Source organism: Brevibacillus nigriterrae, from assembly GCF_049846925.1.
In the GTDB taxonomy this organism is placed as follows: Bacteria; Bacillota; Bacilli; order Brevibacillales; family Brevibacillaceae; genus Brevibacillus_H.
Map to the genome: position 1 here is coordinate 1 of NZ_JBNCMT010000013.1, position 115,343 is coordinate 115,343.

A 115,343-nucleotide genomic window follows, 5' to 3' on the forward strand; every position below is an offset into this window, starting at 1 on the left:
TGGCGATTCCCTTTCGTAGAGAAAGAGCGGACTGTATGATCTTCTTTGCGAACTTCCACAGAGCGTAAAGGGACGAAGTCTTTTCTTACTTTTTTTAATTACAAAAGTATTCTCCCAAGTAGCAAACCTGCTTTGTCATATAAAATGAAGTAGTATATAGACAACGAGTAGTACAGTTGATGGGCAGGAGATGGACTTGCGATGAAGACGAAACCGAAGTTGAACCTACAAACAACCATAATCATACTGGTTTGCGGTGTAGTGATTGCAGCCCTGTTTGTTACCTATATCTTGATTACAGTAAGCACGACCGAACGAGTACGGCAACATCAGGCGGACAAAGCCATGTATATCGCTCGCACGATTGCCAATTCACCCTTTATTATTGATGCGTTACAAGGAAAAGGAGACCAGCGAGTCATACAGGAATTTGCAGAAAAAATTCGTGTCGTTAACGGAGTTGAGTTCATCGTCATCATGGACATGAACGCAATCAGATTGTCACACCCTGACCCAGCCAAAATCGGAAAAAAGTTCGTTGGTGGAGATGAACAACCCGTTCTGAAGGGGAAAGAAAACATTTCAATTGCAACAGGAACTCTCGGAACTTCCTTGCGATCATTTACACCGATTTTCTCTTCTTCCGGGAAGCAAGTGGGAGCAGTTGCGGTGGGTATCTCTTTAATCAACGTTGCGAAGGCTTTATCTCAGAGCAGGGATGCCATCTACATTGGGACAAGTTTTGGTGTTATTGTTGGGATTATGGGTGCGTGGGTCTTGGCGAGGAAAGTAAAACGAATCATGTTCGGGATGGAACCGTCAGAGATTGCAAAACAATTGGAAGAGCGGAATGCCATGCTGGAATCGACCAGAGAGGGGATATTGGCGGTCGATGTTGATAGTCACATTACGTTGGTCAACTCAGAAGCAATCCGCCTGTTTAACCGTACGAAGTTAGTGGAAGACCCAATTGGTAAAAATATAGAAGAGTATATGCCAAATTCCCGATTACCACGGGTATTGCATTCAGGCAAGGAAGAGTATGATCAGGAATTTGATCTGCACGGTTTGACTCTGTTGGTAAATCGAGTTCCTGTCTATGTAAATGGCAAAATCGTCGGTGCGATAGCAACATTTCGGGACAAGACAGAAGTCAAAGTATTAGCGGAGCAATTGACTGGGGTTCGTCAATATGCAGATGCTTTACGGGCACAGTCTCATGAATTTATGAATAAGTTGCACGTCATTTTGGGCATGGTTCAGATGGGATTTTATGATGAACTTCCTGGCTATATCACGGGAATTGCAAGCAAACATCAGACGGAGATAGGTTTCATCGTCAAGCACATCAAAGATCCCGTCATGGCCGGATTCCTGTTAGGTAAATTAAGTTCTGCCAGAGAGTCTGGTGTTGAGCTGAAATTAGCGGAGGAAAGTTACTTACCCGAAACAGACGATTCAGAAATAATACATGAAATGGTGACGATTGCAGGCAATCTGATCGAAAATGCAATTGAAGCGGTACATCGCCGTCCAGTCAAACGAATTACAATCGGTATTTTTTATGATTCAGCAAAAGTAACATTGCAAGTAAGCGATACAGGCAAGGGAATTTCTGAGCATCAGATAGAGAAGATTTTTGAACATGGATTTTCCACCAAAGGTACAAACAGGGGAACGGGTTTATTCCTGGTAGCACGAAGTGTACAGAATATGAATGGGTCCATTGAAGTATCTTCACAGCTCGGAGAAGGCACGTCATTTATTGTACGATTACCATTCAGGAGTAAGGGTGAGGATGAATGATAAAGGTAGTCATCGTGGAAGATGATCCAATGGTTGCTCAAATTAATAAACGGTATTTGGAACAAGTGGGCGGATTTGATTTGCTTGCTGTAGTTTCTTCTGCTGATGATATGCTGAAGATGTTGGACTCGAAAGAAATTGATTTGCTGCTACTGGATATCTTTATGCCAGGAATGAATGGTTTGGAGCTATTGGCTGAGATCAGGAAACTGGAAAAGGGTATCGATGTCATCGTCATCTCGGCGGCTTGCGATATACCAAGTATTAAGAATGCCTTGCGTTTAGGCGCAGTTGATTACTTGATCAAGCCCTTTGAGTTCGAACGCTTTTCTTCTGCGCTGACGGCTTACCGTGAGGAAGTTGGCTATTTTGAGAAACAGGAGGTTGTCAGTCAGGAGGACCTGGATAAGCTGATTTTGCACAAGGATCAGACGGTACCACAAGCCCAAGATGAGTTGCCAAAAGGACTAACTCGCAAGACCTTAGAGAAAGTCTGGGAGTCCATCCTTGCCTATAACGGAGACGAGTTCACAACGGAGGATTTGGCTAATCGAATTGGTATATCTCGAGTATCCATGCGTAAATATCTGCAGTTCTTAACGGAAATCGGAGTATTGGAAATGGAGGTCACCTACGGAACGATTGGCAGACCGACGTACAAGCATCGATGTATTCAGGAGAAATGCGATGTGATTAAGCGGTATTTAGCATAATAGAAGCGACTTTGGAAAACGGCTGAATGGGCCGTTTTTTTATTTACATCGGAAAGATAAAAGACTTTACAGCCGTAAAGTCTTTTATCATATCCCTTCGCGCAGCTAGCAAGAAAAGATTTCGTCGATTCTAGTCTCCTTGGAAGTGATACCTAGCTCTTTCACGGAGAAAGGATAAAGAGTCGGCACCCAACCCCGTAGGGGCGCGAAGCGTTTGTCGACTCCCTTTCTCCGTGAAAGAGCGGACAGTAACTGCATCACTGCGAACTTCCACAGAGCGTAAAGCGACGAAATCTTTTCTTGTCGCTTACTTTAATTACAAAACTCCTTCTTTATTTAACTAAAAACAATCACGATTCCAAATGATTTACTATGTAACCAAGAGGTCCTCTTCCATCGAAAGATAAGCAGAATAGGAAAAAAAGAACTACATGTTGAATAATTTGTGAATTATTTCACAAACTTTCCATTCTATTAAGAAGGTGAATAACATGGCCACAATCGTTGCGCCGAAAATGAATCAAAAGCAAACGAAGCCACAAAATACCACGCAACAGAAGCTACCTGAAGTGAAACTAATTCCTCTCCTGATAACGATTTCAGTGGGAGCGGCCATCTGGTTTATCTCTCCGCCAGAAGGGCTTGATCCGAAAGCATGGCAACTGTTCGCCATCTTTGTAGCCACGATCGTCGGCTTTATCACCAAACCACTTCCAATGGGAGCAGTCGCCATTGGTGGAATGATGGCAACTGCATTAACAGGAACACTGGCTCTTAAAGATACATTAAGTGGATTTAGCAATACTACGATATGGCTGATCGTTATCGCATTCTTCATTTCACGAGGGTTTATCAAAACAGGTTTGGGCGCTCGCATCTCCTACTTCTTCGTCCAAAAATTCGGGAAAAAGACGTTAGGTTTATCGTACTCCTTGTTGTTCAGTGACTTGTTGCTCGCACCAGCCATCCCAAGTAATACCGCTCGTGCTGGTGGGATTATCTTCCCGATTATCAACTCGTTATCAGCAACCTATGGTTCTCGTCCAGATGATGGGACAGAACGAAAAATCGGTTCTTTCCTGATGAAAGTCGGATTTCAAGGAAACCTGATTACTTCCGCCATGTTTATGACAGCAATGGCAGCAAATCCACTAATTGCACAGTTGGCAGCAGATGTCGCAGGAATCAACATTAGTTGGACCGGATGGGCGATTGCCGCTTTAGTACCTGGATTAGTCAGCTTGATTGTCATACCATACGTGCTCTATAAAGTGTATCCACCAGAAATCAAAGAAACGCCGGGTGCCAGTCAAATGGCTGCGGAGAAATTAAAAGAAATGGGTCCGATGAAAAAATCAGAGTTTTACATGCTGGCTGTTTTCTTCCTCGTACTTGTTCTCTGGATTTTCGGTGAAGCGTGGAAAATTGACGCAACAACTACAGCACTGATCGGTCTTTCTGTTATCTTACTCACCCAAGTATTGACCTGGGATGACATCAAAAAAGAGCAAGGCGCTTGGGACACATTAGTCTGGTTCGCTGCACTCGTAATGATGGCAACCTTCCTGAACAAATTGGGCATGGTTCCTTGGTTTAGTGACATGATGAAAGGCTCTGTTTCAGGAATGTCCTGGATCACGGCATTAATCATTCTATCCGTTGTTTACTTCTATACGCACTACTTCTTCGCCAGCTCTACAGCTCATATCAGTGCCATGTACTCCGCTTTCTTGGCGGTTATGATCGCGGCCGGAGCACCAGCAATGCTTGCAGCGTTAATCCTTGCTTTCTTCAGTAACTTGTTCGGAGCAACCACTCACTACGGATCTGGTCCGGCTCCTGTATTCTTCGGCGCTGGATACATCACGCAAAACAAATGGTGGTCACTCGGCTTTCTCATCTCCATCCTTCATATCGTGCTTTGGTTTGTGGTTGGGGGTTTCTGGTGGAAAGTGCTCGGTCTTTGGTAGTAAACATTATGTGAAATCAATCACAAGTGGAGGCATTTTCGATGAAAGAGATACATGTAGAACAAATTATCAGCACAGTACGAGGCTTATGTATCGATGCAGCCTGTGACCTTCCCGAAGACGTCGAGGCTCTGTTGCGAAGAGCTGTCAATGAAGAAGAGTCTCAGTTCGGACGTTACAGTTTGGAGAAGATTGTCAAAAATGTAGAACTCGCACGCAAAGAGCAAGCGCCGATGTGTCAGGATACGGGAATGACCGTGGTATTCGCAGAGGTTGGGCAAGACGTTCATATCGTTGGTGGATATCTCAGGGATGCCATCAATGAAGGGGTTCGACAAGGATATGCAGATGGCTATCTTCGCAAGTCAGTAGTAGAAGATCCTGTAATGAATCGGAAAAACACGGGAGATAACACACCAGCCGTCATTTACACGGAAATTGTACCAGGAGATACCCTTCGAATACAGGTACTCCCCAAAGGCGCAGGCAGCGAAAACATGGGTGCGCTGAAAATGCTGAAACCGGCAGAAGGATTGGAAGGCGTCAAACAATTCATCATTCAGGCGGTTACACAAGCAGGAGGTAACCCTTGTCCACCAGTCATCGTGGGAGTGGGCATTGGCGGAACAATGGATAAATCGACATTGTTGGCAAAGAAAGCATTGGCCCGCCATGCGGGAGAACCACATCCCGATCCGAAGTACCGCGAATTAGAGCAAGAGTTGCTTGAAAGAATTAATAAATTAGGAATTGGCCCACAAGGATTCGGGGGAAAAGTAACGGCCTTGGCTGTTCATATTGAAACGTATCCGACTCATATTGCCACAATGCCAGTAGCTGTTTGCTTGAACTGTCATGCGGCACGTCATAAAGAAGCGATTTTGTAGGGAAGGAGTGAACGCAAAATGTCTGACATCAAAAAATTAATGACACCTCTTACATGGGAGCAAGTGAAGGATCTCAAAGCAGGTGATCAGGTTGCCATCACAGGTGTCATTTATACAGCAAGAGATGCAGCACACAAGCTTATGGTCGAAGCGTTGAAAGAAGGCAAAGAATTGCCAGTTGATTTCACGAATCAGGTCGTCTACTATGCTGGGCCAACTCCTGCCAAGCCAGGCAAAGTGATCGGTTCTTGCGGCCCCACTACCAGTGGACGAATGGATGCTTATTCACCAACCATGATGGAACAGGGTCTCCGGGGCATGATCGGAAAAGGTCCCCGCAGTAAAGATGTGATTGAGGCGATGAAGAAGCACGGTGTCGTATACTTCGCAGCCATCGGCGGTGCCGCTGCATTGATTGCTGATTCGGTCAAGAAGGCGGACGTGGTCGCCTATTCAGAACTGGGGCCAGAGGCGATTCGTCGTTTGGAAGTGGAAGGGTATCCCTGTATCGTAGCGATCGATTGCGAAGGAAATAACTTGTATGAATTGGGCGTCCAAAAGTATCGAGTAACAGAATAAAAGAAACCGGAGAGGGGAACATCCCATGCTGAAATATGATGTTGTCATTGTTGGAGCTGGTGGGGCTGGTATGATGGCCGCCCTCAACGCAAGTACAGACAATGATCTAAAGGTAGCAGTCATCAGTAAAATTTATCCGACCAGATCACATACAGGTGCGGCTCAGGGTGGAATCAATGCAGCAATGGGGAATCGGGATTCAACCGATTCCCCGGAGAAGCACTTCCGAGATACCGTGAAAGGAAGCGACTTCCTCGCTGACCAGGATGCTGTTGAATTCTTCACTTCCAATATGCCTTCCATCATCAAAGAACTGGATTACATGGGGGTTCCTTTCTCTAGAGATGAGAATGGAAATGTGGCACAGCGCCCTTTCGGTGGCGCATCCAGTCCGAGAACCTGTTACTCAGCCGATAAAACAGGTCACGTCATCCTCCATGCACTCTACGAACAATGCTTGAAAAACAACGTTGAATTCCTCGATGAATGGTACTTGTTATCTCTCGCCGTAGAAAATGGCAAACTGGATGGTTTGGTGGTCATGGACATTCGCAGCGGTGACATTGTTCCCATTCAAACCAAAGCCGTCGTCATCGCAACAGGTGGGTTCGGACGGATTTACTGGAGCAGAACGACCAACGCACTCAATATGACAGGGGATGGAACCGCCGCTTGCTTCGAAGTGGGCATCCCGTTGAAAGATCCGGAATTCGTTCAATTCCATCCAACCGGCTTGGCACAGACGGGTGTGCTTTTATCCGAAGCATGCCGTGGTGAAGGTGGATATCTCCTAAACAAAGATGGAGAGCGATTTATGGCCAGATACGCCCCGGAAAAAATGGAATTAGGCCCACGTGACCTGGTATCTCGTTCCATCGAAACGGAAATCAAGGAAGGACGAGGCTTTGGCGAAGGGATGGGATCTTACGTATTGATGGACCTGCGCCACCTCGGCGAGAAAAAAATCATGGAGCGTCTCCCGCAGGTAAGAGAATTGGCACTTGATTTCGAAGGTGTTGACCTGATCAAGGAACCGGTTCCGATCCGTCCAAGCTGTCACTACATGATGGGGGGAATCCACGTTACCGATTATGAAACTTGCAGTACGCCAATCGTAGGGATTCATGCAGCAGGCGAGTGCTCCAGCGTATCGATTCATGGAGCAAACCGTTTAGGTGGTAACTCTGTAGCCGATGTAGTTCTATTCGGTAAATATGCAGGACTAGGTGCGAAGCAAACCGCCAAGAATCGTGCGTTTGGTTCTGATAAAAAGCTGAAAGAAGAAGCAGCCAAGTGGCAAAAATTGTTTGAAACGATGCGCAACAAAAAGAAAGGCAAAAACAATATTTTCGATATTCGCAACAAAATGGCAGAGACCATGTGGTACAACGTAGGTATTTTCAGAACGGAAAGTGAAATGCTCATTGCGAAAGAAACCATCGATCAGCTTTTAGAGGATTACAAAGATACCTACATTGGAGACTCTTCTGCTCATTACAACATGGCTTATATCAACTACGTGGAAGTTGGCAACCTGTTGAAGCTGGCCAAAGCCGTAGTAATGGGTGCTATCAATAGAAAAGAAAGCCGCGGGTCTCATTCACGAGCAGATTACCCAACGCGTGATGATAAACAGTTCCTCAGCCATACCTTGATTTACAAGGATAAAGACGACTATCGTCTGGAATATCTTCCCGTTCGCATTACCAAGTACCAACCGGAGGAGAGGAAGTACTAATGAGAACCATCACTTTTTCGATAAAGCGCTTTGACGGAGATAAAGAGTGGACACAGCACTATGAGTTGACATATGAAAGCGGCAAGACACTCTTGTGGGCATTGACCAAAATTCGAGAAGAATTAGACCCGACGCTCAATTTCACGTCTGCCTGCAGACACGCCATTTGCGGAAGCTGTGCGATTCGAATTAACGGCAACGCATTCCTAACCTGCAAAACCTCGCTTGATGAAGTCCTGGATACGTTCCAATCCGACCATTTAACCGTTGAGCCACTAGGAAACTTTGAGGTAGTCAGAGACCTCGTCGTCGATTGGAAACCAAAGCTTCGCAAAATGAAAATCGTCAATCCGTGGCTCTTGCCATCCAAGAAAGGCAGTAAAGAGAAAGGCTTCAAACAGACAGAGGCAGAGTTCAGCCGCATCGCTTCTCCGACAGACTGTATCCTTTGCGGAGTATGTGCATCTGAATGTGGTCAGCTTTCAGCCAATGACAATTACCTCGATCCATTTATCCTGAATCGTGCGTACCGCTTTGCAGTCGATTCCCGAGACGAATCGCCAGAAGAGCACATTCGTCCGGTGTTGGATAATGAACTGTGGAAATGCATCCACTGTATGCAATGCGTATCGAAGTGTCCGAAAGAAATCAATTTGGCGAATGAAGTCGCCTATTTACGACAAGAAACCATGAAAATGGGCGAAGTGGATAACCTGGGTGCACGCCACGCCTTCGCCTTCCACGATGATGTGAAGAACAAGGGACGCTTGAATGAAATGACACTTCCGATCAAAACAGAAGGACTTGTCAACACCGTGAAAAAACGTGTTCCGTTTGCCCTCCGAATGGTGATGAAAGGGAAGATCAACCCACTTCACTTGCCAAAAGAAATCGAAGGGATTCAAGGGGTAAGAAGAATGTACGAGTTCGCCAAAGGGGTGCAAAAATAATGCTGAGATACGGATTTTTCCCAGGATGTACATTGGAATCTGCCGCCGAAGAACTGATGATCTCTACCAAAAAAGTATGTGCTGCACTAGGGATCGAACTGATTGAACTGGAAGGCTGGACTTGCTGTGGTGCGAGTCATATTCAAGACGTAGACGACTTCCTCGGCGTCTCCGTCAACGCACGCAACATTGCCCTTGGTGAAAAACTGGATGCTCCTATTTTAACAGTTTGTAATACATGTACCTTGATGCTGCGTACGGCGAAATCTCGTCTCGATAAAAACGATGAACTGAAAGAAAAAGTGAACGAAGGGCTTGTCACAACAGGGATGAAATACGAAGGAACAAGTGAAGTTACCCACTTGCTCTGGGCCCTGATCAAAGACTATGGTCTGGAGAATTTGCGAAAGAAAGTGAAACGGCCACTCAAAGGGCTCAAAGTAGCGAACTTCTACGGATGTCACATCGTACGCCCGCCACAAATCATGGGCTTCGAAAATCACCTGAATCCGCAATCCATGGAAATGGTAGCGGAGGTACTCGGTGCAGAGAGCGTGGACTTCGATCAACGACTGGCCTGCTGCGGATTCCATGCCGTATTCCCAGCCGAAAGAGAAGTCATGAACATGACCGGAATTAACTGCTTGTCGCCAAAACATGCGGGAGCCGATTGTATTGTTACACCTTGTCCGCTTTGCCAAATGCAGTTGGATATGTACCAACCAGACGCACAAAAAGGCTTTGATGGAGACATCACTATGCCGATCCTGCACCTGCCGCAGCTAATCGGTTTGGCACTTGGCTTCGAACCAGAGGAGTTGGCTATTAACCGCCATATCATCGATGCGATCCCTGTATTAAACAACAGCCTCACACGGGTATAAGTCCTTTCGAGTCAATCGCAGAAAGGAAGATACGATGCGATACACTTATCGGAAGTTTCAGAAGCGAGCAAAACTGGTCGGTTTCGTCAGTACGGGGAAGTTGTGGCTCGTCAATATTCACGAGGAATGGATTCACGATGTGTATGAAGAGTGTCATATTCACTACGGAAGGATTTACACAAATCACAGGGCTTTTCATCCTCTGTCTACTTCCGTATCGGGCTTCTTTCAGGATCATGAGACGAAAAAGTGGATCAAGGTAGAGAACGGATTGGCGCAGTTGGATATGAATCATGGGAGCAACGGTTGGATGGAGAATTTTGATCAACTGATTGCGACTGAAAAATCTACTGTAGAAGGAGAGGATCAACATGCATGAGATCAAAAACTACGTCTACTCAAAAGGGAATGCGCAAAAAGAAGCGGAAATCTGGGAGATCAGTGTCTGGCGCGTGCGTTACGATGAGTTTTTAGTGATGGCCCAAGAGAGAAAGCATCAACTCCTGCTTGATTGGACTACTATTCATGTAGGCACAGAAAACGAAGCGTATATGGAAATGGTCAAAATGATCAACATGTCTTCACAACCTGCCTTTCAATCAAAAGAAGTGCAAGAGGGTTTAGCATTTACCCAATAGTCCGAGCGTTCCGAAAGGCTGGGATGAAGTATGACGATAATCGAGATCATCGAGCTATTAAAAAAACATAGATTGAAGCAGACAGAAAAACGAGCAGGTCTATTAAAGATTTTCAGAGAGAATGAAAGAGAATTCCAACTGCATGAGATTGTCATAGAAATGAGAAAGACGTTTCCCTGTGTCGCCCAGCAAACCATTGTAACCAATCTGGAATCGTTTGTTGATGCAGGTCTGATCGTGAAAAACAAAGTAGAAAACGAATTTACATTTTCCATGAGTAATCACAAGGTTTCGTAGAAGAAAGGCTTATGATAGCCTTTCTTTTTTTAGTAAGGAAAGTTTAACTACTTTAGAGGTTTAAAGTAGTTAAACTTCTCCTTATGTTCTCATATAAAAAAGAGGCTACACCTTAAGTAGTCAATATCTACCTTAGGAGCAGCATCTTGTCTTTAACTTAATTAACTCCAGAAGATAGGAGTTGTTATAGCATACATATGCAAGTAAATCTACTAATCTAACGAACTATTCTTTATAGTTCCAGGTGCTATCCTTTTCATTATACTTTAACTTGACAGCCACAACTTTTCCCTTGCCTTTGTCCCTAATAAAAGTAAATGTTCCTTCTGTTAGTTCTTCATTTAATAAGATAACAGGAACTGTATCACCTTTCTTGGCTAAAGCTTGCATAATCTGGTCTTGGACTTCAATGAAAGAGGAAACAGTTTCTTTAGAATATTTTTGTTCCATTTTTTCTTCAATCAAGTTGCTTTGTGTAAAGGTATTATATATCCATTTTTTTCCGTTATTATCAGTTACTGTATCCAGGTTTTTAAGTTTAGAAGTATCAGCTTTGATTCCTAACACTTCTAAGGATTTTGAGTGATTTGTTTTATTAATATCTAATACTTTGGTAAGGTCTTTATTTGCATAAATATCAGAATTTGCAAAAAGAGCTCCACAAATAACAAGACCTAATGCAATTGCTCCTATTTTTTTCATAAGAAAGCAGCCTCCTTATTTTTTGAATTAATCCCAATAATCAGTGGATGTTCTTGTATCTTTATCATTCGCAATATTATAGGCATAATGCGAAGATTTGATTTCTGCACTAAAGACATTTTCAGAGTCGACTGTATAGTCAACTGAAGCATAGGAGACATCGTTATCGTAATCGGTATCCAGGAGAGAACCATTTGCATAAAAATATGAATATACCCTTACTCTACTTAAGTCTGACCCACCCCCTTCAGTATACCCTGAATAACCAACATAACTACTGCCATTGATAAGGGAAGAACCGTAATTCTCGACCCAAAAATCGTCTCCAGCTGCAAAAACAATAGAGGAACCTACCATTAAAGTAAGAGCCATACTAGCTAGAATGGATGTTAGCTTCTTCATAATTTACCTCCTATTTTTTTGTTTTATTTCAATATTTTTACATTAATTGTATTTCAAAAAACTGTAAAGTGACAAAAATGTTAACTATTAATTTCATCACTAGCGATACATAAAAAGTGAGCTTGTTATTATCGTAGTTTTCTGAATGAAATCTTCAGTTTTCGCAGCCAAAAAAGACAGCGACTAAAATAGGTAGCGCTATCCATTTCTCAAACGTTTGCCAGAGAAACACGTTGAACCATCTACTTGTAGCAGTTTGTTTTATTTTTTCTTATCATTTTCTCAGGTTTCTCTCAGGTTCTTCTCAGGCATTGTTCCTATGATGGTGCCAGAAGATGATCTATCAAGGAAGTGGAGAATTCGATGAAAAGATTAGTAGTTTTCGGGTCATTTGTCTTGCTGCTGATGGTTGCAACACCGACTTGGGCAGAAGGGCAGGATAATCACGGCTCACACCCTTCATCTGAGATGCCGGGGATGACGAATGAAGAGCATCAAAACATGCAGCATGCACCAACCACAGAAGACCACACGACAGAGGGCAATTCCACAGAAGGTCATTCCACAGAAGGTCATTCAACAGAAAGCGGGGATCATGCGGGAGCAGGAAATGAACACTCGCCAACCACGGATGAACCAGCCGCAGGCGGACATGGTCACGGCGGTCCAGTCGTGGAAACCCCTCCGAATTGGGGAGTCTTGAGTGCATTTGCGGCAATCAATCTACTCTTTATCCTGATTGGTATCTGGAATAAATGGACTGTTCGAAAGGCAGGTGCATGACGAGATGGCGAATACTGCGAAGAAACCGAATAACCTTTTGAACGTTCCACTCATTCGGTCATTTATTAAAAGCCGTTGGTACCCTGGAATTTTCCAATGGGCAGGAATCATTGTTTTTTCCGTGATGGTCTATCAGCTCGTAATCGGTACCGTCAATCCAAGTAAAAACTTTGGGTCATCGATGACGTGGGTGTTGTGGTGGCCGATCATTCCCGTGCTGTTTCTCGTGTTAGGCCGCTTTTGGTGTGCCGTCTGTCCATTTGGTAAAATCAGTGACATCGTGCGCCATGTGATCGGAAGCGAGAAGCCTGTTCCAAAGTTCCTGAAGAAGTACGGCATCTGGCTGATCGATATTTTCTTTATCCTCATTACGTGGGCTGATCATATATGGGGAATCGTGGGTTCTCCACGTGGCTCAGGATACCTGTTGCTGGTTCTCTTGACCATGGTTGTTGCTACTTCCGTGTTCTATGAACGAAGAACGTTTTGCAAAACTCTCTGCTTCTTGGGCGGACTCGCAGGGAACTACTCTAGAGCAGGCATGCTGGAATTGCGGGGAACACCTGACATTTGCCGGACGTGCAAAACACAAGCCTGTTACAAAGGAAATGAAAAGGCAGAAGGCTGCCCGATGTTCCAATATGCCCGGACGATGGACACCAGCGCAGATTGCAACCTATGTGCGAACTGTGTAAAGAGCTGTCCACACGACTCGATTCGCATTACCGTGCGCAAGCCAACCAGTGAACTGTGGGGCATCAAAAATCCAAAAGCAGAGCATGCTTTCCTCGCTGCCGTCATCATGGGGATTGTGTTTGTGCAAAATATTACGATGCTGGAAATCTGGCAGGAGATTTTACAGACAATTGAAAGCGTCACAGGCACGACCTACTACCCTATCAACTTTACGATTGCTTTCGTTTTATCCATCATGATTCCGTTTGCCCTGCTGTGGGGGACTGCAAAAATAACTTCCAGTCTGGGGAATCATGCAACGGCTGCGGAAAACTTTGTGAAATTTGGCTATGCGATTATCCCGCTTGATCTGGCAGGTCATCTTGCACACAATTTGTTCCACATTCTCACCGAGGGAAAAGCGGTATGGTTTAATACGGTTTCCTTACTTGGAATAACTCTTACTGGCGAGCTGGGATTCGCTTCGACTGAGGCAGTACAGATTCTTCAATACATCATTGTTGCGCTCGGGACAATCGGGTCGATGTATGCCGTTTATCGAATTGGAAACAGGGTAAACAGCATGAAATTGCTCCCTTACTATACGACCATGATCCTGTTCGCAGGCATCAATATCTATTTATTCATCTTGCCGATGACTCATCGGATGTAACCGGTTCTGGCTCCATATTTCCTTCAAAATTGGCTGATACAATGAGTGCATAACTTCTTGTGGCTTCAGGAGGAAAGAATGGATGCCAGAATTTTAATTATTGACGATGATGCCAAGATCGCAGCCATGATGAGGCGGGGCTTGAGCTTTGAAGGATTCGAAGTGAGTGTAGCAGCCAGTGGCAAAGAGGGTCTTTACCACATCGCACAAAATGAGCCGGATTTGGTGATTTTGGATGTCAACATGCCACAAATGGATGGGCATGAAGTATGCTGCAAGATTCGGAAAGTAAGCAGAATCCCCATATTGATGGTAACAGGACGAGATTCTGTAGCTGATAAAGTAGCAGGACTGGAAATCGGAGCGGACGATTATCTCGTAAAGCCCTTTGCGTTTGAAGAATTGGTTGCCAGAGTGCGGGCGCTCTTGCGACGAATCATAAAAGATGAAGGTGGTGAGCAGCTTCAATTTGCCGACCTCTCACTCGATATCAATACGAGGGAAATCAAGAGAGGCAATCGAGCAATTGAACTTTCAACCACAGAATACAATTTGCTGTTATACCTGATGAGCAATCCGCAAAAAGTGCTGACCAGAGAGCTTTTAATGGAAAAGGTCTGGGGGTACGACTTTCAGGGTGAATCCAATGTTTTGGAGGTTTACATCGGGTATTTGCGCCACAAGCTGGAGGCAAACGGAGAAAAACGCCTCATTCAGACAGTACGAGGCGCAGGATATGTGTTGAAGGAGTGAGCGAGTGATGACCATCCGGGTGCGACTCACAATCTGGTATTGCCTTGTGTTCGGGATTATCCTCGTATCAATCACCTCTATCATCTATTTTTCCCACCGTGATTCGCATTTGTCCAGCATTGACAATATGTTGACCAGTGTCACACAACATTTGGAAGAGGAAATCGAAAGCGAACTGGATGAGGGAAAAACTCTGTCTGAGATCAATTTGTCTTTTCGTGAATTTAAACTGAATGGGGTTTACGTAGATATTTTGAATGCGACGGGGAGCAGTGTCATCCATCCCAAAGAAACCTTCATGGGCTCGCTCGCTCAATTTGATCATAGCGACCTGGAAAAAGAGTCGCTCCATACGATTCAAGATCCGACATACGGTCATTATCGGATGCTTATGAGACCACTGAGCAGCAAAGGAGAATATGTTGGAACGATTCAATCGGTGGTGTCATTAAACGAGATCGATTCCTCCCTGTACCGGTTTAGCTGGTTTATTATCGGGATTAATTTGATAGGCTTGCTGTTTGCGATGTGCGGCGGATGGATTTTAGCCAAAAAAGCGTTAAGCAGGGTAGACATTCTTACCCATACGGCCAAAGAGATTGCTGCTTCACAATGCTTTGAACAAAGAGTTGTCCATCAGGGGCCATCAGATGAAGTCGGTGAATTGGCAGAAACCTTCAATGATATGCTGGATAGCCTGGAGCATGCGTACAACGTCCAGAAGCGTTTTATTGCGGATGCGTCTCATGAACTGCGTGCTCCCCTTACGACGATCCGAGGGAATATGGACCTGTTGCAAAAAATAAATGAACTGCCGCCAGATGATCAGCGTGAAATGATTCAGGATACACGCAATGAAGCGATTCGCATGTCCAAGATGGTAGGCGATTTGCTATCGTTGGCCAGGGCAGATGCGGGGCAGGATTTTCCAAAATATAAGGTAGACCTTGTGACGATCGTGCGTGAGGTAACCAGTGAATTGCGGGTCTGGAAAACAGATGTGCGATTGTACATGCATATCAGCAAGCAGCATACTGTCTTTACCTGGGGAAACAGTGATCAGTTGAAACAATTGCTGCTCATTTTATTGACCAATGCGATTGCTTACAGCTTGCCAGGTGGCGAAGTATCAGTTCGTCTAGCAGTAGAAAAGGACGACATAGTAGTAATGGTGAACGACATGGGAATTGGTATTCTGGAATCCGATCTGCCACATATTTTTGATCGATTTTATAGAAGCGAGAATGCTAGAGGACATTCCTCGGAAGGAACGGGGCTTGGACTGTCTATTGCCAAATGGATTATTGAAAGACATCAGGGAGAAATTGCAGTTGTGAGTGAAATTGGGAAAGGGACTTGCTTTACGATCAAGTTGCCCAAGATGACAGGTGAAGAAAATGTCTGAGTTTTATGCATTGATAAGCCGTTTAAGCGGTGAGGTTACAGGACCTTTGATGAATTTGTTTTATGCTACAGAAGTGCCGATCCTCAGTGCCATTCTGCTGGGGATGGCCGCTTCACTGGCCCCATGCCAGATTTCAGCCAATATCGGTTCACTTACGTATTTCACACATCGGTGGGCAAAGGGAAAACACAACGGCGAACTGGCTGCCTATCTTTTCGGTAGAATACTGGTCTACACGGTTCTGGGCGGCATTGTCGTCTTCTTGGGAAAACAAATAGCGAACGAGCTAATCCCGATGTTTACCTGGTCCAAAAAACTGCTCGCCCCGTTCTTTATCCTTGTCGGGATAGCCATGCTGGGAGTCATCCCTTCGTTTGTAACTAGTGGACTACAGCATCCTAGATTAACTCGTCTCGCAGAAAAGCTGTCAGGATCAAAGAAAGCTTTCCTGCTGGGCATTTTGTTTTCACTGGGTTTTTGTCCAACCATGTTCTGGCTGTTTTTTGGATTGTTGATTCCGATGGCGCAAACCCATGCGATCGGTGTGGTTGACCCGCTGTTTTTCTCCATCGGAACGATTGTTCCCTTACTTGTGTTATTCGCTTTTCTAGGAGATGCCAAGAGTAGTGGAAGCATGATCAAAAAGGCAAAGACATGGGGAAAAGCCGTTCAGACCGGCTTGGGAATCATGCTCATCCTTATCGGTGTAGTTGATGTTTTATTGTTTTGGTAAAGATCCAAAAAGGAGACAAATACACATGAAAAAATCCTGTCTTGCGCTAATCATTGCCGCAACACTACTGACTGCTTGCTCAGCCGGGCAAGGTTCGAATCTTTCATTTAAAGAAATGATTGATCAAGCAGAGCACATTCACACCATCTACCCTCAACCAAAAGGAGAACAATTATTAATTGGCTCTCACGGTGGAATGTTTGCTTCTGCTGAGAAGTCATGGAAGTCTGTTGAATCGCTTAAAGGGCAAGATGTCATGGGAATCTTTGTTGATCCCGAAAACCCGGAGATGATGTATATTACCGGGCATGGCTTTAGCAAGCGTTCGGAAGATGGTGGCAAGATGTGGAAGGACAATCAGGAAGGCTTGCCGGCTAATCCGGATATTCATTCTCTTACAGGAGCAAAAGTGAACGGGGAAGTAAAATTGTTTGCCTATGTAGTCAATACAGGGATCTTTGCTAACCGAAGCGGTAAGTGGGAGCTGGTGAATACACCGAAAGCAAGTATCCATGCGCTTGCATATGACGAGAAAAATGATAGAATTTTTGCCCTGACGGACGATGGTGTACTGATTGGTAGAGATGGACTATGGGCCAAGGATCAATCCCTTACGAGTAAAGAAGTTCTTACCTTTGCTGTTAATAACCAGAAAGGAATCACTTATAGTTCAACTGCTCAAGGGATCTTTACTCAACAAGAAGATGGGTCATGGCAAAAAGCTTTTGATAACCCAAGCGGAGAACAGGTCTATTATCTATCCGTCAGAGAACAAACTGATGAACTGATCGGCCTGACAGAAAAAGGGAATATCTATGCTTTGACTAACGGGAAGTGGAGTTTGAAGTAAACGAAGGGATCATAAAACATTTTCAAGTTGCAAAGTATACTATACAGGGGTATACTATAAAACAATCAAGAACATACAGAAAGGAATGGTTGCAGTGAAAATGAAATCAGCAGCGATACTGTTAGTAACAGCCGGTCTGTTGGCGGCGTGCTCTCCTACCGATACAACTTCAAGTAACGCACATACTGGTCACAACACGCAGGCATCAACTGAGTCCTCTTCATCTGGATCGTCAGCTCCTACCGAGTTGTTGACGGGTAATGAATTTACCCTGACCGCAAAGAAAGCCAATCTGCAAGTTAACGATCAGGTCACGAAAGAGGTATGGACCTTTAACGGTTCTGTTCCTGGCCCACAGCTTCGTGTCAAACTGGGCGAAAAAATCAAGGTAACGTTAAAAAATGATCTGGCAGAACCGGTAGCAATTCATTGGCACGGGTTGCCTGTACCGTTTCAAATGGACGGGATACCAGGCATGACGATGAATGCCGTTCAACCAGGCGGCACGTATACCTATGAATTCACAGCAAGTGTACCTGGAACGTATTGGTACCATTCTCATCAGGATAGCGTGAACCAATTGGATCGAGGACTGTACGGGACGTTTGTGGTCGAAGCAGATGAACCGAAGCCAGATCGGGATTATACGCTGGTACTGGATGAATGGATGAGTAACGAAGACCACATGGCAACGATGAACAATGGCAGCATGAACGGCATGGATCATGGTTCAGCAACAGGTCAGAGTGGTGAGCAGACAGCAGCAGGTCACAGCGGAAGCGGGCATGAGCAGACAGCTGCATCAGGTCACAGTGGAAGCGGGCATGAACAGACGACCACAGCAGCACCTGCAGGCGGGCACGATATGAGCATGTATGACCTGTTCACGATCAATGGAAACAGTGGGGAAAAGATTAAGCCGCTTGTAGTGAAAAAAGGTGAACGGGTGAGACTGCGACTCGTCAATGCGGGATATATGTCGCACAAGCTGCATTTGCACGGACACGAATATACAGTCGTGGCTACCGATGGTCAAAAGCTGAACAATCCAACGCCAATCAAGGATCAATTGCTGTCCATCGCACCGGGTGAGCGCTACGATCTTGAATTCATCGCCAATCAGTCAGGCGAGTGGTATTTGGAAGAGCATTCTGATAATCCCGCAGCAAAAGGAATGAAAGTAAAAATCCAGTATGAAGGAGCGACCGCAACCGGAACAGATCAGCCAGATGACACAAAGCAGCTTCCTGTCTTTAATCTGGCGTCCTATGGCAAGAAGGGAGATCAGACAACGTTCACACTGGATCAGCAGTACAATCTGGAATATACGATGAATCTGGGGACAAAGGACAACGGCATGAAGTTCACCATTAATGATCAGTCATTCCCGAATGTCGATCCGATCAAAGTAAAAACGGGTGATCTCGTTAAGGTGAAAATGGTCAACACATCGGAGAAAGACGACCATCCAATGCACTTGCACGGTCACTTCTTCCAGGTATTGAGTAAAGATGGAGTACCGATTCAAGGCTCGCCGATCTTCAAAGATACGTTGAACCTCAAGCCAGGTGAGGAATATGTAGTGGCTTTCAAAGCGGACAATACAGGTGACTGGATGTTCCACTGCCATGATCTGCATCATGCATCGATGGGAATGGTTACGGTATTAAAGTACACTGATTTCCAATCGACATTTGTGCCCGATCCCAAGGCTAATAACAAACCCGAGTAAACAATGAGAAATCCCCTTTGCTCACAGGAAGCAAAGGGGATTTTGGCATTTAATAACCTTTCAATCAGCCAGTGTGGAAGGATTTCTCCTCCGTTTGGCATTGCTTCATGTTCAAAATCGCCTGTGTTTCAAGCAGTGCAATCAAAAACTTAACTAAACTTGATATTGAAACCTTCAAAACGACATCTACGTATAAAAAATAAAAGAGATTGAAAAAGGGATAGCTAAAATGAACGGAAATGACCCCGACAGGCTCTTTTTGATGGAATTGAGACTTTGTTATTAATGAAACAATTATGTATACTTTCTCATATAAGAATAAGAATATATGTTTGACTTAGAAAGGATGACTTACTTGGACACGGTTCCGATAGTACTGAATCTTCTGCTTGTTGCTCTCCTTGTTTTGCTGAATGGATTTTTCGTGGCTGCTGAATTTTCCCTGGTGAAAGTTCGTCAGACCCGACTGGCTCAACTGGCTAACGAGGGAGTAGGAAGAGCGACGTACGCACAAAAAGTAACTCGTAAATTAGATGCCTATCTTTCAGCATGTCAGGTTGGTATTACCCTTTCCTCATTAGGATTGGGTTGGGTGGGTGAGCCAGCAATTGCCCATATGATTGTAGAGCCTTTATTAGGTTCCTTCCAATTACCTGACTACTTGGTATCAACCGTATCATTAGGTATTGCATTTGCGATTATTACGTTTCTCCATATTGTAGTGGGTGAGATGATGCCCAAGTCTCTGGCGATTCAAAAGGCAGAGGTCACCTCACTGTGGGTTGCAGCTCCGCTGATGTTCTTTCACAAGCTGATGTACCCAGCCATCTGGGTGCTGAACGGTGCAGCCAACAAATTGTTGCAGATGATGGGAATCGAACCGGTATCCGAACATGAAGCTGCTCATACCGAAGAAGAAATTCGTTTGCTCGTTAGTGAAAGTCACAAGAGCGGCCTGATCGATCAGGAAGAATTGGCACTAGTGGATAATGTATTCGATTTCTCGGAGCGTCTGGCTCGTGAAATTATGATCCCGCGCATTGATATGGTGTGTCTTTATAAAGAAAATTCGTTTGATGAAAATTTAGAGATCATCCGTTCCCTTCGATACAGCCGTTTTCCCGTAGCGGATGAAGATAAAGATAAAATTATCGGCTTTATTCACACGTCAGATTTTTATCTGAATGCTTTAAATAAAGAAACAACCACGTTAGACAGTTTGATCCGTCCGATTCTGACTGTTCCGGAATCGATGGAAATCAGTCATGTGCTTCGATTGATGCAAAAGCATCGTTCTCAGATTGCAATTGTTATCGATGAGTACGGTGGAACCGCCGGATTGGTGACGATGGAGGATATTCTGGAAGAGATAGTCGGTGATATCCAGGATGAATTCGATACCCATGAACGTCCAGACATCATTGTCTATGAAAACGGATATTCAGTATCAGGCAAAACCTTACTCTCGGATTTGCATGATGAACTGCCAATTGAGCTGATTTCAGAAGATGTAGATACGGTTGCAGGGTGGGTTTACAGCCACTTAAATGAAAATATTGCAGTGGGCAAATCCATTATCCACGAAGGTTATCTCTTTGAAATCACAGAAATGGACAGCCATCGAATCACCCGGATTTTTGTGAAGCCGATAGTCAAAAACAGCACGGTGGAACAGTCAACAATGGGGCATGTAGAAACGTTTGCATAATGACAGCACAAACAAGGGTGGAGACATCCTTGTTTGTTGTCGCTTAAAGCTCGGCAATCGCCGAGTTTTCTAATACTCTCGTAAGAAAATACACATCATAACATATCGGATTCTTAGAAAAAAGTGGTAAGATATAAGTGAACGTTAATACGTGGGAGGGCTAGGTATATGTTTAAAAAGTTAATGGCCAAGTTAGGAGTAGGGGCAGCAACGGTAGATTTGCGACTTGACCGTGATGCATTCCGACTGGGTGAAACCATGAGTGGTGCGATTCACATCAAGGGCGGAGCCGTCGAGCAACGAATCACCGAACTCAGTGTTGTTGTTATGATGAAGGCATATGTGAAAGGGCAGGAAGTTACTCGTCCGATCCAAACGATCCCTGTTCTGCAAGGATTCACTGTACAACCTGAGCCATACACACAAGAGGTTCCATTTACATATAGCATTCCAAAAGAATTGGCTGTCTCTACGTCAGCTATCACGTATTTTTTACATACCAAACTGGACGTTGAACTCGCACTCGATCCGACAGACGTTGATTACTTCCGCCTATTGCCGCATGCTCCGGTTGAAAAAGTAATGCATGTACTTGAACACATCGGTTTCCGCCAAAAATCAGACTCAGGAAAGTTAACTCCCTACGGTCAGGAGTTTGCCTTTTATCCTGCGGAATCATTTAGACGTTCGCTTAATGAGATGGAGATTATTTTCTTTGAGACACAGGACGAGGTGCGATTGCTGGTAGAATTCGATATTCAGCAAGGATTCCTGCGAAAAGAAATTGAACGTAAAGCAGAAATCTCCATTCCACGCGAGTATTTGCAGGATGGTCACGAAGACGAGCTAACCAAATATCTGTATGAGAAAATTGAATTCTGCATCAGTAACCCGGGCTCTATTCCGTTTGTTTCATTGTCACAATACCGTGATGTGTACCCTGGTTATAAAGGACACGGGGTTGGCGGGATGATCGGCGGGATGGCAGCAGGTCTACTCGGAGGACTGCTGCTTGGCGAGATGATGTCAGAAGCAGGCGAGTTACTCGGAATGGATGATTTGTTCGAAGCCGATGGTGGTGACGATTCGGACGGCGGAGATTTCGGCGATTTCGGTGATTTTGAGTAGGTGGAGGACACTATGGAAACGTTCTGGAGTCTTGTCAAAAAAGGAAATACATCGTCGGCTACTGCAGCAATCGGCAATACAGGATTAGCCATTGTCAAAGGAATAGCTGCAGCCATGAGTGGGAGTGGAGCCATGTTTGCCTCCGCCATGCACTCTGTTGCTGATGCGGTGAATCAGGGATTTGTTTTTGCAGGAAGTGTTCTTGCAGAGAAAAAACCGACCCCTCGATTTCCTTCAGGCTTTGGACGCGTAATCAATATTTTTTGCATGGTTGCTGTTATTGTTGTCACGATCATGGCATACGAAACGATTCGGGAGGGCATTCATCTGATCAGCCATCCCTCCCATGCTACAAATTTTTGGTTGAATTTTGGGGTTTTGGCATTAGCCATTGCGGTGGATGGATTTGTGCTGATCAAGGCGATGAAAGAGATTGTTCATGAGACAAGGGCCGAAGCAAGCGGGATGGGGGTTATTCCTGTAGCGTTTCGCAATGTAGGGAGAGCAGCTCCGCCTACACGGTTGGTTTTCTATGAAGATTTGGTTGCGACCACTGGAGCTTTGCTTGCATTGGTGGCAGTCATCATCGCTCAGTTCACCTCGTTTCAAATGTTTGACGGAATCGCTACGATATTGATTGGGTTATTGATGATTGGCGTCGCTTTCAAGGTTGGCTACGATAACATGGTAGGTTTAATTGGCGTAGCCGCACCGAAGGAAGTAGAAGATAAGGTGGCGAGCATTATCTTTTCCGATTCGTATGTTACGGATATCAATCGACTGCGGGTTTTACAGGAAGGCCGGTTTTACCATGTTGAAAGCTATATTGAGTTGAAGCCTGGCCTGACCTTGGCGGATGCAGATGATATCAAGTTTCGAGTCAAGGAAAAGCTGCTGGCTGACCCTGATATCGGTGATGTCACCTTAGGCATAATAGAAGATAATGGTGTGAAGGACTGGACAGGAAGCCAAGCCTGACTTACCTGAAAAAAGGGGGATGCGATATGCGTCCCTTTTTCGTTGGGATCCCAACAGACGACGCTCAGGACGTGCAAGTGTCGACGATGCAACACGGATGTTGCGTTTAGTCGACCGCCAGCGATAGCTTGTGTCTGGCGGGCCATGTGGGCATGGATGGATGGATGAAACCTGATCGAGGGTAAGCACGTAAAAAAGAAGTGTACAACAGGGAGGTGTCCGATTGGAGACGATCAATTGGTTACAAGATGAGCTGAAGGCGATTCAAATATGGGAGAATGAGCAGAAGGATTTATGGTTTTGGGAAAAAATCGGGAGATACCCATTTGTTTTACTGGATCGAATCACTCCCACGTTTGTCAAAGAGAAGCTTGGACAGGCGATCGACGAGTTATCTGGGTTTATCGAGAGCGGCGGGCGCTATCTTGTAAATGAGCAGGATGTGTTGAAGCATTTTCGGGAGCATGACGTCGATACAATTCGTGACATGGAGCAGTTGCCCATCCGCACAATGGATGCTACGGCAGAGACAATCATCGAGTCACATAAAAAAATGGCTACCGTCCAGGGAGCTACAACCGGAATCGGTGGTATTTTCACCCTGTTGATCGACATTCCTTTGATATTGGGGATATCCCTCAAAGTATTGCAAGAACTGGCCATTGTCTACGGGTACCATCCACATGAGAAAAAGGAACGGATTTTTATTGTGAAATGTTTGCAGTTCTCATCTTCGGATATTGTCGGGAAAAAAGCGATCATTGAAGACCTCGCCAGAATGGGAGAAGAGGATGCCCCGAACCAGACAATGTCGCAAATTCAGGGTTGGAGAGAAGTGTTAATTACATTCCGGGATAACTTTGGCTGGAAGAAGCTGTTTCAGATTATACCGATAGCAGGTATGATTTTTGGCGCCTACTTTAACCGAAAAAGTATCGAGGACGTGGCCGAAGTAGGAAAAATGATGTATCGCAAAAGACGAATCATTGAGAGGATAAACGCCGCAAAAGAGTAGGCCGTTGCTTTGCCCACCAAATTTCTTTTTGGTGGGCTTTTTACTGCTCTTGTTTATTTTCCTTTGGGATTCAAAAGAGGAAGCGTCACGGTAAATGTGCTGCCTTGATCCGGTTGGCTTTCAACAGAAATGGTTCCATGATGGGCATCGACAATCCACTTGGCAATGGCGAGTCCAAGGCCAGTGCCGCCATGTTGTCTCGTTCGAGTCTTGTCTACTCGATAAAACCGTTCGAAAATACGCTGTTGCTCGTCAGCAGGAATGCCAACCCCGGTGTCTTGTACGATAATGCGCAGGGCGGGGTGTTTGCCAACCTCAGCAGCATCGAGTGTAACATTGATCTTGCCACCTTTTGGTGTGTATTTCATCGCATTATCCAGCAGGATGTAGAGCAATTGCTTCACTCTCTCCTGATCTCCGTGAAGCAAGATGCTTGCTGGCGACTGTAGGTGGATAGTTAACCCTTTTGATAGGGCAAGGGGCTGTGTCGTCTGAAGCAGTTGCTCAATCGACGGAATGATGTCAAAGTAGTCCATCTTGAGTTCGGGATGTCCAGTATCGGAACGAGCAAGCGTCAATAAATCGCTGACGAGATTGGTCATTCGCTTTACTTCATCCTTCATATTGAACAACGTTTTCCGAGAAAAGTCCGAAAGATGATCCTCTTCCTCTATTTCCAGTACATCCAACGACGAGTGCAGCACACTAAGCGGAGTCCTGAGCTCGTGGGAAGCATCAGCAACAAATTCCCGCTGCCGTTGAAAGGAATTGCGAATCGGCACCATTGCACGTTTGGACATGTAGTAACTCAGGAAAACGGCAATCACTAGAAAAACAAAACCTAACACAATAAGAATGGTCAGAATTCGATAAACCAGCTCATTCAAAAAAGATACTTCTTTACCTGTATAGTAAATGGCTACCAGTTGATCTCCCTGATAGATAGCCTGACCTGTAACCATTAATTCAACTTCTCTGTCTCCGGGAGGAGGGCGGCGATCCGTTCTTTGCGGTGGAGGCGGGAGCCGCATGCCCACTTTGCGAATTTCATGCCGCTTCGGAACCCAGCCTTGGAGCTGCTGTAGAATATTCTTTTGGATTCGCGGAATAAACGTATTGCCAACGAGTAATTGTCCGTTTGCGTTTACTACATAAAAGAACGATTGGTTTGCGCTTTCCAGAGTCGACTGGAGATAAATCAGGTCCTCACGATCAAATACCCCATCTTGCAAGGAATCTCGGATCGAGTTCACCGCCTGTTCGGTATTTATCGATAATTGGCGTTCCTGGTCAAATGAAAGGACGGCATTGACCAGAAAATACACCGTAGAGATAAACAGTACGAGAAAAATCATGATGAGTGCGCAGTATTGGAGAACAAGACGATTTTGCGTCTGCACAAACATGTCTTTTTTCCATTCACGCAGCCGTAGAAGCCAATCAAGTTTCAAATTTATATCCCACCCCGCGAATGCTTTGAATGACGTCATTTTCGCTGTTCCAGTTCAGTTTTTTCCGAAGCAGTTTTACGGTCGCATCGATCGTCTTCAAAGAAACCTCGGATTCATAACCCCAGATTCGGTCATAGATGACTTCCCTCGATAACACTTGTCCTTTATTACGAATCAAAAGATCGAGCAATTGGTATTCTCTCGGGGTTAATTGTACTTCCTCTGCTCCATCAAAGACAGTCCGGTTCGTCAGGTTAATCACAATATTGTTGATTTGCACTTTCTGTTCCTGGATAGGAGCAAAGTTGCGGCGAGCCAGAGCACGAATCCTTGCCAGGAGCTCATCAATCTCAAAAGGCTTTACCAGATAATCATCTGCGCCCGCATCAAGGCCGATAATCCGATCTTCGAGAGCATCTTTTGCCGTCAACATGATGATCGCACCTGAATATCCGTCTTTTCGCAGACGATTGCAGATTTGGACACCCTCTTCACCCGGAAGCATCCAATCCAGTACCAGCACATCATAATGGGAAGCAGTAGCGTAATCGTACACGTCTGTCCCCTCTTGTAACCACTCTACCTGATACCCTCCCTTTTTCTTTAGGAGGTGGGCAATCAGTTCGCCTAACCTGATATCATCTTCAGCCAATAAAATATTCAAATTGTATTACACCCCTCTTGTATCGAAACACTCCTTACTTCTTCTGATTAAATAGTATCCTTCTACGGTGAAATTTAAGTGAAAAAAGAATTTCACCGTTTTTTCACCATCCTCATCTACAGTATGACCTATACAGTAACACACGAAATGAAAAAAAGGAGTAGCACGATGAAAATTAGCAGACAACTGCATTTGTGGATTGGATTGATTTGCTCCGTTCTCATTCTGATCGAATCAATTACCGGATTGCTGTTGGCAGAACCATGGTTAATCGGAGCGGAGCGAAGAGAAGGGATGAGACATCCTCAAGCTGTGATGGAAACCCGGACAATATCAGATCAACCAGCCAGTGCCGAAATGGTACAAACAGAGCCAACAGGCAACGAGACAACACAAGCTCAACCACCAACCAATCGGGTAGGTGAGCAGGCAGTCATTGAAGGAGAAGGTCGCATCGAGCAGGGTGGGCTGATGATGGTTGTTCGTCAACTTCATGAAGGAAGGATCGGCAGTATGAACGCGATATGGCTTGTAGACTTATCTGCTATTGCAATGATCTTCCTGACGATAACTGGAATTACCCTCTCGATCAAAACACTTCGTGCCCAAAGCATCCGACGTAAGAAACAAAACGGTTATGACCGTTTCGTTTGACCGCAAGCGGTCACATCCACTTTTATGAAAAACGTCGAGACGTTTTTCACAGAAAAAGGAAAACTTAAGCCAGAAATCAACTAGAAAAAAGGAGAGATATCTATCATGAAAAAAAAGCTCATGCCCGTCCTATCTACACTTCTGTTAGTGGGAATAGGAATTCTGCCTTCGAGCACCAACGCATCGATGTTAACCAAAACAATTCAGGCGAATTATCACGATGTCAAGGTAATGTACAATGGAACAGCCGTAACGACAGAGGTTGAGCCGTTTATCGTCAATGGCACTACATACATCCCCGTCCGCATGATGGCTGGTGTATTCAACAAGGACATTACCTGGAACGGTTCGACGTATACCATCAACGTCCAGGATCGGGTTGACCCTCGCATTGCTTCCCTGCAAGCAGAAATTGCTGAAAAGGACGCCAAAATCGAGGATTTGCAACAACAACTGGATGATCTGGAGGATGAAGAGGATGACGAGGACATCGATGATCTCATCAATGATTTGGAAGATGAGTTGAATGATAATTACGGAGATTATGCGGATTTGGAGTGGGATATTTCCATCAGTGGTGACGAGGACGATATTGATGTAGAAATTGAGATCGATCTGGATGAGTATGCAGCCGAATACGATGACTTGGATACAAGTGATATCGAAGACCTGATTGAAAGCATCACGGAGGATATCTGGTATGAATTCGAAGATGCCGATGTGAATGGCGTGATTATTGACACGTCAGAAGATGAAGAGTTGCATGATTTTTATGGAGATGCTTCTGAAGAAGAAATTGAGCTAGATGGAGAAGGGATTTAAATTTAATTGAAATTAATGTTGATTTTTTCACTTTAATTTCACCGAACCTATCTAAAGTAATACCTGTACAAAATCAACAACAATAACTTTCAAGGAGTGTAGTGAATATGAAAAAATTGGTTTCGAAATTAATGGTAGGTGCAGTTGTTCTTTCCGTATTGGCACCCTCGGCTTCCTATGCAGCAAACACGATTGAAAATTCGAATACGGCTACAGCACAAGTCCAACAGGAAAACAAACGTCAAGTGAAGCAGATGACTGCTGAAGAAAGACAAGCCAACCATGAGAAGCTTATGGAAATCATAAAAAAATATACCCCGGAGCTGGCTGATCAGTTCCAGGCGATCTTCGACGAACAGGAAGCAAACAGAGCCAAAATGGATGAGATCCGTGAGCAAGTAAAAGCAGGCACACTGACAAAAGAAGAAGCACAGGCGAAATTGAAGGAGTTAGGTCTGGACTTTGGTGATCGTGGCTTTGGTCACAAAGGCTTCGGTGGTAAAGAGTTGGACGAAGCAACAAAAGCAAAAGTAGATGAAATCCGAGAGCAAGTAAAAGCGGGCACACTGACAAAAGAAGAAGCACAGGCGAAGTTGAAGGAATTAGGCTTGGACTTTGGCCCTGGCTTTTGTGGACACAAAGATGGACACAATGGTCACTTTGCTCAATTGGACGAAGCCGTAACCAATAATGACGAAGCAAAAGTAAAAGAGATTTTGACGCAAATGTTAGCTGATTTGCAAGCACGTAACAAAACCAATAATTAATTCTTGAATCACTCGTTTGAAGCAGCCACACGCCCCCCTCGTGTGGCTTTTTTCCATTCTTTTGTGACGGCACTTCATAAATTTCACTGTTTTTTCACCGTTCTCATTTATTTTGGATGGAAAGAAAACAATGCCAAATAGGGGCGAGACACTGTGTTTCTATTTGGTTGGGAGGAAGTACGAGATGGCTGAACTGGTTAAATCAAATCCATTCCATGGCTTAAAACAAAAAGGCAAAAAGAAAATCATCGTGATCGGGCTGTCCGTATTATTGGTTTCGGGTGCAGGCGTATTTGCCTATCAACAGTGGATGGCACCACAACAAACATCTACCGTGATGCGAATGGAGTCGGTCAAGCGAGGGGATGTAACCGAGTCAATCGCTTCATCTGGTACGGTTCAAGCATCCAAACGGATTTCATTATCACCGAATGCAGACGAGGCAACCACGATTACGGCGATTCATGTCAAGGTAGGAGACGAAGTAAAAGCAGGACAGGTGCTGGCAACGCTGGACGATGCAGCCGCTCGCATCCAGGTCATTGCGGCTGAAGCCCGTCTTCTCTCTGCCAAGGCGAAGCTGACAGAAGCGCAAAAAGCGAAAACGACGGCAGAACTGAAAACATTGCAGGCGAAAGTGACGCAGACCAAAGCGGCATGGGATGCAGCACAAAAAGGCTACAGCACACAAAAAGCACTAACTTCTTTGGAAAAAGCAAAAACCAGTCTGCAAAACGCACAGAACACGTACAATACACAAAAAAATCTGTTTGAAGCAGGGATTATCTCAAAAAATGAATGGGATCAGGCCAAGACCAGTGTAGAACAAGCCCAGCTTGAGTACAACGCAGCCGTATTGGAAAACAACCAGACACAAGGACAGTTGCAAAGTGAAATAGAGCAAGCACAAGCTGCATACGAAACAGCAGTATCTGATTTAAATGAAGCCAAATCAGGCACGGATGTTTCCACTATACAAACGGCGCAGGCTGAAGTAGAGCAAGCAGCCGCCGATCTTCAGGAGAAGAAAGATATTCTCAACAATTTAATTGTCAAAGCACCCATCGACGGGATGATCGTTGAGATTAACGGGAATCTAGGAGAAGTTCCTTCACAGCCGTTTATCGTGATGGACAATTCCAATTCTGGAAATCTGGAGGTTCTGGCACAAATCAGCGAAAGCGATATTGGCAAAGTGAAAGAGGGCCTGACCTCAACATTCACCACCAACTCTTTTTCTGACAAGGAATTCAAGGGTAAAGTAACGCTGGTTTATCCGGAAGCGACGACTGACTCTGGTGTCACTAGCTACAAGGTGTTGCTTTCTGTCGACAACAAAGATCGACTGCTGAAAACCGGGATGAGCATGAATGTAAATATTGAAGTGGGCACCCACAAGGATGTCCTGTATGTACCTGTAGCTGCGTTGAAAACACAAAATGGAAAAGATGGCGTGTTTGTCAGCACTAGCCAATCCTCGGATAACCCGGCTGGCAGCGAGCAGGGCAGAATGCCTTATCGGTTTGTGCCAGTCACGGTTGGCTACTACAGTTCAGATAAGGTAGAGATTACTTCAGGTCTGAATGAAGGAGACAAAATCGTACTGACGATGAATAATACATCCCAGACTTCAACCAACAGAAATCAGCCAAACGGCATGGGAATTCCGGGATTGGGAGGTCCAGGCATGGGAGGTGCTGGAGGAATGGGAGGTCAAGGTGGCTCGACAAGGGGAAATCGCTAAGATGAGAACAGTCATTGAAATCGAAGGATTAAAAAAAGTGTACGTCATTGGGGAACAGGAGATTCAGGCTCTGCGGGGAGTCAATCTCACTATTGAGGAAGGGGATTTCGTAGCCATCATGGGTCCCTCGGGCTCTGGTAAGTCGACCATGATGAATGTGATTGGCTGCCTGGATCAACCGACATCGGGAGAGTTTTATCTCGATGGACACCCTGTTTCAAAGGCACATGATGATGAACTGGCTGCGATACGCAATCGAAAAATCGGCTTTGTTTTTCAAAATTTTAATCTGCTCCCCCGAACAAGTGCTGTCGATAATGTGGAGCTGCCACTTTTATATGCAGGAGTACCTGCCAAAGAGCGCAGGGAAAGAGCAATCCAATCTCTGGTGGACGTAGGGCTTGGCAATCGGTTGTTTAACAAGCCAAATGAGCTTTCCGGCGGACAACAACAACGTGTTTCGATTGCTCGGGCTTTGGTCAATGATCCGGTCATCTTGCTAGCCGATGAGCCGACAGGTGCACTGGACACGAAAACCAGTGTGGAAATTATGAGCATCTTTCAACAGTTAAACGAAATGGGCAAAACGATTATTCTGGTTACCCACGAACCTGATATTGCTGAACATGCCAAACGGATTGTTCGTTTTCGAGACGGACAAATCGTTTCAGATGAAAACGTGACAGATAGAAGATGGGCGAAACCCGAGGAAGTGATGACATGAATTTTGTGGAGAGTCTGTATGTATCCCTGCGAAGTATCCGAACAAACAAACTGCGATCCTTCCTGACGATGCTTGGCATCATTATCGGTGTCTCTGCTGTTATCGCCATGGTTGCGATCGGTGAGGGTGCTTCGTCGAATGTAACCTCACAAATCAATAATCTGGGGAGCAATCTGTTGATTGTCTCACCCGGTCAGGCAAGGCAAGGTCAAATCAGTCTGGGATCGGGCTCGTTGAATACGCTGACGTTGGAGGATGCCAAGGCGTTGGAAGGTATTGATGCGGTCTCAGCGGTTGCCCCCAGTGTGAATGCTCGTGCACAATTGGTCTGGCGCAATAAAAACTACTCTACTTCCCTCGAGGGCACGACCGAATCCTATCCCGAGGTTCGGAATGTAGAGGTGCAACAGGGGAGATTCTTTAATCATTTTGAAGTGGATGGACAGTCCAATGTCGTGGTAGTGGGAACCGAGGTAATCACCAATTTGTTTGGTTCTGAAAATGCCAATCCCATTGGACAAACCGTTCAAATTAACCGAATTCCCTTCCAGATCATTGGCGTGTTAACGAGCAAAGGCAGTTCTGGCATGACCAATAACGACGATAAAGTCATTGTACCCATTACAACGGCGATGAACCGGCTGACTGGGAGCAAAAAAGTAGGCAGCATCTATATTTCAGCCGATTCTTCTGAGGTGATGGCGGAAGCACAGTTCGAGGTGCAGAACAAGTTACGAGCTCAGCATAATCTCATGCCGAGAGAAACAGATGATTTCCAGATTCGGTCGCAATCAGAAATCCTCAGTACGGCACAAAGTATCACAGGCGTAATGACCACACTCCTGTCGGGGATAGCCGCCATCTCCCTTGTTGTAGGGGGAATTGGAATCATGAACATCATGCTTGTCTCGGTAACGGAACGAACGCGGGAAATCGGGATACGTAAAGCCATTGGTGCTACTCGTTGGGACATCTTGCGGCAGTTCCTGATTGAATCGATTACGCTCAGTTTGCTGGGGGGAATTGCAGGGATTGTCATTGGAGTGGGAGCGGCCTATCTCATCAGCAACATTGCAGGATTAACGACAACGATCAGCTTGTCTCCGATCCTCTATGCGTTTATGTCTTCCATGCTGGTTGGGGTTGTTTTCGGTGTGTACCCCGCCCGCAAAGCTGCTCAGCTCAAGCCGATTGATGCATTACGCTACGAATAGGTATGATGTCAGGTCATCTGGATCATCGATAGAGGAGAGAAGAAACATGAATCAGAAAATAAAATGGACTGGGTTGACTCTTGCTGCCATTTGTCTGGTAAGCAGCACACCCGTATGGGCCGTACAGTCTGCGGCACAAACACAAACGACTGTCCTGTCTCAAACCCAAGCACAAACTCAAACCCAATCTCAAGTCGAAACGCAAGAAAAGGATTTACCTCTAGCCGAAGCAGTGGAAATCGCACTTGCATCCAATCACGAACTGAATATGATGCGAATTGACGTGCAAAATGCCGACCTCAATGCCAGACTGGTCAACAAGCAGATTGACAGTATCAAGGCAGATTCGATTGAGTCATTGGATGCTGCCAAGCAAAAATACTATAACGATGCCCAGACGCAAATGACCAAGAAGTTTAACCAATTGGAGTTAAAAGCAGCAGAAAGAAAAACCAGACTGGAAGTGCAAAAGCTGTACTATGCAGCCATCAAGGCAGAAAAGGAAAAAGACCAACAGATACAAAGCCTAACTCGCACAGAAACCACACTCAAGATGGCAAACGAAAAATTGAAAGCAGGTACAGCTTCCAAAATTGACGTGATGCAGGCGGAGGTTGGAGTTGCCAATGCCAAGGCAGCGTTGGAGTCGGCGAATAATGCGGTCACCACAGCCATGCAAAATCTAAATCTGTATTTGGGAACGGAGCTTGACCAGACGTGGAAGCTAAAGGATACAGCACAACAACTGAACATTCAGCTTTCCAGCCTAGAGCAGACAATCGAGACGGCACTGAAACAACGCTATGAAATCGAGCAGAGTGCAGAGGAAGAAAAATTGGCACAACTGAATCTCGAACTCTATGACAAGTACCTGTCACTTGCAACCTATCAGGGCGAAGTGGCCAAGAACAACCTCATCAAGGCCAAGGCAGAAACGGAACAGACCAAACGCAACCTGATCGTTGAAGTGACACAAGCCTATCAAAATCTGCTTTCCTATCAAAACAGTATGGAAATGTACAAGAAATCAAGGGACCTCGCTCTGCAAAACTACAATGCGACCAGAATTCGCTATGAGAACGGACTGGCCACTTCATTTGACGTAGTAGAAGCAGAAGAAGAAGTAACCAAAAGTGAAAATCAATATAACAATGCCATGAATAACTACAATATTGCTTATCTTACGCTGCAAAATGTCATGGGGTCTTGAGTCAGTCTTCCCAGTTCAGGCAATAGTTCGCAGGAAGGTCATCGAGTTTGAACTCGGTGATCTTTTTTTTACTGAACTCGCCAATCAACATTTGTATTTTATATTGTATTATTTGTATAATATAACAAACGAATTTGAACAAGTGAAAAAAGGGGGCGGCAACGAGTGGAAGCAATACACATTACGCTCGGACACAATCTGGAGAAAATCCGGAAAAAACGTGGTCTCAGCCTGGATAAGGTTGCTGAGTTGACGGGTGTGAGTAAAGGAATGCTGCATCAGATTGAACGGGGGGAATCGCAACCAACCGTTACCACGGTATGGAAAATTGCTACAGGGCTGAACCTGTCTTTTTCAACATTAATTAAACAGGATGAGACTGCTGTCCAGGTTGTCACTCGTCCCAAAACCCCCCACATCACAGAGGATAACGGTAGATGCAGGGTTTACCTGCTGTTTGGTTTTGATCCGCAAACTCGTTGCGAAATGTTTACAATCGAGTTGAGTCCCAAAGGAAACTACCAATCCCAGCCTCATAATGAAGGGGTTCAAGAGTTCATTACAGTGGTTTCTGGAACATTCACACTGCAACTGAGAGATGAAGAGTACCATTTGTCAGCAGGGGATGCGATCCGATTCACAGGTAACGTTACCCATCGATATATCAATCAAACAGAAGAAGATGTCGTAATTCAAGTTGTCATGCATTATGCAGAAACCTAAATCAAACGTCGAAGACATTATCAACATTTCAAAAAGGGAGTGATCGTATGACCAAAAAACTGTTCTGGGAGAATCCTTATTTGTCCCAATTGGATACACGGATTGCAAGTGTGAATGAGAATGAAATAACGGTGGAGCAAACTATTTTTTATGCGCTGTCTGGCGGGCAAGAAAGCGACACAGGCACGATTGGCGGCAAACGAGTGCTACAGGCTCGCAAACAGGGACAGGAGATTGTTTATACCATGGAAGAAGGGCACAGCTTGCAAGTAGGGGATCAAGTGCAAATGAGCATCGACTGGGAGAGACGGTACCGATTAATGCGTCTTCACTTTGCTGCAGAACTGGTGCTGGAGATGGCGTACAAACATTTGCAGTCAATCGAAAAAATTGGTGCACATATTGCCGAGGATAAGGCACGAATTGATTTTATTTGGGGAGAAAATATCTCCAGAGCCTTTCCCGTCATACAGAGCGAAGCGCAGGAAATCATTGCGGGTAACAAGGAGATAATCAGTGCTTTCAGTGATGTGGAGAATGGCAGAAGGTATTGGGAAGTGAATGAGGTTGGACGGGTTCCTTGTGGAGGGACGCATCTCAAGAGCACAGGTGAAGTGGGAGAGCTTGCGCTGAAGCGGGTCAACATCGGAAAGGGTAAGGAGAGAATTGAAATATACGTAAAATGAGTGCAAAAAATTATTTCAGTTATGCAAAAAATTTGAAGGCTGGCTGCACATGAAAAACTGCCGAAATAGCGTCATGCTAATCGGCAGTTTTGTCATCTTCGATCCTAATCGCTTCCCAAACTGATTTGCGACAACTCTTCAGACACGCTCGCTACAACCATTTTGGGAGACACCTGTTGGCCCTTGCTCACGAGCAAAGAGGTAAGTGTGCCGCCAAAGGAAGAAAATACTTCGACGACAGATCCACTCAACGTTCTCACCGTGAACAATGCACTTCTTTCATATACGTATTCTTTTTCACTGGAATGAATCTGTTGCACCACCCCATGGTACGGGCAAGTCACTTCGAAAGAAACGATCATCTCAGTTTACCCCCTTCTTATTCATCTTCACTGCTGATTTGTGTCAGTTCACCATAGGCTGGATATAATGTGTTTTGGAAAAACTGCTTCACGATTGAATAATCTTTTGGATGAATGCTGAGCTGCTCCAGCCACTGCGAAGAAATGCTTACATCACTGGCAGAAAGCAGGACGGCTTTTAATGTTTGGATACACACAATTAAGCTGCTTCCCTGAAACTTCCTGGTGAATGTTACTGCAAAATCATACCGCTGGCTGTCAGTTACAAAAGAGACAAACCGTGTTATTGGGCGTTCTGTTTCGTCGTACAGGTATTCCATTGGCATCAGGTTCCCCTCCATCTATTTTTTGAAATGGTTACCTTTATGTAATGCAAATCTGATGCCAAGTGTCGGAAAATTCGTAAAGTATTCATAATAATCCAGAAAAAACGGAAGTGGTTGGAGTACATTGGTCGTAAGGAGGTGTTAATGATGAAAGCACTTTATAAGTCAGAGGTACATAAGGAGCTTTTGAAATATAAAAACGAGGAACAGGATGAAAGGATCACAGAGAAGGACATCTCTCATCTGCCTCGGCCTGTTCGCACCTATTTTCGTTATTGCGGCTATTTGGGGCAAGTCAAAATGAAGAACGCCGAGATTGTCTGGGATGAATTTAATCTGAGGCTGGCGCCTAACAAGCCATGGATGAAAGTAAAAAGCAAACAATTCAACTCCGTTCCCGAGCCTGCCCGGATCGCCTATATGAACAGCAGAATGATGGGAATTGTTCCTTTTGAAGGCAGGGACAAGTATCAGGATGGGCATGGCAATATGCGGATCAAACTGTTGAAATGGTTCCAGGTTGCCGATGCAAAGGGGACGGAAATGGATGAATCAGCGCTAGTAACGCTGCTTGCAGAGACCCTGCTCGTTCCATCATATGCATTACAACCTTACATGACATGGACATCCATCGATCATTACACAGCGAAAGCAGAGATTCAGCACAACGACCATAACGTAAGCGGAATCTTTACTTTTAACGGGCAGGGAGAATTCATTCGATTTGAGACCAATGATCGGTACTACTCAGAAAAAGGAACCGAATATAAAAAGCTCAAATGGTCTGTCGTTGCAAGCAATTATATCGACAACAACCGTATGAAATACCCTTCTTGCATACAGGCGATGTGGCATCTGGATCAGGAGGTGTATTTGTATTTTACTGGTATCATACGTTCAATTAATTACAATATAACAATGATAACGTGAGAAATTTTGAAGCTTTTCTAACCAAAAATAGTAAAAAATAATAAGTTGTTAAAATGCTTTACAGCAAAATGGAAACAGGTGTAATATTACAAATGTAAACTTACCTACTAGTAAGTAAGTCTAAATATAAAAACAATTCCAAAAGGATAGGTGAAAGATTATGAAAAAAATCCAATTAGCGGTAGCCTGTGCTCTTCTCGTAAGCTCTCTTTCTATGGCAGGTGGAGCATTTGCAAAGGAAAAAGAAGGTGCTCGTGAAGATTACGTAGGAAAAACTACCTTTACTGTAAAAAGTCTTGAATCAGCTCCAGCTTCAACTGTAGATGCGAAAACAGAAGACAACAAAGAAGAAGCGAAAGCAGAGGAAACAAAAGCAGAAGAAAGCAAACCAGCAACTAGTGAAGTGACCAAGCAAGACAACACAATCACTATGATTTACTTTGGTGATGGTGGAAAAAACGAGAAGTAATCGCTGATGAAAGCTTGTCTTGACACGTATCGGAAACGTAAATTAAGATAGCGGCATGGATAATCGTAAATCTCAAATCATCGAGTTAGCCTTAAGACTCATCCAACAAAAAGGGTATGTTGCGTTTAGTTATGATGACTTAGCCAAACAATTAGGCGTCACCAAAGCAAGCATTCACTACCACTTTGAAAAAAAGGAGGATCTGGGTATTGCTGTTTGTGAAAAGATTCAGCAGAATCTCAGAAGCGTCTTTGCTTCGATCCACCTGCATCCAACTTTAGAAGAGAAGTATGAACATTATGTTTCGGAGCGCTCCGGTTTGCTGCATGCGAATGAAATATGTGCGATTGCTTCCTTGCAAACGGATTTTGAATCTCTTCCTGCCAGCCTTCAAGAGAGATTGAAGGAATTGAGCCAAATGGAACTAAGCTTCTTGTCCAAGATCTTGAAAGAAGCTAGTGAAGAGGGGAGAATTCGACAGTTCGAAGAATTGGATGAAGTGGCTATTACGATTCTATGCTGTCTAAAAGGCGCTTTCCAATATGATCGTGTCTTGGGAGAAAACTTTGTTTCTATTGTTTCCAAACAAATAGCTCGCCTGCTAAAGTAGGCGAGCTTTATTTTTTTATACGAAAACACAACTGCTTTAACAAATTAAAGCAGTTGTGTTTTTTCATTTTGGTAATAAGAAAAATGCTTGTCCTTTGCAAGCTGTCAGGGAGACCTTCGAAAAGGACAACGTTTTTCTTTTATATACGAAATACGTATCCTTGCCCTCTCACTGTTTGTATATATCGTGGATTGGAGGGGTCCTCCCCCAGTTTCTTTCGCAGATTACTGATATGTACAAGAACGGTTCGATTATCTCCGTAACTGCTCGAGCCCCATATTTCATGATAGAGCTGTTCTAACGTGAATACTCTGTTAGGATTCCTGGCAAATAAAAACAGAAATTCTCTCTCTTTCGCCGGCAACGAAATGTGGCGTCCTGCTACGATGACTTCTTTTGTGCTGAAATTGATGTTCAAATCATCAAGTGAAAGCTGGTCACCCTTCGGCGGAAAACGGCGGAAAATGGCCTTGATCAAGGCAAAGAGGACCTCAGGTTTATAAGGTCTTATGACAAAATGATCTCCTCCCATTTCTAATCCCCTGACAACATTGCTCATACTCTGCTGATCTGCGAGAAACAGAATAGGCACCTCCGATTTGCTGCGAATGACTCGACAAATCTCCAGGCTTCCTTTATAGGAAAGAGATACATCCAACAATACTAAATCTGGATTGACAGCAGTCAAAACCTCTGATGCTGAATCTCCATCTTCAGAGCTGTATACGTGATAGCCATTGGTTTTGAGAATGCCTTCTAGCTCATAATGATATTTTATTTTTTCTGCAAAAAATAATATCTTGCCAGAAGACATGTCGCTCCTCCTGAAGATGAATGGTAAAGAAATTTTAGAAAATCTTTAGAAAATAAATCAATAAAGAATGATATAGTTGTTTCGTTAGTTCTAAAATACTGTGTTCAATACATCGTTTAGGACTATACTACTACATATTATTACTTTACCAACTAAAAATTACAATAATTATTATTATAAAAAAATAATTTGAATCAGGGGGAGTGATTTCAGTGTTAAGTAAGCAACTGCTAGAAATTCAAAGTGTATTACAAGACAACGGCGTACTTATCAGCTTTTCCGGCAAGTTATCCCAGGATTTGATTGAAGAGTATGGGGAAGCGGTAAAAAAATATCTGGAATCTATGGAGAAGCCAAAGACAGACGTTTTTAACACATTTTCGATTTTTATCGAACAAACGCAAAATATTAACAACTATTGTTTTCGCTTCGAAGGATCACCTTTCTATGAGAAAATTGCTAATTCCAGTATTATCACGATTGGAAAAGAAGACTCCAGCAGCTTTATTTGCTGTGGCAATCTTATTTTGAATTCAGATGTAGAGCCTCTTGTTAATCGTCTGGAAGCGATTATTTTGCTTGACCAGAGTGAATTGAAAAAACACTATAAGGAGATGCTCAAAAAAGAGTTGCCTCCTGGAACAAAAAGTGCAGGACTTGGTTTGATTGATATTGCGAGGAAGTCTAGTAAAAAGCTGGAGTATCATGTCAACCAAATAGACGATAAACTATCATTCTTTACGTTAAAAGCGGTTGTTTAGGGGGGAGAAAAGTGAGTAATCTTATCATTCATGAAACCAAGAGTACACCGGGTATCTATTTTGATACACTAACGAATACGTTGCAAATCAAAGGGCAATCATACCCAGAAAATGCTTTTGCCTTTTATCAACCCGTTTTCGATTGGGTGAATGAATTTTTAGATGAGTTAAATAATTCTACGATTATTGAAATTCAACTGGCGTTCCCATACATAAACACGAGCAGCACCAAATGCCTCATGGTTTTACTTGATCGATTTGACCAGGCGTTCCAGGAAGGCAAGCAAATCAGGATTAACTGGTACGTCAATGAAGAAAACGAAAATGAACTGGAATGTGCCGAGGAATTTAAAGAAGACCTGAGCCTTCCATTTGAAATCATCGTTAGGGGAGAAGAGTAATCCCATGAAGGACGTACCCTCTAATTGGAACAAACCTGTCCTGCAAGACCGTGGTTTGAAAAAAGTGGTACTGTTCGGAAGCGCTGCCATTACATTTTCCATTCTTCTGATCGGAAGTCTGGTTTACTTTTTTACTGAAGCAGAAGTGCTGAATAAACTGAAAAGCCGTGACTTGTTGCTCATGGCACAAACGATGGGCACAAAGATAGACGGTCGGATTGAGAGAGCAAAAGAGACCTCGCTTGTACTGGCAAATGATCCTGTGCTCATCAAGTGGATTGAAAAGGGAGAACCTTACGATACGCTCAAAGAGGATGTATTTAAGAAGATCAAACAAATTGCAAACGACTATCAATACAGCAATTCTTTTGTCGTCAGTGCAGTGACAAACAACTACTGGACCCACGACAGTCTTCTTCTGAACCACATGTCGAAAACCAATCCGGATGACTCCTGGTTTTTTGAGACACTGGCTTCGGAGAAGAAGATTTCCGTTATTTTTGACTACAACGAAAAGTTGAATGACACGTATGTTTTTGTCAACGCACTTGTTGGAAAACTGGAAAAACCAATTGCGGTCACGGGTGTTGGACTAAGCCTCAAGGAGACCAATGAGGACTTCAAATCGTATAAAATCGGCGAAAGCAGCCGCATCTGGCTGATTGATCGGGAAGGAACAATTTTTTTATCCGACAACAGCTCTAACAGTGGTCACAAGATTGGTGAATATTTGCCAAAGCAGATCGCAGACCAGGTAACCCGCACCTTGGATACAGATATTCTGGAATACAATACGCCTGAGGGAGAGATCGTAGACACGATCAGTTATCCGCTCTCATCGACTGATCTTCGATTGGTCTATGCGATTGACAGAAGTGAAACGACATCGATCCTGACTTCGATTAAGTACAATACGATTTTTTCTGTACTTCTCTCGTTTGTTTCCATCGTCAGCTTTTTCTACTATGTGTCTCGCAGAATCGCCAACTCCTATAAACGGACGATGGAAATTAATGAACAGTTGGAGAGGATCGTAGAAGAGAGAACGAAGGAACTGGAAGAGCAGAACGTAAGGATTTTGGACAGTATCAGCTACGCAAAACGAATACAGGAATCGGTACTGCCGCCTAAAGAAAAGCTGGATACGCTTGTGTCGGAGCATTTTTTATTTTGGCGGCCGAGGGATACCGTTGGCGGAGACTTCTATTGGGCACATGAATCCGAGGAAGGTGTATGGATCGGACTGGGTGATTGTACAGGCCACGGGGTCCCTGGTGCCTTGATGACCATGCTAGTCATTTCAGGACTGAACCAGATCATGCAGCAAGAAAGGCCCTCAAACCCTGGAGAAGTGTTGAAAAAGCTGAACAAGATGATCAAGACAACGTTAAATAAGCAAAATCAGATGAACATCTTGGCGGATGATGGACTGGACCTCGCATTCGTTTATTTACAGGGGGATACACTCCAGTATGCGGGTGCAAAAATCCCACTGTATGCAGTACGGAATGGACAATTACAAGTAATTGCTGGTTCGAAAGCCAGCATTGGATATAGTAAGACGGCGGATCACTCGAGGTACAAGGTGACGGAACTCTCGATTTCCAAAGGAGATGTATTTTACTTGGCGACAGATGGGTTAACTGATCAGAATGGCGGTGCCAAAGGCTATTCATTTGGAAAGAAAAGATTGATTCGTTTAATCGAACAAATGAATCAGTTTCCGTTGGATTCGCAATGCCAACTAATCGCAAACGAAGTGGATCAGTTTATGGGAGAATATTCACAAAGGGATGACATAGCAGTAATTGGATTCAAAATCTAGCAGAGAGGGGGGGAGTTTCATGTTAAAGGAAAAAACAAAAGCTGACCATGTATTTCTGGAAGAAGAGCGGTTGCTACGACATGGCAAGGAGCTGCTGGCGGGGAAAGAACACAGCTCTGCTCAATTGCTCGAAGAATATAAGTACTTGTTGAAGGGCTACGAGAAGCTGCTAAAAATGACGAATAAAGTATTCAACATCAGTGATCTGCAAGGAAAGATGCTGAAGCAGCGGGAGTTAGAGATCAGGAATTTGCTGAATCACTCCGAGCAAGGCTTTCTGACGTTCGATGCAGACATGCTGGTTCACAAGCAATACAGTACAAAATGTGTCGAGCTTTTTGGCAAAAAGATCGGTGGAGCTAATTTTGTCCAACTGCTGGCGGGGAATGATCAGCGGGAAGTTACGTTTTTGACTGAATTGCTTCAGACGATTTTTACCACCAATGACCGCAAAATCAAACAGAGATGTTTTGAACAACTCCCCACCATGGTGGAATTGAATCAACGCCATGTGAAAATTCATTTTAAGGAAATTGCCGAGATAGACGGAAACCCCGACCACAGCATGATGATGGTAGTCATGACAGATGTGACGGAGCAGCTACAATCGCAAGCAAGGGTGGAGTACCTGAGCTTTCGAGATTCGCTGACTTCTCTCTACAACCGTTCATTTGCTGAATGTATTTTGCCAGAATTGACTTCTCTGGAAAACCTGCCATTAAGTATCATCATGGTTGATATGAACGGACTGAAGCTGACCAATGATGTTTTTGGGCACCAAACGGGTGATGCCATTCTCAAAAAAACAGCTGATCTGCTTTTGAACGTGACTCGGTCCGATGATTTTATCGCTCGCTGGGGCGGCGATGAGTTTCTTATCTTTCTTCCTAGTACAGACGAGGCCGAATGCCAGAAAATGATGAACCGTCTAGTGAAAGCATGCCAAAAAACGAAGCCGGACCCAATTCAGATCAGTTTGTCACTCGGGACCGCCACGATGAATGTTGGCGATGGATCGATACAGGATGTTATTACCAGAGCCGAAAAGCAGATGTACAAGGTAAAATTGATAGAAGGGCGAAGTGTTCGCGACAAGTTAATCGCCGAGATTCAATCCATTATCCGGACAAAAGGGATTGACGATAGTGAACACATTGCAAGAATCACATCAATCGCCAGGAAGTTTGCCAGTATGCTAGGCATGAAGGAATCTGCTTACGAGATGAAGCAATTAACTACTCTGGCTTCTCTCCATGATATCGGAATGGTTCGTGTTCCTACGCAATTGATTGTAAAACCAGGTAGCTATACAGCAGAAGAATGGGAGATCGTCAAAGGTCATAGTGAGCTGGGATACCGATTGGCACAAGCCATTGGGGAATTCGAGGTAGCAGAAGCCATTCTCGGTATGCATGAAAGATGGGATGGGCAGGGTTATCCGTTTGGTCTTCGGGAAACACAGATACCGTATTTGGCCCGGTTGCTCTCCATTGTTGATGTGTATGATGTGATGACACATGATCAGATATACAAAAAAGCAAAAACCAGACAAGAAGCACTTGCTGAAATTGACTCGCTCAAGGGGAAACAGTTTGACCCGGAATTGGCAGCTTTGTTTGTGCAAAACATTGAACTGCTGTTTTCGGAGTGGAAATGAAAACTAGCTGTTTGAGTACTATGAGAATCGGGGAAATAGATAGTGACATCACTTTCAGTTGCTGATGTCATTTTTTCATATCGACGAGAGTGTATCTCTTTTTAGAAGCTGAATAGACCTTGTTAAGAGATTGTTCAGAGGCAGATGATAATATCAATAGATAGGGTAAAAGAATTGGTCTGAGTAGAGAAATAACTGATTGGAATGAGAGAAATGAACTTCAAATTGATAAGATCCCTTTTCATTTTCGTTTTGATAATTCTTTTACCGTTTATCATCTGGCAGTTTAGCCCAACAGAGTCGCTGCGTGTGTGGATTTTGGACAAAACAGTTCCGAATCAGGATTATCGGGAACACAAAGGATTAATGTGGGCTTTGAATCACTATAAAGTACTGAATAAGGAAACTGGGTCCAGCTTTCGCTACGATCAGGACTACTTTGGATTTTTTCCGAAATCGGATGGCACATACCAAACAAAAGAGTTGCCTGTGAACGAAGAAAATCCAGATTTAATCTATGTAGCAGATACGTATGGCGTTTATACCGATGACTTTTTGCTGAAAAACCGTCAAGGAACCCGTTCTGAGCTGATTTATGGCGGATTGCAGGATCAGGACATCATGCGTATCAAACAGCATCTCAAAAATGGCAATACGCTAATCGCTGAATTCAATACAATGGCTTCACCTACTTCATCAGCCGCACGGAAGCAGATGGAAGACATCTTGTCCGTTCAGTGGAAAAAATGGATGGGGCGTTATTTTCAGGATTTAACTATCGGGGTTGAGGTTCCTGTTTGGCTGGTTAGTAACTACGAGAAGCAGACGGGGAAAAAATGGACTTTCACCGGTCCAGGAATTGCTTTGCTCTCGGAAGGCGATCAGGTTGTTGTCCTTGAGCAAGGAACAGATTTTGGAGCGGACAACGTCACATTCTCTTTTGAACCACCGTATTCAGATGAATTTTCGATACAATCAGCCATTCCGTACTACTACTGGTTTGAATTTATTGAGCCACAGGAAGGGTCGGAAGTGTTAGCCAACTATCACATGGATGTTACTTCATCTGGCAAGCAAAAGCTCGATGAGATTGGGCTTTCAGAGAATTTTCCAGCAATCGTACGGCAAAAGAATGCCATGTACACTTCCTATTATTTTGCCGGTGACTTTGCAGATAACGTCAAAGTACCGGACTGGTGGGAAATCTGGGGTATTGATGTGTTGAAAAAGTGGTTTGTAAAAGACCACAAAGGGGAATCTGACGCATTTTATTGGCGGGGCTATCTGCCGCTCATGAAAAAAATTCTCGCAGATATCGAGAATGCTTCCCTTACCACCCAATCACCTGCACCAGTACCGATTTATGAATCAAACGGAATCAAGCAAGTATCGAAAGTAGAAAATGGGAAAATCGCCCTGTATGACGGGAAAACATGGAAGTCAGGTTTCTGGGCCGGGATCAATCTGGGGGCGACAACACCAGGTCACTATCCGGGAGAGCTTACACCGACCCGAACTGATTATTTGCGATGGTTCAGGCAAATGCAGGAGATGAATATCAGCGTCATTCGTATTTATACAATCTTGCCTCCGGTTTTTTATGATGCTCTTGCTGAATACAACCGAGACAAATCGAAACCACTGCTCTTTTTCCAGGGCATATGGTCACCGGAAGAAGAAATGATTGGTAACGGCAATGGAAATGACGCTTACAAAGAATCGATAACCAAAAAATTTCAACAGGAAATACAAAATGCAGTCAGAGTCGTCCACGGAGATATTACCATTGCTGAAGTGCGGGGTCACGCCAGCGGTGAATATCGCACGGATGTTTCGCCGTATTTGCTAGGTTGGATTACCGGCACAGAGTGGTATCCTTACGCCGTAAAGGTGACGAATGATGCTCATAAAGGGATGCCAGCTTATCAGGGAACGTATTTTACGGCCAAACCAAATGCCTCTCCATTTGAAGGCTGGTTAGCATCCATGCTGGACGTGCTGGCCATGGAAGAGATGAAATACGGTTGGCAGCATCCGGTTTCGTTTACTAACTGGTTAACCACCGATCCGCTCAAGCATCCGAATGAACCATTGGAAAATGAAGACTTGGTGCCAGTTGATCCGATGAATATAATACCGACTAGTAAATGGTCTGCCGGGTATTTTGCCGCTTATCATGTGTATCCGTATTACCCAGACTTTTTACGCTATGAACAAAAGTATCAAGTCTATCGTGATAAAACAGGCAAAATCAACCCGTACGCTGGGTATTTGCATGATTTGCGGGCACATCACAAAGGAATTCCTCTGATTGTAGCGGAATTTGGCGTGCCGAGTTCTCGTGGAATGGCTCACTATGGTCCCATGGGACGAAATCAGGGAATGCATACCGAAAAAGAGCAAGGCGAAATGAATGCTGATATGATGCGCAGTATTTACGATGAGCAGTATGAAGGCGCTATTCTCTTTGCTTGGCAGGATGAGTGGTTCAAATTTACTTGGAACACGCTGGATCTTGAGCTTCCTGCTGATCGCAAAGCCATGTGGCGAAATCGGTTAACCAACGAGGAAAACTTCGGAGTGATTGCCGTAGAGCCTGGCAAAAATGCAGAAGAGTTGATTCATGTTGATGGCAAAGACGCGGATTGGGAAAAACGGGCGAGCAAAGCTGAACGTGCTTATCCAGGCTTCGACATGTCGATTTCTCACGATGCAGCTTATCTCTATCTGCTCTTCAACAAAAAGCAAGGTACATGGGATTTTTCCAAAGATGAGCTTACGTTGGGATTCGATACCCTGCAAGGCGGAAGCACCATTGCCGATAAGGCACCGGGGCTTCACTTCCCGTCAGGAATTGAGTTCTTGCTTCAATTAACAGGAGAGAAAAACTCACGAATTTATGTAAACAGTGCTTACGATCAGCATACATGGTTTTACAAAAAAATGATTCCGACCGATCCTAAATACAAGCAAGCGGAGCTAGGGATATTCCTTCCTTGGAAGCTGGCCTTGAACAAAGGGCTTTACTTACCTGAGACAAAGCAAAGAGTACCGTTTGAAGAGATGGAAGTAGGGATCATGAAATTTGGCAACTCGAACCCGAAAGACCCCGAATTTAATACGCTAGCCGATTGGTATACAAAGGACAATATCCTAGAGATTCGGATTCCGTGGATGCTACTTGGCTGCACCGATCCAAGCACAAAGCAGGTGTGGAAGTACCCGTATCTAGCAGGGGGAATTGAACCGGTTGAAAGCATTGGAATCCGGATTGAGCCGTTTCTCGGTCAGGCAGGGAAAGCCTTATCCTCTTCTATACCAGAGCCGCTGTTCTATCAATGGGAAAAATGGGACGAACCAATTTATCATGAACGAAAGAAACAAAGTTATGAAATTCTTCGTCAGGTGTATGAGGAACTAAATCAAAAATAAGACATGAGGATACCAATCATGAAAAACTTCACGTGTACTATTCTCGTGGTCCTTCTGTTAGTCAGTTGGGGCATTCGAGCAGATGCCTGGAAAAGCAGTACACCTCTTCAACGGGCGACCTGGCTGTGGGACGCAACATTGATTCAAAGAGAATCAAGTGCAGTCCTCTCCTTTTTGAGAGACGAAGGGATTGGTCTTTTATATCTACAGGTAGACCACAGCGTCCCTATGGAGGAGTACCGCACATTTATTAATCAAGCAACCGACCAACACATTTTGGTTTACGCACTGCAAGGAGAGCCTGATTGGGTGACATCTGAGGGGAGCGCAAAGAGCGATTCCATAATGGAATGGTTACACACCTACCAACAAACCTCCGATCAAGCGGAGCAGTTTGCAGGAATCCATTTGGATGTAGAGCCGTATCTCTTACCAAACTGGAATCATGAGCAAAAAGAGTTGGTAGAAGAATTTCAGCAATTAATTGTGGATTGGAAGGTAGAGGCTCTCAACGGAAATCTTGAATTAGGGTTGGATATCCCCTTTTGGTATGATGAGATCCGCCTGGGAAACCAGTCGCTGGCAAAATGGATCATTCAGCAGGCGGATACAGTAACCATCATGTCGTATCGGGATCATATTGAGGGACCAAACGGGGTTTTGCGAATCACCCAAAAAGAGCGAGAATACGCTGCTCAGATTGGTAAAAAACTGTATCTTGCCCTAGAAACAAAACCATCTTCAGAGGCAAATTACATCTCATTTAAGTCCTATTCGGCCTTGAAGCAAGCTGTCAGCGAGCTGGAGCAAAAGGCTAGTGGTGTAGAAGGAATCGGCATTCATCACTATACTTCGTTTCGTAAGCTCAAAGAAAAAATGATAAAGAGAGAAAATAATCGCATTCGATGACGAAAAGGATGAGAGAAATTGGAGGGGAAACTATGAGCAAAGAGCGGATTGCCATTCTTGTTACAAAGGATGATTCTCTTGCCTCCTTTGTAATAGCAGGACTGGGTCAGCTAGGTTGCACAGTCCTGGTCACGGAGTCGCCGCAGCGGGTTATTCGCTCGTGCTCATCCAACCTTTTAAGGCCGGATTTGGTAATTGTAGATGAAAAGAATTATCCAAAGCCGAATCAGGATTGGACACAATTGTTTCAATCAGTTCAAAAGGCTGGTATACCCAAGATCCTACTGACAAACAGGATTGGCAGCTTTAGTGAATGGGATGCAGTCTATGACCGGTATTTGATAAATCCCTTATGGAAAAATCAATGTCTGGATCTGATGAATCGAGAACTTGATGCAAGGGAAATGACCTCGCGTCCTATTTGGCGAGCAGCCACTGTTGTTTATATAAAGATTACGGACTATGGAGAGACTCAACAACAACAAATACATACCCGATTAATGGGGTATATAGAGGAACATTTTCCTGAGGGAATTGTCTATCACGAAAATGAGGATGAGTATTATCTGATCATTTCACCTGACTCTGTGCAGGAAGCTTGCAGTCAGATCGAACATATATTTATGAAAGATTGCCGATTCACATTAAAAGCAGTGGAAATCAGTTCACGAGATAATATGTTTACCATCATGCGCAAACTCTTCCATGATGTCTATTCCAATTCCTCTGCAATCCTGACGGAAGAAGTAGCTGCAACAATGGAGATAGCAGAAATAGTAGAAACAACAGAAGCGACAGTAGAAAATGTAGAAACAATTGATACAAGTGAATACAAACTAAAGCTGTTTCTCGGCATTATTGATGACGATCCGATTGTGAGAAAGATGTTGGGAGAACATTTTGCCGTTATGCCTGATATCGAGATCAAGACATTTCGCGAGGGAGAAAGCTTTTTGCTAGATGCATGGCACCAGCAGAACGGTCATTTTTTGCTGATCATTGATGGGAACATGCCTCGGATTGATGGTTATGAAGTCGTTTATCGCTTGCGAAAAGAATACGATTGGAACAAGTACCGGATTCTCATGCTGACAGGTAGAAAAAGTGAACAGGATATCGTCCGTGCCTTTGAGCTTGGAGTAGATGACTATTTGACCAAGCCGTTCAAACTGAGTGAACTGGATGCGAGAGTGAAGCGCTACATCCAGAGGTGGGACCGATGACGAAAGAAGTAATCTGGATCATGTGGCTGTGTGCGGGCATGTTTGCTGTCTTGCTTTGCTTTTATATATATCTGGTTATCCAGAAAGCGCTAGAGATCCGCTACCTGAAGAAATTTCAAGAACGCCGAATAGTGATAGAGCCATTGCTGGAACGTTTTTTGAGCGAAGAGAGTGATTTATCAGCGCTTAATAACCTCTCCAAACTAGATTTGCACGTGCTAAAAGAGCTTCTGCAAAACTACAACCAGTTATTTGGAGATATCGCTTTTCAACAAAGAGTCAGGAAAATTGCCCTACAAAAACTGACCGAACTGTTTTCTCAATCATTGCGATCCTATCGTTTCTCTGTTCGTCTCAATACCTTGTATGCAATAGAGGAATTTCGCATGGAGAATTTGCTGCCGGAGCTGAAGGTGAAGCTGGATGCGGGCAAACTGGATCAAGCCGAGCGATTCCAGATTTATCGAATACTCGCAGTTTTAGATGATCCAGATCTATTTCACTATTTGACAGAACAATTGACCGATTTCTTTCCAGATTATCTGTATCGTGAATTATTAATCAAACTGGGTGATGAGAGATTCTCTGAATATGTGGACAGGCTGTCTTCTTTGCATAAAAACTTGCGGTATGCCGTCATAGACATCATTGGCATCAAGGCCGATCTCTTCTATCTTCCCATATTGGAGAGTATCGTCCAATCCGAAGAGAAAGAGCTGCGCATCCGTGCGATGAAGGCGATTGCTAGAATAGGGTACATGGAAGATAAACAGACGATAGCAGCCAAGGCAGGATCTGAGTCTTGGGAGGAGCGAATGATGGCAGCCAAAGTAATGGGAATTGTAAGATGGAGTGGATTTTTGCCGTGCTTGCAAAATCTGATGAGCGACTCGTCGTGGTGGGTTCGAACTGCTTCTGCCCAATCCATTCTTCACTATCCCGGGGGAACAGGCCTTTTGCAGATGATTGCGAATAGTAACGAGGATCGATATGCCCGGGATATGGCCAGGGAATGGTTGGAGGCGATGTAATGGATTTGGTTATCTCACTTTTGCGGTCGATCTATGAAATCGTTAGTTTTCTGGTCATTTGCTATGTGTTTTTCACTTTTGTTTTTTACTTGCTGCTCTTTTTATTGTCGACAATCCAATTAAGGAAGCTGTACGGACTCGAGGAAAAAATGCCCTATCAGGAATTGCTGGAGTCGCAGTTTACTTCACCGGTCTCCATTCTGGTTCCAGCCTACAACGAAGAAGTGGGCATCATTCCGAGTATCCGATCCCTGCTCTCGGTCAACTATCCTGCCTTTGAAATTATCATCATTAATGATGGATCAAAGGATCGTACACTGGAAAAAGTAATTGACGTGTTTCGCATGAAAAAAATAAACAAAGCGATTCGAAAGCGAATTGAAACTGAAGAGATAAACGGTGTTTATATTTCAGATATCTACCCCAATCTGTTTCTACTGGACAAACAAAATGGGGGAAAAGCGGACGCACTGAACGCAGGAATTAATCTGGCGACTTACCCGTTTTTTTGCTCACTGGATGGAGATTCTGTGTTGGAGCGGGATGCGTTTCTCAAAGTGATGAAGCCGATCATTGATTCAGACGGCGGAGTAATCGCATCGGGTGGTTCCATTCGAATTGCCAACGGCTGTCTGATCGAGCGAGGCGAGGTCATTCAGGTAGGGCTTCCGAAAAACAAGCTTGCTATCATGCAAGTCATAGAGTATATGCGTGCCTTTCTGATGGGGAGAATTGCACTCAGCAGACATAACCTCCTTTTAATCATTTCGGGTGCTTTTGGTGTCTTTCACAAGGAGACCGTTATCCAGGTCGGAGGATATTCCCGAAATACAGTGGGCGAGGATATGGAGTTGGTCGTAAGGCTGCACAAATATGTGAAAGACAACAAGAAAAAAGGCAGCATCATTTATGTACCTGACCCTGTTTGCTGGACTGAGGCACCGGAAGATTTGGCAACGTTGCGTAAACAGCGCTCAAGATGGCATCGCGGGCTGATTGAGAGCCTGTGGACACATAAATCCATGTTTCTCAATCCCAAATACGGAAGGGTTGGTGTCGTTTCACTGCCATACTTCGTATTTATCGAAATGCTGGGCCCAATTATTGAAGTTCTGGGCTATCTCAGCCTGCTGATGGGGTATTTTTTAGGGGAAGTGTACGTGCCGTTTGCCTTGTCACTAATGCTGTTTAGCTTGTTGAACGGGTCTTTTTTATCGATTGGTGCTGTATTGCTAGAGGAATGGAGCCTGCGGAAATATCCCCGGATCATGGACATTACACTGCTCTGTTTTTATGCGTTGACAGAGACCTTCTGGTATCGGCCGCTCAATACGTTCTGGCGGCTTGAGGGCTTTTGGCAGTTCTTCTCGAAACAGGGAACCTGGGGGGATATGCGCCGAAAAGGAATATCCCAATAGTACCAGAAAAGGAATTATAATAAACAAAAAAGCCATCGAGGCTGACTCGGTGGCCTTTACACTATAAAATCTACTCAACAATACCTTGTTCGCTCAAGTGAGCATAAGCAGCTTTTTCCTGATCATCCTTGATTTGATACTCCAACTTGCCTTCAACCACTTTGGCACAACGTCCGCCAAAAGGCTTCAGCATTTCTTTTACTTTTGCGATAGGGACTTCATTTTTCAACGTATATAGTACTTTCATCTCAATCACCTCGATTCATATTCTAGCAGATTATGCCAGAAGAGAATAATACTATTTTGCGTCATTTTCGTAATAGCCTCAATTTTTTTCAGAATTTTGCGGAATTAGTATGAATCTTGATGTAAAATAATGGTGTTGGTTATTTTTTATGAAGCCTGCTGGAGGATACATTCTACCGGAAGTGAAAGCGCTTTCGGAATTGGTGTGTTACTCTCTTTGGCACGTGACTTGCTATTCTATTCATTCAAAAATGGATTTTGGAAGGAGAATTTCGTATGAAGAGTGCTGCCAGAAAATTTGTAAATATTACGACAAGTATTCCTGGACCGAAAGCTCAGGCACTGTTGGCAAGGAAAAATGAGAATGTCCCCCGTGGCCCCTTTAACACCATGCAGACATTTGCTGTCAAAGGAGAAGGTGCACTTCTGACTGACGTGGATGGCAATACGTTCATTGATTTTGCAGGTGCAATCGGTACACTGAATGCTGGGCATTGCCCGCCAAAAGTGGTTGAGGCGTTAAAAGAACAGTTGGATCAGTACATCCACCCATGCTACCATGTCATGATGTACGAGCCATATATTGAATTGGCTGAAAAGCTGAACCAGATTACTCCTGGGGATCATGCGAAAAAAACCTTCTTCCTGAACAGCGGAGCCGAAGCGGTGGAGAATGCGGTTAAAATTGCCCGCAAATACACCGGGCGTAAAGGAATTATCTCCTTTGAGCGTGGATTCCACGGAAGAACGCTGCTCGGCATGTCACTGACAAGTAAGGTGAAGCCATACAAGGACGGCTTTGGCCCATTCGCCCCAGATACATACAAAATCCCTTATCCCTATTACTATCGCAAGCCAGAGGAATTATCTGCGGAAAGACTGGATCAGCAGTTATTGGAAGAGTTGGAGACGTTCTTCCTGGTAGAGGCATCAGCAGAGGAAATTGCAGCGATTATTATGGAGCCAGTGCAAGGCGAGGGTGGCTTTATCGTTCCGTCCAAGACGTTTGTCCAAGGAATCAAGCGGATCTGTGAAAAATATGGAATTCTCTTCATTGCTGACGAAATTCAAACCGGCTTTGGACGTACAGGCAAGATGTTCGCTATGGAGCATTACGACGTGGTTCCTGACCTGATGACGATGTCCAAATCGATCGCAGCGGGGTTGCCAATCAGTGCGGTTACGGGTCGCAAGGAAATCATGGATGCTCCGAATCCGGGTGAAATTGGCGGAACATATGGCGGCAGTCCACTCGGATGCGTGGCAGCACTCAAAGTAATTGAAATGATGGAGGAAGACGGGCTGATTGAAAGGTCCAATGTAATTGGAAATGAAATTATCACACGCATGGAAAGACTGCAGCAAAAACATTCCTTCCTGGGTGAAGTGCGTGGACTCGGTGCAATGGTTGCTCTGGAAATCGTCAAGGATCAACACTCCAAGGCACCAGACAAAGAGCTGACGGGTCGTATTGCACAGGCATGTCACCAACGAGGATTGGTCATCTTGACCGCAGGGATTTACGGCAACGTGATTCGTATGCTTTCACCGCTCGTGATCACGGATGAGCAGCTTGCGGAAGCGTTGGATATATTTGAAGAAGTACTTCAAGATGTCAGTATCTAATTTTGCATAACAATATGATACCCAGGAGGCTGGCTAACTTGGCTGGCCTCTTTTTTGAACAATACACGTGTGTCTTATGCAAATTTGAATAATTTATGCGTTTTTGCATAATACGTCAATGACGTGCCAACAAAAGGCCATCGTATCGAAAAGTCTTCTCTCGCTCTAGTTGGCACAGTAATTGCTGAAATGAAGTAGTACAAATTTGTTTGATAAATTTGAGTGTATCTTTCGTCAATTCCTTACCGCTAAGGAGGCGCCATGGTTTCCAGATCGTTCGTTAGAAAAGCGTACATCCTGACTTTTGAATCCCGGGCGAGTGAAGTATGGACCATTATGTCGCAATACAATGAGCCCTATATCTTCATATCAGACAATGCGGACAAGATTGTGGCCTATCTTCGCAGCACTGATATCATGCCATCTCTCCAAAACCCTGATTGGATGAATCAAAAGGTTGATCAATTACCCTTTCATACAAACGTGATGTTTGTGCAAAAAGAAGCAGACATGCTCGATTTTTTTCGGGTGTTCGGTGAAGAAGTGGTCTGTATTCTCACGGCTGAGGGGGAGATTGAGGGATACCTGCAACGTGAGGATATCCTGTATACCCTCTTGACCAGCCAAAGCTCCTCGACCGACTGGATTCGCTCTCTCTTGAACTCCATTCCGATGGGCATTATCATCGCAGATGTTCATGGGCGAATTGAGAATTTCAGCTCGGAAGCACTTCGCATGATTCGCAGTACACCAGAACAATTACGGCAGCAGCAGGTCAGTGAGATCCTTGATCAGACCATCTTTCGAAAGGTAGTCGAGCACGGAGAGACTACCTTGAACCACATTATTATCACAGATCGATTTAGTGTTTTGGCTGATTTTGGCCCCATCCGCAACAAAAATGGGAATGTGACAGGGGTAATCATCGTCCTGCAAGACTTGCCTTATATTGAAAAACTGGCGATGGAGCTGGAGTACGTCAAGAATCTCAACATGGATCTGCAAGCGATTCTTTCCTCGATTTACGATGAAATACTGGTCGTTGATCACAAGGGCGTCCTGCTTCGATACAGCGGAAATTTGATCAAAGACTTCTGGGAAATTGAGAAGGAACAGTTGATCGGGATTAACTTGATGGAGTTGGAGCATGAAGGTTCCTTTTTCTCAACGATCGTTAAAATGGTGATCGAGCGCAAGAAAAAAGTGTCGGTCACTCAGGAAAGCCGATCCGGGAAGAACGTACTGATGGTTGGCAATCCAGTGTACGACGACAACGGCAAGTTGGAGCGGATCGTCATTGCCATGCGGGATATTACGGAAACCGTCCTGTTAAAGGAAGAGCTGCTGCAAGCGAAAAAAATGTCTGAAAAGTACAAGAAAGAATTGGAGCATCTGCGAGATCAGACACGCTACCAAAAAAGTCATCAAGTCGTTTATGCGAGTGAAAAAATAGAAAAAGTGATGAAGTTTATCCAGAAGATTGCCAATACCTCATCGACGGTCTTGTTGACAGGCGAGTCGGGTGTCGGCAAAGAGGTGTTTGCAAGAACGATTTATGAGATGAGTCCACGAAGCAATATGCCATTTGTCAAAGTGAACTGTGGGGCGATCCCGGAAACGCTGTTGGAGAGTGAACTCTTTGGCTATGAAAAGGGTGCATTTACCGGAGCAAACTCGAATGGAAAGCTGGGATATTTCCGGTTAGCCAACAAGGGGATTCTGTTCCTCGATGAAATCGGTGAGTTGCCATTGAACTTACAGGTCAAACTGCTGCGTGTTTTGCAGGAAAGGGAGATTATCCCGATTGGTGGGACGAAGGTAGTGGAAGTCGATGTGCAAATCATTGCTGCTACCAACAAAAACCTCGAAAAAATGGTCGAAGAGGGAAATTTCCGTGAAGATTTGTATTATCGGCTAAACGTGATTCCGCTGCAAATCCCATCTTTGCGGGAGAGACCAGAAGATATTCCACTTTTGAGTCTTCACTTTCTCAAGAAGTTCAACGAGAAATACCAGCGAAACGTGCAGCTATCCCAGGATGCCCTGGATGTGCTGGAGTCGTATTCATGGCCGGGCAATGTACGGGAGCTGCAAAACATTATTGAGCGACTGTGCGTAACAGCCGATGACGACTTGATTGAAGCCTACCATATTACGCCACTGCTGAAAAAAGGAAGCAAAAAAATCATGCACCGGGTCAACAAACTGATGCCATTGAAAGAAGCGACGAGGCTGGTTGAAGAACAAATGATCAGAATGGCGATGGACGAATACAAAACCACATCAATGGCGGCAAAAGTACTTGGTGTCAGCCAGTCAACTATCAGCAGGAAATACCAAGAGATTCAGGAAAAGAAAAGTCGAGGTGAAGAAGTTGGGTTTAAAGTTTGATGTGGTGACTCCATTTGCGGGCAGGATCAAGCAAGTTCGTGTTGGATTGGGAGAGAAAACTAGCGTAGGGGAAGCGATTTTTACCATATCGGCATCAGAAGGGCACTATGACATTTTATCTCCGGTAACAGGCATGGCATGTTCGATTGAAGTAGAAGAAGGCGATGAGGTAATCCAGGGCATGATTCTGGCAACGGTGAAAGAACAAACGGAGTAAGCGAAAGCTCGGATGCATGCTGATCCGAGCTTTTTGGCATGTGAAAAATGTCTCACCAAAAAATAGAAACTAACTTTTGATAAGTCAATATCCACTTTACGGTTTTTGCAATTCTGTCGAAAAAAGTGGCACAAACTATTCTTCCTTTTCGTCCAAAAACAGGTGCTACAATAGTCCTAGAAGGAGTGGATTCTTTTGGATAACTACTGTTGTTGCTACCTGGTTCCTGTTCGCAAATTGTCCATTGTTTCTCATGAGTTGAATCGTCTAGGGTTTTCATTTGTGTGGGAGAGAGCTGGGATGGAAGAAGTTGCTGTCATCGTCCCAGAGATCACTTCGAGAAATTATTTTCAGATCAAGACGCAATTGCATTTATGCTAATCCTTGCGCACATTGTGTGAAGTGTTTTCACCTGTTTTTGGCGGTGTGGCACGAGATCCTGCAGAAGCTGTGGTTGGACGTTTTTCGGTATTGTTGTGTTTGGACATGATGGCAATCCTCCCTATATGTGATCGGTTCGTACATGACTAGTTTGTCACATCTGGCACCAAGAAATGTAAGCAGGTTGAAAACGTAAACTCAAACTCAAAATGTTAATCCGACTTGACAAGTATGAATTGTTGGGAATATACTGAGCCTTAATTAGCTGAAAAACTGCTGACCATACCCATGGAAGCCCCTGTTCAAATCGTTAAAAGGCTGATTTGAAAGGGGGTTTTCCTTTTCGAATGGTGGCCGGGCTAAAGAAGGAGGGAATTTTCACGGGGATAATTCATACTTTATTCATATGAATAGTGTGGATTAAAACTGCAAGTAAGCAATTAGCGAGTAAGTAATCAAAACAAGGATAGGGAGGGATTCATATGTCATCATTACTCGTTGCTGTTACTGTTGCTATCTTTCTTTTCTTGGTATTTTTCCTTTATCTGTTGCAAAAAAAGCATGTCTCGTTTTCGAAACGAGTGTTGATTGGTTTGGTAATCGGGGTTGTTTTTGGTGGCGTATTACAGGCCATCTACGGGCTACAATCGGATGTTCTGAAAACCAGCATTGATTGGTTCGGAATTGTAGGAAAAGGTTATGTGAAGCTTCTCCAGATGATTGTTATACCGCTTGTCTTTATCTCTATTCTTTCTGCTTTTACCAAAGTGAAGTTAACCAATAATATTGGAAAAATCAGTTCGATTATCATTAGTATCCTTGTAGGAACAACAGCCATTGCGGCTGCCGTAGGAATTGCTGCTACTCTTGCCTTTAACCTGGATGGGTTCCAGTTCGAGCAAGGAAAGGAAGAGGCAGCAAGAGCAACACAGGTGGAGCAACGTCTGGAAGATATCAGTAATTTAACCGTACCAGGGAAAATTCTCGAATTGTTCCCAGCCAATCCGTTTTTGGATCTCACTGGTGAACGCTCCACTTCAACCATCGGTGTAGTAATTTTTGCGGCTTTCCTGGGCGCTGCATACCTCGGAGTACGTAGAAAAAATCCGGAGCACGCCGATTTGTTCGCTAAAATTGTGGATGCATTCCACTCCATCATCATGCGGGTTGTGACGCTGATTTTACGTCTGACACCATACGGCATCCTGGCTCTGATGACGAAGGTTACTGCCACGAGTAATTATACATCGATTCTCAAGTTGGGCACGTTTGTTGTTGCATCGTATGTTGCACTTCTCGTTGTGTTTGCTATTCATCTGATTCTCTTGGCTGTTGCCGGGTTCAATCCAGTTACGTATATCAAAAAAGTACTTCCTACCTTGAGCTTTGCTTTCACTTCCCGTACAAGTGCGGGAACACTGCCACTCACTATCAAAACGCAGACAAAGGACCTCGGGGTGCCAGAGGGTATCGCCAATTTCGCAGGGACATTTGGGCTTTCGATTGGGCAAAATGGATGCGCAGGTGTTTACCCAGCCATGTTAGCCATTATCGTTGCCCCTGCTGCTGGGGTAGACCCGTTCTCAGCGTCCTTCCTGCTGTCAGTCATCTTAGTCGTTGCATTAAGTTCGTTTGGGGTAGCTGGTGTCGGAGGGGGAGCCACCTTTGCAGCGCTTTTGGTGCTCTCAACGCTGGATCTTCCTATCGCGATCGTAGCTTTGCTCATCTCGGTAGAGCCTTTGATTGATATGGGGCGCACTGCCTTAAATGTAAGCGGAAGTATTGTTGCGGGTTTACTGACAGGGAGAATTACCAAAACTGTTGATACACAAGTATTTAACCAACAATCAAGCCAGCAGCAAATTGAGGCTTAAAAGAGCAAGAAAACATGATGACCTTCACCGCAGTTTGGTGGAGGTTTTTTTATTGACGATCCAGTATTTACTATATTACACTATCCCTACCGAACGTTTGGTTGTTAAGGTGGTATATAAAAATGACACTGTCATCAAAAGAGAAAATCAAAAAAGCAGCGCTGTCCCTGTTTGCACAAAAAGGGTATTACGGTACATCAATGAACGATATTGCTGTTGCGGTGGGACTCAATAAAGCAACGATTTACTCACATTACCTGGGTAAAACTGAATTGTTTTATGCCGTTTACGAAGACCTTGCTTTTGATTATGAAAAATTGAACGAGAGGCTGTTTGACGAGTCCAAAGAAATGAAACCAGAAGAAAGAATGCGCTACATTTTCGAGGGGTATATCCTCTATTACTACAGAAATAAAGAAATTCAGTCATTTTGGAGTCAGATGATTCTCTTTACACCACCAGAGCTGCGGGACAAATTTCGTGCTGACATCATCGCCCGTGACCAGCATTTTCAGTCGAAAATGGAAGGGATTTTTGCTGAAGCTATGGAGCAGGGAATCATTCGGAGGGATTTGCCGATAAAAATGGTGGTCGCTTTTCGGTCCATGAGAGAAGGTCTGCTCACCTGGATGCGAGTAATTCCGGAAATAAAAGAAGAAATGATCCATGCATTCTGGAACGAACTGTGGTTCGGATTGCAAATTCGTGAGTAAAAAAATGAAAACGGAGTGAGCAGGTATGAGTACATATGTATTGATTCATGGGGCTTTTCATGGAGCGTGGATGTGGGATAAAGTTGTTCCTTTGCTGCAAGTAAAAGGACATCGAGTCGTTACGCTGGATTTGCCGGGACATGGAGAAGACACAACTCTACCAGCGACTGTTACCTTGCAGGCGTACGTAGACCGTGTGTGTGAAGCGATCGACAAGGAGTCAGAGCAGGTAGTCCTTGTAGGTCACAGCATGGGAGGTATGGTCATTTCACAGGCTGCGGAAAATCGTCCAGAGAAAGTGAAGTCACTTGTCTATCTTGCTGCTATGCTCCCACATAACGGAGAATCGCTGTTCCAGTTAAATCAAGGCGATAAGTTTGCACTGCCGTTGCCTGTTGGCATCAGTGAAGACCAGACGTATTTACAGCTGGATGTGAGCCGGATCAAGGACAATTTCTATGGTGAGTGCTCCGATGAGGATGTGGCCTTTGCTCAAGAGAAGCTTTGCCGTCAACCATTGGCACCGTTCATCACGCCGGTTCAACTTTCAGAAGAGCGCTATGGCAGTATTCCACGCAAGTATATTTCCACTTCAATAGATCGAGCCATATCGATCGAGTTCCAAAGAGAATTGCAAGAGAGGACACACTGCCAGGAAGTTGTAACAATTGATTCAGACCATTCACCATTTTTTTCCGATCCGGAAAAGTTGGTTGGAGTGTTGATTGATATTTAGACAAGAGGGGGGCTATATTTGAGCAGTTATGATTATGATAACTCCTTTTCACTTGAGGTTGAGGAACATAGAAGTATGGAGAAAAGTGGCTATACCATTCGTGACATCTCCTATGCTAGCCCGCTTGGTGGAAGAGTGCCAGCGTACTTGGTTGTCCCACATACAGACCGACCTTCTCCAGCGATTTTGTACTTGCACCCTGGGCAAGGGAATCGATCCACTTTTTTAGGAGAAGCGGAGAAGATGGCTGAGAAAGGTTTTGTCTCCTTATTAATTGATGCTCCGTTTTTGCGAGTGGATGCTGCTAATCAATCGAACATGGAGCCAAGTGTGGTGCAAATCGTTGAAATAGTCACGGATGTCACGAAATTTAGACAGACGATTGTTGATTTGCGCAGAGGGATAGATCTGCTATGCAGTTTCCCAACAGTGGACTCCCAACGGATATCATATGTTGGGCATAGTTATGGAGCTACCTGGGGTGGGGTACTTGCAGGAGTGGAAACTAGAATCCAGTCTTATGTGCTAATGGCAGGACTCTCTCGAAGTTCCGAGTGGCATCGTTCAAGCGAGCACCCGTTGGCAGCGCTCGTTCGTCAGGTGTTACCAAAAGAGAAATTTGATCAATTCATTTCGGAAATAGAGCCGATGGATGCCATTCATTTCATTGACAAAGCGGCACCGGACTCCTTGCTGTTTCAATTTGCTCGCCAAGATGATTTCATTTCACCTCATCAGGCTAATGAGTACGTAGAATCGGCAAATACATCCAAAGAAATGATTTGGTATGAGACTGATCATTTGTTTACGAATTGCACGAGAGCAGAGGAAGATCGGATGAATTGGCTCAGTAAATAAAAAAGAAGCCCTTTACCAGCAAAATCGGTAGAGGGCTTCATCTGTAATATTCAATTATTTCAAATCAGTATAGTACTTAGTCAATTCATCAAGCATGAGGTTTGCTGCTTTTACACCACCAGCAGTGTTCCAGATCACGTCATCAACCTTGAATGCTTTTTTGTTTTTTACTACTTCAAGACTTTGGAAGAGTGGATCGTTTACCCATTCTTGTTCTGTTTGATTTCCTTTACCGTCACCTTTTTCGTAAGTGAAGTAGAACATGATGTCGCCATCCATCTCTTTGATGCGCTCTTTGGTCAACTCATCAGCAAATTCTTCTTTGTTTTGTGAGTCAGGACGAGCAAGCCCAATTTGGTTAAAGATTACGCCAGTGAAAGTGTCTTTGAAGTAGATACGAGTTTTACCAGGCATAAAGCGAACAACGGAAACTTTGAGACCCAATTTGTCTTTGAAGGTTTCTTTGAAAGTATCGATACGTGCATCAAATGCAGACAAGACTTCTTTGCCTTTGTCTTCTTTGTTCACAGCTTTTGAATACAATTTGAAGTTTTCTTTCCAGTCGCCACGCAATGTTTCAGAGAATACCGTTGGGGCGATAGCAGACAACTGTGTATATTGTTTTTCTTGACGCATTTTGTTACCAATAATAAGATCTGGTTTCAACTTAGCAATTGCTTCAAGATTGAGTTCACTTTCCAAACCAACAATCTCTACGCCATCCAATTCAGCTTTAACATGGTCATACCAAGGGTTTCCAGTAAAGGATTTAACTGCACCAACCGGTTTCACACCAAGAGCAAGCAATGCTTCAGTACCTTCATTTGTAAGGATAACGACACGCTCAGGAGTTCCTTTGACTTCTGTTTTGCCCATTGCGTGCTCAATTACTCGAACATCACCAGCAGGAGCACTAGCATCAGCTTTTGGTTGCTCAGGTTGAGCTGGTTGTGTATTTTGTTGTCCACCGCATCCCGCAAGCAGTAATGCAAGGGATAAGAGGAAAATTAATAATCGGGAAGATGTTTTAGACATTGAAAGTTCTCTCCTTGTTGATAATGATTTTCATTCACAAGGTATATAGTAATATCAGCCAGTGGGATAAGTCAACACTTTATTGATATTAATTATCAAAGTCATTGCATTGAGACTAATTTTCAATTAGACTTGACTTATATGCAGTAGTATCAGAAAGAAGAGTCTAAATAAGAAAATCATCGGGGAGTTAACATGAACTATCTATTGTCTAGTAATTTTGCAAAATGGACTGCCATGTTACTTGGAATGGCACTCGTATTCATATTGGGCTGGGCGAGTGTGATGTTCGGCTTGACGAATATCACCTGGGAAATGGTAGTTGATTCATATACCAAGTTTAACGGCTCACATGAACATCTCATTATTCAAACGGCTCGGGTACCCAGGGCAGCCATCGCAATTGTTGTGGGTGCAAGCCTTGCTGTCAGTGGAGCATTGATGCAGGCGCTCACGAGAAACCCGCTAGCATCTCCTGATATTTTCGGATTGAATGCGGGAGCGAGCTTTTTTATTGTTTTTGCCGTTACTTTTTTATCAATGTCGTCTCTGGAATTATTTAAATGGGTTGCATTTTTGGGTGCTTTCGTTGCGGCGTTGGCGATTTACATACTTGGTTCGTTCGGCAGAAACGGATTAACCCCCATGAAATTAACGTTAGCTGGAGCATCCATTGCGGCGCTGTTCTCATCCTTGACCAAGGGAATGTTGTCAATCAATGAGACAGGGTTGGAAGAGGTACTGTTCTGGTTGGCCGGTTCAGTTGAAGGAAGGGAGCTCAAGATGCTCTATCCTGTACTTCCCTATCTCGGCATTGCCTGGGTTGGATCCATGATTCTGTCCCAGAAAATCAATATACTCCTGATGGGTGATGATGTAGCCAAAGGTCTGGGTCAGCGAGTGGTGCTGATCAAAGCAATGACCTGGCTTATCGTGGTCATTCTTGCAGGTGGTTCTGTTGCAATTGCTGGACCTATCGGATTCATCGGAATTGTTGTTCCTCATCTTGTACGATCGATGGTAGGGGTGGACCACAGGTGGGTGATTCCATTCAGTGCGATTTGTGGAGCAATCATGCTTCTGTTAGCCGATATTGGTGCCAGATACATTATCATGCCAAAAGAAGTCCCCGTTGGTGTAATGACAGCGCTGATTGGTACTCCATTTTTCATCTACATTGCACGTAAGGGGTTTAACCGAAAATGAACAAATACTTTCCTATTCGAAATAATCGGTTGTCCTTCTCTTTCTTAATGGATCGCAAGGCAATCGTCGTACTGGTCCTGTTAACACTTGCTGTCATAGCAACAATGATCTTGAGTACGGGGATGGGCGACGTGAAAATGTCTCCGATCGAAGTAGTTCAGGTGTTGATAGGCAGCGGGTCAGAACTGAATACGTTGGTGGTCAACACGTTTCGCTTGCCCCGGATACTCATTGGTTTTTTGGTCGGTGCCTCATTGGGTGTAGCTGGAGCTATTTTGCAAGGGGTTTTTCGCAATCCATTGGCATCACCTGACATTATTGGAATCACGGGTGGGGCGGGTGTAGCAGTCGTTACCTTCCTAGCTTTTTTGCTCGATCCGAATGACAACTCATTGAAGGTCAGCATTCACTGGCTTCCGCTAGCTGCATTTATCGGAGCGGCACTTATTGCATTTCTGATTTATATCCTTTCGTGGAAAAACGGAGTAACACCCATTCGACTTGTATTGGTCGGGGTTGGACTTGACGTTGTTACAAGAGCCATTATGGAAGTCATGATGATTTTCGGTCCGCTGATCCTTGCGACACAATCGAAAATCTGGATTACTGGCAGCATCAATGGTTCAACATGGGATAATGTATGGACGCTTTTACCGTGGGTGGCCTTTATCATTCCGTTTACGTTTATCATCGCCAGGAACCTGAATATTCAGGAGCTGGGTGATGATATTGCCAAAGGAGTAGGCAGTGCTGTTCAATGGCAGCGTTTCACACTTCTTCTCGTCGGTACCGCTCTTGCAGGGGGAGCCGTTGCATTTGCCGGAGGAATTGGTTTCGTCGGTTTAATGGGGCCGCATATTGCAAGACAACTGGTTGGCTCTTCTTATGGCGCATTACTGCCTGTGTCTGCTCTCGTAGGTGGGCTGATCGTTTTAGTGGCTGATTTGGTGGCAAGAACAGCTTTTCTACCGCTGGATATTCCTGCTGGGGTATTCACCTCAGTCATCGGCGCTCCGTACTTCATCTATCTGCTTTACAGGAGTCGGAATACGTAATAAATGAGATTCTTACATTGAGTTCGGGACCCAAGCACACATAGAAGGGGAGTTGCGACATGCATGCGTTAGAAACAAAAACACTTACACTTTCGTACGGTCAGGACATTATTATCGATCAGCTTGATCTGATGATTCCCAAAGAAAAAATCACTGTATTCATCGGTAGTAACGGCTGCGGCAAGTCAACATTGCTTCGGTCACTTGCTCGTTTGTTAAAGCCAGACAGTGGCACGATCATATTAGATGGCTATGAAATGACTCATCTCTCATCCAAAGAGATTGCCAAGAAACTGGCTATCCTTCCACAAGGACCGATTGCACCCGAAGGATTAACGGTACTGCAATTGGTAAAACAGGGGAGGTATCCGTACCAGAATTGGTTTAAACAATGGTCAGAAGAAGATGAGAAAGCGGTTATGGATGCACTTCGAGCAACCAAAATGATTGAATTAGCAGAGCGACCAGTAGATTCTCTCTCAGGTGGGCAACGACAAAGAGCATGGATTGCCATGACACTTGCCCAAGGAACTGACACGATTCTTTTAGATGAGCCGACAACGTATCTGGATCTTACCCATCAGGTTGAGATTCTTGACCTATTGTTTGAGCTGAATGAAAAAGAAAAACGCACGATTGTCATGGTACTGCACGATCTCAATTTGGCATGCAGGTACGCTCACCATATCGTCGCTGTCCAGAATAAAAGAATCTTTGCTCAAGGTGCGCCGGAGAAGGTTATTAGCGAAGAACTGATTCAAGCTGTCTTTGGAATGGATTGCAAGATCGCTTTTGATCCGCTGTTTGGTACACCAATGTGTATTCCTTATGGCAAAGGGCGCAAAGTAGCGCCTGCCCTTGCCTGAGTTGAAGGTGGGAAATAGTATGGCACTAGGCATAGAACAGATAGAACAGCTCGAGCGGGAATACCGTATTGCTTTTGCTGGTAGCTATGATCATCGGGACGATAGTCAAAGCGAAAAATCGCTTCAATTTAGCGGTGCTGATCTGTTGGGGGATGAAAAGTTACGCCAACTGATGGGGGTTCTCTGCTCGAGTTTGCAGGCTCCCAACAGCATAGTTGCAGCATCACTTTTTGCGAAGTATTACAGTTATCTTTTGCTTAATGCTGGATTCTACAGTGTCATGCAATTGAGACGCAATCTTTCTCTCTCTCTTTCCAATCTGACGCTGGTCGTTCCAAGCGACAAGTGGAGCCCAACCATTGAGTTGAAGGATGAGCCATCAGATGAGCCAAAAGATATCTCGAGAGAGCAGTTGTTGCTGAAAATGATTCATACAGTGGTAGAGGAAAATCTGCGCCCCCTTTACACCAAGCTTGCTGAAATCACGTATATCAAGAGTCACGTGTTATGGGCTCACGCTTCCTACTCTGTTCATCATTTATACGATGTATGGAGCGAGAAACAAGGAATGACCGAGGCTGAGCTAGCGGCAATTTTGGGGAAAGTGCAAGAATTAAACATTGAATTTCAGGTAATTGACCATCCAATTAAGGCAGGGGAGAAACTGCGTATCCGCAAAGAGTGCTGTTTGCGTTGTTTACTGCCGGAAGGAAGCAAGTGTACGACGTGCCCTGGTCTGGATGAGCGTGAGCGGGTTGTCGCCTTGCAAAACTATCTGAAATTGAAATAGCAAAACAAAAATCCCTTTGCAAAAGACAGAGTTGGAGTGCTCTGTCTTTAGGCGTAAGGGATTTTTTAAATGTTCAAAACTGAAAAATAAATTTTTGGATTGACGGAAAGGTTCTCAACTAGCGGCACAATTGATATTGGTGTCACAACGACACCTATTCCGGATGAGCGAATTACCGTAGTGCCGTTATTTCACGAAGAATTTGCGTTGACTATTTAGTCAGACCATCCCCTCGCCGGCTGAAGGTGAACAAGATGGACTCATCGGTATTATTACAGGAATTTTTGAAGTGACGAATACGGGGATTTCTGCTGCGATTGTCTTTGGATTTTTCGCTGCCATTCTCTTTCGGCCGGAGGGTAGTACGAGCGTAACTAAAAAACCAGTACTCCTTTAAAATAGGGAACTGGTTTTTTTATTGGAATTGACTGGGAGGCGGTTTTGCCTCAAAATGTTAGCATAAGAATATCAATTTTTACTGATGAGGTATTATTTCAATGAGAAAAATAATAAAAACAATAAAAATTTTATCTATTTTATTCGCTGTAATTTGTTTATCTGTTTTTAGCATCGACAGCTATGTGAAAAGCCAAGGCTCCAAATACATTGTCACCACAAAAGATGCTCCAGAATCTGATGCGATTTTGGTCTTGGGTGCTTATGTTTTTCCAAACGGAAGAGTATCCGATATCCTTAACGATCGTTTAAAGGTAGCTTTAGAAGTCCATGATCAAAGCAAAACGCCTAAAATTTTAGTCAGCGGTGATCATGGGCAAGTGAAATATGATGAAGTAAACGCGATGAAAAATTACATGCTCGAGAATCATATGAAAGACGAAGATATTTTTATGGACCATGCGGGATTTAGCACTTATGAAAGCATTTATAGAGCAAAAGAGATTTTTAAAGTGAAAAAACTCGTTATCGTGACACAGGAATATCACTTGACGAGAGCAATCTATATTGCAAGACAGATGGGACTTGAAGCATACGGAGTCGCTTCGGACAAGCACGTGTATACAAACATTGAAAAATTCAAAATGCGTGAAATTGCCGCAAGATACAAGGATTTCTTTTTTGTGAATGTTTTTAAGCCAGATCCTACCTATTTAGGAGATGCCATTCCAATTTCAAGTGATGGCAGGCTTACGAATGATAAATATTAACGTTTTCTCTGTTTATCCAGACTATATAGAGATAACAGGGATATATTCGATACATAGGTAACATCGTTGTCTAATGAAAATCCTATTAATAACAAATGGATGAGTATGGGATGGAGCTGCCGGATTAAATATCGGTGGCTTTGCTGCGTTAAAGGGCAGTTTAGTTTAATAAGACTTTTCAGTTATTATAAGTGTTAATGATATATCTTGGAGGAAATTATGAACAAAAGGTTTTCTCAACCGATGAAAATGTTAATAGAATTTACCAACTTATTTTTGGTAAGCTGCCCTAATTGTAGTGGTTGTGCAGAAGTTTATATCCCTAATAATGCAATAGGATACGAGGGTGTTCGTACTTGGGGAATAACATCTCGAAGGTTAGTTTGCAAAAGTTGCGGGCTAATAAAAGAAGTGCATCCACGAAGGGGACCACATAATGACTGGAAATTTGATTATGAACTTTATACGAATAAAAGACCAGTAGATTGGTATTTTGGCTTATCCCTATATTTACAAAGCCCTTGCTGTGGTAATACATTATGGGCTTACAATAAAGAACATCTTCAATATCTCAAGGAATTTATAGGAGCGGAACTAAGAGGGAATGGACATTATTATCTGAGTGTTGCAAGCAGGCTACCTAAGTGGTTGATTGATAAAAAGCATAGAGATGAAGTAATGAAATGTATTCACAAATTGGAACATATGTAAAACTAAATTTATTACGTTAACGTAGATCAATAGTTTAACAACAGTTCCTTATTTAGTACATAAAAGGATGATGATCTAAAATGACAGAAAGCATTTATAAAGATTGGCCAGGTTTGTGTATGGGGATTCATATGTGGGAAGATGGAGAATTTGAGTGAAAAGACTGTTTTTAATCAGCTCTCATTCTTCAACGAAGTCGAGGCAGAAGCTGTTCGGCCCTGCCACAAGGTGATCTACGGAAAGCACTGACTTACAGCCGGAATCAGAAGGACAAACTCATGAACTTACTGCTTGATGGCCGACTTGAACTCAGTAATAACCGAGGGGAAAGGGCGATGAAGCCGTTTATCATCGGAAGAAAAAACTGGCTCTTCAGCAACACCCCACGTGGAGTGAAATCAAGTGCTATCATTTACAGCATCATCGAGACCGGCAAAGAGAACGGCTCTGCAACAACCAGTCGCTTTTTTAAGTACTAGGAATATAGTTGCTTGGAAGTTTAGTGAAGGTATTGATAAAATAATGAGAAACACTACAAAAAGCTTTTTTTATAGTGTTAAAGTGTAATAAGTATAACCAATAATACTACTTCAAGGGGGGCATTAGCTTATGTGGAAAGAATTCAAGGCATTTGCACTAAAAGGAAACGTGCTAGATCTGGCGATTGGGGTTATCATCGGAGCCGCCTTTGGAAAGATTGTTAGCTCATTGGTCAATGATATCCTGATGCCGGTTCTAGGTCTGCTTCTGGGAGGCTTAAATCTCACCGAAATGGACTTCAAGTTAGATAATGCGGTTATTAAATATGGTTCCTTTCTGCAAACCGTTGTCGACTTTTTCATCGTTGCACTCTCCATATTCCTTTTCGTAAAAGGATTAAGCAAATTCAAGCGTAAGGAAGAAGTGAAATCGTCCGAACCTGAGCCACCAGTACCATCAGAAGAAGAGAAATTGCTTGCTGAAATTCGAGACTTGTTGAAAGAGCGTCAAAGCTTGCGCTAACGTTGTGATTTAGTGCCTGTCACCACCCGAAAAATGAACAATTCAACATCGAAATCCAACTGCACAACAAGTACGACATGGAAAAACGCTCATTGTGCTATTTGGCCAAAATGTACGAAGGATTTGCGTTGGCTGACGATCTTAAGATTCACTTTCTCGGAAACGAATCGACTTGTTCTAAGAAAGTTTTGTCTGGAAGATGTAGAGTCATTTTATTTATTTCGTTCTAATCCCGACATAGCGAGGTTTCAATCATAGGAGAACTACCAACGTGATCAAGCTGTATCTTTTATAAAAGAGCAGATTGAATCTTCTCCAAATATACCAGGAGCTTGGTTCCAATATACTGTGGCACTAAAGAATACGGGACAATTAATTGGTGATTGTGCTGTTCATACTTTACAATCTGAGTCAGATATCGTAGAGATTGGTTTTACTTTTGCTCCTGAACATCATAGAAGGGCATTTATTGCAAAATTATCGGTCTAATTGGAAATGGGTAGATGAATATCTATATGCTATTCTTCAAGAAGAAATCCTATAACCTAACGGAAATCAATAGTTTGGAAATAAAAATATAAAGACTCGCACCATTGCTGCAGTGCGAGTCTTTTCCTTTGTTTTTCGTGAACAACTACTCTTTTGTTCTAGTCATCAACATGAGTACCGTAATTAACGTAAATCCGACAAGAGCCAGGAACGGAATCGTAATAAAACCGAGCCAGTCAATGTAATCAACGTTGCAAGGAACACCCTTTTGACAAGGCTTGACTACTGTGGAAAGCGCAGGAATCTTTTGCAACGCATAATGATAGAGAGAAATCATTCCACCGAAAATAGACAGTGTCAAGACGTATTTCTTGATTTTCTTGTCATCAAAGAAAGCGGCAATTGCTAACAGGATAGCAATCGGATACATGAAAATCCGCTGATACCAACATAATTCGCAAGGAATATACTCCATCACTTCACTAAAATAGAGACTGCCAAAAGTAGAAACCAGTGAGACAATCCAGGCCAGGTATAAAGTGTAATTTTTAATAGTTCTCATTGGTATTACTTTTTCCCTTCTAACGCTTTGTTAACGAGGGAGGTAATCATATCGTAATCGAATGGATCTTCAAGAATCGTTCCATTGACGACAACAGTTGGTGTTTTTTCGACTTTAAACTTCTCCACGAGGGTATTGTCAATCTCAAGCTGAGGTTTTGCCGTTTGGTTATCAATATCCTGTTCCAGTTTTTTTAGATCAATAGAAGGGGTATGGGTTTTGGCAATATCGAGCAGAACCTCTTTGGTTACCCAGTTGGAATCATGGTTTGTTTGCTCAGGCTGTTTGGCATAAACCTCTTTGTGAAAAACTTTGTATGCTTCTGGATCCTGAGCAAATACGGATTCAGCTGCAAGAGAAGCTAATGTGGATTCTTCTCCATGAAACAGCACATTGACATAAACCAGTTTGGCTTTGCCTGAATCAAGGAAATCTTGTTTCAGTTGCGGGAAAATATTTTCAGTCCAGTATTTGCACGAAGGACATTTATAATCACCAAGCTCAACGATTGTTACCGGAGCGTCAGCGTTTCCCCAAAACGGTTGATTTTCAAACTCTTTCTGATTGTCGACAGCAACAGTTTGAGCTGCCTTCTGCGAGTTGGTCATCAAGAACAGTCCCAGCATCAACATGACGATAACGGTTGTGAAAATAACTAGCTTCCTATTTAAAGTAGAACTTTTACTCATAAAAACCTCCTAGACTTGTTTTTCTATCATATAAACTTCAACTAATAACCTACTCACCTATCGTAAGTAATTATCGATTAATAATCAAATGAATTTACTGTAACAAAGTCTATAAAGGTAAAAAAAGTTTGAGAAATGTAATGTTTGTTTTTTACTTGAACCAAACAAAATAACACTGCTCAAGTGCAGTGTTATTTACTACTTTTCAACAGCCTTATGTTTAGGACTCTCGCTAAGAGTACTTTCATCTACAATGTGTTTAAGACTGGCAAAACCAGGAGTAAATTTACTATTGGGGATTCTTTTCTTGGTAGAGAGGTTCTTAGAGTGAATCGTCTTTCTGTAACCTCTTTTCGAGAAAAAATCAATTAATCTCATCTCTTCCCCCTCCTAGCTTGCTTTCTTCATATTTTTTATTTTTGATACAAACTTGGTAACAAAACCTAATAATAACATATACGTGGTTAGCCGTTCGAACTCCTGCATATTTTCTGGAGTAAATATATCATTTTTATATATAGCAACTGCAAATCCTAGCCTGAATTTGCCAAAGTTCTTTACGATAGAAAACTGTTCAATGTTTGAGTTTGGAAATCGTTCCTTAATATGTTTATCGGCTATTCTACTATCATCTTGAAGCATAGATGACAGTAAGAGAGTATTTACTGTATCTAAATCTTTGAATTCTGTTAGGTAAATATACTCAAACTGCTTCTCATTTTGCGTTGGAACAATCCAATAACAGCAGAGCTCGTCAGGATTTAAGCCAAAGATAGACTTTACTTCCATCTCAAAAGCTTTCATAAATGCTACTACATTTGCATTTATTATTACTGTTCGTTGACCACTGCCGTCCAAACTGTTAATTGCATTGGCTAATTCCTTCTCGCAGTATTTCACATCCATTTGAAACTCGATATTGTTCCCTTTTATCTTGTTAACGACAAACAAGACGATCAGAACAAGCCCTGCAAGAATTGATGAGTAAAAGATAAACAAACCCAATGTGGAAACTAACGATGCTAATTTATTTCCTTCTTTTGGTGATCCTACTATTGATAGCCATTCAATCGGCTTATACATCCATTTATGTATATCAACTATTAAATCTGGCAATAGACCCTTAAGAGTTTCGAACGCTAACCATAAGAACAAAATGAATAGGATGCCAAGAAATGAAAGAATAGATTTGTATTTATTCTGCAATAGTTTCTCAAGCACCTGAAAATCCCCTTTCGAGAAACGGAAAATTTTTATTAGTTTAACAAATATTTCCAAATCAAACAATGAGAAAAAAATACTACCTAGACTTAGGTAGTATTTTCGTTGTCTCTATAATGACAGAATTAATTTTTTGGTTGCCTACGATTTGTGTTGTCTTTTTTACCATCTTACTGCATTCTTCAATCTTCTTTAGTGGCTTAAATATTTGTACTCGCCCCCTATCCAGTGTTGCTTATCCATAGTTTCTACTCCTTACTCTTATAGCCTTTTTTTACAGTGCCTAAACAAAAGTTACACCCTAGGTATAAAAGCATACTTTTTAACTTATTTCGATTGAATCCTTTTTAGACCATTCGATAGGGGGACTTATTTTTCATTAATTTGAAATCGGTTGGTTCAATTTACTTTTTCAAAGCTGGCTTGTAGTTTCCTGGTATTGCATTGGATGAAATAGCAAGGCGGTTCCAGCTATTGATGGCAATGATCGCCATAAGTAAATCAATGAACTCTTTCTCACTAAACTGCTCACGAACTTTCTGGTATAGTTCATCAGAAACGCCATTGGTTGAGATCAGCGTAACGGCTTCAGCCATCTCCAAGGCGGCACGTTCCTGATCAGTATAGAAAGGGGATTCTCTCCATGCAGGCAAGCAGTAGATTCTCTGTTCGGTTTCACCATGTGCTCTGGTATCGATCGTGTGCATATCAAGGCAATAGGCGCACCCGTTGATCTGGGAAACACGAATCTTCACCAATTCAATCATCTTGTAATCCAGACCTGTTTTTCTCACATATTCTTCGACTCCCAATAAAGCCTTGAATGCTTCTGGTGCCACTGCTGTGTAATTTACTCGTTGTTTCATCAAAATCTCCTCCACCTTTTTCATTTGGTTACACCCTTAAGACAAGGAAGGAGAGTAGTTTGTGACAAAACCGAAGAAAAAATTAAAAAGAAATATGTTTCAGCTTGTCAGGATTGGTCACTGCGTAGATGCGATGCACCTGATCAGAATTAGGATGGAATTCGAAACAGATCGTCATGGCCAGACGTCCGTCACGAATGACCAGAATTCCCGGCGCTCCATTAATGATGACCTGCTTCAGTTCACCAGACAGTGAGCCTTTTTTGGATATGCCTTGCCAGAATGCCATGATGCGCTTGTTGCCATAGATCGGTCGAAGAGCAGAACGAACTTTTCCGCCGCCATCTGATAACAGAATGGCATTATCGGTCAGTACACGAAGGAAAGCATCGAAGTTTCCTGTTCTGGTGGCTTTTATAAAGTTTGTCACCAACTGTGTAGCATATTCACTTCGGGAGGGAGTAACCGGTGACTCATGCTGAAGTTTTTTCTTTACTCTGCTGTAAATTTGACGGCAGTTGCTCTCGGTTTTCTCAACTACTTCGGCTATTGTCCCATAATCGTAATCCAATGCTTCTTTTAAAATAAATACGGCCCGTTCAATCGGAGTGAGCTGCTCCAAGAGCAAAAGGAAAGCGTAAGAGACTGTCTCATCTTTCACTATTTGCTCTAACGGGTTGCCGCCTGAGAACTGCACTTCTGGCTCCGGCAGCCATGGCCCTGTGTACAGCTCTCTTTTCATGCGAGAGGATTTCAGGAGATTCAAACAGCGGTTTGTCATCATTTTCGTCAGGTATGCTTTCATATTCTCCACTTTTTCCAGATCGATCTGATTTAAATGGAGAAAAACATCTTGCACCGTGTCCTCAGCATCAGAAACAGAACCTAGCATGCGATACCCGATAGAGTAGAGAAGTGGCTTGTAACTGCGGTACAGATTATCTATATTCAACGTGGTGATCCCCTCTCAAATAGAAACGGTATTAGATACATACTCCCTTATAATAGTTGGTAATACTTTGGTAGTGAAGAGGATTTCTCGTTGGTAAATAATTTTAAAAACAGGTGTTGCATACTCACGGGGGGTATGGTATTATCGAGATGTAAGGAGGTTGAACAAAATGGAAACCCCAAAACAAACAGATAAAATCCAGGATACTTGTCATGACGATAGTTGTCATACAGGAGAGCGTAAGAGCCACCATTCCGATAAATTAAAAGGAAACCTGACGACTCGTTTGAACCGAATTGAAGGGCAAATTCGTGGAGTCAAAGGTATGATTGAGAAAGATGTCTACTGTGATGATATCTTGAATCAGATTGCGGCAATCCAGTCTGCTCTCAATTCTGTAGGAAAGCTCCTGCTGGAGAGCCATATGAAAAGCTGCGTAATTGAACGCATTCAGGCTGGAGATAATGAAGTTCTGGATGAACTGTTAACTACTATGAACAAACTGATCAAGTAAGGATTATTGAGAAAAACCAAAAGAGAAGTCCTTTCTCTTTTGTCTAAAGCATACGGTACGTAGGTATAGTAAAGAAGAGGTGTGGATAAAAGATGAGTACACAGAATGCCAATTTACAGATAACTGGGATGACATGTGCAGCTTGCGCAAACCGAATCGAAAAGGGATTAAAGAAGATGGAGGGTGTCTCCGAGGCGAATGTGAACTTCGCTTTGGAGAAAGCAAGTGTTACCTTCGACCCTTCTCTCATTCAGGTAGCCGATATTGAGAAGAAAGTGGAAGCACTGGGATACGGTACGGTTAGCGAAAAGGTGGAGCTTGCGATCTCAGGGATGACCTGCGCCGCTTGTGCAAACCGCATCGAGAAAGGCCTGAACAAACTACCTGGGGTAAAGAAAGCAACAGTCAACTTCGCCTTGGAAACAGCAACTGTCGAGTATTCACCTGGTGAGGTGAACATCAGTGATATGTCCCGCAAAGTGGAACAACTCGGCTATCAGGCACATTTGAAGGAAGAGGAAAAAGAAAGCGGAGTCGATCACAGACAGCTTGAGATTACCAGACAGAAGCGTAAATTCGTGATATCTGCCATTCTCTCGTTCCCGCTCTTGTGGGCGATGGTCTCACACTTCAAGTTCACCTCATTTATCTGGCTGCCTGAAATTTTTATGAATCCCTGGTTCCAGCTTGCCTTGGCAACTCCGGTACAGTTCATTATTGGCGGACAGTTTTACGTAGGAGCGTATAAAGCTCTTCGCAACAAAAGTGCCAACATGGATGTACTCGTTGCACTCGGTACGTCAGCAGCCTATTTCTACAGTGTTTATTTGACCGTGCAAAGTATCGGCAACAGCCATCATATGGTGGAGATGTATTATGAAACAAGTGCCGTGCTTATTACCTTGATCATTTTGGGTAAATTGTTTGAAGCCTTGGCGAAAGGCAGAACATCGGAAGCAATCAAAAAGCTGATGGGACTTCAAGCCAAGACTGCGATTGTCATTCGTGCAGGTGAAGAGATCACCATTCCTGTTGAAGAGGTATTGGTAGGCGATATTGTCATCGTTCGTCCCGGTGAGAAAATTCCCGTTGACGGGCAAGTAGTCGAAGGGCGTTCTGCCGTAGATGAATCCATGCTGACAGGGGAAAGTATCCCGGTGGATAAGGCTGTAGGTGACAATGTTATCGGTTCTACGATCAATAAAAATGGTGTATTAAACATAAAGGCAACCAAAGTTGGCAAAGAAACAGCGCTAGCCCAGATCATTAAAGTAGTGGAAGAAGCCCAAGGCTCCAAAGCAGAAATTCAGCGTGTAGCTGACGTGATCTCCGGTATTTTTGTTCCGATTGTCGTTGGAATTGCGGTTGTTACTTTCTTTATCTGGTATCTGTGGGTAAGCCCTGGTGATTTCGCTAATGCTCTTGAAAAATTGATTGCTGTACTCGTAATTGCCTGCCCTTGTGCCTTAGGATTGGCAACACCAACCTCCATTATGGCGGGTTCTGGTCGAGCAGCTGAGCTGGGCATCTTGTTTAAAGGCGGAGAGCATCTCGAAGCGACACACAAAATCAACACGATTTTGCTTGATAAAACAGGTACAATTACCAAAGGAAAACCTGAGTTAACCGATGTCATTGTTGATCAGGGTGATGAGACACTGTTCATGCAGCTTGTTGGTGCTACCGAGAAAAATTCAGAGCATCCGTTAGCAGAAGCAATTGTAGCTGGTATCGCAGCAAAAAGCATCACGTTCCCGCAAACTACTGAATTCGAAGCCATTCCTGGATTTGGTGTTCGTGCCATCGTAGACGGCAAGGAAGTATTGATTGGAACTCGCAAGTTGATGGCCCGCTATGAAATCGATGCAACGAAGTCTTTTGATCACATGAGTGAGATGGAGACGCAAGGGAAGACAGCAATGCTGGTAGCCATTGACCGAGTTTACTCTGGAATGGTTGCCGTCGCTGATACAATCAAGGAATCTTCACAGGAAGCAGTTGCCCGCTTGAAACAAATGGGTATTCAAGTGGTGATGATTACAGGTGACAATGAAAGAACAGCACAGGCAATCGCCAAAACAGTAGGAATCGATACTGTACGGGCAGAAGTCCTTCCAGAAGGCAAAGCAGAAGAAGTGAAGAAGTTCCAGGCAGAAGGCAAGATTGTCGCCATGGTTGGGGATGGTATCAATGATGCTCCTGCATTGGCGACAGCAGATATCGGTATTGCGATTGGCACAGGTACTGATGTTGCAATGGAAGCGGCAGATGTTACACTGATGCGTGGAGACTTAAATAGCATTCCTGATGCGATCTTCATGAGTCGAAAAACAATGAGCAATATCAAACAAAACCTGTTCTGGGCACTTGCCTACAATGCCTTGGGAATTCCGATTGCAGCAATGGGCTTCCTGGCACCATGGGTTGCAGGCGCAGCAATGGCACTCAGCTCCGTATCTGTAGTAATGAATGCACTGAGATTGCAACGAGTGAAGCTCTAAGATTTGTAGAACACTGAATCTATTCGGCAACTCAAAATATAAATATAGATAATCTAACTGAGGAGGCTTTACCATGCAAAATGTAGTATTGAAAGTAGAAGGAATGTCTTGCGGTCATTGTGTGAATTCTGTTGAGGGTGCCTTGAAGGAAATTGGCGCCACAGGGAAAGTGGATCTTGCCAAAAAATCAGTAAGTATCGAGTTCGACGAATCAAAGCTATCTCTTGAGAAAATCAAGGAAGCAATTGAAGATCAGGGATACGATGTAGTTTAATAAGAGTAGCAAAAATCAAACCCTATGTTTGTAAAAGCATAGGGTTTGCTATCTTTATGGGAATGTTGAAACTTTCTACTAAAGGGAGAAAGCGATGAAAAAGTGGGGTTCGATCCTGTTATACCTGGTGCTCTTAGGTATCGTTTTGCTATATAAAGATGAATTGTTGGCATGGGCCCAAAACGGGGATCCGACACAAATTCCTCTCATGATCCTGTTCGCTACGCTGGCTGGTCTGTTTCCTGTCATCCCTTATGGCATCATCGCTGGAATCATGGGGGCCAAATACGGTCTGGTATGGGGCGGATTGATTAATGTTACTGGCTCGACACTGGCTGCTTTGGTGATGTATCTGGTGGTACGGTATGTTTTTTATCAGGCTGGAAGAGAGTTTCTGAAAAAATCAAGCAAGCTGGAAAAATTCAACAAGATGGTCGAACAGAATGCGTTTCTGGCAATTCTCATTGCTCGCATGATTCCCATCGTTCCGGCACCGGTGGTCAATATTTATTCAGCCATAGCGGGAATTTCCTTTGGCGTGTTTACCATTGCTACCGTAATCGGCAAAATACCAGTTATGCTTGTATTTGCCATCATGGGTGATCAAATCTTCACGAATCCCCGCAACATGATTTTCACGATTGTTGTGTACAGCTTGTTTCTGGCAGTTGTCACTGTTTGCTACCGATTCTGGATGAAACGAAAGAAGGGTGAAGCATATGCTCGCAGTTAGTGCATGTCTGGCAGGTTTTCCATGCCGATACGATCATAAATCATGTACAGAGGTTGAAATAGCACAGATCGTTCAAACTTCACAGGCAATCCCGCTTTGTCCTGAACAATTGGCTGGGCTGCCCACACCTCGCGATCCTGCTGAAATCGTCGGGGGAGACGGATTTGACGTGCTCGAAAAGCGGGCAAAAGTGATCGACAGTGAGGGGCACGATGTAACGGAGATCTATGTGAAAGGTGCTTATGAGGCACTAGCCTTCTGTCAGGAAAGAGGGATCACTTCTGTTGTTCTCAAGGATGGCAGCCCGACTTGTGGCAGTCAGCAAATTTATGACGGAACGTTTAGCGGCAGAAAAATACCTGGAGCTGGAGTGGCGACAGCTTTATTGGTCCAAAATGGGATACAAGTAAACGGGAAAGGCTGATCTATCGTTTCTGTTAGCCTAACGATTCGTAATACCACGTATGGTAACCGACCAGAAGATGATGAGAGGTGATGAATCATGAAAGTACACGATTGTCCTACTTGTAATACCTACAGTGGAGAATGTATGATTGTCGTCCAGAATGCTCCAGATCATTCGGAAGAGATATTAAAGTGCAGTATTTGTTCCTGGAGCGGAAAGTGGTCGGACATGAAAGTGCGGGAGAAGAAAGAGCCGGAGATTCCAGGAGGCATACCGATCCCAGGTGTCGAACCGATTATTGACTACTATGTACTTCATTCAGATCAAATGAGAATTACATATACGGGAGGTTGTTGCCCTCATTGTGGGGGGAGTGACCCATTATGCTGGTGCATGATGTGACGATCGTATTCTATGAGCCTCTTGATCAATTATTTATGTTCATTGAAAAATCCTTTGAAAAAATGAAAACAAAAGACTTTACATAGGGTATGGGGGTATAGTATTCTTGACTCAAGAAAGATATCAAGGTTACCGATATGAGGTGACCTAAATTTTCGGATTAAAATATACTATAGACAGGTATGGTATATAAGAGGTTATTTACATAATCATAGTGAAAATGTAAAATAACTCCAAACGGCCAATAAAAAATATTTGATAGCTTACATAAGGAGGAATTGATCATGTCAGGCCAAACAGCAACATCGGTGCAATCTAGCAAAAATTTATCACAAAAAATTGTGACATTCACATTTTTGCTCGGTATATTCATGGGAGCATTAGACCACGGAATCGTCGGTCCAGCGTTAAGTTCGATCTTCACCAGTTTTCAGGTGGACCCGAGTTGGGGAGTGTGGAGTTTTACGATTTATACCCTGACTTTTGCGATCAGTATTCCCATCTTGGGTAAACTGTCAGACCGTTTGGGAAGAAAACAGACCTTCATGACAGGTATCACACTTTTTGCAGTAGGATCGCTGATTGCTGCATTTGCTCCATCTTTCGGTGGGTTTCTGTTGGGGAGAGCGGTTCAGGCCATAGGGGCGGGAGGTATCTTTCCGATTACTGCGGCGCAGATTGCTGCAACTACCCCGCCAGAGAAACGTGGGCAAGCGATGGGCTGGATTGGTGTAGCTTTCGGGTTGGGAACCATTATGGGCCCGGCAGCGGGTGGACTCATTATCTCTTATATGAATTGGCAGTGGATTTTCCTGATTAACATTCCGATTTCACTCATTATCCTTGGCTTGTTGGCAGGCTACAAACAAGAGCAGGATAAAACCAGCAAACCAATCGACGTCAAGGGTATTATCGTCCTAAGTGCTATCATTTTATCGATTATGTATGGAATTACGAGCAAAACCTGGTGGATGATTGGTTTGGGTATTGTACTTGTTCCACTCTTGGTAGGAATTGAACGCAAGCAGGCTGATCCGGTACTGAACATTGCTTACTTTACGAGAACCCATACACGCACATTGCTTCTTGCTTCCTTGCTTTCTGGTTTTGTCATGGCGACCTCAGCAAACTTCTTCCCTTATTTTGCGGAGAATGTTTTGGGGATGATGAAAGGAAACTCGGGTTTACTCGTCACTCCATTTGCCATCGCCTCCATGATTGCCTCGCTGGTTGGAGGAAAGATGTCCGATCAAATGGGTGCCAAGAAAGTGCTAGTAATCGGCTTTATCATCACATTGGCTGGAGCATTTGCACTTGCTGTTTTGGTAAATACTCTGCCACTCTTTATCGCAACCAGTATTATCATGGGGTTTGGTGTTGGGATTGTCATCGGTGCACCGCTGAATGTGCTGATCCTTCAAGCAGTTGAGTTGAAGGAAACAGGTGCAGCAGTTGGATATCTCAGTTTGTTCCGCTCACTCGGTTCGACACTTGGTCCAGCAGTTGCAGGTATTCTGCTCTCCTTGTCCACATCCGGCTTTACCTTACTGTTCATTACGAGTGCAGTGCTTTCACTTTGTGCAATTGGAATCATTGTTGCTTTTGTACCGACCAATGTAAAAAAAGGATAAATCGATAGGTAAAAAGGTCGCCAAGTTTGGCGACCTTTTCTCAAAAAAGCATTATGGACAGAATTTTTTTAGTGTTTTAATCGCCTGCATATGAGTACCTTCATGGAAAAGGCAGAAGCTCAGGTATTCACCTATCGTATGCAGGGTCAAACCTCCCAGGACTAGCGGATTTTCCACTGTTTCGTCCAAGCGATTATGTAAGACTTCTTTTATCCGTTTGGGTTGCTCCTCAAGTAATTGAATCAGTTCGGGAAGGGGGGGTGTTTGAGCAGGCCACTCTGTTGGCTTGCTTCCCATGCCAAACAACTCATTGAACCCATCTGGAATGATCATTGGTTCCTTGGCAAAGTGAAAGGCAAATTGTTCCTGGGCCAGATAAATGTGTCCCAGGTTCCAGCGGATATTGTTGTTGAATCCTTCAGGAATACAGTCCAGTTGTTGTTCACTCAGTTCACTAACCAATTTGAGTGTTACTTGACGGATAAAGCCCAATTGATCCAAAATGTAGTCTCCCAATTGTATCACCCTTCTTCTATTCTGATTCTGTTCATTATAATCTTATTTCGTTATCGTACCACGTATTAACAAGTTACAAAATATTTAGTATAAGATGGCCGCAGGAGGGGGTTCAGCATATGCCAATTGACTTTCATTCATGTGGGAAACCGGACGATCAGGAAATTAATCTTTTGTGACAAAAAGATCAGTTTCGTTGATTTTATTACCAAAATTTTGTAATAATTAAATATGGTTCTTTATGACTAGTTTCTTGGTATCGACCTGCAAGTGCTCATTGTAGGTCGTTCCTTTTTAACGTGATATTCAAGCGACAAGGAGAAGTGAGTGTAATGGAATACGAGAGATTGGGCATTGTCTTGCTTCTCTTATTAACTGCAGTGGTTGTGCTTGGTATAGGTCTATATACCTATTTTAGCGCCAGAGGAAAACAGGGAGTATCTGTTTATGTCTGGTTAACGATAGCATCAGGGATCTATACGATCGGCTACGCTCTCGAGCTGTCCAGCGACACCCTTCAAGATATCCTGTTTTGGCTCAAAATCGAGTATATTGGCATTCCTGCTATTCCAGCTCTATGTCTGTTTATGAGTATGGATTACGTTGGGATGGAGGGAAGTAAAAATAAAAGATGGCTGGCCTATGCTTTTGCAGTCCCTCTCGTAACGTATGTTTTATATTACACCAACGACTATCACCATCTTTTCTATCAATCTGTATCGCTCCAGCCAGATACCCCGTTTCCAATTGCCAATATCAAGAAAGGGTTCTGGTACTGGGTGCATATCAGTTATTCCTATTTGAGTGTATTAGGTTCTGTTTTTTTACTGATGAAGAACCTGTATAAAACATCATTGAAGTATCGCATGCAGATTCTCAGTATGTCATTTGGCCTGCTGGTACCACTGCTTGGCAATCAGATTTACATTACAGGAAACAGTCCGTGGGGTATTGATTTGTCACCGCTGATGATGTGTCTGGCAGCTCCCTTCCATGCATGGTCGTTGCTATCCTTTCGTTTGTTTAATCTCATTCCAGTAGCTAGGGAAAAAGTTTTTGAAACCATGCAGGATGGTGTGCTCGTGCTGGATTCGGCAGATCGGCTGGTGGATTTTAATCCGGCTGCTGCTGCTATCTTTCCAACCTTAACCTCATCGGCAGTGGGGGAGGCGATTCAACACTTACTGGCAGCTCACGCGGATGTAGTTCATAAACTGTGGATGAACAACACTGGATTTGACTGCCTGATTCGTCGGGGAGACCAAAAAGAATACTACCGTATGGGGGTTTCGGCCATTACGAATACAGCGGGTCAAACCATTGGAAGAATCATTGAGATTAGTAATATTACAGACAGTGTTGTCCTGCACGAACATTTACATAAGCTTGCTACGATTGACGGGCTGACTCAAGTGCTGAATCGAACACACTTTATGGAGGAATGCGAGAGTGTGATCGAGAAAGTAAAACAGTGCCATGCCCCTATTTCTTTTATCATGTTGGACATTGATTACTTTAAAAAGATTAATGATTCCTACGGTCATTTGTCAGGTGATGCCGTGATCCAAAAAATTGCCAGTGTATGTCAAGAAAACATAGGCGCTCCTGGAATTGTTGGAAGATATGGCGGTGAGGAATTTATGATTTGCCTTCCGTATACCCCCGTTTCACAATGTATCGAGTTGGGCGAGAGATTGCGAGAGCTGATCGCCCAACAATCAGTGCCAGTGATTGGCGGAAACATACACGTCACTGCGAGTTTTGGTGTTTCCGGGAGGTACCACCTGTCCAACGATGTCAATGTGGATCAGTTGCTAAAGGAGGCAGATGATGCATTATACCTTGCCAAAAATCAGGGGCGAAATCGTGTAGCGGTTTACAAGGAAGAGGAAAAGCTGGTTGCTCTTATTGCAACGAACAGTAGGGGGTAAAAGAATAAATGAAGCCAAACTATTTACAACTCTATGAATATCACAACTGGGCAAATCAAAAAGTATTTGCTCATCTAAAGGAACTGCCGTCTGATATCTGTCATCAGGAGATACAAAGTGTTTTTCCCAATATCTATGATGCGCTTACCCATCTTTATCGAGTCGACAACACATGGTTAATGGCGATGGTTAAGGATGATAGGGAGACCATCATGGCGAGGGTTGCACAAATACAAGCTGATGTACAGGGAAAAAGCTTGGAAGAGCTGGAGAACATGTTTCAAGAGGTGGCAAACCGATACGATGAATTCTTCCGTCAACATGATATGGATGAAATGACAGACTATCCGCATCCTCAATACGGAACACTGAAAGCCAGCTATGCCGATATCATCCAGCATATTGTCAATCATGGCACGTATCACCGGGGAAATATTACGGCGATGCTAAGACAGTTGGGGCACGCTGGCGTGGCGACCGATTATGTTTTTTATTTGTTTGGAGCAAAACGGTCATGACCGCTTTGTAGGTAACTCTTGAACAATAATGAAAAATATGGTAAATTCGAAAAACAGGAATCGCATCATTACGAATGGTGGTGGGGAATGAGATGGTAAAACTTCATGTTATCACATTGTCCATTGCCCCATTGTCTGAGGATGCGGTTTTCTTAGAAGTGAATAAATAGCCGAATACAGTCTCTGGATCAGAGATAGCTGGCTGTTTGTTCGATTTTTTACCTATACTTCTTTTCGCATGCCTTCTGAACCATGGGAGATAGATTTGCGGTCGTACAAAGTAATTGACGGCCACAAGCAATCTTTTCCCGTGGTTTTTTATTTTGTCATATCCATTTTTCGTAATGTGCGATCCCTGACTTGTTAAAATTTTTGGGAGGCTGAAAGCATGTTAATCAATGATCAGAAAATAGAGCAAATAGTCCATTTGGGAAATGTATGTGGAAAAAATCTGGAGGCAGCGCTGAATGTACCGATACTTCGGAATCGGCAGGATCATGAAAATAATGATTTTTTGCATGTGGAAGACGGGATACTGGTCGGATACCTGGGGATGTTTTCGATTGTGCAGCCAGAGAAAGTCGAAATTACCGCAATGGTTCACCCCGATTACCGGAGAAGAGGCATTTTCTCCGCACTTTGGCAGCAAGCAAAAGAAGAGTGTGAACGTCGCCGGGTAGAGGAAATTTTGCTTGTAGCAGAAGAAAGTTCTGTTGAAGCGAAGATTGTTGCCAAAGCAATTGGCGCAGTACATGCCTTTTCGGAGTACAGACTGGATTTTCAGCAGCCTGCTGACAGCGAGAAAATGCGAGGTAACCATCCGACTTTACGACTGCTGCCTGCAACAGAAGTGCATACGCAGGATTTAGTAGCTATCGGGATGTCGAGCTTCGGCGATCCAGAGGAAGATGTAATGGCTTTGATCGAGCGAAATCATAAAGGCGAGGAACATCAATTGTACATTGCAATGAACGCCTCCACGCCTGTAGGGATGATCACCGTTACCATGGAAGAGGATACCGCCTTCCTCACTGGATTCGGGGTGATGGCTGATCAGCAGGGAAAAGGGTATGGCAGAGCCATTTTGCAACAGATTACAGAGAAGCTAATTGAGAATTCGATACCAAAAATTAGCCTGGAAGTAGAGACGGACAACGAAAATGCCCTGTATCTGTATACTTCTTCTGGTTTCAAGGTTGTGTCGGGATATGATTATTTCCGGTATGAAGAAGAAGGCTGCTAAGTCAATGACCAGCAACCTTCTGCCTTTCGCTCCGTTCCAGGTGCAGGGGAATATCGGAGATAAATAAGATACTGCAGAGGATAATGGCAAGGCCTGCGATCATGCCACTCGTGATTGGCTCTTGCAAGAAGATGACGCCCCACAGCATGCCGAACAAGGGAATCAGAAAGGTCACACTTAGTGTTTTGGTTGGCCCGACATTCGCAATCAAGTAGAAGTACAAGAGATAGGCAATTGCCGTACACAGAAGAGCAAGTCCAAGCACGGAATAAATTACGAGAGACGGAACTGGGGCAGCAGCAGCAGGAAGAAACATGATTGTCAGCGGAAAGAGCAGAGCTGCTGCCCCCATTTGTTGCCCCATCGCAACGGAAAGTGCAGGTACTCCGACGAATGCTTTTTTGGCATAAACGCCAGCAAAGCTGTAAGAAATCGTAGATAACGTACACAGACCTATGGACAGGAACACTTCCTGGGTAAACGGAACTCGGCTCCAGCCGACGAGGACGATCACGCCAATCATGCCGAGCGCAATCCCGATCCATTTGCGAGGTGTCAGCCGTTCTTTCAGCCAAAGCCATGCAACCAATGCCGTAAACAGTGGCGTCATCGAATTAAGAATGGCACTGAGGGATGCGTTCAAATGCAATGCTGCAAAGGCAATGAGTGTGAACGGAATCGCAGCGTTCAGTGCTCCGATGATCAGGTATTGTTTCCAACGAGCTCTGAAACCTGCCGATTGTTTGGTCATCCAGATGATTAGGAGCAAGACGAAGCCGGCTATGGATACCCTGCCCTGGATGGTGAGAAACGGGCCGATGACAGGCGAAGCGATCCGAATAAACAGGAAGGATGCTCCCCATAAAGCGGCTAGTCCGAACAAGGCAAGAACATCTTTGCTTTTCATGGCTATTCACCCTTGCGAAATTGACGTCGGTAATCCATGGGTGTACATCCGATTTGTCTATGAAACAGTTCTGAGAAATACGATGAGCTTTGGTAGCCTACTTCATGCCCGATTTCGGTGATGGATAAATCAGCATCCTTTAATAGGGAAAGGGCCTTGTCGATCCGAAGTTTTGTCACGTATTCCATGGGAGTTAATCCAACCACTTTTTTGAATGTGCGCTGCAAGTGATATTTGCTCATTCCCACTTCCATAGCAAGCTGGTCTAAAGGAATAGGGGCAGAATACTTGTTTTGCAAATAAGTCAGTGCCGATTGAACGATGTCTTCTTCATTTGGTGCTTCCAATAAATCAGGTCTGCATCGTTTGCAAGGACGGAACCCGTCGCTTAACGCCATCGTAAAGAGCGGATAGTATTGGACGTTTTCTCGAATGGGTACTTTGGATTTACAGGATGGTCGGCAAAAAATTCTGGTGGTTTTCACCGCATAAAAGAATTTGCCGTCATAGCTTGGATCAGAGGTCTGAACCGCTTGCCACATTATGTCTTCCTGAACGCTCATATCAAACCCTCCTTCTCTTCTTTTTGTACCATGAGGAGCCGGTTGCTTTCATTCGAAATCTTGCTTTGTAATTTTCTCATCAATCGTGAAGGAGTACATAAATGAACATGTATGTAAGCAGCAATCGCAATGTAAAATTGTTATTTTGGGCAACGCTGTTCGGCAGTGTTACTTTCCTTGAGCCAATCATGGTGCTGTTCTATATGCAGCGAGGCCTGGATCCTTCATCAGTCTTTTGGGTTACCTTTGCCTGGTGCTCGGCAGTTCTCCTGTTTGAAGTGCCGACGGGGGCGTTTGCTGATCGGTTCGGCCCCAAGGCATCATTTATATTTGGCTGTGCGCTCAATATTACCAGTAATATTCTGCTCATTTTTGCCCATGATTTTCTGATGCTCATGATTTTCAATATTCTCTGGGGTGCATCTGTTACCTTTTTCTCGGGTGCAGAAGAAGCGCTGATCTATGAATCGTTGAAAGAAAACAAGGGAGAGTCACGCATGGGTGAAGTGCTGGGAAAAATCAGTTCAGCTACCTACATCCCGATGATTTTTACCTTTATATTCGGTGCCTACTTTGCAAAGGACTTGCAGGAATGGCAGTTTATCAGTTTGATCCTGTTGACCATTTGCTTTCAACTCGTGCAATTGTTCATTCTCATGAAAGTCAGCAATCCAAGAGACTTCGGGAAATTCAGGGAGAATCCGTTCACCCACGTGAAAAACGGGTTGAATCTGATTCGCCAAACTCCTGATATTATCAAGCTGTTTTTGAATTTTACGATTGTCTTCATTCCGTCGTTTGTCATCTTTGGCAAGGTGGAGCAGCCTTATTTGACACAAGCGGGATTACCTGTTGCGTGGCTGGGCGTGTTTTATGCGGGAATGGCGCTGATGGGACTGTTGATTTCGCAAAATATCGGACGATTGCAAAAACGAGTATCGAATATTTCCATCATGCGTCTGTCTGGATTGGCTGCTGTCATTGCCCTAGGCATTGCCAGTTTTGCCTTTGGTCAGACATTGGTCTTTGCGACGATTGTTTTTTTGGTCGTGCGCATGACCCGAGTGATTCGCTATCCTGTCTTCTCACAAATGACCAATGAATATATCCCGTCTGAAAGCCGAGCGACCACCTTGTCATTGCTCTCCATCGGTGATTCAGTTTTTGATCTTTTGATGTTAACCATTTTTGCCGGGATCGCTACGATGGGTATGAGTCCTGTCTTTGCTATTTCTGCTGTGATTTGTACCATTGGCGTGCTGATACCGATCAGGGAAAAGAGGTAAATAATGGAACCTATTTACTACGAAATTTACGGGGAAGGTAAACCACTTGTCATTTTTCATCCGTTGGCAACGGATCATCGGGCAATGAAAGGATGGATGGAACCGATATTCGAACAAGTGACTGGATGGCAGCGTATTTATGTAGACTTGCCCGCACATGGAAAAAGTGGACTAGGGCTCGATGTGACAACCTCTGACGATTTTGTTGCCATTTTCGTGGAGTTTTTGGAGTCACTTCTGGGGAAAACAAGACGGTTTTCGTTAGTAGGTCAGTCTTTCGGCGGCTATATCGCTCAAGGCATTTTTAGCAAAATGAAAGAGCAAGTGGACGGTTTGTGCCTACTTGCTCCTGCCATTCATATAAAGGATCGAACATTGCCAGAAAGAGTGATTCTGGAAAAAGATGAGGATTTGCTTTGCGATATCGATTCAGACGTCGCAACTGCCTTCGATACGCTGATGGTTGTCCAAAACAAACGCAACCTGGTGGCTTTCCTTGCTGATATTCAACCGGGGCGTGAGCTGGCGAACCGAGTGTTTTTAGCAGGTGAATGGCGCAAGAATGGTTACTTCTTTTCGCAGGAACCGTTTGGCGAAGATGAGGTTTTTGGAAATCCAGCCTTATTCCTCCTGGGTCGCCAAGACTGGATTTGTGGTTATGAGGATCAACGGAAACTACTGAATTATTTTCCACATGCTACTTACGCCGTATTGGATCAGGCTGGACATATGCTGCAAATCGAGAAGCGAAAGCTGGTCCAGTCCTTGTTTGTAGAGTGGCTGGAGAGCATTAAACATACGTCCACACCGATTTCGTAAATGCGACTTGCATCCCGAAACGCTGCAAATTGCGCAAGGAGATGCTTCCGAAACTCGCTTGCGCTACCAGTAACGCAGCATCTGTATCAATCGCAGCTTGCATGCGTGCCTGCAACAGGGCAGTCTGCAGACCATGGCCTCTGAATTCAGGTTTGGTGCCTGCTTGTGCGAAAGAAGCCACATTTTCTTTTAGATGGAACAGGGCAAACCCCGCTGGCTGTTCATTTACGTAGCCAAGAAACAGCTTCCAGTCAGGGTGATTATGTAAAAAGGCAAGATTCTCAGGTAATTCAGACGGCTCGTTGAAAGGCAGCTCAAGCGCATCAATAAAGATTTGCTCAATAACAGGCAGCTCAACAGGTGAAACTTCATGTACTGTAACCGAGGTAGTCGGCTGGCTAGGGGAGTAGGTCTCAACGAGCGAGTTAGGGATTCCGTACATAGCGGTATGAAAGTCGGTCTGCCGAAATCCAGCCAGTGATAGCTGCTCGAGCATTTTTGACGTACAAGCAGAGGGGACGACATCGATTCCAAATGGTATTCGGGACGATTGATCGAGATAGAAGCTTTTGATTTCATCGAGAAATGGCACGTCCTCAGGAGTAAAACCATAGACTCGATTAAAGTCCCTGATTGGCAAATTCTTTGCTAGTAGAGCGGTTGCATTGCCGAATTGCTTGATTTCAACTCCAATGGGATTGCCTGACTTCGCTTGCATCGCAAGCATCCGATCTTGCATGACAAGGAAATCGGCATGTTCTATTTGATTGGCCAAATCGTTTGTTAAGATTGGTAGATTCATGTTGGCCCCCTTTTGTTTCGTGAAATTGATTGGAAATCACTGTCATTTTATTATAAGGGGGATCAACCGCATCTTTCACCAGGTTTTCCACCAACTTTCCACATTTTTTTAAAGAAAATCTAAGAATCGGAGGGTAATCTTAGATTGTACACCAGACTTGGAACTTTTTTCTGAAAGGATGGATTGAAATGTGGAGCAAGACAAAAGTAGGTCTTACCCTCGGCGCATTGGTACTGGCATTTAGTGTAGGCAATGTATTTGCACAAGAGACAACACAGTCCGCAACTGAAGGTAAGCAGGCAGCCAAGATGTTTGAAATGTTCAAAGGACATAAAGGAATGCACGGAGTTCACCATGGAAAAGGTATGGCTCCTTGGGAGAATCAGGAGCTGTTAACGCTCCTTTCACTGGATGCAACAGCACTGCAAACTGAGTTTCAGGCAGGCAAGTCACTGGCTGACATCGCCAAAGCAAAAGGCGTTGCGGTTGAAAAGGTAGTTGAACTCCTGGTCAAGCAACATGAAGCTCAACTGGAAACCGCTGTAAAAGACGGCAAGCTGACGCAAGAGCAAGCAACACAAATGAAGGAAAAAATGACTGAGCGTATCACAGATATGGTTAACAATACTCATCCAAAAGGCTTTAAAGACGTGAAAATGTGGGGACACGGATTCAAAGATAACAAAGAGTTGTTCGATTTGCTCAAACTGGACGCAGAAAAGCTGCAAACAGAGCTGAAGGCAGGCAAGTCACTGGCAGAGATCGCCAAGGCTCAAGGAATTGCTGTTGAAAAGGTAGTTGAACTGTTGGTCAAGCAACACGAAGCTCAACTGGAAACCGCTGTGAAAGACGGCAAGCTGACCCAAGAACAGGCAACAAAAATGAAAGAGAAAATGACTGAACGTGTGACCAGCATGGTGAACAACACGCACCCGAAAGGCGATGGGATCGGCAAAGGGTGGGGCAAAGGACACGGTTTGTGGAATGACGCCGAACTGCTTGCCTTGCTCAAACTCGATGCAGAGAAGCTGCAAACCGAATTGAAAGCAGGCAAATCACTGGCGGAAATTGCTGCCGCTCAAGGAGTAACCAAAGAAGTGTTGAGCCAGTTCCTAACCAAACAGTTTGAGAGCAAGCTTGACGAAGCCGTGAAGGCGGGGAAAATCACACAAGAGAAGGCAACTACGATAAAAGAAAAGCAGAAAGAATTCATAGAAAAACTCATCGAGAAGAAGTTTACACCAAAGACTGAAAAAATAGTGACAGGGCAATAAGAGCAAAAGATCAAGCAAAGGAACGTCAAGAGAGGCAGGTGGTGAACACCTGTCTTTTCCATTCGTGTCAAGAAAAACGCTTGTCCTTTTCAAAGCGACTTTGGCAGTGCAACTAAGACTTTTTCTCCATCGTCAGGGAAAAAAGTGGGCAACCAGCGTTACGGAAGAGGTAGCGACGTGTTTGACCACTTCCTGACGATGAGGGAAAGTCGGACAGTTAAACTCCTGCGCAAGCTGTCAGGGAGACCTTGAAAGGACAACGTTTTTCTCACTCTAATAATCTTCTAAGATTCAAATGAGATAATGGGAGAAAACTGTGTATATTTTCTGTGAAAAACGTCTTGACGTTTTTCATAAAAGTGGATGTGACCGCTTGCGGGCAACAAAACGGTCATGACCGTTTTGTTGGCGTAGAAGGTGAAGGAGGCTTCTGTTCATGGCAAGAACGTTTCGAACAATCGGTGTACTCGTAATTATTATTTCTTTACTTGCAGGATGTTCGCCAAGCAACCAGACAAACAATACGCAAAGAGCAAGAGGCGCCCAAATGCGGGCAATACCAGTAGAAGTGAAGCCAGCTGAACAAAAAGATTTCGGATTATCGTTTTCACTCAGTGGTCGTGTGGAAGCTAATCAGCAAGTAGATGCTCCCGCAAAGCAGTCTGGGAAAGTCAGTAAAGTATTTGTACGTGTTGGCGATCCAGTCAAAGCGGGTCAACCGATTGTACAGCTTGACGGAGAGGAAATCCAGATTCAGTTGCAACGTTCGCAGGCGGCGCTCCTGTCGGCAAGATCGAGATACGAGGATGCCAAGAAAGGGACCCAGGAGGAATCGTTAGCACAGACGCAAAACTCGCTAGTCGATTTGGAAAACAAATACAACATGGCAAAGCGGGATCTGGAGCGCTCTGAGAAGCTGTTTGCTGAAGGAGCCATTTCTCAAGAAGAAGTAGAGAATGCGAGATTGCAAGTCAGCAGTGCCTTGACAACATGGGAGAATCAAAAGCAAAAACTGAAATTGGATCAAAAGGGACCGACGCAATCAACCATCGATGCAGCAAAGGCACAAGTAATGCAAGCAGAAGCAGATCTTTCCCTTTCTTCTTTAAATGCAAAGAATCTGGTGATCAAAGCACCAATCGACGGGGTAATTGCTACGTTGCCTGTGTCCATTGGTGAGACGGTTTCTAATGGAAAAGTGGTTGCACAGATTGTAGATACATCGGTAATGAAGGTAAAAACACAAGTGGATGAGAGCAAGGTTGGACTCTTCCAAAATGGACAGTCCGTTGATATCGAAGTATCGGCTGTAGGAGTCAAAACAAAAGGAAAAATCATTTCTGTCAGCCCGGTTGCAGACAGTACACGCTCCTATCCATTGGAAATTGAAGTCCCGAATACTGAGGGGAAAATTCGGGTTGGCATGATCGCTTCAGCAGAGACCAAGGGCGAACAGCGAAAAGCGCTGGTTGTACCAAGAGAAGCGGTTATTTTCAAGGAACAAGCCTATTTCGTATTCACGGTGGAAGACAACAAAGCGAAGCAGGTAAAGGTAGATGCCGGAGAATCGGACGGGGAGCAAATTGAGATACTCAAAGGATTGAAGCCAGGAGCTCAAGTCATCGTGAAAGGCCAAAACATGCTTGTCGCCGATGCTGATGTAACTGTAATCGATCCGAACAACAAGGAACAAGCCCCTGCAGGTCAGCAAAGGAAGCGTCAACCAGGGCAAAATCAGCCAGGTCAAGGTCAACCGGGCCAGGGGCAACCAGGTCAAGGTCAACCTGGGCAAGGTCAGCCAAATCAGGGACAGCCGGGGCAAAGTCAACCGGGACAAAAAGGATAGGTGAACGTGATGCATATTTCTGAACGCTCGATTCATCGTCCTGTTACGGTAATGATGGGAGTCCTCATTGTGATCATATTGGGGATCATCTCCTTATCCCGTATTCCGATTGACCTGTATCCCAAAATCGAGGTTCCAACGGTGGCTGTTGTCGCCAGTTATTCGGGAGTAGGTCCGGAAGAAGTAGAGAATTTGGTAACCAAGCCGATTGAAAAAGCAGTTGCAACAGTAGCGGGAATCAAATCGGTTCGCTCTGTTTCAAGAGAGGGAGCTTCGCAGGTTACCGTTGAATTTGACTATGGAATGGATATGGAAGCGGCAATCACTGAGATCCAGCAAAAAGTGGAACGAGCCAGACGTCAGTTACCAGACGATGTCGATTCGCCGACTGTCATGAAATTTGACCCGAACAGCGCACCCGTTCTCACCATGGCGATCTCATCCAAGCTTGGGCCGGATGAATTGAAGACATTTGTCGATGATCAAATCGTTCCGTACATCGAGCGAGTGAACGGTGTCGCTTCTGTTACGACTTCAGGTGGTTTGGAGCGGGAGATCAAAATTTTGATTGATCCCGATAAAATTGATCAGTACGGAATTACCCTCTCTGACATTAACCAGCAACTTCGCAATCAAAACATCGACTCACCAGGTGGAAGGGTAACAGAGGGTGGCGTGACCTATACGGTTCGTTCACTCGGCAAGTTTGCCTCGATCGACGACATCCGCAATGTCTCGATTCCGCTTAAAGGTGGAGGTAAGGTATTTTTAAGTGAACTGGCGCTTGTCCAGGAAGGATACAAGGAAGTAACGGTTGAGAACAAGCTGAACGATCAAAATACGGTCTCCATTTCGATCATGAAGCAATCCGGCTCCAATACGGTTGCTGTTGTCGATGGTATTCAGGCAGAACTGGACAAACTGAAAACAACTTCACCAATCGACTTCTCCATCCTGAATATTTCTGACCAGTCCCAATTTATTCGGGCTTCGATCAATACATTGGTGCACGATGCGTTAATCGGGGGCGTTCTGGCGATTCTGATCATTTTGCTCTTCTTGAAGAGTATCAGCAATACGATGATTATCTCGCTGGCCATTCCGATTTCGGTCATTGCTACCTTTACACTCATGTTCTTCTCAGACATGACCATTAACGTCATGAGTTTGGGTGGCTTGACACTCGGTATCGGGATGATCGTAGACGACGCCATCGTAGTTCTTGAGAACATTCACCGACGGATGGAGAATGGTCTGTCAATCAGAGAAGCGGCAGTCGAAGGAACCAAGGAAGTGGCGATGCCCGTAATTGCAGCCACTTTGACAACCGTAGCCGTTTTCTTCCCGATTGTTTATGTAGAAGGTTTAACTGCCCAGTTGTTTAAAGACTTGGGCGTCACTGTTTCAATCGGTCTGTTGGCATCCTTGATTGTTTCGTTAACCGTAACTCCGATGCTTGCGACCAAGCTGATGAAAGCAAAGAAACCTTCAGCGAGCGAAACCTTTGATGTTCAAATGACATCCGAAACTCAAGCACTTCAATCAACAGATGCACCAGTAAACAAGAATGAGCCGAGATGGATTGCTGTTTATCGCCGAATTCTTGGTTGGTCTCTCGGTCATCGGAAAACAACCATCCTCATTGCCATTGTTTCGTTGGTTGCCAGTATTGCTCTCGTTCCGCTCCTGGGGATGGAAATGATGCCATCATCCGATCAGGGACAAGTAAATGTCTCGATTACCTTGCCAACAGGAACAGAACTGGAGAAAACAAGAGAAGTCATGACCCAGGCACAAACGATTGTAAGTGAAGTTCCAGAGGTGGAGACGATTTACTCCAGTCTCGGAAGTGCCAATGCAACCCGGTTCGGGAATGCATCCAGCTCATCTGCTTCCTTTCTTTTATTGCTGGAGGATGCATCAAAACGCAAGCGCAGCACAGCAGAAATTGTAGAAGAGATCCGCAATAAACTGAACCGATTCCCGGGCGCTCGTCTGCGGGTAAGTGAAGCGGGAGGAGCGACACTGCCAGGATTAGGCGGCGGTGGGCAAAACAGCGGGGGAGGAAACTCGCCGATCTCCTATGCGCTGCGTGGAAACGATCAAGCGACATTAAAAGAAGTGGCGGAAAGACTGACAGATGAAATCAGTCAGTTGAAAGGGGTACGGGAAGCCGACAATACACTGGAGGATTCTCGTCCGGAAATTCAGGTCTCGCTTGATCGGGTGAAAGCGGCTGAGCTGGGCATTACGCAGTCCATGGTATCGAGCACGGTACAGACGGCGCTCAATGATCAGGTGGCAACTCGCTACGAAACGGGTGGACGAGAGACCGATGTTACCATCACGCTTACCAACAAAAGTGCAGCTACAATGGATGATATCAGGAATCTGTCCCTGTTCAATTCTCAAGGGGAGAGGGTACTTGTCAAGGATGTGGCTGAAGTCAAAATTGCCAACGGCCCGCAAACCATTCAACGATTTAATCAGGCAAGAGTTGTCAATGTAACTGCTATGCTGGCGCCTGGCCAGGACTTGGGCAGCGTTTCCCAAGAAATTGATCAACTGGTACGGACTTTCCCACTGCCACCGGGTTATGTCATTGAGGCTCAGGGCCAAAACCAGCAATTGCAGGAATCACAAAGTGGTATGCTGCTCGCTTTTGGACTGGCGATCATTTTGGTTTATATCATCCTGGCGGCACAGTTCGAATCACTAATTTATCCGCTATCCATCATGTTGTCGGTTCCACTCTCATTCTTCGGTGCCAGCTTCAGTCTGTTTATTACAGGCAGGCCGTTGAGTGTTCCGGCTTTCATCGGTATCATTCTTTTGGCGGGGATTGTTGTGCGGAATGCCATCGTACTGATTGACTTCACCAACATCCTGCGCAGACAGGGAGTAGATCGTACAGAAGCATTGCTGACAGCGGGGCCTGTTCGTTTGCGCCCGATCCTGATGACGACACTGTGTACCGTACTCGGTTTGCTGCCTTTGGCAATTGGTCTGGGAGAAGGGGGAGAGAGTCAAGCTCCAATGGCGACGGTCGTTATTGGCGGACTATTGTTCTCCACCTTGCTCACACTGGTCGTCATTCCGGTTGTGTACAGCATTTTGGATGACTTCTCGATTCGTCTGCGAAAAGTGACAAATCTTTTTTCCTTTCGCAAAACAAAATCAGTTACGATAGAAAAGTAGAGTAAAAATGAACCGAGGGTGTGAATGGTTGTGCGTATTCTTGCTGTAGAGGATGAGGTATCTCTGCTCCATGCCATATCTGACCTTTTGCGTGAGGAAGGCTATGCGGTTGATACCGCTGAACGTGGTGACGAGGGCCTTTATCTCGCTGAAAAAGGCATTTATGACATGCTTCTCCTGGACATTATGATGCCAGGATTGAATGGCCTATCCTTGGTAAAGAAGCTGCGTGCCGACGGAATTCGCACCCCTGTCTTGTTCTTGACAGCCAAAGACAGCGTGGATGCTCGAGTGAAAGGTCTTGATGCAGGAGCAGATGATTATCTGGTCAAGCCCTTTGCGGTGGAAGAGCTGCTGGCAAGAGTCAGGGCGTTGTTGCGCCGCAATGGCAAAATGGGTATCGAAGGCGATTTGTCATACGGACCGATCAAGCTGAAGGAAAAAGAGTATGACGGGTATGTCGATGAGACTCCCTTGAAGCTGACCAGCAAAGAGTATGAACTGTTGAAATACTTTCTGTACAATCGGGAACAAATTTTAACCAGAGAGCAAATCTTTGATCGAGTATGGGGAATCGACTCGGAAGCGAATTATGGCATTGTTGAGGTGTATGTGCATTACTTGCGAAAAAAGCTGTCTGACCTCGGTTGTGGAAACTATATTCGGACGATACGCAATGTTGGGTATATGCTGAAGGAGAAAAAAGAGCATGTTTAGAAAGACTCGTATCCGTCTGGTGCTGTTTAATGCAATCGTCCTGGTTTTGCTGCTGAATGCACTGGGGAGCGCCGTTTATTTTTCCATGAAATTTACGTTGTACTCTCAGGTGGATATGAAATTGCAGCAAATTGCTAAGCATATGCGAGAGACGAAGATCTTTTTTCCAAAAGGCGAGAAAAGGCGACTGATCGCTCCTGACCATCGAATCATTACTCTGTTTTGGAAAGACAAGGGCCAATTGATTGCCAGCACGGACAATAACATGGTGGAGAGGTCAGATATTGACCCGTTGCTACAGTTCACCGAGATGGAAGGCTTGGCTACAGTCACCGTAAATGGGCAGCCTTGCCGGGTGTACACATTGAATATCGAAGCAGCAAGAAATCCTGCCCAAGGCCCGTTCAAAGAGCTTCGTACGGTTCAGCTTGTCTATAATCTTGAACCGGAAGAGGAGATGCTCGGCAGTCTGCTTCAGGTGATTGGAATTGGCAGTGCCATCAGCATACTCATTGCGGTCATTATTGGGCTGTTCCTTGCCAAGAGAGCATTGATTCCGATTCAGTCAGCATGGGAGAAACAGCAGCAGTTCGTCGCAGATGCTTCCCATGAATTGCGTACACCATTGTCAGTTATCCAGATTCACCTCGAACGGCTTTTTCGCAATCCTGACCATACGATTGAACAGGAAAGCGAGAATATCGTCGTCGGAATTCAGGAGACGAGAAGGCTGAATAAACTGGTTTCTGATCTTTTGACACTTGCCCGCTCGGACTCAGACGAGGTGCAACTGATCAAAAAGAAACTGTTTGTCGATGAGCTGATTACTTCCAGTGTACAATCCTTTCGCCAATTGGCCACGCTCAAGCAAATTCAAATCGAAACCAAGCTGGAACCAGTGGTTGAAATCGTGGCTGATGAGGAGCGAGTCCGGCAGTTGCTGGTCATCTTGCTGGATAATGCGTTGAAATATTCACTCGATCACGGGCTCATTACGGTTGAGTGCCGAAGAGACGGAAATTGGGTGACAGTATCAGTCAGTGATCAGGGAATTGGCATTGCTAAGGAAGATATCCCCTTTGTGTTTGACCGATTCTTCCAGGGAGACAAAATGAGGTCTCGAACAGTAGAAGGAACGGGCTTGGGCCTGTCGATCGCCAAGTGGATCGTGGAATCACATGGAGGCAAAATTCGTGTAGAAAGCGAAGAAGGAGCAGGGGCTACCTTTTTTGTCACACTTCCTGTCAAAGGCAAGGGATAACGGCATTTGCACACACCTACCGAAATAGTGCTTGATTCCTCTTCGTACTTTGTTATGATTAGAGATATAGTTTTGCAGATCATGAACAATTGAATATCGAATGCAATCAGGTCCTCACGAAGTGTACGTGAGGTTAAAAGGGAAGTTTGGTGAAAAACCAACGCGGTCCCGCCACTGTAAAAGGGGAGTTTTGCTTCACTGCTTTCAGCGCCCACTGTCTGTTCGAGACGGGAAGGGGGAGTAAAACGATGATCCTTGAGCCAGGAGACCTGCCTGAATGGATACGACTTCTATTCCTTCGGGTTAAAGGAAAGGTCTGCAGACGCTTGATACTTGCTGCTTACGCTTTGATTCCGATGGGAGTCAAAGCGTTTTTTATTGTGGATGTTTGGGGGGAGAGGCGTGAAAACGAAAGAAAGAGGGCTGCTTCTTGTCCATACGGGAGAAGGAAAAGGGAAAACAACGGCTGCATTGGGATTGATTGTTCGGGCGATTGGGCAAGGGTTGAATGTACTGATGATTCAGTTTATCAAGTCGCCAGAGCGGACGTATGGTGAAAAATTGACGCTGGAGAAGTTGGGCGTAGAAATTCATCAGATGGGAGCAGGCTTTACCTGGACCAAAACCCCGGAAGAACATCGAGAAGCTTTGAAAAGTGCGTGGGCTTTAACCAAGGAAAAGGTTCAAAGCGGCAGTTATGACCTGATTATTCTTGACGAATTGAATAATGCGCTTGCGATCAATCGGTTTCCTATTGAAGATGTCCTGCCCTTTGCAGAAGTAATGGAGTTGATCCGTACTCGCCCCCGTCAATTGCATCTCGTCATTACGGGACGCAATGCTCACCCTGAACTAATGGCTGTGGCTGATCTGGTTACGGAAATGAAAGCAATCAGACATTACTATGACGAAGGAATTCCAGCCGTACGGGGGATTGAATACTGATGAGCCAATTGGAGCAATTCGGACATGGCGGGGACCTGGTTACTGCGGAAGCTCATTTTGGGATTTTGCGAGAGAAGATGCTGGATTTTAGCGCCAATATTAATCCGCTCGGGCCGCCGGATTCTATTTTGCAGAGTATCCGTGAAGGGTTAACGGCCATCGTTCACTACCCTGATCCAGGGCATCGCTCATTTCGGAGAGTACTGGCCGACAAGCTTCAGATTTCAGATGCGTGGATACTGCCAGGCAACGGTGCTGCCGAGTGCATGGCACTTGCGATTCTGGCACTTGCGCCGAGGAAAGTAGGGGTCGTTTATCCTTGTTTCTCTGAATACGAGACGTTGGCGAAACAATTTGGTGCTGAGATTATCGCCTGTTATACAAAGGAAGTCGAGCGCTTCAAAGCGAGGAAAGATGAACTGTATCCATTATTTGTAGAGACAGATCTGGTGTTCATCGGCAGCCCGAACAACCCCACAGGGACGGTTTATTCGAAAGATGAATTGATTGAGATGGCAAAGTGGTGTGATCACACGAATACTTATCTGGCAGTGGATGAAGCATTCCTGCACTTTGTGGAGGATGGCTCCAAGCTTACGTTGCTGGATGAGCTGGAACGGTTTCCTCGAGTCATGCTGATTCGTTCGCTTACCAAAATGTTTGCGATACCGGGTTTGCGATTGGGCTATACGATTGCCCATCCTGCGTTGATCGATCGAATGAAACAAAAACAGGTGACGTGGAGTGTCAACGGATTGGCATTGCTTGCAGGAGAACAGTGTGTCAAAGAAGAGCATTATGAGCAAGAGACACGTCAGTTGATTCGGACAGAGAGAGCTTTTCTTGTTGAGCAATTGCAACGAAAGCTTGGCTGGAGCGTGATGCCCAGTGAGGCCAATTATCTCTTGGTTCGCTGCACCGATGAAATCACGGCAGATGAACTTCAGCAAAAAACGGGATACAAAGGGATACTGATCCGTAACTGCTCGATGTATCCTGGATTATCGCCTTATCATTTTCGCATTGCGGTAAGAACGAGAGAAGAAAATGAACAACTGCTTGCTGCCATGATAGAAGTCAGGGATACGGTCAAGGATTCAATCAAAGATAAAGACACGGCTGAGAGGCGGGGGGAGTAAGTGAGTATTGTCGTTATCACAGGAGGAGTACGGTCAGGGAAGAGCAGAATTGCCGAAGAGTTGGCTCATGAACTGGTTTTGGAACCATCCACTGGCAAAGTGTTGTACGTGGCTACAGGCAAAGCCTGGGACAGTGAAATGGCTCACCGCATCCAGCTTCATCAAATCCGTCGTCCTGCTGATTGGGGGTTGCTGGAGATTTCCAATCACCTGGAAGAAATGTTCGTTTCTTCTCCAGCTTATGAGGTCGTGCTTGTAGACTGCCTCTCGAATTGGATCAGCAACCGTTTGATTCAGATCCCGGAGGAGAAGATGTACGACCAGGAGATTCAGCAACAGATTTTGCTTTCCATTCAGCAATGGGTACAGGCAATGAACGAAGACAAACGGACGTACCTGGTTGTTACCAATGAGGTAGGACTGGGCGGAGTAGCACTCTCATCTCTGGGGCGCTGGTATGCGGATTTGTTGGGCGAAGCCAATCAATTGCTGGCCAGTCAGGCTGAATCTGTGTATGTGGTCTTCTGCGGAATTCCCAGGAGGATCAAAGGATGAAGCCATTTCTGCTTGCCCTGTCTTTCTTCACGAGAGTCCCGATTCCCACCCATAACTATTCGGAAGAGGATTGGGGTAAAAGTGTAAACTATTATCCGCTCGTGGGCCTCGTGATTGGCGGTTTGTTGATGGGGATTCACACATTGACAGAAATGTGGTTTTCCTCTCAGTTGTCCACGGTGCTCACGCTCGTATTCTGGATCTATATTACGGGGGGCCTCCATCTGGACGGGTGGATGGATCTTGCTGACGGGTTAGGCAGCAATCGAGAGCGAGATAAAATGCTCGAAATTATGAAGGACAGCCGTGTCGGGGCGATGGGAGTTCTGGCCGTACTGATGCTCTTGATGGTAAAAGGTTCCGCCCTTTATGAGCTTCAGGGAATCTATCATGGCATGTGGTTGATCCTCATTCCCGTTTGTGCTCGTACGTTTGTACTGTTCGCCATTCAGATCTGGCCGTATGCCTCAAAAGCTGGCCTAGGAAGTGGGATGCGAGGCGGGCTGCAAGGGAAGTATTTGTTCTTAGGCGTACTGCTGACAGTCATCCTCGGATGGTTGATTGGCGGTGCTCAGGCATTACTGGTAATTGCAATAACGGCGATTGGTGGATTTTGGCTTTGCTCTCACATTGCTCGCAAATTGGGCGGACTCACGGGCGATTGTTATGGTGCTTGTATTGAATGGTGTGAAACGATTGCCTTGCTCAGTATTGTTGGCACAGGGAGATGGTTTGTGTGAGACTGATTTGGGTGCGACATGGTGAAACAGACGCCAATCGGGCGGGGAGATATGTTGGCCATCTGGATCCTTCCTTGAATGAGACAGGCGTACGACAAATCAACCAGTTGAGAAGGCTGCTTGCCGATGAATCGCCAACTGCTCTTTTCACCAGTGACCTGAGGCGGTGTGTCGAGACATCAGAGGTTTTGAAGAGAACATGGGAGATTAAGCCCAAAATCACTGCTTCACTGAGAGAAATATCGTTCGGCGAGTGGGAAGGTAATACATACGATGAAATTATGCAAGAAAACCCGGAAGCGGCAAACAAATGGTACGATAATCCGTTTGATCATGCACCGCCGGACGGAGAGACTTTGGCTCAGTTTGGGGAGCGAATCGATCAATGGTTGAATTGGTTACTTACGATCTGTCCGAATGATGCTACGATTTTGATTGTTAGCCATGGCGGCGTCATTCGCTGGTTTCAGAGTAAATGGATGGAGAAAGATCACTCCCGTTTCTGGCAAGTAGCTGGATTGAGGCACGGTCAGGCGATGGCTGTAGAGCAGAACGGAGATGGATGGTTATGCGTTTCTCTACTTGAAGGGAGGAACGAACCTACAGATGACTCAACCATTTCGTAACGGAAACGAAAGCTGGCGTTCAGTGATTTGGCCGGAACTTCAGTTTTTTTCCAAGGAAGATCATCTTGTGATGCAAAGTGAAAGAGCAATGAACACGGTCAGCAGTGCTCTTTGGAGAGGTGGAACCTGTGAAGCCACCCACTTTATCAACGGGAGTGTTCCACTGGATTTCAACTGTGATGATCCAATGGAAATGATGAAAGAGTTTATAGACGGGCGAGGGTATCCAGTAGAAAAGAGTGTTGGATTGCTTACTGCCGCCAAGCTTTCTCATGCTTCCTTCCACGCCAAGGAAGGCGACCATTTCCGAATGATCGCTTGTGCCACAGCAGGTACGGGGAATAGTGCACGTGCCGGACTGAAGAGAGAAACTTTTTCAGCCTATCAAGCGGGTACTATCAATGTTTTTGTATTCATTGATGCCACATTGACACCAGCGGCAATGGTGAATGGCATCATGACGGCAACTGAGGCAAAATGTGCCGCACTGCAAGATTTACAGATTGTTGACCGCAAAGGCGGAATTGCAACAGGAACAACTAGTGATGCCATCGTGCTAGCTTCACAACCGCATGGGCTGGATCAAGGATTTCATGCCTTTGCCGGAACTGCTACCACAATTGGCTATGCCATAGGCAGATTGGTGTACAAGTCCGTCTATGAAGCCGTTGTGACACAAAACAGTCCATGACTATTTTGTGTAGCCCGCAAGCGAGCATGTCCCTATTTATAAAAAACGTCGAGACGTTTTTTACTAAAACAGTCCATGACTATTTTGTGTAGCCCGAAAATAACCTTGTAACGTGGGGGAAAAGATGAAAGAAGCTGGTATTCTGCTTGCCGCTTATATCGTGGATCGAATCGTTGGTGATCCTCGCTCGCTCCCACATCCCGTTGTTTGGATCGGGTATGGAATAACCATGCTGGAAAAGTGGATTCGTTCCTTTGCCCATTCCGACCGTTCGCTACGATGGGCAGGATTGCTTTTTCCACTCGTCATTGCAGGAGGCAGTTGTGCTGTCATCTGGTTGTTGCTAGAAGGAGTCTCCCGGATTCATCCGTGGCTTGGGACAGCGCTGGAGATTTGGCTTATCTCTACTACGCTTGCTACCAAAGGATTGGCTGAGGCTGGATTGCAAATCTATCATCACCTTGTCAACAACGATCGGGAGAAGGCGAGACAATCATTGTCCATGGTGGTCGGCAGAGATACGGAGCAGCTTGATGAGCCGGAGATTTGCCGGGGTGCCGTAGAAACGGTGGCTGAAAATATCGTCGATGCAATCATCTCGCCGCTATTCTTTGCCGCAATCGGAGGGGCACCGCTCGCCTTTCTCTATCGGGCAACCAATACGCTGGATTCCATGGTGGGTTACAAAAATGATCGCTATCTGTATCTCGGATGGGCATCTGCACGATTGGATGATCTGCTGAATTACCTGCCCGCACGGATCACAGGACTGTTGCTCGTACTGGCATGCGGGATCAAGAGATTAAACTGGCGAGCTTGCTGGAGCATGATTTTGCGAGATGCCAAGCTGCATCCCAGTCCAAATAGCGGAATTCCTGAGGCAGGTGTAGCAGGTGCGTTGGGAATCCAATTAGGTGGCCTGAACTACTACAAGGGAGTCGCTTCCTTTCGAGCGCAGATGGGCGATCCTCATCGCAGCTTGCAGGTAAATGATATAGGTGTGACCGTTGAGCTGATGAAACTGGTTTCGATTCTGGCAGTTGCATTTTTTATCTGTGCCATGCTGTTCAGAAACTCTATCTAACTGAATATTTTAAAGAAAAAGGTGCTTGTCAGGTGCTGCCTGTTTGTAGGTGCAAATGACCAGCTTAAAAGGGAAGTCCGGTGCAAATCCGGGACGGTCCCGCCACTGTGATGGGTGCTTGCTCTAAGTGAAGCAAGCAGTCTTCAAACGAAAGAAACCACTGGAAGCTTTATGTCTGGGAAGGTGTTTGAAGAGAGCCCTTAGTCAGGAGACCTGCCTTTTTTATCAACATCAGAACCTACGTGGATATAGGGGGTGTTTAGAATGAGAGGAATTTTTACCTTGCGAGAGTAAAAGACTTCAGGCATTTCTAACCATCAATTGTGGGTTGGAAATGCCTTTTTATATTTTCTTGAAGAGGTAGCGACACAGGGGACGAAAGGCGGAGAGTAACAAGATGAGTGGAAAATTATTGGTTATCGGGTTTGGTCCGGGGAGTGAAGATCACATTACGAAGCGGGCAAAAGAAGCCATCGAAGAGAGCAACATCATTATTGGCTACAACACCTACGTTGATCTGATCAAGGATTTGTTGACGACACAGGAAGTTCTCAGTACAGGCATGACCGAGGAAGTGGCACGCGCACGGGAAGCGGTCCGACAGGCAGAGTTGGGTCATACCGTAGCTGTCATTTCCAGTGGAGATGCTGGCGTGTATGGTATGGCTGGACTCATTTATGAAGTCTTGGTGGAAAAAGGCTGGAGGGAAGCGGAAGGGGTCAAGGTTGAAGTCATTCCAGGCATCTCTGCGATCAATTCGTGTGCTGCCCTGCTTGGAGCGCCTACGATGCACGATGCCTGCACGATCAGCTTAAGTGATCATTTGACACCGTGGGAGTTGATTGCCAAACGAATTGATGCTGCTGCATCGGCTGATTTCGTGATTGCCTTGTACAACCCGAAAAGCGGGAAGCGTACAAGACAGATCGAGGAAGCGAAGCGAATCATCAGTCAATATCGATCGCCAGATACACCGGTTGGCCTTGTGAAGAGCGCCTATCGGGATCGACAAAAAATCGAAATAACAACGCTGGAACACATGCTGGATTGCGAGATCGGGATGCTCTCGACGGTGATTGTCGGGAACTCGTCAACGTTTATGTATGACGGCAAAATGATCACGCCTCGGGGATATCAGCGCAAGTATACGTTGACCAAGGATGAGCAGCCACTCGCTTTGCATCAGCGGCTTCGCAAAGAGAATGAACCGTGGGCGTTGGATGCGGTATCACCAATAGATACGGTGGTGGAGACTGTATCGACATCACGTACCCCATTTGAGTGGGCAATGGACGCCGTGCAGGCTGTCAAAGGTACACAAGAGACGGCAAGTGCTTCTTCGGTGGCGGTTGCCTCAAATTCGCCCTTTCAGCAGCAAATGATCTTCGAATGCGCCGTCAGCCCCGGAGTGGTAAGCAAAAAGTTGAGCCCGGCTCAGTTGGTTGCCATTGCTGAGGTTGCAGGAGACACAGGCGAGATTGAGTACACACCACATCACCAGATTATTTTGCGGATTCCAACCAGCCAACCTGACGAGATAACCAATCGATTGAAGCAAGCAGGTCTGCTCGTCATGCCAGTCGGAGACGTCGTACAAATCAAGGCGTGCGATTTCTGCAATGGAGAAAAACCAGAGGGAATTCCTTATGCGGAAGCCTTGCAAGAGCGATTAGGCGGCTTGGAGATGCCCAAGGAATTGAGAATTGGGATAAATGGTTGTGGGATGACCTGCTACAGTGCCGTCAACGAGGATATCGGGCTGGTTTATCGAGCAGGCAAATTCGACTTGTTCCTGGGAGCCAAAACAGTAGGCCGCAACGCCCATGCAGGGGTTCCTGTTGCAGAAGGCATTGACCCGAGTGAGATTATTTTCGTCATGGAACAAATCGTAGCAAAGTTCAAACAGGAGGCTTTTCCTAATGAACGTTTCCATAAATTCTTTAAACGCAAAGGAGTAATCAACGGCTTTATCTATCAGGAAGGCGCTACGGTGTTGGTAGATGAGTCTGCGTGTGGAGAATAAAGAAAAAAAGGAGGAGTAATGATGAACGCAGTACTGTTCGTAGGACACGGCAGCAAGGATTGGGAAGGAAACGAAGAGGTACGGCAATTCATACAGAAAATCGCTCCAGAGATTGAAGTTCCGATCATTGAGACTTGCTTTTTGGAATTTGAAAATCCAACTGTGCAACAAGGATTGGATACATGTATCAAGCGGGGAGCCACCCACATCGTGGTCGTTCCGTTGATGCTGTTTGCCGCAGGTCATGCCAAGTTGCACATTCCGGCAGAAATCGATCATTGCAAGGAGAAGCACCCGCATATTTCGATCACCTACGCCAGACCTGTGGGAATTGATCATCAGATTGTCCGATTGCTTGCTGAGCGATTTGAGGAAGCAGTGGAAGAGTGGCGTGTGGATGGAACCGATTCAACTCTCGCTGAAGAAACGGCAGTGCTGATCGTTGGCAGAGGCAGCAGTGATGCAGATGCCAACAGTGAAATTTACAAAATGTCTCGTCTGTTCTGGGAACAACGAAAAGCCAAAATTGTAGAAACTGCCTTTATGGGGGTTACCTCCCCTTCCTTTGACGAAGGAGTGGAACGTTGTTTGAAGTTAGGAGCCAAACATGTAGTCATTCTCCCGTACCTGCTCTTCACAGGAGTTTTGATCAAGAGACTTGAGCTCTACACCGTACAATCCCGTGAGCGATTCCCTGACATCACATTCGCTCTGGGGCACTACTTCGGCGATCACCATTTGTTGCAAAAGACGATCAGAGAGCGGGTAGCCGAAGCGTTTCATGGGGAGATCAAGCTGAACTGCGATACCTGTGTCTATCGAATCGAGGCGATGGAGCATCATGGACACCACCATCATCATCACGACCATGATCACGATCATCACCACGGGCATGGGCATGATCACCATGGACATGGACACGGTCACCACCACGACCATGATCACGATCATCATCACGAGCATGGTCATGATCACCGCCGACACGACCACTCTCACAAGCAGGAAGGCGTCAGAGGTGGTGCTCGATGATACTCTTTTTGGCCGGGACGAGCGATGCACGGGAACTGGCGCTTGAAATCAAGGCAGCAGGATATCAATTGGTGACAACAGTTGTTACTGATAGTGCAGCCAAAAGTATGGATGAGGTACATCTCCCCGTACGTGTAGGGCGCTTGACTGCTGCTGATCTTTGTCAGTTAATCGAGTGGGAGAATTTCCAATTGATTGTGGATGCCAGTCATCCCTTTGCCGAAGAAGCCTCCAAAAATGCGATGGAGGCAGCCAAAGCGGCTGGAGTACCTTATATCCGCTATGAAAGAGAAAGCGCAACGACTGCCAGGCATGAAAAGATTACGGTCGTGGCTGATTACAGAGAAGCGGCTGAGCTGGCTGCAAAGAGACGTGGTGTCATTATGCTGACAACTGGAAGCAAGACGCTGCATATTTTTGCCGAAAAACTGCTGCCTCTTCCGGACACGACCATGCTTATTCGAATGCTGCCTCGGGTGGATAACATGCAGAAATGCGAGGAATTAGGCATCCAGCAAAAGCACATTATCGCTATGCAAGGGCCATTCTCAAAGGAATTAAACAAGGCGCTATACGAGCAGTTTCAAGTAACTTGCATGATAACCAAAGAGACTGGCAAGGCAGGTTCGTTCGATGAAAAAGTGGAAGCAGCCCTGGAGATGGGGATCGAAACGATTATTATTGCCCGCCCCTCGATTGAATATGGAACCAAGTGCAGTGATTTTGCTGATGTGCTTCAACAAATAGAGAAGGTAGTTAACACACCAAAACCAAAATTTTAAAAACCTTAGGAGGAATCATTCATGGATTTCCGCACTGAATTTAAACCAGTAACTGTACAACCACAAGAGATTGAGACCAAGAGCTTCGAGATGATTATGGAGGAACTGGGAGAGCATAGCTTCACCGATGAGCAATTGCCAGTTGTACAACGAGTGATTCATACATCAGCTGACTTCGAGTTGGGTCACAGCATGCTTTTCCATCCAGATGCGATTCAGGCTGGCATTAAGGCGATCCGCAGCGGCAAATTGATTGTTGCCGATGTGCAGATGGTGCAAGCAGGGATCAACAAGCCGCGTCTGGACAAATACGGCGGAGACGTGAAAGTGTACATCTCTGATGAAGATGTGATGAAGGAAGCAAAAGAATTAGGGATCACCCGTGCCATCGTTTCCATGCGCAAGGCAGCCAGAGAAGCTGAGGGTGGAATCTTCGCTATCGGGAATGCACCAACTGCCCTTCTCGAGCTCATTCGTCTCGTGAAAGAAGGCGAAGCGAAACCAGGGTTGATCATCGGGATTCCAGTAGGCTTCGTTTCAGCAGCAGAGTCTAAAGAAGAACTGACCAAACTCGACATTCCTTATATTACGAACATCGGACGCAAAGGTGGAAGCCCTGTTGCAGTAGCTGCCGTGAATGCGATTTCCATCATGGCGGATCGGTTGGGATAAGTATGGAGCCCACCAAAGATAAGCCCATGCGGCATGGATTTACCACTGGTGCCTGTGCGACAGCAGCTACGAAAGCAGCATTGACAGCCTTGATCATGCAGGAGAGTCAGACAGAGTCGACGATCTATATTCCTGCGGGCTTTGATGTCAAGTTTCAGCTTGTTCAATGTGACTATACCGAAAATGAGGCAATCGTTGGGGTTATCAAAGACGGTGGAGATGACCCCGATGCAACTCACGGCGCATTGATCCAAAGTACGGTCAGATGGCGGAACGAATCTGGTGTCAAAATCGATGGTGGAATCGGGGTCGGGCGAGTGACGAAGCCCGGCCTCCCCGTACCTGTTGGGGAAGCAGCAATTAATCCGGTTCCTCGCCAGATGATTGGGAATGCAGTAGAAAGTCTGCTCGCTCAGTACAGTGTGGAGCGAGGAGTGGAAGTCATTATTTCTGTTCCGGCCGGAGAAGAAATCGCCAAAAAAACGTTGAACGGAAGATTGGGCATCCTCGGTGGCATCTCGATTCTGGGCACACGGGGAATTGTCGTTCCCTTTTCCACCAGTGCCTATATGGCAAGTATTGTGCGTGCTATTGATGTTGCCTATGAATCAGGGTGCCGTCATGTGGTCCTTTCCACGGGGGGACGAAGTGAGAAGTATGCGATGGAACAGTACCCAGACTTACCAGAGGAAGCATTTGTTGAGATGGGAGACTTCGTCGGGTTTTCGCTGAAACAGTGTAAACGCAAAGGGATGCACAAGGTTACGTTGGTTGGCATGATGGGCAAGTTCTCGAAGTTCGCACAGGGTCACATGATGGTGCACGCCAAAGGAAACTCGGTCGATTTCAACTTTCTGGCGGATATCGCCAGGGATGCAGGTGCTACCGAGGAGATGATCGAGTACATCCTCGGTGCCAATACGGCTTCACAAGTCGGCGATTATATGGAGTCACATCCAGCGTTTTATGAGAAGTTGTGTGAAACCTGCTGCAAGGTAGGTCTTGGTGCGATGAGTGGGGGAATCGAGATAGAGACATTCCTCATCACGCTAAAGGGAGCATTGTTAGGAAGGGTGACCATAGATGACACAGCCAATTAAGATCATCGGAATCGGTGACGAGGGGCAGGACGGGCTGCTTCCGCTGTATCGAAGCTGGATCATGGAAAGTGATTTGCTCGTAGGTGGGGAGCGGCATTTGTCCTTTTTCCCGGAGTATACGGGTGAGAAGCTGGTGATGAAAGGGGGCCTTCTTCCCATCATCGAACGACTTCGCCATGAGACAAAATCGACTGTCATACTCGCTTCCGGTGATCCGATGTTTTATGGAATTGGCGGCTATTTGAAACAAAAGCTTCCCGTCAACATTTATCCGTACCTGAGTTCGATTCAGTTGGCCTTTGCCCGTATGGGTGAGTCGTGGCAGGATGCGTTTTTTACCAGCGTGCACGGTCGAAGCATGAAGGGGCTTGCACAGCGAATTGACGGCAAGGAAAAAGTTGCTCTGCTCACCGATGCCGAAAATAATCCGGCTGAAATTGCCAGGTATCTGCTCGCATTTGGCATGACCGAATACCGTGGCTTTGTCGGGGAGAACCTCGGGGGTGCGGAAGAACGGACGGGCTGGTATACGCTAGAAGAAATGGCGGCGTCAGATTTCTCCGAGTTGAATGTAGTCATTTTGCGAAAAGAGAAACCAGGCCCCACTTGGGTCTTGGGCATTCCAGATGGAGAATTCAGTCAACGCAAGCCAGATAAAGGTCTCATCACTAAGAAGGAAGTTCGCGTACTGAGCCTGGCGAATCTGCAATTGCACGCAAAAAGTGTGGTCTGGGACATCGGTACGTGTACCGGCTCTGTTGCGATTGAAGCGGCACGAATGGCCCGTGAAGGAGCCGTCTATGCTGTGGAGAAAAACATTGACGATTTGGATAACTGCCGTGAAAATATGGCGAAATTCCGTGCTGACATAACGGCAATCCACGCCAAAGCACCGGAAGGATTGGATAATTTCCCGGATCCAGATGCCGTGTTTATCGGCGGCAGCGGTGGCGAGCTGCGTGAAATCATTCGAATTGTTTGCAGTCGATTGAAGCCGAATGGGCGATTCGTTATTAATGCAGCAACCATTGAGACGTTGTACGATGCCGTGCAAGCACTGGCAGAAGAGAATTATGAGACAGAGATTACACTTGCACAAATTTCGAGAAGCAAGCCGATTCTCGGGATGAATCGCTTCGAAGCTTTGAATCCGATTTATATCATCACGGCCCAGCGGAAAAAGGAGGCAATAACGAATGAATAAATTTGGCACATTGTATGGACTAGGGGTAGGGCCTGGTGATCCAGAGCTGATTACCGTCAAGGCATTCCGCATTTTACAGGAATCCCCCGTCATTGCTTATCCCAAAAAGCGAATGGGCAGCAAAAGCTATGCACAAAAAATTGTAGAAACCTACGTCCGCACACCTGACAAGGAGTTGTTAGGACTTGTTTTTCCGATGACCAAAGATAAAGCCGTGTTGGAAAAGGAATGGACCAATACCGTGGCGCTCGTCTGGGAACAGCTTCGCCAAGGCAAGGATGTTGCGTTCGTAACAGAAGGCGACCCGATGTTCTACAGCACATTCATTCACATGATGCGAATGGTAAACGAGCAGCATCCAGAAGTAGAAGTGAAGACGATTCCAGGTGTTTCTTCCTTCCTGGGAGCCGCATCACGACTGGGCTTGCCGTTGGCTGACGGAGATGAGCAGATCGGGATTATTCCCGCAACCGAGGATAAGGAAGCGATGCGTCAGGCACTGCTCACTCATGATTGTGTCATTTTCCTCAAGGTTGCCAAGGTGCTCGATGAAATCATCGATCTGTTGCAGGAAATGAATCTGACAGAAAAGGCTTCTGTCGTAAGCAAAGTCACCGCAGAGGAAGAAATGATCTGGCGCAATGTAAACGAACTGAAGGGTGCTGATCCCGGATACTTAACGCTGATGGTGGTGAGAAAATAATGAAACTGTACATCGTAGGAGCAGGGCCGGGCGATCCTGATTTGATTACGGTCAAAGGCTGGAAGCTGTTGCAGGAAGCCGATGTAATACTCTACACCGATTCGCTTGTCAACGTTGACCTGGTTGCACAGGGCAATCCACAAGCAGAGGTATTGCAAAGCTCAGGGATGGCATTGGAAGAAATGGTAGAGCTGATGGTAGAGCGAATTCGTCAAGGGAAAAAGGTTGTTCGTCTGCACACAGGCGATCCTTCCATGTACGGGGCAATCATGGAGCAGATTGCTTTGTTGAAGCTGGCAGAAGTCGATGTAGAGATCGTACCGGGAGTAAGCTCCGTCTTCGCGGCTGCTGCGGCTGTGGGTGCAGAATTAACCATCCCGGATCTTACGCAGACGCTGATCCTGACAAGAGCAGAGGGAAGAACCCCTGTACCAGATCGGGAGAAACTGCGTGAACTTGCCTCCCATCATTGCACAATCGCTCTTTTCTTAAGTGCAACGCTCACGAAAAAAGTGGTTCGTGAACTTACAGAAGCAGGCTGGAGCGAAGAGACACCTGTCGTAGTGGTTCAACGGGCAAGCTGGCCAGATCAGGTCATCATTCGGACAACACTCCAGAATCTCGATGCGGAAATGGCAGCGAACGGTATCCGAGCACATGCCATGATCCTGGCAGGATGGGCACTTGACCCGAATATTCATACCAAAGAGGAATACCGTTCCAAATTGTATGACAAGACCTTTACCCATGGGTTCCGCAAAGGCGTGCCAACCAAATGATGATCGAACTGCAAGAGGGCATTGTCCCTTCCATCCGACAAAAAGGTGAATACGCCATCGTCGCCATTACGAAACACGGCGTAGAAATAGCGAGAAGATTACAGACAAGTTTTCCGCATGCTGACGTCTACTACATGAGTAAATTCGCCCAAGGAGATGAAGAAAAACGAGACATTCAACTATTTACAGGCAGTGTCCGCCTTCTTCTTCCGTCTCTCTGGCATGCATATAAAGGAATCGTAGCGATTGTTTCACTGGGGGCGATGGTGCGAATGGTTGCGCCACTGCTCCAGGATAAAAAAACAGACCCCGGCATTGTGGTCATCGACGATAAAGGGGAGCACGTCATCAGTGTTCTTTCCGGACATCTGGGGGGAGCCAATGAGTTGACGAAGGAAGTGGCCTCCGCTTTAGGTGCTCGTCCGGTTATTACTACGGCATCAGATGTACAGCGAACGATCCCGGTTGATTTGTTCGGCAAAGCGTTTGGCTGGCAGTGGGAGTCAGCTGAAAAGCTTACTCCTGTCAGCGCTTCTGTCGTAAATGAGGAACGGGTAGCAATCGTTCAAGAATCGGGAGAACCCAATTGGTGGATGTATAACACGCCAATCCCCTCTCATTTTCGACTTTACCCGTCGGTCTCTGAAGCATTACAGGCAAAACCACAACCACAAGCAGCACTCGTCGTTACGCACCGTCATCTGTCACAGGTGGAGGAAGAGGCGATCTTGCGTAACGGGGTACTTTTCCGACCAAAAGTCATCGTGCTTGGCATGGGGTGCAATCGGGGAACATCAGCCGAAGAGATCGAAGCGGTAATTATCGAGACGCTGGCAGAGCTGCAGTTTTCCATCCGCAGTGTCAAAGCGATCTGTTCGATTGACCTCAAAAAAGATGAAGAGGGCCTGCTCGCTGTGACTGACAAGTATGGCTGGGAGTTTGTCACCTATGCTCCTGCTGAGTTGAATCAGGTGACCATCGAGGACCCATCGGCGACAGTGTTCAAGTATACGGGGGCATACGGTGTAAGTGAACCGGCTGCCAAACTGTACGCAGGCAATGATCAATTGGTCCTTGGCAAGAAAAAATCAGGGAATGTCACGATATCGGTCGGCATCAAACGTTTTAGGGGTGAAACGGATGACCAGTAGAAGGCTTATCGTTGCTGGAGCGGGAAGCGGAGTCGGGAAAACAACTGTTACCATCGGACTCATGGCTGCGTTGCAACAAAGAGGACTTGTCGTACAGGGCTTCAAATGTGGGCCAGATTATATCGACCCTACCTACCACTCAGCTGTAACAGGGCGAGTCTCCCGCAATATCGATAGTTGGATGCTTTCGCATGAAATAGTAAAGGAAATATTCGTCAAAGGCAGTACGGGAGCAGACATCTCCATCATCGAAGGAGTGATGGGGCTGTATGATGGAAAAGAGGCGACAAGTGATCGGGGAAGTACAGCAGAGATTAGCATCCTGACTAATTCGCCTGTTCTGTTGGTTGTGAACTGTCAAAGTATGGCTCGCAGTGCTGCGGCAGTGGTGAAGGGTTTTCAGGTATTTAATCCAAATGTACGCATAGCGGCTGTCATCGCCAACAAAGTTGGAAGCGAAGGACACTTCAAAATCGTCAAGGCAGCCATCGAGCAGGAGTGCGGAATTCCTGTCCTGGGGTATTTGCAACGAGAGGACCAGGTCGAGATTCCAGAGCGGCACTTGGGACTGGTGCCATCGGTAGAGCGAGGCGAGCTTGCCCCACTTTTTCAGCGATTGGGTGAGCTGATCAGCCAAACCATTGATCTCAATCAGTTGCTCGAAATTGCCGAGTCAGAACCATTACTTGCAGAAACCAGGTTGTTTACGGAACCTCCAGCTACGCCAAAGGTACGGATTGCTGTCGCCAAAGATGCTGCTTTTCACTTTTACTATCCTGAGAATTTTGAACTGTTGCAAACGCACGGGGCAGAACTCGTCTTTTTCTCCCCATTGGCAGGAGAAACAGTGCCTGATCAGGTAGACGGACTCTATATTGGTGGTGGCTTCCCAGAGGAGTTTGCTGAGGAGTTGTCCGAGAATAAGGTTGTTCTGGAGTCCTTCCGTCAAGCGATCCAATCGGGTATGCCTACGTTGGCTGAATGTGGCGGCTATATGTATCTGACAGAAGCCATTGAGAGAACAGACGGACGTTCCTATCCGATGGTCGGGCTTATTCCTGGAAAAGTGAAAATGCAGAAGCGACTTGCCGCACTGGGATATCGTGAAGTGAAGGGCTATTCCCATCACTGGCTGCTAGGCGAAGAGATGATAGCCAAGGGGCATGAATTTCATTACTCCACGTTTACCCCAGATGGTGAGATACCGTACGCCTATCAGACGAAAGGGCTTAGGGGTGACAAACCTGAGGGCTATCACAGAGAGAATTTGATCGCCGGCTACACCCATCTGCACTTTGCCTCATGTCCTGAGCTTGTGAAGCGGTGGATCGAGTACTGCCAGAAAAGCGTAACAGTGGTAGACGAAGGGAGCCCAACCCGATGACGAAAGCTGTTCCAATCATGGTTCAGGGAACGAGTTCGGATGCAGGCAAGAGTGTATTGGTTACTGCGCTCTGCCGTATTTTTGCACAGGATGGCTACTCGACGGCACCGTTCAAATCACAGAACATGGCTTTGAATTCGTATGTAACAGTGGATGGCAAGGAAATCGGGCGAGCACAGGGGGTTCAGGCTGAATCAGCAGGGATCGTAGCAACGACCGATATGAACCCGATCCTGATCAAACCGTCCAGAGGACACGAGGCACAAATCGTTGTGCACGGCGTTCCCTATCAGACGATGCAGGCGGTCGAGTATCGCAAAAGCTTTTTTCAGACTGGTTTACAGATCATTACAGAAGCGTACCAACGATTGGCAGATCAATACGACCGGGTTGTTATTGAAGGCGCAGGCAGTCCGGCAGAGATCAATTTGAATGATCGGGAGCTTGTCAACATGCGGGTGGCACGTCTGGCAAATGCACCTGTGATCTTGATTGCCGACATTGAGCGTGGCGGAGTATTTGCCAGTCTGGTTGGAACGCTGCAGCTAATGGAGCCTGCTGATCGTGAAAGAGTCATCGGAGTTGTCATCAATCGATTCAGAGGAGATCTGACGCTGCTTCAACCGGGACTGGAGTGGTTCGAGCAATATACAAACGTTCCTGTCCTCGGTGTCATACCGTTTTTGCCCGATCTGTGGATTGATGCGGAAGATTCGCTTGTTTTACATAAGTATGAGGGACATGCAACTAGCAAAAAAGAGATAGACATCGCTGTCATCCAATACCCTCGCATCTCCAATTTCACCGATGTCGATCCGTTTATGGTAGAACCCGATTGCCGGGTGCGCTATATTACGAGACTAGACGAACTGGGAGAACCCGATGTCATTATTCTTCCTGGCAGCAAAAATACATTGGAGGATATGCTATTTTTGCAGCAACAAGGGTTGGAATCTCGCATCATGGAATTGCACCAGAGTGGACACACCTTTGTCATCGGATTGTGCGGAGGCTACCAAATGCTCGGTCGTGCCATTCTTGATCCGTACATGGTGGAATCACCACAGGAACGAATGGAAGGACTAGGGCTTATCCCTTCACTCACAACTCTGGAAAAGACCAAAACGACGATTCTCTCAAAAGGGTCGTTTGGATTCGATGGCATCTTGCATGAATTGACTGGTTACGAGATTCATATGGGGCAAACCGTTTATCCCGAAGGCAACCCCCATCCCTTTATTCAACTCGCTAATCGGCAAGACGGATATTTTGATCCAGAAAAAAGAGTGTTGGGTACATACTTCCATGGCTTATTTCACAATGACGTGTTCCGCCATCAACTGCTTGACTCGGTCCGTACATGCAAAGGTTTATCGGCTTTACCTGCAAGGCCTTCTTTTGTTGCGCTTCGTGAAGCAGGATTCGACTATCTAGCCGATCAGGTACGAAAACACGTCCAAATCGAGCGAATCAATGAACAAATTATTCAATTTCAAAAAAAGAAGGAGATGAATACAACATCATGAGCCAAATCATTATCGATCGAATCAATCGAATTGAAGCGCTGAATCAAGAGGTTGCTGATCAGGCACAATCTCACATTGACCAATTGACGAAGCCGCAAGGAAGCCTTGGAAGATTGGAAGAGGTTGCGATTCAACTGGCGGGAATTACTGGTGAAACTTTCCCGCAGGTTAGTCCTCCCGGTGTCCTTGTTTATGCTGCCGACCATGGTGTTGTGGCGGAAGGCGTATCAGCCTTTCCACAGGAAGTGACAGCACAGATGGTTTATAACTTTGTAAATGGTGGCGCAGCGATAAACGTATTTTCCCGTCATATCGGAGGAATCTTGCATGTCGTTGACGCAGGTGTTGCCTCGGATCTGAAACCAGTTGGAATCTGGAATGAGAAGGTACGATACGGGACGGGCAACTTTTTACATGAGGATGCCATGACAAGAGAAGAAGCGCAGCGCTCTGTAGAAGTGGGAATTGTTACAGCCGAACGAGTCCTGAACGAAGGGGCCAAGCTGATCATCATCGGGGAGATGGGCATCGGTAATACAACGACAAGTAGTGCCATTCTTTCTGCCCTGACAGGATTTGAGGCCGAGCAGGTGGTTGGCAGGGGTTCGGGCATTTCCGATCAGGCGTGGAAACACAAGGTTGAGACGATCAAACAAGCCATTTCTAACCGACAGCCGAATGCTGCTGACCCAATTGATGTTTTGGCCAAAGTAGGCGGGCTCGAAATTGGGGCAATGGCCGGGGCAGTACTAGCTGCTGCAGCCAATCGGGTTCCGGTGTTGGTCGATGGTTTCATCTCATCCGTTGCCGCACTGATTGCTGTACGTCTTTGTCCAAAGGCAAGAGACTATCTGTTGGTAGGTCATCGCTCTGTCGAACCAGGTCACGTAAGAGTCCTTGAGGAATTGCAAGTGGAACCACTGCTAGACCTGAACCTGCGTCTCGGAGAAGGAAGCGGAGCCGCTGTTGCCTTCCCGATCGTAGAAGCATCTACTCGTATGATAAGAGAGATGGCGACGTTCGCCTCGGCTGGAGTGGCATCAGGGAACGAATAGAGAAATTGAAAAATGAACCATATCCTTTTTGGCGTCGTACTATTGATGAGTGAATCATCAAAGACGGAAAGAAGGGATGTTACATGGTTAGTCAATGGTCTATGATCGGAATGATCGTACAAGGAATGATTGCGTTCCTTTTCCCCCTTTGTCTATTCATCTACTTTCGCAGAACATATAAAATTACGTACTATCCAGTTTTTGTGGGGGCGCTTGTTTTCTTTGTCTTTTCACAGGTGCTAGAGAAACTGCTGCATCTGGTTGTCATCAATCCGGCACAACCACTCATACACAATCCATTTCTCGTCGCAACGTATGGAGCATTGGCAGCGGGG

114 protein-coding genes, 4 pseudogenes and 2 riboswitches (1 of these 120 running past the window's edge) are annotated in these 115,343 nt (G+C 45.0%); of the genes and pseudogenes, 99 read left to right on the top strand and 19 right to left on the bottom strand.

The annotated features are described in order from the left end of the window. Positions 1–201 precede the first annotated feature (201 nt). The 11 genes from dcuS (at position 202) to ACPW7N_RS11435 (ending at position 10,462) form a co-directional block, all read left to right on the top strand. The gene (gene dcuS, locus ACPW7N_RS11385; protein WP_425651205.1) at positions 202–1,806 is read left to right on the top strand and encodes a DcuS/MalK family sensor histidine kinase; all 1,605 of its coding nucleotides are present in this window, start codon (positions 202–204) and stop codon (positions 1,804–1,806) included. Continuing rightward, the gene (locus ACPW7N_RS11390) at positions 1,803–2,519 is read left to right on the top strand and encodes a response regulator (RefSeq protein WP_425651206.1); all 717 of its coding nucleotides are present in this window, start codon (positions 1,803–1,805) and stop codon (positions 2,517–2,519) included. Before dcuS ends, ACPW7N_RS11390 begins: the two co-directional genes overlap by 4 nt. A 515-nt stretch (positions 2,520–3,034) precedes the next feature. Then, a complete protein-coding gene (locus ACPW7N_RS11395) occupies positions 3,035–4,489 on the top strand; it encodes an anion permease (RefSeq protein WP_425651322.1) in 1,455 nt (484 codons plus the stop codon). Positions 4,490–4,530: 41 nt separating this feature from the next. Beyond that, positions 4,531–5,376 (top strand): fumarate hydratase, encoded by an 846-nt coding sequence (locus tag ACPW7N_RS11400; protein WP_425651207.1) that lies wholly within the window; start codon positions 4,531–4,533, stop codon positions 5,374–5,376. An 18-nt stretch (positions 5,377–5,394) separates the two neighbouring features. Next, positions 5,395–5,955, top strand: coding sequence for a Fe-S-containing hydro-lyase (locus tag ACPW7N_RS11405; protein WP_425651208.1), 561 nt, complete (start codon positions 5,395–5,397; stop codon positions 5,953–5,955). A gap of 25 nt (positions 5,956–5,980) precedes the next feature. Further along, positions 5,981–7,693 carry an FAD-binding protein gene (locus tag ACPW7N_RS11410; RefSeq protein WP_425651209.1) on the top strand — a complete coding sequence of 571 codons (1,713 nt, stop codon included), beginning with the start codon at positions 5,981–5,983 and terminating at the stop codon, positions 7,691–7,693. After that, the gene (locus ACPW7N_RS11415; protein WP_425651210.1) at positions 7,693–8,643 is read left to right on the top strand and encodes a succinate dehydrogenase/fumarate reductase iron-sulfur subunit; all 951 of its coding nucleotides are present in this window, start codon (positions 7,693–7,695) and stop codon (positions 8,641–8,643) included. Before ACPW7N_RS11410 ends, ACPW7N_RS11415 begins: the two co-directional genes overlap by 1 nt. Next, positions 8,643–9,527, top strand: a complete 885-nt coding sequence (locus ACPW7N_RS11420) for a CoB--CoM heterodisulfide reductase iron-sulfur subunit B family protein (protein WP_425651211.1) — start codon at positions 8,643–8,645, stop codon at positions 9,525–9,527. The genes ACPW7N_RS11415 and ACPW7N_RS11420 overlap by 1 nt, the downstream gene beginning before the upstream one ends. A 34-nt stretch (positions 9,528–9,561) precedes the next feature. Further along, complete coding sequence (locus ACPW7N_RS11425; protein ID WP_425651212.1) at positions 9,562–9,906, top strand: molecular chaperone GrpE; 345 nt, start codon at positions 9,562–9,564, stop codon at positions 9,904–9,906. Then, positions 9,899–10,165, top strand: a complete 267-nt coding sequence (locus ACPW7N_RS11430; RefSeq protein ID WP_425651213.1) for a hypothetical protein — start codon at positions 9,899–9,901, stop codon at positions 10,163–10,165. The genes ACPW7N_RS11425 and ACPW7N_RS11430 overlap by 8 nt, the downstream gene beginning before the upstream one ends. 30 nt (positions 10,166–10,195) lie before the next feature. Beyond that, positions 10,196–10,462 (top strand): transcriptional repressor, encoded by a 267-nt coding sequence (locus ACPW7N_RS11435; RefSeq protein WP_425651214.1) that lies wholly within the window; start codon positions 10,196–10,198, stop codon positions 10,460–10,462. A gap of 225 nt (positions 10,463–10,687) precedes the next feature. On the opposite strand, the gene ACPW7N_RS11440 is transcribed toward ACPW7N_RS11435, so the two are convergent. Together ACPW7N_RS11440 and ACPW7N_RS11445 are read right to left on the bottom strand one after the other, a co-directional pair. Continuing rightward, positions 10,688–11,164, bottom strand: coding sequence for a hypothetical protein (locus tag ACPW7N_RS11440; RefSeq protein WP_425651215.1), 477 nt, complete (start codon positions 11,162–11,164; stop codon positions 10,688–10,690). A gap of 27 nt (positions 11,165–11,191) precedes the next feature. Beyond that, positions 11,192–11,566 carry a hypothetical protein gene (locus ACPW7N_RS11445; protein ID WP_425651216.1) on the bottom strand — a complete coding sequence of 125 codons (375 nt, stop codon included), beginning with the start codon at positions 11,564–11,566 and terminating at the stop codon, positions 11,192–11,194. A 363-nt stretch (positions 11,567–11,929) separates the two neighbouring features. Here ACPW7N_RS11445 and ACPW7N_RS11450 point away from each other — a divergent pair, with 363 nt between their 5' ends. From ACPW7N_RS11450 to ACPW7N_RS11500, 11 genes are all read left to right on the top strand, one after another. Further along, the gene (locus tag ACPW7N_RS11450; RefSeq protein WP_425651217.1) at positions 11,930–12,349 is read left to right on the top strand and encodes a hypothetical protein; all 420 of its coding nucleotides are present in this window, start codon (positions 11,930–11,932) and stop codon (positions 12,347–12,349) included. A 4-nt stretch (positions 12,350–12,353) separates the two neighbouring features. Next, positions 12,354–13,697 carry a 4Fe-4S binding protein gene (locus ACPW7N_RS11455; protein WP_425651218.1) on the top strand — a complete coding sequence of 448 codons (1,344 nt, stop codon included), beginning with the start codon at positions 12,354–12,356 and terminating at the stop codon, positions 13,695–13,697. A 78-nt stretch (positions 13,698–13,775) separates the two neighbouring features. Continuing rightward, positions 13,776–14,450 carry a response regulator transcription factor gene (locus tag ACPW7N_RS11460; RefSeq protein WP_425651219.1) on the top strand — a complete coding sequence of 225 codons (675 nt, stop codon included), beginning with the start codon at positions 13,776–13,778 and terminating at the stop codon, positions 14,448–14,450. 7 nt (positions 14,451–14,457) lie between these two features. Continuing rightward, positions 14,458–15,855 carry a HAMP domain-containing sensor histidine kinase gene (locus tag ACPW7N_RS11465; protein ID WP_425651220.1) on the top strand — a complete coding sequence of 466 codons (1,398 nt, stop codon included), beginning with the start codon at positions 14,458–14,460 and terminating at the stop codon, positions 15,853–15,855. Further along, positions 15,848–16,588 carry an urease accessory protein UreH domain-containing protein gene (locus tag ACPW7N_RS11470; protein WP_425651221.1) on the top strand — a complete coding sequence of 247 codons (741 nt, stop codon included), beginning with the start codon at positions 15,848–15,850 and terminating at the stop codon, positions 16,586–16,588. Before ACPW7N_RS11465 ends, ACPW7N_RS11470 begins: the two co-directional genes overlap by 8 nt. Positions 16,589–16,613: 25 nt before the next feature. Then, positions 16,614–17,438 carry a hypothetical protein gene (locus tag ACPW7N_RS11475; protein ID WP_425651222.1) on the top strand — a complete coding sequence of 275 codons (825 nt, stop codon included), beginning with the start codon at positions 16,614–16,616 and terminating at the stop codon, positions 17,436–17,438. A gap of 100 nt (positions 17,439–17,538) precedes the next feature. After that, entirely contained in the window at positions 17,539–19,170 is a 1,632-nt protein-coding gene (locus tag ACPW7N_RS11480; protein ID WP_425651323.1) for a multicopper oxidase family protein, read from the top strand. A gap of 355 nt (positions 19,171–19,525) precedes the next feature. Next, positions 19,526–20,878: a hemolysin family protein gene (locus ACPW7N_RS11485; RefSeq protein ID WP_425651223.1), complete on the top strand. Its 1,353-nt coding sequence runs from the start codon at positions 19,526–19,528 to the stop codon at positions 20,876–20,878. A 168-nt stretch (positions 20,879–21,046) separates the two neighbouring features. After that, positions 21,047–22,006 carry a sporulation protein gene (locus ACPW7N_RS11490; protein WP_425651224.1) on the top strand — a complete coding sequence of 320 codons (960 nt, stop codon included), beginning with the start codon at positions 21,047–21,049 and terminating at the stop codon, positions 22,004–22,006. Positions 22,007–22,018: 12 nt separating this feature from the next. Continuing rightward, on the top strand, positions 22,019–22,984 hold the full coding sequence (locus tag ACPW7N_RS11495; RefSeq protein WP_425651225.1) for a cation diffusion facilitator family transporter: 966 nt from the start codon (positions 22,019–22,021) through the stop codon (positions 22,982–22,984). Between the two features lie 223 nt (positions 22,985–23,207). Then, positions 23,208–23,999, top strand: coding sequence for an EcsC family protein (locus ACPW7N_RS11500; RefSeq protein ID WP_425651226.1), 792 nt, complete (start codon positions 23,208–23,210; stop codon positions 23,997–23,999). 53 nt (positions 24,000–24,052) lie between these two features. Here the strand turns inward: ACPW7N_RS11500 and ACPW7N_RS11505 are convergent, their stop codons facing one another. Together ACPW7N_RS11505 and ACPW7N_RS11510 are read right to left on the bottom strand one after the other, a co-directional pair. Then, complete coding sequence (locus tag ACPW7N_RS11505) at positions 24,053–25,450, bottom strand: sensor histidine kinase (RefSeq protein ID WP_425651227.1); 1,398 nt, start codon at positions 25,448–25,450, stop codon at positions 24,053–24,055. Then, positions 25,440–26,114 carry a response regulator transcription factor gene (locus ACPW7N_RS11510; RefSeq protein WP_425651228.1) on the bottom strand — a complete coding sequence of 225 codons (675 nt, stop codon included), beginning with the start codon at positions 26,112–26,114 and terminating at the stop codon, positions 25,440–25,442. The genes ACPW7N_RS11505 and ACPW7N_RS11510 overlap by 11 nt, the downstream gene beginning before the upstream one ends. A 168-nt stretch (positions 26,115–26,282) precedes the next feature. Here ACPW7N_RS11510 and ACPW7N_RS11515 point away from each other — a divergent pair, with 168 nt between their 5' ends. From ACPW7N_RS11515 to ACPW7N_RS11555, 9 genes are all read left to right on the top strand, one after another. Next, positions 26,283–26,768 carry a PepSY-associated TM helix domain-containing protein gene (locus tag ACPW7N_RS11515; RefSeq protein ID WP_425651229.1) on the top strand — a complete coding sequence of 162 codons (486 nt, stop codon included), beginning with the start codon at positions 26,283–26,285 and terminating at the stop codon, positions 26,766–26,768. Between the two features lie 105 nt (positions 26,769–26,873). After that, a complete protein-coding gene (locus ACPW7N_RS11520) occupies positions 26,874–27,590 on the top strand; it encodes a stalk domain-containing protein (protein WP_425651230.1) in 717 nt (238 codons plus the stop codon). A 107-nt stretch (positions 27,591–27,697) separates the two neighbouring features. After that, positions 27,698–28,357, top strand: coding sequence for a hypothetical protein (locus ACPW7N_RS11525; protein ID WP_425651231.1), 660 nt, complete (start codon positions 27,698–27,700; stop codon positions 28,355–28,357). 184 nt (positions 28,358–28,541) lie between these two features. Continuing rightward, positions 28,542–30,101 carry an efflux RND transporter periplasmic adaptor subunit gene (locus tag ACPW7N_RS11530; RefSeq protein ID WP_425651232.1) on the top strand — a complete coding sequence of 520 codons (1,560 nt, stop codon included), beginning with the start codon at positions 28,542–28,544 and terminating at the stop codon, positions 30,099–30,101. Between the two features lies 1 nt (position 30,102). After that, positions 30,103–30,825 (top strand): ABC transporter ATP-binding protein, encoded by a 723-nt coding sequence (locus ACPW7N_RS11535; RefSeq protein WP_425651324.1) that lies wholly within the window; start codon positions 30,103–30,105, stop codon positions 30,823–30,825. Next, positions 30,822–32,039 (top strand): ABC transporter permease, encoded by a 1,218-nt coding sequence (locus ACPW7N_RS11540; RefSeq protein ID WP_425651233.1) that lies wholly within the window; start codon positions 30,822–30,824, stop codon positions 32,037–32,039. The genes ACPW7N_RS11535 and ACPW7N_RS11540 overlap by 4 nt, the downstream gene beginning before the upstream one ends. A gap of 46 nt (positions 32,040–32,085) precedes the next feature. Then, the gene (locus tag ACPW7N_RS11545) at positions 32,086–33,249 is read left to right on the top strand and encodes a TolC family protein (RefSeq protein WP_425651234.1); all 1,164 of its coding nucleotides are present in this window, start codon (positions 32,086–32,088) and stop codon (positions 33,247–33,249) included. Between the two features lie 165 nt (positions 33,250–33,414). Continuing rightward, complete coding sequence (locus tag ACPW7N_RS11550; RefSeq protein WP_425651235.1) at positions 33,415–33,972, top strand: helix-turn-helix domain-containing protein; 558 nt, start codon at positions 33,415–33,417, stop codon at positions 33,970–33,972. After that, positions 33,909–34,658, top strand: a complete 750-nt coding sequence (locus ACPW7N_RS11555; RefSeq protein ID WP_425651325.1) for an alanine--tRNA ligase-related protein — start codon at positions 33,909–33,911, stop codon at positions 34,656–34,658. Before ACPW7N_RS11550 ends, ACPW7N_RS11555 begins: the two co-directional genes overlap by 64 nt. Positions 34,659–34,762: 104 nt before the next feature. On the opposite strand, the gene ACPW7N_RS11560 is transcribed toward ACPW7N_RS11555, so the two are convergent. Both ACPW7N_RS11560 and ACPW7N_RS11565 read right to left on the bottom strand, forming a co-directional pair. Beyond that, positions 34,763–35,020 carry a biotin/lipoyl attachment domain-containing protein gene (locus ACPW7N_RS11560; protein WP_425651236.1) on the bottom strand — a complete coding sequence of 86 codons (258 nt, stop codon included), beginning with the start codon at positions 35,018–35,020 and terminating at the stop codon, positions 34,763–34,765. 17 nt (positions 35,021–35,037) lie between these two features. Continuing rightward, positions 35,038–35,346 carry an SAV0927 family protein gene (locus ACPW7N_RS11565; RefSeq protein WP_425651237.1) on the bottom strand — a complete coding sequence of 103 codons (309 nt, stop codon included), beginning with the start codon at positions 35,344–35,346 and terminating at the stop codon, positions 35,038–35,040. Between the two features lie 144 nt (positions 35,347–35,490). Between ACPW7N_RS11565 and ACPW7N_RS11570 the strand changes: the two genes are divergently transcribed. The 3 genes from ACPW7N_RS11570 (at position 35,491) to ACPW7N_RS11580 (ending at position 37,355) form a co-directional block, all read left to right on the top strand. Next, positions 35,491–36,276 carry a DUF6544 family protein gene (locus ACPW7N_RS11570; RefSeq protein WP_425651238.1) on the top strand — a complete coding sequence of 262 codons (786 nt, stop codon included), beginning with the start codon at positions 35,491–35,493 and terminating at the stop codon, positions 36,274–36,276. Between the two features lie 160 nt (positions 36,277–36,436). Then, positions 36,437–36,745 carry a hypothetical protein gene (locus ACPW7N_RS11575; RefSeq protein ID WP_425651239.1) on the top strand — a complete coding sequence of 103 codons (309 nt, stop codon included), beginning with the start codon at positions 36,437–36,439 and terminating at the stop codon, positions 36,743–36,745. A 55-nt stretch (positions 36,746–36,800) separates the two neighbouring features. Further along, a complete protein-coding gene (locus tag ACPW7N_RS11580; protein ID WP_425651240.1) occupies positions 36,801–37,355 on the top strand; it encodes a TetR/AcrR family transcriptional regulator in 555 nt (184 codons plus the stop codon). Between the two features lie 139 nt (positions 37,356–37,494). On the opposite strand, the gene ACPW7N_RS11585 is transcribed toward ACPW7N_RS11580, so the two are convergent. Further along, positions 37,495–38,169, bottom strand: coding sequence for a response regulator transcription factor (locus ACPW7N_RS11585; RefSeq protein ID WP_425651241.1), 675 nt, complete (start codon positions 38,167–38,169; stop codon positions 37,495–37,497). A gap of 212 nt (positions 38,170–38,381) precedes the next feature. Between ACPW7N_RS11585 and ACPW7N_RS11590 the strand changes: the two genes are divergently transcribed. The 9 genes from ACPW7N_RS11590 (at position 38,382) to ACPW7N_RS11630 (ending at position 50,826) form a co-directional block, all read left to right on the top strand. After that, the gene (locus tag ACPW7N_RS11590; protein ID WP_425651242.1) at positions 38,382–38,930 is read left to right on the top strand and encodes a SiaB family protein kinase; all 549 of its coding nucleotides are present in this window, start codon (positions 38,382–38,384) and stop codon (positions 38,928–38,930) included. An 11-nt stretch (positions 38,931–38,941) separates the two neighbouring features. Beyond that, positions 38,942–39,331, top strand: a complete 390-nt coding sequence (locus ACPW7N_RS11595; RefSeq protein WP_425651243.1) for a DUF1987 domain-containing protein — start codon at positions 38,942–38,944, stop codon at positions 39,329–39,331. Between the two features lie 4 nt (positions 39,332–39,335). Beyond that, on the top strand, positions 39,336–41,156 hold the full coding sequence (locus tag ACPW7N_RS11600; protein WP_425651244.1) for a SpoIIE family protein phosphatase: 1,821 nt from the start codon (positions 39,336–39,338) through the stop codon (positions 41,154–41,156). Positions 41,157–41,175: 19 nt separating this feature from the next. Beyond that, positions 41,176–42,813, top strand: a complete 1,638-nt coding sequence (locus ACPW7N_RS11605) for a bifunctional diguanylate cyclase/phosphohydrolase (RefSeq protein WP_425651245.1) — start codon at positions 41,176–41,178, stop codon at positions 42,811–42,813. A gap of 318 nt (positions 42,814–43,131) precedes the next feature. Then, a complete protein-coding gene (locus ACPW7N_RS11610) occupies positions 43,132–46,245 on the top strand; it encodes a hypothetical protein (protein ID WP_425651246.1) in 3,114 nt (1,037 codons plus the stop codon). An 18-nt stretch (positions 46,246–46,263) separates the two neighbouring features. Beyond that, positions 46,264–47,154, top strand: coding sequence for a hypothetical protein (locus ACPW7N_RS11615; protein ID WP_425651247.1), 891 nt, complete (start codon positions 46,264–46,266; stop codon positions 47,152–47,154). 32 nt (positions 47,155–47,186) lie between these two features. Further along, positions 47,187–48,377, top strand: coding sequence for a response regulator (locus ACPW7N_RS11620; RefSeq protein WP_425651248.1), 1,191 nt, complete (start codon positions 47,187–47,189; stop codon positions 48,375–48,377). After that, positions 48,374–49,408 carry a HEAT repeat domain-containing protein gene (locus ACPW7N_RS11625; RefSeq protein ID WP_425651249.1) on the top strand — a complete coding sequence of 345 codons (1,035 nt, stop codon included), beginning with the start codon at positions 48,374–48,376 and terminating at the stop codon, positions 49,406–49,408. The genes ACPW7N_RS11620 and ACPW7N_RS11625 overlap by 4 nt, the downstream gene beginning before the upstream one ends. Next, positions 49,408–50,826 carry a glycosyltransferase family 2 protein gene (locus tag ACPW7N_RS11630; protein WP_425651250.1) on the top strand — a complete coding sequence of 473 codons (1,419 nt, stop codon included), beginning with the start codon at positions 49,408–49,410 and terminating at the stop codon, positions 50,824–50,826. Before ACPW7N_RS11625 ends, ACPW7N_RS11630 begins: the two co-directional genes overlap by 1 nt. 70 nt (positions 50,827–50,896) lie before the next feature. Here ACPW7N_RS11630 and ACPW7N_RS11635 read toward each other — a convergent pair whose 3' ends face one another. Further along, a complete protein-coding gene (locus ACPW7N_RS11635) occupies positions 50,897–51,073 on the bottom strand; it encodes a hypothetical protein (RefSeq protein WP_425651251.1) in 177 nt (58 codons plus the stop codon). A gap of 275 nt (positions 51,074–51,348) precedes the next feature. Here ACPW7N_RS11635 and gabT point away from each other — a divergent pair, with 275 nt between their 5' ends. From gabT to ACPW7N_RS11675, 8 genes are all read left to right on the top strand, one after another. Beyond that, on the top strand, positions 51,349–52,698 hold the full coding sequence (gene gabT, locus ACPW7N_RS11640) for a 4-aminobutyrate--2-oxoglutarate transaminase (protein ID WP_425651252.1): 1,350 nt from the start codon (positions 51,349–51,351) through the stop codon (positions 52,696–52,698). Positions 52,699–52,959: 261 nt separating this feature from the next. Beyond that, positions 52,960–55,089 carry a sigma-54 interaction domain-containing protein gene (locus ACPW7N_RS11645; RefSeq protein WP_425651253.1) on the top strand — a complete coding sequence of 710 codons (2,130 nt, stop codon included), beginning with the start codon at positions 52,960–52,962 and terminating at the stop codon, positions 55,087–55,089. After that, positions 55,073–55,306 (top strand): biotin/lipoyl-binding protein, encoded by a 234-nt coding sequence (locus ACPW7N_RS11650; RefSeq protein WP_425651254.1) that lies wholly within the window; start codon positions 55,073–55,075, stop codon positions 55,304–55,306. Before ACPW7N_RS11645 ends, ACPW7N_RS11650 begins: the two co-directional genes overlap by 17 nt. Before the next feature lie 195 nt (positions 55,307–55,501). Beyond that, positions 55,502–55,687 carry a hypothetical protein gene (locus tag ACPW7N_RS11655; protein ID WP_425651255.1) on the top strand — a complete coding sequence of 62 codons (186 nt, stop codon included), beginning with the start codon at positions 55,502–55,504 and terminating at the stop codon, positions 55,685–55,687. Positions 55,688–56,169: 482 nt separating this feature from the next. Continuing rightward, positions 56,170–57,561: an L-cystine transporter gene (locus tag ACPW7N_RS11660; protein ID WP_425651256.1), complete on the top strand. Its 1,392-nt coding sequence runs from the start codon at positions 56,170–56,172 to the stop codon at positions 57,559–57,561. A gap of 122 nt (positions 57,562–57,683) precedes the next feature. After that, positions 57,684–58,274: a TetR/AcrR family transcriptional regulator gene (locus ACPW7N_RS11665; RefSeq protein ID WP_425651257.1), complete on the top strand. Its 591-nt coding sequence runs from the start codon at positions 57,684–57,686 to the stop codon at positions 58,272–58,274. Between the two features lie 25 nt (positions 58,275–58,299). Next, a complete protein-coding gene (locus ACPW7N_RS11670; RefSeq protein ID WP_425651258.1) occupies positions 58,300–59,010 on the top strand; it encodes an alpha/beta fold hydrolase in 711 nt (236 codons plus the stop codon). 18 nt (positions 59,011–59,028) lie between these two features. Continuing rightward, a complete protein-coding gene (locus ACPW7N_RS11675) occupies positions 59,029–59,868 on the top strand; it encodes an alpha/beta hydrolase (RefSeq protein WP_425651259.1) in 840 nt (279 codons plus the stop codon). Positions 59,869–59,922: 54 nt separating this feature from the next. Here the strand turns inward: ACPW7N_RS11675 and ACPW7N_RS11680 are convergent, their stop codons facing one another. Continuing rightward, positions 59,923–60,903 carry an ABC transporter substrate-binding protein gene (locus ACPW7N_RS11680; RefSeq protein ID WP_425651260.1) on the bottom strand — a complete coding sequence of 327 codons (981 nt, stop codon included), beginning with the start codon at positions 60,901–60,903 and terminating at the stop codon, positions 59,923–59,925. Between the two features lie 195 nt (positions 60,904–61,098). On the opposite strand from ACPW7N_RS11680, the gene ACPW7N_RS11685 reads away from it, so the two are divergent. The 11 genes and pseudogenes from ACPW7N_RS11685 to ACPW7N_RS11730 form a co-directional block, all read left to right on the top strand. Further along, positions 61,099–62,109: a FecCD family ABC transporter permease gene (locus ACPW7N_RS11685; RefSeq protein ID WP_425651261.1), complete on the top strand. Its 1,011-nt coding sequence runs from the start codon at positions 61,099–61,101 to the stop codon at positions 62,107–62,109. Continuing rightward, on the top strand, positions 62,106–63,164 hold the full coding sequence (locus ACPW7N_RS11690; protein WP_425651262.1) for a FecCD family ABC transporter permease: 1,059 nt from the start codon (positions 62,106–62,108) through the stop codon (positions 63,162–63,164). The genes ACPW7N_RS11685 and ACPW7N_RS11690 overlap by 4 nt, the downstream gene beginning before the upstream one ends. A 59-nt stretch (positions 63,165–63,223) precedes the next feature. Beyond that, entirely contained in the window at positions 63,224–64,030 is an 807-nt protein-coding gene (locus ACPW7N_RS11695) for an ABC transporter ATP-binding protein (protein ID WP_425651263.1), read from the top strand. Positions 64,031–64,049: 19 nt separating this feature from the next. Beyond that, on the top strand, positions 64,050–64,820 hold the full coding sequence (locus ACPW7N_RS11700; RefSeq protein ID WP_425651264.1) for an IucA/IucC family C-terminal-domain containing protein: 771 nt from the start codon (positions 64,050–64,052) through the stop codon (positions 64,818–64,820). Between the two features lie 120 nt (positions 64,821–64,940). Continuing rightward, a pseudogene (locus tag ACPW7N_RS11705) lies at positions 64,941–65,036 on the top strand (LysR family transcriptional regulator); the annotation flags it as partial. A gap of 22 nt (positions 65,037–65,058) precedes the next feature. Then, a pseudogene (locus tag ACPW7N_RS26790) lies at positions 65,059–65,217 on the top strand (hypothetical protein); the annotation flags it as partial. Positions 65,218–65,317: 100 nt separating this feature from the next. Next, the gene (locus ACPW7N_RS11710) at positions 65,318–65,986 is read left to right on the top strand and encodes a SanA/YdcF family protein (RefSeq protein WP_425651265.1); all 669 of its coding nucleotides are present in this window, start codon (positions 65,318–65,320) and stop codon (positions 65,984–65,986) included. Positions 65,987–66,205: 219 nt separating this feature from the next. After that, positions 66,206–66,697: a hypothetical protein gene (locus ACPW7N_RS11715; protein ID WP_425651266.1), complete on the top strand. Its 492-nt coding sequence runs from the start codon at positions 66,206–66,208 to the stop codon at positions 66,695–66,697. Positions 66,698–66,915: 218 nt separating this feature from the next. After that, positions 66,916–67,140: pseudogene (locus ACPW7N_RS11720) on the top strand (IS66 family transposase); the annotation flags it as partial. Between the two features lie 166 nt (positions 67,141–67,306). Next, complete coding sequence (gene mscL / locus ACPW7N_RS11725) at positions 67,307–67,699, top strand: large conductance mechanosensitive channel protein MscL (protein WP_425651267.1); 393 nt, start codon at positions 67,307–67,309, stop codon at positions 67,697–67,699. A gap of 29 nt (positions 67,700–67,728) precedes the next feature. After that, positions 67,729–67,929, top strand: a pseudogene (locus ACPW7N_RS11730) (PD-(D/E)XK nuclease family transposase); the annotation flags it as partial. Positions 67,930–68,333: 404 nt separating this feature from the next. Here ACPW7N_RS11730 and ACPW7N_RS11740 read toward each other — a convergent pair. The 6 genes from ACPW7N_RS11740 to ACPW7N_RS11765 all read right to left on the bottom strand — a co-directional run bounded on the left by ACPW7N_RS11740 (position 68,334) and on the right by ACPW7N_RS11765 (position 72,478). After that, positions 68,334–68,750 (bottom strand): disulfide oxidoreductase, encoded by a 417-nt coding sequence (locus tag ACPW7N_RS11740; protein ID WP_425651268.1) that lies wholly within the window; start codon positions 68,748–68,750, stop codon positions 68,334–68,336. Between the two features lie 5 nt (positions 68,751–68,755). Continuing rightward, entirely contained in the window at positions 68,756–69,439 is a 684-nt protein-coding gene (locus ACPW7N_RS11745) for a thioredoxin domain-containing protein (protein WP_425651269.1), read from the bottom strand. A 198-nt stretch (positions 69,440–69,637) separates the two neighbouring features. Continuing rightward, positions 69,638–69,817, bottom strand: coding sequence for a hypothetical protein (locus ACPW7N_RS11750; RefSeq protein ID WP_425651270.1), 180 nt, complete (start codon positions 69,815–69,817; stop codon positions 69,638–69,640). Positions 69,818–69,829: 12 nt separating this feature from the next. After that, on the bottom strand, positions 69,830–70,660 hold the full coding sequence (locus ACPW7N_RS11755) for a hypothetical protein (protein ID WP_425651271.1): 831 nt from the start codon (positions 70,658–70,660) through the stop codon (positions 69,830–69,832). A gap of 404 nt (positions 70,661–71,064) precedes the next feature. Then, positions 71,065–71,526 (bottom strand): carboxymuconolactone decarboxylase family protein, encoded by a 462-nt coding sequence (locus ACPW7N_RS11760; protein WP_425651272.1) that lies wholly within the window; start codon positions 71,524–71,526, stop codon positions 71,065–71,067. A gap of 82 nt (positions 71,527–71,608) precedes the next feature. Continuing rightward, a complete protein-coding gene (locus ACPW7N_RS11765; protein WP_425651273.1) occupies positions 71,609–72,478 on the bottom strand; it encodes an RNA polymerase sigma-70 factor in 870 nt (289 codons plus the stop codon). Positions 72,479–72,647: 169 nt separating this feature from the next. On the opposite strand from ACPW7N_RS11765, the gene ACPW7N_RS11770 reads away from it, so the two are divergent. The 7 genes from ACPW7N_RS11770 (at position 72,648) to ACPW7N_RS11800 (ending at position 78,939) form a co-directional block, all read left to right on the top strand. After that, positions 72,648–72,992, top strand: a complete 345-nt coding sequence (locus tag ACPW7N_RS11770) for a metal-sensitive transcriptional regulator (RefSeq protein WP_425651274.1) — start codon at positions 72,648–72,650, stop codon at positions 72,990–72,992. A 92-nt stretch (positions 72,993–73,084) separates the two neighbouring features. Then, positions 73,085–75,493: a heavy metal translocating P-type ATPase gene (locus tag ACPW7N_RS11775; protein WP_425651275.1), complete on the top strand. Its 2,409-nt coding sequence runs from the start codon at positions 73,085–73,087 to the stop codon at positions 75,491–75,493. Positions 75,494–75,566: 73 nt separating this feature from the next. Next, entirely contained in the window at positions 75,567–75,767 is a 201-nt protein-coding gene (locus ACPW7N_RS11780) for a copper ion binding protein (protein ID WP_425651276.1), read from the top strand. Positions 75,768–75,861: 94 nt separating this feature from the next. Next, positions 75,862–76,500 (top strand): TVP38/TMEM64 family protein, encoded by a 639-nt coding sequence (locus tag ACPW7N_RS11785; RefSeq protein ID WP_425651277.1) that lies wholly within the window; start codon positions 75,862–75,864, stop codon positions 76,498–76,500. Continuing rightward, positions 76,487–76,924: a 2-thiouracil desulfurase family protein gene (locus tag ACPW7N_RS11790; RefSeq protein WP_425651278.1), complete on the top strand. Its 438-nt coding sequence runs from the start codon at positions 76,487–76,489 to the stop codon at positions 76,922–76,924. The genes ACPW7N_RS11785 and ACPW7N_RS11790 overlap by 14 nt, the downstream gene beginning before the upstream one ends. Before the next feature lie 78 nt (positions 76,925–77,002). Then, positions 77,003–77,308, top strand: a complete 306-nt coding sequence (locus tag ACPW7N_RS11795; RefSeq protein ID WP_425651279.1) for a hypothetical protein — start codon at positions 77,003–77,005, stop codon at positions 77,306–77,308. Positions 77,309–77,592: 284 nt separating this feature from the next. Continuing rightward, positions 77,593–78,939, top strand: coding sequence for an MFS transporter (locus ACPW7N_RS11800; RefSeq protein WP_425651280.1), 1,347 nt, complete (start codon positions 77,593–77,595; stop codon positions 78,937–78,939). Positions 78,940–78,990: 51 nt separating this feature from the next. On the opposite strand, the gene ACPW7N_RS11805 is transcribed toward ACPW7N_RS11800, so the two are convergent. Further along, positions 78,991–79,440 (bottom strand): DinB family protein, encoded by a 450-nt coding sequence (locus ACPW7N_RS11805; RefSeq protein ID WP_425651281.1) that lies wholly within the window; start codon positions 79,438–79,440, stop codon positions 78,991–78,993. A gap of 347 nt (positions 79,441–79,787) precedes the next feature. On the opposite strand from ACPW7N_RS11805, the gene ACPW7N_RS11810 reads away from it, so the two are divergent. The 3 genes from ACPW7N_RS11810 to ACPW7N_RS11820 all read left to right on the top strand — a co-directional run bounded on the left by ACPW7N_RS11810 (position 79,788) and on the right by ACPW7N_RS11820 (position 83,147). After that, positions 79,788–81,386, top strand: a complete 1,599-nt coding sequence (locus ACPW7N_RS11810; RefSeq protein WP_425651282.1) for a histidine kinase N-terminal 7TM domain-containing diguanylate cyclase — start codon at positions 79,788–79,790, stop codon at positions 81,384–81,386. A gap of 8 nt (positions 81,387–81,394) precedes the next feature. After that, positions 81,395–81,904 (top strand): DinB family protein, encoded by a 510-nt coding sequence (locus tag ACPW7N_RS11815; RefSeq protein WP_425651283.1) that lies wholly within the window; start codon positions 81,395–81,397, stop codon positions 81,902–81,904. A gap of 388 nt (positions 81,905–82,292) precedes the next feature. After that, positions 82,293–83,147, top strand: a complete 855-nt coding sequence (locus ACPW7N_RS11820; RefSeq protein ID WP_425651284.1) for a GNAT family N-acetyltransferase — start codon at positions 82,293–82,295, stop codon at positions 83,145–83,147. Between the two features lies 1 nt (position 83,148). Here the strand turns inward: ACPW7N_RS11820 and ACPW7N_RS11825 are convergent, their stop codons facing one another. Together ACPW7N_RS11825 and ACPW7N_RS11830 are read right to left on the bottom strand one after the other, a co-directional pair. After that, positions 83,149–84,054 (bottom strand): DMT family transporter, encoded by a 906-nt coding sequence (locus ACPW7N_RS11825; RefSeq protein WP_425651285.1) that lies wholly within the window; start codon positions 84,052–84,054, stop codon positions 83,149–83,151. A gap of 2 nt (positions 84,055–84,056) precedes the next feature. Next, positions 84,057–84,617, bottom strand: coding sequence for a bifunctional transcriptional activator/DNA repair enzyme AdaA (locus tag ACPW7N_RS11830; protein ID WP_425651286.1), 561 nt, complete (start codon positions 84,615–84,617; stop codon positions 84,057–84,059). Positions 84,618–84,718: 101 nt separating this feature from the next. Between ACPW7N_RS11830 and ACPW7N_RS11835 the strand changes: the two genes are divergently transcribed. Together ACPW7N_RS11835 and ACPW7N_RS11840 are read left to right on the top strand one after the other, a co-directional pair. Further along, positions 84,719–85,903 (top strand): MFS transporter, encoded by a 1,185-nt coding sequence (locus tag ACPW7N_RS11835; RefSeq protein ID WP_425651287.1) that lies wholly within the window; start codon positions 84,719–84,721, stop codon positions 85,901–85,903. Positions 85,904–85,906: 3 nt separating this feature from the next. Further along, the gene (locus ACPW7N_RS11840; protein ID WP_425651288.1) at positions 85,907–86,722 is read left to right on the top strand and encodes an alpha/beta fold hydrolase; all 816 of its coding nucleotides are present in this window, start codon (positions 85,907–85,909) and stop codon (positions 86,720–86,722) included. Here ACPW7N_RS11840 and ACPW7N_RS11845 read toward each other — a convergent pair. After that, the gene (locus ACPW7N_RS11845) at positions 86,694–87,524 is read right to left on the bottom strand and encodes a GNAT family N-acetyltransferase (RefSeq protein WP_425651289.1); all 831 of its coding nucleotides are present in this window, start codon (positions 87,522–87,524) and stop codon (positions 86,694–86,696) included. The two genes, ACPW7N_RS11840 and ACPW7N_RS11845, sit on opposite strands and share 29 nt — an antisense overlap. Positions 87,525–87,712: 188 nt before the next feature. On the opposite strand from ACPW7N_RS11845, the gene ACPW7N_RS11850 reads away from it, so the two are divergent. The 25 genes from ACPW7N_RS11850 to ACPW7N_RS11970 form a co-directional block, all read left to right on the top strand. Further along, positions 87,713–88,798, top strand: coding sequence for a hypothetical protein (locus ACPW7N_RS11850; protein WP_425651290.1), 1,086 nt, complete (start codon positions 87,713–87,715; stop codon positions 88,796–88,798). A 436-nt stretch (positions 88,799–89,234) separates the two neighbouring features. After that, complete coding sequence (locus tag ACPW7N_RS11855; RefSeq protein ID WP_425651291.1) at positions 89,235–90,644, top strand: efflux RND transporter periplasmic adaptor subunit; 1,410 nt, start codon at positions 89,235–89,237, stop codon at positions 90,642–90,644. A gap of 9 nt (positions 90,645–90,653) precedes the next feature. Next, positions 90,654–93,842, top strand: coding sequence for an efflux RND transporter permease subunit (locus ACPW7N_RS11860; protein WP_425651292.1), 3,189 nt, complete (start codon positions 90,654–90,656; stop codon positions 93,840–93,842). Positions 93,843–93,872: 30 nt separating this feature from the next. Beyond that, on the top strand, positions 93,873–94,559 hold the full coding sequence (locus tag ACPW7N_RS11865; RefSeq protein WP_425651293.1) for a response regulator transcription factor: 687 nt from the start codon (positions 93,873–93,875) through the stop codon (positions 94,557–94,559). Next, positions 94,552–95,820 (top strand): sensor histidine kinase, encoded by a 1,269-nt coding sequence (locus ACPW7N_RS11870; RefSeq protein ID WP_425651294.1) that lies wholly within the window; start codon positions 94,552–94,554, stop codon positions 95,818–95,820. The genes ACPW7N_RS11865 and ACPW7N_RS11870 overlap by 8 nt, the downstream gene beginning before the upstream one ends. Before the next feature lie 91 nt (positions 95,821–95,911). Further along, positions 95,912–96,111: riboswitch (cobalamin riboswitch) on the top strand. Between the two features lie 93 nt (positions 96,112–96,204). Then, positions 96,205–96,765, top strand: a complete 561-nt coding sequence (gene cobO / locus ACPW7N_RS11875; protein WP_425651327.1) for a cob(I)yrinic acid a,c-diamide adenosyltransferase — start codon at positions 96,205–96,207, stop codon at positions 96,763–96,765. Continuing rightward, positions 96,765–97,904 (top strand): threonine-phosphate decarboxylase CobD, encoded by a 1,140-nt coding sequence (gene cobD, locus ACPW7N_RS11880; RefSeq protein WP_425651295.1) that lies wholly within the window; start codon positions 96,765–96,767, stop codon positions 97,902–97,904. Before cobO ends, cobD begins: the two co-directional genes overlap by 1 nt. Then, entirely contained in the window at positions 97,905–98,459 is a 555-nt protein-coding gene (locus ACPW7N_RS11885; protein WP_425651296.1) for a bifunctional adenosylcobinamide kinase/adenosylcobinamide-phosphate guanylyltransferase, read from the top strand. After that, complete coding sequence (gene cobS, locus ACPW7N_RS11890; RefSeq protein ID WP_425651297.1) at positions 98,456–99,199, top strand: adenosylcobinamide-GDP ribazoletransferase; 744 nt, start codon at positions 98,456–98,458, stop codon at positions 99,197–99,199. Before ACPW7N_RS11885 ends, cobS begins: the two co-directional genes overlap by 4 nt. Next, a complete protein-coding gene (locus ACPW7N_RS11895) occupies positions 99,196–99,825 on the top strand; it encodes a histidine phosphatase family protein (RefSeq protein WP_425651298.1) in 630 nt (209 codons plus the stop codon). Before cobS ends, ACPW7N_RS11895 begins: the two co-directional genes overlap by 4 nt. Continuing rightward, positions 99,806–100,516, top strand: a complete 711-nt coding sequence (locus ACPW7N_RS11900) for an adenosylcobinamide amidohydrolase (RefSeq protein ID WP_425651299.1) — start codon at positions 99,806–99,808, stop codon at positions 100,514–100,516. The genes ACPW7N_RS11895 and ACPW7N_RS11900 overlap by 20 nt, the downstream gene beginning before the upstream one ends. 124 nt (positions 100,517–100,640) lie before the next feature. Further along, positions 100,641–101,600: an adenosylcobinamide-phosphate synthase CbiB gene (gene cbiB, locus ACPW7N_RS11905; RefSeq protein ID WP_425651300.1), complete on the top strand. Its 960-nt coding sequence runs from the start codon at positions 100,641–100,643 to the stop codon at positions 101,598–101,600. A 7-nt stretch (positions 101,601–101,607) separates the two neighbouring features. Further along, positions 101,608–101,835, top strand: a riboswitch (cobalamin riboswitch). 162 nt (positions 101,836–101,997) lie between these two features. Continuing rightward, the gene (cobJ, locus tag ACPW7N_RS11910; protein ID WP_425651301.1) at positions 101,998–103,623 is read left to right on the top strand and encodes a precorrin-3B C(17)-methyltransferase; all 1,626 of its coding nucleotides are present in this window, start codon (positions 101,998–102,000) and stop codon (positions 103,621–103,623) included. A gap of 21 nt (positions 103,624–103,644) precedes the next feature. Next, complete coding sequence (locus ACPW7N_RS11915; protein ID WP_425651302.1) at positions 103,645–104,652, top strand: sirohydrochlorin chelatase; 1,008 nt, start codon at positions 103,645–103,647, stop codon at positions 104,650–104,652. Beyond that, on the top strand, positions 104,649–105,434 hold the full coding sequence (gene cobK / locus ACPW7N_RS11920; RefSeq protein ID WP_425651303.1) for a precorrin-6A reductase: 786 nt from the start codon (positions 104,649–104,651) through the stop codon (positions 105,432–105,434). The genes ACPW7N_RS11915 and cobK overlap by 4 nt, the downstream gene beginning before the upstream one ends. Positions 105,435–105,455: 21 nt before the next feature. Then, a complete protein-coding gene (locus ACPW7N_RS11925; RefSeq protein WP_425651304.1) occupies positions 105,456–106,106 on the top strand; it encodes a precorrin-8X methylmutase in 651 nt (216 codons plus the stop codon). A 2-nt stretch (positions 106,107–106,108) separates the two neighbouring features. Beyond that, positions 106,109–107,206, top strand: a complete 1,098-nt coding sequence (locus ACPW7N_RS11930) for a cobalt-precorrin-5B (C(1))-methyltransferase (protein ID WP_425651305.1) — start codon at positions 106,109–106,111, stop codon at positions 107,204–107,206. Continuing rightward, on the top strand, positions 107,190–108,410 hold the full coding sequence (gene cbiE, locus ACPW7N_RS11935; protein ID WP_425651306.1) for a precorrin-6y C5,15-methyltransferase (decarboxylating) subunit CbiE: 1,221 nt from the start codon (positions 107,190–107,192) through the stop codon (positions 108,408–108,410). The genes ACPW7N_RS11930 and cbiE overlap by 17 nt, the downstream gene beginning before the upstream one ends. Further along, a complete protein-coding gene (cobI, locus tag ACPW7N_RS11940) occupies positions 108,403–109,113 on the top strand; it encodes a precorrin-2 C(20)-methyltransferase (protein WP_425651307.1) in 711 nt (236 codons plus the stop codon). The genes cbiE and cobI overlap by 8 nt, the downstream gene beginning before the upstream one ends. Continuing rightward, entirely contained in the window at positions 109,113–109,892 is a 780-nt protein-coding gene (gene cobM / locus ACPW7N_RS11945) for a precorrin-4 C(11)-methyltransferase (RefSeq protein WP_425651308.1), read from the top strand. Before cobI ends, cobM begins: the two co-directional genes overlap by 1 nt. Further along, on the top strand, positions 109,889–111,043 hold the full coding sequence (locus tag ACPW7N_RS11950; protein ID WP_425651309.1) for a cobalt-precorrin 5A hydrolase: 1,155 nt from the start codon (positions 109,889–109,891) through the stop codon (positions 111,041–111,043). Before cobM ends, ACPW7N_RS11950 begins: the two co-directional genes overlap by 4 nt. Further along, positions 111,033–112,427, top strand: a complete 1,395-nt coding sequence (locus tag ACPW7N_RS11955) for a cobyrinic acid a,c-diamide synthase CobB (RefSeq protein ID WP_425651310.1) — start codon at positions 111,033–111,035, stop codon at positions 112,425–112,427. Before ACPW7N_RS11950 ends, ACPW7N_RS11955 begins: the two co-directional genes overlap by 11 nt. Next, positions 112,424–113,953 carry a cobyric acid synthase gene (locus ACPW7N_RS11960; protein WP_425651311.1) on the top strand — a complete coding sequence of 510 codons (1,530 nt, stop codon included), beginning with the start codon at positions 112,424–112,426 and terminating at the stop codon, positions 113,951–113,953. The genes ACPW7N_RS11955 and ACPW7N_RS11960 overlap by 4 nt, the downstream gene beginning before the upstream one ends. Continuing rightward, positions 113,950–115,008 (top strand): nicotinate-nucleotide--dimethylbenzimidazole phosphoribosyltransferase, encoded by a 1,059-nt coding sequence (gene cobT / locus ACPW7N_RS11965; RefSeq protein ID WP_425651312.1) that lies wholly within the window; start codon positions 113,950–113,952, stop codon positions 115,006–115,008. Before ACPW7N_RS11960 ends, cobT begins: the two co-directional genes overlap by 4 nt. Positions 115,009–115,091: 83 nt before the next feature. Further along, positions 115,092–115,343: the start of a YhfC family intramembrane metalloprotease gene (locus ACPW7N_RS11970; protein WP_425651313.1), read on the top strand. It continues 516 nt past the right edge of the window; 252 of the gene's 768 nt are visible here — the first part of the coding sequence; the start codon lies at positions 115,092–115,094; the stop codon falls past the right edge of the window.

What these genes read in the sequence shown, in the direction of transcription:
- dcuS (WP_425651205.1), top strand. Translation starts at nt 202, where the DNA reads ATGAAGACGAAACCGAAGTTGAACCTACAAACAACCATAATCATACTG.
- ACPW7N_RS11390 (WP_425651206.1), top strand. Translation starts at nt 1,803, where the DNA reads ATGATAAAGGTAGTCATCGTGGAAGATGATCCAATGGTTGCTCAAATT.
- ACPW7N_RS11395 (WP_425651322.1), top strand. Translation starts at nt 3,035, where the DNA reads ATGAATCAAAAGCAAACGAAGCCACAAAATACCACGCAACAGAAGCTA.
- ACPW7N_RS11400 (WP_425651207.1), top strand. Translation starts at nt 4,531, where the DNA reads ATGAAAGAGATACATGTAGAACAAATTATCAGCACAGTACGAGGCTTA.
- ACPW7N_RS11405 (WP_425651208.1), top strand. Translation starts at nt 5,395, where the DNA reads ATGTCTGACATCAAAAAATTAATGACACCTCTTACATGGGAGCAAGTG.
- ACPW7N_RS11410 (WP_425651209.1), top strand. Translation starts at nt 5,981, where the DNA reads ATGCTGAAATATGATGTTGTCATTGTTGGAGCTGGTGGGGCTGGTATG.
- ACPW7N_RS11415 (WP_425651210.1), top strand. Translation starts at nt 7,693, where the DNA reads ATGAGAACCATCACTTTTTCGATAAAGCGCTTTGACGGAGATAAAGAG.
- ACPW7N_RS11420 (WP_425651211.1), top strand. Translation starts at nt 8,643, where the DNA reads ATGCTGAGATACGGATTTTTCCCAGGATGTACATTGGAATCTGCCGCC.
- ACPW7N_RS11425 (WP_425651212.1), top strand. Translation starts at nt 9,562, where the DNA reads ATGCGATACACTTATCGGAAGTTTCAGAAGCGAGCAAAACTGGTCGGT.
- ACPW7N_RS11430 (WP_425651213.1), top strand. Translation starts at nt 9,899, where the DNA reads ATGCATGAGATCAAAAACTACGTCTACTCAAAAGGGAATGCGCAAAAA.
- ACPW7N_RS11435 (WP_425651214.1), top strand. Translation starts at nt 10,196, where the DNA reads ATGACGATAATCGAGATCATCGAGCTATTAAAAAAACATAGATTGAAG.
- ACPW7N_RS11440 (WP_425651215.1), bottom strand. Translation starts at nt 11,164, where the DNA reads ATGAAAAAAATAGGAGCAATTGCATTAGGTCTTGTTATTTGTGGAGCT.
- ACPW7N_RS11445 (WP_425651216.1), bottom strand. Translation starts at nt 11,566, where the DNA reads ATGAAGAAGCTAACATCCATTCTAGCTAGTATGGCTCTTACTTTAATG.
- ACPW7N_RS11450 (WP_425651217.1), top strand. Translation starts at nt 11,930, where the DNA reads ATGAAAAGATTAGTAGTTTTCGGGTCATTTGTCTTGCTGCTGATGGTT.
- ACPW7N_RS11455 (WP_425651218.1), top strand. Translation starts at nt 12,354, where the DNA reads ATGGCGAATACTGCGAAGAAACCGAATAACCTTTTGAACGTTCCACTC.
- ACPW7N_RS11460 (WP_425651219.1), top strand. Translation starts at nt 13,776, where the DNA reads ATGGATGCCAGAATTTTAATTATTGACGATGATGCCAAGATCGCAGCC.
- ACPW7N_RS11465 (WP_425651220.1), top strand. Translation starts at nt 14,458, where the DNA reads ATGACCATCCGGGTGCGACTCACAATCTGGTATTGCCTTGTGTTCGGG.
- ACPW7N_RS11470 (WP_425651221.1), top strand. Translation starts at nt 15,848, where the DNA reads ATGTCTGAGTTTTATGCATTGATAAGCCGTTTAAGCGGTGAGGTTACA.
- ACPW7N_RS11475 (WP_425651222.1), top strand. Translation starts at nt 16,614, where the DNA reads ATGAAAAAATCCTGTCTTGCGCTAATCATTGCCGCAACACTACTGACT.
- ACPW7N_RS11480 (WP_425651323.1), top strand. Translation starts at nt 17,539, where the DNA reads ATGAAATCAGCAGCGATACTGTTAGTAACAGCCGGTCTGTTGGCGGCG.
- ACPW7N_RS11490 (WP_425651224.1), top strand. Translation starts at nt 21,047, where the DNA reads ATGTTTAAAAAGTTAATGGCCAAGTTAGGAGTAGGGGCAGCAACGGTA.
- ACPW7N_RS11495 (WP_425651225.1), top strand. Translation starts at nt 22,019, where the DNA reads ATGGAAACGTTCTGGAGTCTTGTCAAAAAAGGAAATACATCGTCGGCT.
- ACPW7N_RS11515 (WP_425651229.1), top strand. Translation starts at nt 26,283, where the DNA reads ATGAAAATTAGCAGACAACTGCATTTGTGGATTGGATTGATTTGCTCC.
- ACPW7N_RS11520 (WP_425651230.1), top strand. Translation starts at nt 26,874, where the DNA reads ATGAAAAAAAAGCTCATGCCCGTCCTATCTACACTTCTGTTAGTGGGA.
- ACPW7N_RS11525 (WP_425651231.1), top strand. Translation starts at nt 27,698, where the DNA reads ATGAAAAAATTGGTTTCGAAATTAATGGTAGGTGCAGTTGTTCTTTCC.
- ACPW7N_RS11530 (WP_425651232.1), top strand. Translation starts at nt 28,542, where the DNA reads ATGGCTGAACTGGTTAAATCAAATCCATTCCATGGCTTAAAACAAAAA.
- ACPW7N_RS11535 (WP_425651324.1), top strand. Translation starts at nt 30,103, where the DNA reads ATGAGAACAGTCATTGAAATCGAAGGATTAAAAAAAGTGTACGTCATT.
- ACPW7N_RS11540 (WP_425651233.1), top strand. Translation starts at nt 30,822, where the DNA reads ATGAATTTTGTGGAGAGTCTGTATGTATCCCTGCGAAGTATCCGAACA.
- ACPW7N_RS11545 (WP_425651234.1), top strand. Translation starts at nt 32,086, where the DNA reads ATGAATCAGAAAATAAAATGGACTGGGTTGACTCTTGCTGCCATTTGT.
- ACPW7N_RS11560 (WP_425651236.1), bottom strand. Translation starts at nt 35,020, where the DNA reads ATGATCGTTTCTTTCGAAGTGACTTGCCCGTACCATGGGGTGGTGCAA.
- ACPW7N_RS11565 (WP_425651237.1), bottom strand. Translation starts at nt 35,346, where the DNA reads ATGCCAATGGAATACCTGTACGACGAAACAGAACGCCCAATAACACGG.
- ACPW7N_RS11570 (WP_425651238.1), top strand. Translation starts at nt 35,491, where the DNA reads ATGATGAAAGCACTTTATAAGTCAGAGGTACATAAGGAGCTTTTGAAA.
- ACPW7N_RS11575 (WP_425651239.1), top strand. Translation starts at nt 36,437, where the DNA reads ATGAAAAAAATCCAATTAGCGGTAGCCTGTGCTCTTCTCGTAAGCTCT.
- ACPW7N_RS11580 (WP_425651240.1), top strand. Translation starts at nt 36,801, where the DNA reads ATGGATAATCGTAAATCTCAAATCATCGAGTTAGCCTTAAGACTCATC.
- ACPW7N_RS11585 (WP_425651241.1), bottom strand. Translation starts at nt 38,169, where the DNA reads ATGTCTTCTGGCAAGATATTATTTTTTGCAGAAAAAATAAAATATCAT.
- ACPW7N_RS11600 (WP_425651244.1), top strand. Translation starts at nt 39,336, where the DNA reads ATGAAGGACGTACCCTCTAATTGGAACAAACCTGTCCTGCAAGACCGT.
- ACPW7N_RS11605 (WP_425651245.1), top strand. Translation starts at nt 41,176, where the DNA reads ATGTTAAAGGAAAAAACAAAAGCTGACCATGTATTTCTGGAAGAAGAG.
- ACPW7N_RS11615 (WP_425651247.1), top strand. Translation starts at nt 46,264, where the DNA reads ATGAAAAACTTCACGTGTACTATTCTCGTGGTCCTTCTGTTAGTCAGT.
- ACPW7N_RS11620 (WP_425651248.1), top strand. Translation starts at nt 47,187, where the DNA reads ATGAGCAAAGAGCGGATTGCCATTCTTGTTACAAAGGATGATTCTCTT.
- ACPW7N_RS11625 (WP_425651249.1), top strand. Translation starts at nt 48,374, where the DNA reads ATGACGAAAGAAGTAATCTGGATCATGTGGCTGTGTGCGGGCATGTTT.
- ACPW7N_RS11630 (WP_425651250.1), top strand. Translation starts at nt 49,408, where the DNA reads ATGGATTTGGTTATCTCACTTTTGCGGTCGATCTATGAAATCGTTAGT.
- ACPW7N_RS11635 (WP_425651251.1), bottom strand. Translation starts at nt 51,073, where the DNA reads ATGAAAGTACTATATACGTTGAAAAATGAAGTCCCTATCGCAAAAGTA.
- gabT (WP_425651252.1), top strand. Translation starts at nt 51,349, where the DNA reads ATGAAGAGTGCTGCCAGAAAATTTGTAAATATTACGACAAGTATTCCT.
- ACPW7N_RS11645 (WP_425651253.1), top strand. Translation starts at nt 52,960, where the DNA reads ATGGTTTCCAGATCGTTCGTTAGAAAAGCGTACATCCTGACTTTTGAA.
- ACPW7N_RS11660 (WP_425651256.1), top strand. Translation starts at nt 56,170, where the DNA reads ATGTCATCATTACTCGTTGCTGTTACTGTTGCTATCTTTCTTTTCTTG.
- ACPW7N_RS11665 (WP_425651257.1), top strand. Translation starts at nt 57,684, where the DNA reads ATGACACTGTCATCAAAAGAGAAAATCAAAAAAGCAGCGCTGTCCCTG.
- ACPW7N_RS11670 (WP_425651258.1), top strand. Translation starts at nt 58,300, where the DNA reads ATGAGTACATATGTATTGATTCATGGGGCTTTTCATGGAGCGTGGATG.
- ACPW7N_RS11680 (WP_425651260.1), bottom strand. Translation starts at nt 60,903, where the DNA reads ATGTCTAAAACATCTTCCCGATTATTAATTTTCCTCTTATCCCTTGCA.
- ACPW7N_RS11685 (WP_425651261.1), top strand. Translation starts at nt 61,099, where the DNA reads ATGAACTATCTATTGTCTAGTAATTTTGCAAAATGGACTGCCATGTTA.
- ACPW7N_RS11690 (WP_425651262.1), top strand. Translation starts at nt 62,106, where the DNA reads ATGAACAAATACTTTCCTATTCGAAATAATCGGTTGTCCTTCTCTTTC.
- ACPW7N_RS11695 (WP_425651263.1), top strand. Translation starts at nt 63,224, where the DNA reads ATGCATGCGTTAGAAACAAAAACACTTACACTTTCGTACGGTCAGGAC.
- ACPW7N_RS11700 (WP_425651264.1), top strand. Translation starts at nt 64,050, where the DNA reads ATGGCACTAGGCATAGAACAGATAGAACAGCTCGAGCGGGAATACCGT.
- ACPW7N_RS11710 (WP_425651265.1), top strand. Translation starts at nt 65,318, where the DNA reads ATGAGAAAAATAATAAAAACAATAAAAATTTTATCTATTTTATTCGCT.
- ACPW7N_RS11715 (WP_425651266.1), top strand. Translation starts at nt 66,206, where the DNA reads ATGAACAAAAGGTTTTCTCAACCGATGAAAATGTTAATAGAATTTACC.
- mscL (WP_425651267.1), top strand. Translation starts at nt 67,307, where the DNA reads ATGTGGAAAGAATTCAAGGCATTTGCACTAAAAGGAAACGTGCTAGAT.
- ACPW7N_RS11740 (WP_425651268.1), bottom strand. Translation starts at nt 68,750, where the DNA reads ATGAGAACTATTAAAAATTACACTTTATACCTGGCCTGGATTGTCTCA.
- ACPW7N_RS11745 (WP_425651269.1), bottom strand. Translation starts at nt 69,439, where the DNA reads ATGAGTAAAAGTTCTACTTTAAATAGGAAGCTAGTTATTTTCACAACC.
- ACPW7N_RS11750 (WP_425651270.1), bottom strand. Translation starts at nt 69,817, where the DNA reads ATGAGATTAATTGATTTTTTCTCGAAAAGAGGTTACAGAAAGACGATT.
- ACPW7N_RS11760 (WP_425651272.1), bottom strand. Translation starts at nt 71,526, where the DNA reads ATGAAACAACGAGTAAATTACACAGCAGTGGCACCAGAAGCATTCAAG.
- ACPW7N_RS11770 (WP_425651274.1), top strand. Translation starts at nt 72,648, where the DNA reads ATGGAAACCCCAAAACAAACAGATAAAATCCAGGATACTTGTCATGAC.
- ACPW7N_RS11775 (WP_425651275.1), top strand. Translation starts at nt 73,085, where the DNA reads ATGAGTACACAGAATGCCAATTTACAGATAACTGGGATGACATGTGCA.
- ACPW7N_RS11780 (WP_425651276.1), top strand. Translation starts at nt 75,567, where the DNA reads ATGCAAAATGTAGTATTGAAAGTAGAAGGAATGTCTTGCGGTCATTGT.
- ACPW7N_RS11785 (WP_425651277.1), top strand. Translation starts at nt 75,862, where the DNA reads ATGAAAAAGTGGGGTTCGATCCTGTTATACCTGGTGCTCTTAGGTATC.
- ACPW7N_RS11790 (WP_425651278.1), top strand. Translation starts at nt 76,487, where the DNA reads ATGCTCGCAGTTAGTGCATGTCTGGCAGGTTTTCCATGCCGATACGAT.
- ACPW7N_RS11795 (WP_425651279.1), top strand. Translation starts at nt 77,003, where the DNA reads ATGAAAGTACACGATTGTCCTACTTGTAATACCTACAGTGGAGAATGT.
- ACPW7N_RS11800 (WP_425651280.1), top strand. Translation starts at nt 77,593, where the DNA reads ATGTCAGGCCAAACAGCAACATCGGTGCAATCTAGCAAAAATTTATCA.
- ACPW7N_RS11810 (WP_425651282.1), top strand. Translation starts at nt 79,788, where the DNA reads ATGGAATACGAGAGATTGGGCATTGTCTTGCTTCTCTTATTAACTGCA.
- ACPW7N_RS11815 (WP_425651283.1), top strand. Translation starts at nt 81,395, where the DNA reads ATGAAGCCAAACTATTTACAACTCTATGAATATCACAACTGGGCAAAT.
- ACPW7N_RS11820 (WP_425651284.1), top strand. Translation starts at nt 82,293, where the DNA reads ATGTTAATCAATGATCAGAAAATAGAGCAAATAGTCCATTTGGGAAAT.
- ACPW7N_RS11825 (WP_425651285.1), bottom strand. Translation starts at nt 84,054, where the DNA reads ATGAAAAGCAAAGATGTTCTTGCCTTGTTCGGACTAGCCGCTTTATGG.
- ACPW7N_RS11830 (WP_425651286.1), bottom strand. Translation starts at nt 84,617, where the DNA reads ATGAGCGTTCAGGAAGACATAATGTGGCAAGCGGTTCAGACCTCTGAT.
- ACPW7N_RS11835 (WP_425651287.1), top strand. Translation starts at nt 84,719, where the DNA reads ATGAACATGTATGTAAGCAGCAATCGCAATGTAAAATTGTTATTTTGG.
- ACPW7N_RS11840 (WP_425651288.1), top strand. Translation starts at nt 85,907, where the DNA reads ATGGAACCTATTTACTACGAAATTTACGGGGAAGGTAAACCACTTGTC.
- ACPW7N_RS11845 (WP_425651289.1), bottom strand. Translation starts at nt 87,524, where the DNA reads ATGAATCTACCAATCTTAACAAACGATTTGGCCAATCAAATAGAACAT.
- ACPW7N_RS11850 (WP_425651290.1), top strand. Translation starts at nt 87,713, where the DNA reads ATGTGGAGCAAGACAAAAGTAGGTCTTACCCTCGGCGCATTGGTACTG.
- ACPW7N_RS11855 (WP_425651291.1), top strand. Translation starts at nt 89,235, where the DNA reads ATGGCAAGAACGTTTCGAACAATCGGTGTACTCGTAATTATTATTTCT.
- ACPW7N_RS11860 (WP_425651292.1), top strand. Translation starts at nt 90,654, where the DNA reads ATGCATATTTCTGAACGCTCGATTCATCGTCCTGTTACGGTAATGATG.
- ACPW7N_RS11870 (WP_425651294.1), top strand. Translation starts at nt 94,552, where the DNA reads ATGTTTAGAAAGACTCGTATCCGTCTGGTGCTGTTTAATGCAATCGTC.
- cobO (WP_425651327.1), top strand. Translation starts at nt 96,205, where the DNA reads ATGTTTGGGGGGAGAGGCGTGAAAACGAAAGAAAGAGGGCTGCTTCTT.
- cobD (WP_425651295.1), top strand. Translation starts at nt 96,765, where the DNA reads ATGAGCCAATTGGAGCAATTCGGACATGGCGGGGACCTGGTTACTGCG.
- cobS (WP_425651297.1), top strand. Translation starts at nt 98,456, where the DNA reads ATGAAGCCATTTCTGCTTGCCCTGTCTTTCTTCACGAGAGTCCCGATT.
- ACPW7N_RS11900 (WP_425651299.1), top strand. Translation starts at nt 99,806, where the DNA reads ATGACTCAACCATTTCGTAACGGAAACGAAAGCTGGCGTTCAGTGATT.
- cbiB (WP_425651300.1), top strand. Translation starts at nt 100,641, where the DNA reads ATGAAAGAAGCTGGTATTCTGCTTGCCGCTTATATCGTGGATCGAATC.
- cobJ (WP_425651301.1), top strand. Translation starts at nt 101,998, where the DNA reads ATGAGTGGAAAATTATTGGTTATCGGGTTTGGTCCGGGGAGTGAAGAT.
- ACPW7N_RS11915 (WP_425651302.1), top strand. Translation starts at nt 103,645, where the DNA reads ATGAACGCAGTACTGTTCGTAGGACACGGCAGCAAGGATTGGGAAGGA.
- cobK (WP_425651303.1), top strand. Translation starts at nt 104,649, where the DNA reads ATGATACTCTTTTTGGCCGGGACGAGCGATGCACGGGAACTGGCGCTT.
- ACPW7N_RS11925 (WP_425651304.1), top strand. Translation starts at nt 105,456, where the DNA reads ATGGATTTCCGCACTGAATTTAAACCAGTAACTGTACAACCACAAGAG.
- ACPW7N_RS11930 (WP_425651305.1), top strand. Translation starts at nt 106,109, where the DNA reads ATGGAGCCCACCAAAGATAAGCCCATGCGGCATGGATTTACCACTGGT.
- cbiE (WP_425651306.1), top strand. Translation starts at nt 107,190, where the DNA reads ATGACACAGCCAATTAAGATCATCGGAATCGGTGACGAGGGGCAGGAC.
- cobI (WP_425651307.1), top strand. Translation starts at nt 108,403, where the DNA reads ATGAATAAATTTGGCACATTGTATGGACTAGGGGTAGGGCCTGGTGAT.
- cobM (WP_425651308.1), top strand. Translation starts at nt 109,113, where the DNA reads ATGAAACTGTACATCGTAGGAGCAGGGCCGGGCGATCCTGATTTGATT.
- ACPW7N_RS11950 (WP_425651309.1), top strand. Translation starts at nt 109,889, where the DNA reads ATGATGATCGAACTGCAAGAGGGCATTGTCCCTTCCATCCGACAAAAA.
- ACPW7N_RS11955 (WP_425651310.1), top strand. Translation starts at nt 111,033, where the DNA reads ATGACCAGTAGAAGGCTTATCGTTGCTGGAGCGGGAAGCGGAGTCGGG.
- ACPW7N_RS11960 (WP_425651311.1), top strand. Translation starts at nt 112,424, where the DNA reads ATGACGAAAGCTGTTCCAATCATGGTTCAGGGAACGAGTTCGGATGCA.
- cobT (WP_425651312.1), top strand. Translation starts at nt 113,950, where the DNA reads ATGAGCCAAATCATTATCGATCGAATCAATCGAATTGAAGCGCTGAAT.